Raw genomic sequence first — 115,343 nt, 5'->3', positions numbered from 1 at the left:
AGTGCGGCAAAGGCAATTACCGCCGTCAGCGAGTTGGGTAAAATGTGGCGCCACAGCACCAGCCAAAAGCTGCCGCCACTGCCGTAGGCCGCTTCGACATATTCGCTGCGACGCACACGCACCACTTCACCACGCGCCAGCCGGGCAAAACTGGCGATGGAGGCAATCCCCACGGCCAGCGCGGCATGCACTGTGCCAAATTCCAGCAGAATCAGTACGCTAAGTGACAGCAGTAATGAGGGGATGGAAAGCAGCACATCGACAAGGCGCATCAAGGTGTTTTCCGTGCGCCCGCCCACAGCGCCCGCCAATACGCCCAGCGTGGTGCCGCCAATCAGGCCCATCGCCACGGCGGCAAAGGCGGCGGCCAGTGACTGTGAAGCACCGTAAACAATACGGGTAAACAGATCGCGGCCGAGCTGATCGGTCCCGAGCCAATACGCGGCCTGCGGCGCTAAACGTTGCGCACCGGACACCCCTTGGGTCGGGTTGTAATGAGTCAATAATCCTGGCGCGAATGCCGCTAATAGGGCCAGCAGCATCACCGCCCAGGCCAGCCAGAGTCCGGGCTGAATCTGCCAGCTGCGTTGAGTACGAGGGGGGGCGCCGTGTTGGCGAGCGGTAGCGTAATCGACGAGGCTCATCGGCTTCCTCCGGCGATAGGTTGCAAACGGGGATCGAACAGTGGCATCAGCACATCGACCAGCAGATTGATCAGGACAAAGGCCAGTGCAGAGATCATCACTACCGCCTGTAATACGGCGACATCCTGATTATTGACCGCCTGCTGCGTCAGTTGACCGATACCGCTGAGGCCAAATACGGTTTCGGTGATCAGCGCGCCGGCGATTAACTCGCCTAAAAGCAGACCGGCCACGTTGAGCACCGGCAGCAGCGCATTGCGCATCACGTGTCGCCACAGCACGCGACTGGCGCTGGCGCCTTTGGCTCGCGCCACCGCCACAAAGGGCTGCGTTGAGATCTGGTCAATACTGCGCAGCAGGATTTGTGCCAGCGGCGCGGAGATCGGGATCGCCACGGTGATCACCGGCAGGATTAAACCCTGCAACGGCGACGGGTTGATCACCGGTATCCAGCGCAACTGGAAGGAGAACAGCTGAATTAACGCGATGCCGAGCCAAAAGGTCGGCAGCGAGATAAACAGCGCAGGAACGGATTGCAGCAACGAACGCAGCAGACGCAGTGCGGGCAAGCGAGACAGTGCCGCCAGCGCAAAGGCCAGTAACGTGGCCAGCGCAAAACCCAGCACCGCCAGCTGCAGGGTGGCGGGCAGATTGCTGATCAACAGATCGCTCACTGACACGCCAGCCTGTACCGAATAGCCAAAATCACCGTGCAGCATCGCCAGCAGCGTATGGAAATATTGCTGCCACAGTGGGTTATCCGCGCCATAAGCCAGCCGCATCTCAGCGATCTGATCCGGGCTTAAGCCCAGATCCGGGTTCTGAAATTTAATCAGCACCGCATCGCCCGGCAGCACCTGCAGCAGCAAGAACGACAGGGTAAATGCGGCCCACAATACCAGCACGCTTTGACCCACTCTTCGCAGCAGAGAACGTTGCATCATCAGCCTGCCTTAGTGTTTTTCCAGCCATGCGCCGTAGAACGAAGGACGGCCCACCGCTTCAAAGCTCACGCCTTTGAACCAGGGAGCACCTGCGAACACTTGCGGCTCTTCGAAGATGGGGATCACGTAAGCCTGATCGAGCAGATAGCGTTGGACATCACCGGTCAGAGCCAAACGTTTAGCCGGATCCACTTCCGCCGAGATATCCACCAGCAGTGCATTCAGCTTGTCGTCGCGGAAGTTTTGCACCTTGTCGCTGGAGCCGCCTTTTTGCAGCAGCGCATCACGGTTAGTGGGGTAGAACTGGCTTTTGATCACATCCGGATCGGCACGACCCACTTCCGAGACCGTCAATGGTGTTTTCAGGGGCTCGAGATTGTCTAGCGTACGGCTGCCCGCATCACCGGCTTTGACTGCCAGCGCTACACCGACCTGACGCCACTGCTGTGCCACCAGTTGCAGGACTTCTTTGTTTTGAGGCTGTGGCAGTGATTCATAGATTGTCAGTGCAAGCTTTTTACCGTCTTTCTCGCGGATACCGTCACTGCCGACTTGCCAGCCAGCTTTATCCAGCAACTGCTTTGCCAAAGCAGGATCATACTTCAGCTTGTCGGACAGGTTGACGTAACCTGCTGCTGAGTTGGCAATGACCGAGGTGGCTTGCGGATAGTTTGGCGAGAAGAGTGTTTTTACCACTTGTTGGGCGTTTGTTGCATGCAGCAACGCCTGTCGCACATTCACATCACTCACCAGCGAGTTATCGGGGCGGAAGCTGATACTGTCATTGATTCCGCGTGTGGGGGCTGCATATATCGGGAAGTTTTGCTGCTGCGCCTGTTTTTCGTCATAGGCTTGCACCTGGCGGATAAAGTCTGCCTGGCCCGCCAACAATGCGCCGATACGCACGCTGTCTTCCGGCGTGACGATAATTTTGATGCCATCGAGATTGGCCGGGCCTTGCTGGGCGATATTTTTCGGCCCCCACTGATAATCTTTACGCGCGGTGAGATCGACTTCACGCCCGAGTTTTTCATCACTGACCACAAACGGACCGGAGCCAATAATATGGCGTGCGTCACCCAGTTGATCGAAGCTTCGTTGCAGGGTGCTCAGAGACACTAAGCCAGATCCGATGGTTGCGGTGCCCTGTAAAAATCCCGGAGAGGGTTTTTTAAAATAAAACTTCACCGTCAGCGGATCGATGACTTCACTGTGGTCGTAGTTATTGATCACTTCCGAAACCGGCAAGCGCAGGGCTTTATTACCGAGACCGTAGGTATCAAAGTTTTTGGCCACCGCGTTGGCATCCAGTGGCGTGCCATCAGAGAAGGTGACGCCCGGACGAATTTTAAAAGTGTATTCAGTTTTATCGGCGTTGCTGCTCCAGCTTTCCGCTACCCAGGGTTCAACCTGCAGCGTCTTTGGATTCTGCCACGTCAGTTTATCGGTGATCTGGTTGAGGATACCGCCGTTGGGGTAGAAACCACCGGCAGGCGGATAGAGGTTGGTATGCGGTTGCTGTTCAAGATACACCAGCGTACCTCCCTTGACCGGAGTGTCCGCCGCGTGTGCGCTAAATATCCCTGTCAGCAGGGCTAAGCTTAATGCCTGCAAGTGAAAATGCTTATTCATGGTGAATTCCTTATGATTCAATAGCCCGGCGGGCGGATTTCATCATCAAATGCCGCACCCGCGAGGAGAACCAAGGAATTGCACTAAGCTTTTGCGAAAAAAATAAAATGAATGGACTTGTGGGAAATAATTAAGATTCTTCGCCGATTAAAAGTGGCGTTAACTCTCTATAATGTAGAGGTTTTATATTTATGGCTTACAGCATGAGGGGGGAGTTTAATGAGAGCATATTGGATCCCGGGTTTAATGTTTATGCTGTCAGCGTGCTCAAGCTCCGTCGGGCATAATTTCGATACCGCGAACATTCAGAAAATACAGACCGGTAAAACCACCAGAGCCGAGTTGATAAATATGTTTGGGCCGCCTGATTCTGAATCCCCTTATCCGGAAGGGCAACGCCTTATGATGTGGAAATACAGCGAAGCCCGTACGCTGGATACTACCGCAGGCAAGACACTTACCGTGCAAACCAGGAATGGCCGGGTGTTTACTTACACATTGAGTAAGAGTTGAGGGCAGGGAAACGATATGTTCGTGCTACAGCAGCCCGAATTCTTCGTGTTTTTGAGCGTGTTATTGAACCCGGAAAGAGATGTGAGTAGGCGATGCTAAGAGAAAATTTCAGCGATCTGGTTTATCTGGTGATGGTCGCCCGGGAACGCAGTTTTACCCGTGCCGCCGCCAAATTGGGTGTCTCTCAATCCGCACTAAGCCATGCGATGCGCGGCCTGGAAGAGCGGCTTAAGACGCGTCTGTTGACGCGCACCACCCGCAGCGTGGCACCCACGGAAGCTGGCGAGCAACTTATCCAGAATATTGCGCCCTTGATGTCAGATATTGAAAAAGCGCTGGTGGCATTGACTGAACACCAGACGCGCACCTCGGGTAATATACGGATTACCGCCGGTGAACATGCGCTGCACTCCACCCTGTGGCCATTAATTAAACCCTATCTTCAGCAATACCCTGACGTGAACATTGAACTCTCCGTCGATAACACCCTGACCGATATTGTGAGCGGGCGTTTCGATGCCGGGGTGAGATTAGGCGAGCAGGTGGAAAAGGATATGGTGGCGGTGCGTATCGGTCCTGACTGGAGAATGCTGGTGGTTGCGACCCCCGAGTATTTTAAACATCACGGTATTCCTGAAACGCCGTATGAATTGCAGCATCACAACTGTATCAATATGCGCTTGCCGACACTGGGTGGATTGTATAACTGGGAGTTCACCAAAGATAAAAAAGAGATTCGCGTCAAAGTGGAAGGCCAGCTTATTTTCAATAACCTCAGTTCGCGTATTGAAGCGGCACTTGGCGGCATGGGGATTTTGTATGCGCCGGAAGATTCTGTGCGGAAATATATTGATGAAGGTCTGTTGCAGTGTGTGCTGATAGACTGGTGCGAACCTTTTAGTGGTTACTATTTATATTATCCCAGCCGTAAACAGCACACCGCAGCCTTCTCTAAATTGATTGAAGCAGTGCGCTATCAGGGCTGACCGACGAGTTACACCTATTGGTGAGTTTTGTTCATAAACCCATCCTGATTTGACTACCTTATCAATCAATCCGCGTGATCCTACACTTTTAGCTGCAATCAATGTGGCCGCCCGTTCCAGAGCGGTCATCACCCGAACCTGAAGCACGGAGCCGACATAATGAGAATGGCTGTTGCCCTCATACTGGCGTTATCTGTCTCAGCTGTTTCTGCAAAGGAGAACACATCGATGATCACTGTCTGGCAAAGTGGTGAAAAACCTTCGGTTAAAGGCAACTCAGAGTATTTCACCGGTACGGTGCGTATTGATGCGCCGTTTCAGGGAAGCGAACCTGCACGTATTGGCGGCGCAACGGTGACCTTTGAACCCTCCGCGCGCACGGCATGGCATATCCATCCGCTCGGGCAAACGCTGATTGTGACAGCAGGTCTGGGGCGTGTGCAGGAGTGGGGCGGTGAAGCACGTGATATCCGTCCGGGCGATATTGTGTGGATCCCGGCAGGCGTAAAACATTGGCACGGTGCTGCACCGGAAAACAGCATGTCGCACATTGCTATCGCTGAAGCTGAAAATGGCCAGGTGGTGGAGTGGCTGGAGAAAGTCAGCGATGAGCAGTACGGTTCCACGGCCTCTCTGTAAGGAGTAAAAGATGACGAAAAGCATCAATGCCTCATTAATGATGTGCGCTGCGCTCGCCTCTTCAGTGAGTCTGGCTGATGAACCCTCCGAGCCAGAACAGAAAAAATATGTCGCGCTACGGCAAAAACAGACTCATCCATTGACCCTGCAACAAAAGAGTATCGCGGTGATCGCGGCCCATGCCGCCACAGGCAATATTGCCAAACTCAACAACGCGCTGAATCAGGGTTTAGATGAAGGCCTGACCCTCAGCCAGTGCCGTGAGGTGCTGGTGCAACTTTATGCTTATGCCGGTTTCCCTCGCAGCCTCAACGCGCTGGGAGAATTGATGAAAGTGATTGATGCCCGCCGCTTACAGGGCAAAAATGATCAGCCAGGCAACGAGGCCGGGCCGGTTCCTGCGCCCGAAAACATGCTTTCCGCCGGTACGCGCAATCAGACGGCGCTGGTGGGCAGTCCGGTGAAAGGGCCATTGTTTGAATTCGCCCCGGCGATCGATCAGTTCCTCAAAGCGCATTTGTTTGGCGACATTTTCGCGCGCGACAATCTCGACTGGAAAAGCCGTGAGTTAGCTACTGTGGGCGCTTTAGCCGGAATGAGCGGTGTCGAGTCGCAACTGCAATCGCATCTGCGCATCAGTATAAATGTCGGCTTCGACAAATCACAACTGGCGGAACTTCAGACTGTGTTTAACGTGCAGGGAGAAGAAGCGATCGCTCAGCGAATTGAAGCGGCGTTGGCACAGATAAAATAATAAATCCCTTGAAAACGCACCGGTATTTATTCCGGTGCGTTTTGCTGTTCAATATAATAACGAAGAGTGTATTCCGTCAGACTTATATCCATTAGTGCAAACCTTTCCCGATTAGTTTATTACGCACAGCCAACCGTTATGCACAACGCTGTTTGATGCGCAACTCTCTGTTTTACATTATTTATTTATCCATCAATATTCCGCGTCCCTCTGATATGCATTAATTACAAATGCATACGACAATAATATGTTTTACCCATTACCCGCCGCCATCACACACTGCTCGCCATCATCATTGAGGAAAAGGATTTGGCGTATGTCATATCGACTGAGCTTGTTAGATAAATCGCCGATTGCCGATGGAGAGAGCGCTTCGCATGCCCTGCATCGCACATTACAGCTGGCGCAGCAGGCTGAGGCCTGGGGCTATCACCGCTTCTGGCTGGCAGAGCATCACAACACTGACCGCCTGGCGAGCCCCTCTCCTGAATTGCTGATCGCCTGGATCATTGGGCAGACCCAGCATATTCGCGTCGGGTCCGGTGGCGTGATGTTGCAACACTACAGTCCTTACAAAGTCGCTGAAAATTTTAACCTGCTAGCTTCAATTGCGCCGGGCCGTATCGATCTCGGTATCGGTAAAGCGCCAGGCGGTCTGCCACTCTCCACCCGCGCCTTACAGCAGGGCATCCATCAGGATGAGAAGGGCACTTTTGCTGAGCAGCTTTCACTGCTGGATAGCTGGCTGGATGTTCCGCCGGTGGGCGATGAAGAGATCCTGCGCGCCACGCCGCAGCCGCCACGTCCGGCAAACCGATTCCTGCTGGGTGCCAGCGAACAAAGTGCCAGGCTGGCAGCAGAACTGGGCTGGCAACTGGTGTTTGCGGCACATCACAACGGTGATCCGCTGTTAATGGAACAGGTGCTTAACAGCTATCGCCAATACAGCAACGGCAAGCAGGCGCTGGTGGCCGTGCAGGTGGTGGTCGCCGATTCCCCGGCGGAGGCTGATTTGCTGGTGGATAACCTGCGCGTCTATCACGTCAGTGTGAAAGATGGCCCAAGCGTCAACGTGGGCAGCGTTGAGCAAGCTGAACGTTACGTGCGACAGGGCGGTTATACCGATTATGTCATTGAGCCGCGCACGCCATCGTTGCTAAAAGGGACTGCCGCGCAGGTGCACGCCAAACTGGACGCCTTGCACCAGAATTTCGGCATTGAAGAGTTCGTGATTGATACCCCGATTGCTGAGGAGCAGGCGCGAGTGAAATCTCTCGAACTGCTGGCAACGCATCGACTGGTTGCGGCGTAATTCGGAGATAACCATGACTCACACAAGCGAACAGCAACTGATTGACTGGCGACGCGAGCTGCACAGCTGGCCTGAGCTGTCTGGATATGAGGTGGAAACCACGGCGCGTTTGCGCCGCTGGCTACAGGACGCTGACTTGCGGTTGCTCGATTATCCGCTGGAAACCGGTCTGGTGGTGGAAGTGGGTCAGGGTGAAACGCTGATCGCGTTGCGAGCTGATATTGATGCCCTGCCGATTCATGAAGCCACCGGCCTCCCATACCGTTCGCGTAATGCGGGTGTGATGCACGCCTGCGGCCATGATGTGCATAGCGCGGTGATGCTGGGCGCGGCGCTGCAACTGCATGCGCTGGGAGATCAACTGCCGGGACGCATCCGTATTCTGTTCCAGCCAGCCGAAGAAAATGCCACCGGTGCGCGCAAGTTTATCCATGCTGGCGTGTTGCAAGATGTGCAGGCGATCTTTGGTATGCACAACGAACCAGGCTTACCGACGGGTGCCTTCGCCACGCGCGGCGGGGCGTTTTATGCCAATGCCGATAAGTTTGTGGTGCGCGTCGCCAGCCCTGAACAGGGAGTGGATGCCATTCTCGTGTCCAGCCAGATCATTCAGGCACTGCAATCACTCACCAGCCGCAGTTTTAACACCCTGGATAGCCTGGTGTTGAGCGTGACGCGCATCGATGCCGGTCAATCTGGCAACACTTCACCGAGAGAAGCCGAGTTTGGCGGCACGGTACGCACCCATGACAAGCAGGTGCGGGCACAACTGGAACAGCGCGCGCGTCAGATTGTCGAGCACATTGCCGCGGCAAACGGTGCGACCGCGACCTTCAGCTGGCATCAGGGCCCGCCGGTGCTAGAAAACGATGCACGCTGGGCGCAGTTTGCCAGTGAGATTGCTCAGCAGGTGGGGTATCGGGTGCAAACCGCAGAACTGCACCTCGGCGGCGAAGATTTTGCCTATTACTTACAGCAGGTCCCTGGTGCGTTTGTCAGCATTGGCAGCGCCAGTGAATTTGGTCTGCATCACGGCGGTTTCAATCCCGACGAAGCACTGATCGCCCCTGCCGCGCACTATTTCACCCAACTGGCGCAGCAGGCCTTACAGCACCTCAATGCACGATGTCGTGACGCCGTTCTGAGTTAGCCCATTTAACCCAATATCCTCCGCTCTGTATGGCGACGAATCCGTCGCCGTCAGGCTATGCCATGGAAAAGAGAGAACACTATGACTGCAAGACAACTGCGACTTGGCACTATTCTGCATGGCGCGTCCGGCAATATGTCCGCATGGCGTCATCCGGCGGCGCAGGCCAATGCCAGCATCAATTTTGACTATGCGAAGCACATCGCGCGCAAAGCGGAAGCCGGCAAGCTGGATTTTCTGTTTGTCGCCGACGGTTTGTTTATCAATGAAAAATCCATTCCCCATTTTCTTAATCGCTTCGAGCCGTTGACGCTGCTGTCGGCGCTGGCGGGAGTCACTGAGCATTTAGGATTGGTGGGTACGGTCTCCACTTCTTACAGCGAACCCTTTACCGTTGCCCGTCAGTTTGCCAGTCTCGATCACCTTAGCGGCGGACGCGCGGGCTGGAACGTGGTGACCTCGCCATTGGAAGGATCGGCAAAAAACTTTTCGCGCCAGCAGCATCCCGAGCACGCGCTGCGCTATCGCATCGCCGATGAGTATTTGCAGGTAGTGAAAGGGCTGTGGGATTCGTGGGAAAGCGATGCCTTTGTGCGGAACAAAGAGAGCGGTCAGTTCTTTGATGCTGCCAAACTTCATACCCTTAATCACCACGGTGATTTCTTCCAGGTGCAGGGGCCACTGAACATCGAACGCACGCCGCAGGGACGCCCGATCGTGTTTCAGGCCGGTGCGTCAGAGGATGGGAAAAAGCTGGCAGCGCGCCACGCCGATGCCATTTTCACCCACCAGCCGACGCGCGAAGAGGCGCAGGCTTTCTATAAAGATGTGAAAAAGCAGCTGGTGGCAAACGGACGTGAGCCGCAGGATCTGCATATCTTCCAGGGTGTTGGCGTCATTGTTGGCGACGATGCTGAAGACGTTGAGCGCCAGTACCAAACCACCGCCGCACTGGTGTCCATCAAAGATGCATTGAACTACCTCGGTCGCTTCTTCGATCACCACGACTTCTCGCAATACCCGCTTGATGAGCCCTTCCCGGATATTGGCGATATCGGCCAAAACAGCTTCCGCAGCACCACCGATGAAATCAAACGTAAGGCGCAAGAGCACGGTCACACACTGCGTCAGGCAGCACTGGAAGCGGCCACGCCGCGTCCGCTGTTCTTTGGCACGCCAGAAGAGGTGGCAGATGGCTTACAGCTGTGGTTTGAAACCGAGGCCACCGATGGCTTCATTATTCAGGGCGGCACGCCGGATACCTTCGAACGCTTTGTTGATCGCGTCATCCCTCTCTTGCAAGCGCGCGGCCTGACCCGCAGCGAATATCCTGGCACCACGCTGCGTGCCAGCTTCGGTCTGAAAGACCCGGTTAATCAGTTCACACAACAATAAATTAAAGAGAAAACACGCTATGCAGAAAAAATCCCTTATTGCGCTGATGTTGCTGAGTTTAAGCAGTGCGGCTTTGGCTGAAGAAGTGGCGGTGAACGGTCAGCAGATCAGTATCGAAGCCAATAAAACACCGGTGAACACTGCGTCAAATCCCGCTGCGGTGGCGCAAATTCCGGCCGGACATAAGTTTGCTGTGCCAGGCTCATTTACTGTGGCGGTGGCCGCGCAGAATTCTCCGCCGTTAACCGTTTTCAGCGATGACAATAAAACCTTGCTCGGCAGTGAAGTGGATATCGCCCGTCTGGTGGCCGACAGCCTGGGATTGAAACTCAATGTGGTGCCGACCTCGTGGGAAGACTGGCCGCTGGGCGTGGCTTCCGGCAAATATGACGCGGCGATTACCAATGTCACCGTGACCAAAGAGCGTAAAGAGCGCTTCGATTTCGCCACCTATCGCAAAGATTCCCTGGGTTTTTACGTGAAATCCAGCAGCCAGATTAAATCATTGAACAAGGCCGAAGACATCGCCGGGCTGCGCATCATTGTGGGCTCCGGCACTAACCAGGAAGCGATCCTGCTGGCGTGGGACAAAGAGAATCAGGCGAAAGGACTGAAGCCTTTCACGCCGGTGTACACCAAAGATGATGCCGCACAAACGCTGGCGTTGCAGTCCGGTCGCGCCGATGCCTACTTCGGTCCGAATGTGATTGGAGCCTGGAAAGCCGCGTTAACTCATCAAACCAAACTGGTGGGCAGCGTGGATGGGGGTTGGCCGAAAGCCGCTCATATCGCGGTGACAGTGAAAAAAGACAACGGTCTGGTTCAACCGATTAACACCGCGCTCAACGGCGTGATCAAAAACGGTGACTACGACAAGGTGCTGAACCGTTGGGGTGAAGGCGTGGAGCGTCTGGATCGCTCTGAAATCAACCCGGCCGGTCTTGGCGACTAAGGAGGCTGCATGAGCCAGCAATTTTTCCGCGAAGTGCATCCTGAAGCCGCTGAGTTGCAGCCGATTATCACCGGTCTGTTTGGCGAGTATGCGGCACGTTACGGCGATTTCTTCAAAAGCTCCAACGAGGTGGAATTAACCGAGTGGTACTTGCCGCCGCGTGGGCTGTTTATCGTGCTGGAGCGTGACGGCGAGATCATCGCCATGGGCGCCTATAAACCTTATGACGACGTAACCGCGGAATTTAAACGCATCTGGACGCGTAGCGATCTGCGCCGTCAGGGATTGGCGCTGCTGATTTTGCAGGAGCTTGAACGGCGTGCGTTGCGCGCCGGTTATCAGCGCGTGTTCCTGACCACCGGATTTCGTCAGCCAGAAGCCGTGCAGCTGTATATCGGCCACGGTTATCAGCCGCAGTTTACGCTACTCGAAGATATGGAAATCTACAGTCAGCCACCTCATGACGGACGTTTACGCTTCTTCAAGGTGATTGATGTGCACAGTGTGGCGCAAGCCAGCTAAGGAGTTGAGATGAGTCAGGAAAAACATTTAACCGTGGTGCCCGCACGCTATCCGGGGCGGATCAGGTGGTATTTATGGTTGATGGCCGCATCGTCGAGCAGGGCAGTACGCACCAGGTGCTGAATCAACCGCGTCATGAGCGTACGAAACGATTTTTGGCGCGGGTGCTGTAATGGAAAGAGTGATAGTCAGCGCGCTGGCCGCATGGTTGTTCAGCTCGCCACTGTTTGCCGCAGAAACGCTGGATGCAAAAAACAACGAAACGCCAATCCACATTCCGGCTAACCCGCAAGCCATCGCCAAAATTCCGGCCGGATTTCATTTTGTGACGCCGGGATATTTGACGGTGGCGACTTCCGCATCCAATTCACCGCCGATTGGCTTGTGGGCATCAGACAATAAAACGCTGATTGGTAGCGACCCTGATTTCGCCCGGCTGCTGGCCGACAGTTTGGGGTTGAAACTCAAGCTGGTGCCTGCCGCCTGGGAAGACTGGCCGCTGGGCCTCACCGCCGGACGTTATGATGTGGCGATGTTTAATATCGCGGTGACAGAAGAACGGAAACAGAAGTTCGATTTCGCGACTTACCGCGCGGATAACCATGCGTTCGCCGTGAAAACGGACAGTGCAATCACGGCGATCAAAGGGCGCGAGGACGTGGCGGGTAAACGCATCATTGTGGGCTCCGGTACCAACCAGGAGAAAATTTTGCTGAGTTGGGATGCGAAAAACCGTGCACAGGGGTTGGCTCCGGTTCAGCCGATATATCTCAATGATGATGCCTCAGCGACGCTGGCGTTGCTCTCCGGGCGCGCCGATGCTTCATTTGGCCCACAAGCCATGGCGGCATGGAAAGTGGCGTCACGCGGTCAAACCAAAATCGTCGGTCACGGTCCGTTCCGCGCCTGGGTGGCAGTGACGACTAAAAAAGGTAATGGGCTGGATGTGGCATTACAGCAAGCGATCAATGGAGCGATAACCAGCGGACAGTACCAACAAGTGCTGGCACGCTGGGGAGAACAGGAGGAGGGCGTGGAGGCGTCACAGGTCAATCCGCCTGGGATTGTTTATCAATAAATAATTTTTTTGTTAATTGAGAGAAAACTCACAGCTTGATTGTTGTGAGTTTTTTCTTTTCAGCGTTGTTGTGAACCTATTCATTCTTTTATTTATTTTTTTGGCATGAATTAAACGGTAAATCTCGATTTTTGACCGTGAAATAAACTCGCCTTGCATTTAATTAATCGCTTCAGATGGTTTTTTATCTTCTCTTACAAGGATCGGTATTGTTTAGCCTGTCGGTAAGGTGTCATATTGGTGTTTCCAGAGGGAATGTGAGGTTGAAAAAGAGTAAAAAGGATTTTGAATGAGTCTGGCTTAACCTGCATTACCCAATCAACGTATAAAAGATTGGGGTTAACATGTTAGTTGAAAATATAAGAGGTCAACTTAATATCTGCCACGCGCAATCCCTACAGTACAGAGAAATTAAGCGGCCGAGATTGGGGGGCGTTTTCATGGAGTCAAGGGTCAGGAAACTGGAAGAGACGGTTGCCATCATCGCTACAGGTGTTGCCGTTATTACATCGAATTACGCCACTAAACAGGATATGGCTGGAGTCAGGACTGAAATCGCTGAAGTCAAATTAGAAATAGCAGAATTACGGTCCGAGGTTCGTGAAGTGAAAGCCGATGTTGCGTCCATAAAGGAAAATTACGCGACCAAGGCGGATGTACTGGCGATCAGGGGCGATCTGTACCAGGCGCTGAACAAACAAACCAAATGGATGGTTTCAATGCAACTCGTCACGTTAGGACTGGCGTTAACGATCGCCAAAGCGATATTTTAATCCTGAGCACAATGGCGGCTCAGCCGCCGCCATGGCAAAAGTCTCTTACGTTGTGGCTTTACGGATCCAAAGCGCAGCCTCTCCCGCTGGGAGTGGACGGGCAAAGTGATACCCCTGGAACAAGTTACAGCCTTTGTCGCGCAGGTAGTCGAAATACTCTTCACTTTCGATGCCTTCAGCCAGCACGTTTAATCCCATTTCACGCGACAGTTCAATTGTCTTGTGCACTACTATCGCTGCAGATTCGTTGTCAAAAATATGCATGATAAGCGATTTATCGATCTTGATATCATCAATTGCGAAATCACTGATCGATTTCAGCGATGAATAGCCTACGCCAAAATCATCGATCGCCCATTTAATGCCTAATTGACTGAAGTGCTCAATGACACTGCTGATTCTTTTTTGATCGTAAATAAAGGTGGTTTCAGTTATTTCAAACTTTAATCTTTCCGGACTGATTTTGTGATGTGAGAGCGTCAGCAAAGTATCTTGGGTAAAATCCCGATGCATCAACTGCAGTGGACTGATATTGATCGAAAACTTCAGATTGCTGAGATTATACATGCGATCCCAGTCAGACATTTGCTGCAAGGTTCTTTCCATCACCCATTTGCCAATCTCAATAATCAGCCCACTTTTCTCCGCCACAGGAATAAACACCTCCGGCGAGATAAAACCTTTAACCGGATGCTTCCAGCGCAGTAAGGCTTCGAAGCCTATCAACTTTTTATTGGTATCCACCTGTGGCTGATAGTACAGCTCCAGTTGGTTCTTTTCGATGGCGTTGGAAAGCTCCCGTTTAATCAGGTCGGTCTCCGAATAATCACCGCGTGACGTAAACACGGTTAACAGTAGCGCGATAATCGACACGCTGCAGTTAACAATATAGAAACCAAGTTCCTCAGGTATGCTCAGTCTGAAAGCCCCACTTTGCCAGGTTAATCCCGTAGCGATAAACAGCAGATAAAACGCCAGGCAAATGAGAGGAAAAATTTTACTGAGGTAATTCGATTGCTGGCGTAGCACCAGCGCGGAACCGATGGTCAGAGCCATCAGATAATTGTATTCCGAGCGCTTAACAATTGAATGATAATTATCCAGTAATAGTAGCAGGATAATACTGAATAAGAGTGCATGCACGATGATGTAAAGGTTGCGTTTTAAGCCACTGCAGAAGGCCGCACTGGTAATGTAACCACCCAGTAATGTGCTGGCAGCATATAACCAGGCAATGTCATGGTGACCCCTGACAACGTTAAACAACACCATGTAAATACCGGCCACAATGCTGGATGTCCCGGCGATCAACAAGGTTAAACGCAATTTCTTTTCCAGGCTATCGCCTTTCAAAATAAACGGCAGATTGCGAATGATTGAAAATCCTGAACTGAAATAAGAGATCATTAGCTATTCTCAGTTTTATAGTCATAATTATTTAATGTTTTCAGTCAGGTATATTAAGGAAAAGCGTGACGGCTGTCATAACTGTTTTCACGTTATTTACACTCATTCAAGCTGCATTATGATTTGACCTATGTTAGAGGAAATGAGCATTTATCCGGGTAAAACTGGCCGATTGAGGTGACTTAAGTCGATTATTTCCGCCTGCATACGGCGCGTTAAAAGAGGTTGAAAGCTCGCAGCGCATTTTATGATTACCGCGATTGCGCCTACCCTATGGCAAGTGCACACGTTAGAATGAAACCTCAGTGCCTTAAGGTAGTTGCAGTGCCAGAGGCAAAAACAACAAGCGCTGGACACGTATTCAGCCTGGCCTGACCCGAATGTGAAACCCACTTTAAAACGACTGGTTGCAATGAAAATACGCTTTCTATCTGCCAATGAGCTAAAGCTTGCCGAAGTGCGCACCATCCTGGAGCCGGTCGGCGTCGAAGTCATTCCCATCGCCCGCCGCATCGAAGAGATCCAAACAGAAAATGAAGTTGAACTGGTACGTGACAAACTCACCAAAGCCTTTTCCATCATTGGGCGTCCACTGTTTGTTGAGCACACCGGCCTGTATCTGGATGGGTTGAATGGTTTGCCTGCCGGATTGACGCGCATTTTCTGGAGCCGACTGAACGCTGAACGCTTCACTAAACTGGTTAGCGGTCTGGATAGCCCCAGCGTGACCGCCAAAACCGTGCTGGGCTATTGCGATGGTCGTAAAATGTACCAGTTTGAGGGTGAACTGCGCGGCACCATCGCACCAGCGCCGGCCGGACCGCGCGAGTTTCAGTGGGACTGCGTATTCATTCCAGAAGGCCATTCGCAGACCTTCGCTGAAATGGGTGAATTCAAAAACGAAATATCCATGCGCCGCCTGGCACTGGATCGCTTCGCCACCTTTCTTAAAACATCACGGGGACTGGCATGAAACCGGAACTCAAACGCGCCTACGATGCAGGCAAACTGATCCTGTTTGCGGGTGCGGGTATTTCACGCAATCTGGGTTTGCCGGAGTGGCATGAGCTGATTGCGCATCTGGCCAAAGAACTGGGTTACGACCCGAAGATCTTTAATACTTATGGCACACATCTTTCGCTGGCGGAGTATTACAAGCAACGCAAAGGTTCGCTCGGACCATTACGCAGCTGGATGGATCGTGAATGGCATCGCCCGGATATTGACGTGCGCAGCTCTGAAATTCACACCATGATCACCCAAGGTAACTTTTCACGCATCTACACCACCAATTACGATCGCTGGCTGGAGATGGCGCACGAAGCTCACAATGTGCCGTACAGCAAAGTGGCGAATGCGGCAGATTTGGTGTCATTAACCGAAGACAAGCGTCATATCATAAAACTTCATGGTGATTTTGACGATGATACTTCCATCGTGCTGGATGAGAGCAGCTACTTTGAGCGCCTCTATTTCGATTCGCCGCTGGATATCAAACTGACGCATGACGTGATGGGCAACTCGGTGTTGTTTGTCGGGTACAGCATCAGTGACTTTAACATTCGTCTGTTATTCTACCGGCTGACCAAGATGTGGGGCCGTACCGGATTGGCTACCGCGCGCCCCAAATCCTACTTGTTCACCAACCGCAATAATCCGGTGGCCAAAGAGGTGCTGGGGCAGTGGGGTATCGAAATGATCGTTTCAGAAGAGGACGATCCGCGCAAAGCGCTGGCGACGTTCCTGGAAGAATTACTGGCTTAATGAGCAGAAAACGTTTGCTCAAAAAAGTTTGCTTAGAATATACTGTATATAAATACAGTTAATCGAGGTGCATCATGGCAGTCGAAACCAAATATGTTGTTGTCAGAAAGGGTGAAGAAAAAATGACGTTTGCCAATAAAAAAGACGCGGATGCCTGGGACAAAATGCTCGATATGGCGGACGCCTTCACCGACTGGCTGCAGCAGCATCAGCCTGAGCTGGGTGAAGCACAGGCTGAAGCGTTAGGCATGTTACTGGCTGAACAGAAGGATGCGGTGCAGCATATCCTGCGTACCAGCAAATTACCGGATGCGGTAAAGGAAGAAGCGACAGCCGAAGTCGAGACTGAGGCTTCTGCGGAATCTGAAATCTCTGCGGAATCTGAAGCCTCTGCAGAAGCAGACACCGGTAAACCCGAAAAGAAAGTGCGCGCGGTTAAAGCTGCCTGATACTTTGCTGAGAGCTGAGAGCTGAGAGCTGAGAGCTGAGAGCTGAGAGCTGAGAGCTGAGAGCTGAGAGCTGAGAGCTGAGAGCTGATAACTGGGAGCGACGAGAAGGTCGCTCCTGTTGCCTCACTAAACTCTACAGCTTGATCTGATAACGCGTACTACGCCCACCGCCCGGTAGTTTCTCCAGACAACCTTTCTCCAGCAATTCCGTTAAATGACGCGTCGCCGTGGCTTTACTGACCTTTGCCACTTTTTGATATTGGCTGGCGCTGATACCGTCCTCAAACCCTTGTTCACCACCATCCAGTAAGCGATTCAATACGCGGTTTTGCTCAGCGTTCAATTGGGCATTGTGGTGAATCAGCCAGAATTTCGCTTTGTTCTGTATCCGCGTGACCGATGCCAGCGCCTCTTCCAGACTGTCATTGAGCACATCGAGGAACCACAGCATCCAGGCCGTGATGTCCAAATCGCCACGCTGTGTCTCTTGCAAAATCCGATAATAATCCGCGCGCCGGGTCAGAATCGATGACGACATGGCATATAAACGGATGCTTTGGCTGTCTGCTTGTGCCAGCGCCAAATCAGTCAGCGCGCGCGTAATACGACCGTTGCCATCATCGAATGGATGCAGCGTAACAAACCACAGATGACAGATGGCAGCGCGCAGCAGTGGATCGAGTTGAACCTCGTTATGGCTGTGATTAAACCAGCAAATAAACTGATCAAGCTGCCGTTCAAGCCCGTCGCGTGGTGGTGCTTCGAAATGCACGGTTGGGCGATCGATGCGCCCGGATACCACCTGCATCGGCTCCTCGCCTCGCAAACCACCTACGTTTAAACGCTTAATCGTCCATTCACTCGCCGGGAAAAGCCACTGATGCCACAGACACAGCCGCTCAAACGTGAGAGGCTCATCGCGCTGAGTGATGGCATCCATCATCATAGTGGCCAGTCCTTCAGATCGTTCGGAAACGGGATAGGGCTGCTCCAGCGAGACACCTAATCGCCGCGCAAGGGAAGACCTGACCGATTCGGCGTTAACACGCTCATCTTCAATGGCGGAGGAAGACAGGATGTTGGTGAGCAAAGTATTCAACGTTTGCGTATCGGTGTTATTGGATATGCTTGCGCGGCCCAGCAAAATGCCGCGCTGCTGCTGGAGATAGCGCAATCGTGGCAGGAGTTTTTCCTCTTGCCAGCGAAAACTTGGCCAATCAGGTTTCTGCCATATCCACATATATTGCCTCATATCCTTTGCCAGTGAGCCAAACAGTCTGGTGATTAGGCTCAATTACTGAGCCATAAAGCCGCTTTATTCGGCTCACATAATGAGTTGAATGATACTGCCTAATTGGCTCAAACGCCAGTTCATTCAGCCCACCAACGAATGTAAGCCGCATGAGAAGGCGAAATGGGTGGCGATTTCAGGCTGAAATTTTAGGTGAGCCAGGAAAGGGTCTGTGTGCCAGATGGCGACCTGAGCGCCGCCATCTGGGAAAATGAAGTGACTATCGCTATAGCAGTGATGGAGAGCAGATCAATGGGTGAAAAGTGAAAATGTTCCAGAGTAGTAGATCACCATCCACGCCACATACACCAGCCAAACCAATAGCAATCCTGTTAAGCCTAATTTACCTGTCATGATGCATTCCTCTTGTTGTTTGGCGTCATGCGCCCTGTAACGAATAAGCTGACAGGATGGTGAGATAGCGATCTTGCGCCAGATCAAAAACAGCAGGATTTTGTCGCGGAAATGCGCAGACAAAAATTGATCGGGATTAGATATGGGTGTTTGCCCCCGCCTCAACAAACTATTTATCACAGAAATTATAAGGAATTTAAGCGGATAAAAAGTGCCGCTTATTGAACATATTTGCCAAATATCCCGGCATAACCCTCCAGATATTCTAGAGTTAATCGCGAAGTTTAAAAAATACACAATCCTGCAATCGTTTATGGCAAAGGACATTATTTTGAACATCGCAAACCCAATACCCAGACTTTCGTTCTGGAATAAACTATTTGCTCTTATTCTGCTGTTGTTGGGGATTATTCTGGCCGCAGGCGGGGGCTGGCTGGTGGCCGTAGGCGGAAACTGGTACTACGTGCTGGCGGGTATAGGGCTGATCATCTCTGCTGTACTGATATTCATGAAGCGCACCAGCGGTGCAGGCTGGTTCGCGCTGGTGTTTGTCGGTACGCTGATCTGGACCATCCAGGAATCGGGGCTGGATTACTGGCGCTGGGTTCCGCGCTTTGCGCTAATGCTGATTCTTGGCATTGTGTTTGCCTTTCAGTTGCCCAATCTGGCACCGCGCGTCAGTCGGGGTGCTTCACGCGCGCTGGCGGCGGTGCTGATTGTCGCCTTTGTGGTCGCCGCTGCGCTGCCCTTTGCGCCACTTAATGAAACGCCGGCCACCGATGTACCCGCTGCGGGTTCGGCCAACTTCATGGCGGATACCGGTAATGGGAAAGCCTCCACGCCAGACAATGGTGACTGGTATACCTACGGCGGTTCTCTGGCGTCGCAGCGTTTCGCCAATGCCAGCCAGATTACCCCGGATAACGTAAAAGACCTCAAGCTGGCCTGGCAATTCCGCACCGGCGATTTACCCAAAGCGCGTTGGGGCGGTGAAAACACCCCAATCAAAGTGGGCGATACGCTCTATACTTGTACCGCACGCAATATGGTGTTCGCGCTGGATGCCGCTACCGGCAAAGAGAAGTGGCACTTTGATCCGAAGGTCAGCGACAAATCTATTCCGTACACCGCCGCCTGTCGAGGGTTAACCTGGTATGACAGCCAGACCAACAGCCATGCAACCACTGGACAGGAAGCGGCTGTTGCACCGAACAGTGATAACAGTGACTGCCAGCAGCGCATCATTCTCGGTACGCTGGATGCCCGCATCATTGAGTTGAACGCTAAAACTGGTGAAGTGTGCCGCAGTTTCGGCAATCAGGGCACGGTCAATCTCGCGGAAGATATGGGGGAAACCTATGACGGCTATGTGGCCATTAACTCCGCGCCGGTGGTGATACGTGACACGTTGGTAGTGGGACATCAGACGATCGATGGACAGCGCGCATTTGGCCCGCCGGGCGTCATCAAAGCCTATGATGTGCGCACGGGCGCGCTGAAATGGGCATGGGATGCTGCCGACCCGGATACGGCGACACCGAAGAAAGGACCTAATGCCTATAAACGCGGTTCACCGGATGTCTGGACCTCGTTCACCGGTGATGACAAGTTAGGATTAGTGTATCTGCCGGTCGGGAACTCCTCCGGTGACTATTGGAGCGGTACGCGCTCGCCTGCCGAAAACAAGTATTCGGTCTCACTGACGGCATTAAATATCGATACCGGCTTACCGGCCTGGACTTTCCAGACAGCACACAAAGATGTGTGGGATTACGATCCCGGTTCTCAGCCCACGCTGGTGGATTATCCGGATAAAAACGGCGGTAAGACACCGGCAATTATCATGCCGACCAAACAGGGCGAAATTTATGTGCTGGATCGCCGTACCGGTAAATCGCTATTTGGCGTTGAGGAGCGACCAGTGCCCGGTGGCGGCGTCGAGCCGGATCAGCGTTCGCCTACCCAGCCTTATTCGCTATTCCATCATCTGAGCAAACCGGATCTTACGCCGCAGGATATGTGGGGCTTAACACCGGTGGATCAGTTGGTGTGTCGCATTCAGTTCCAGCAAGCCAGTTATAAAGGGCAGTACACACCACCGGAAGCCGATCGTCATTCGATTGAGTATCCGGGTTATAACGGCGGTTCTGACTGGGGCAGTGTGGCAGTGGATCCGACTCGCGGCATCATCATTGCAAACTACAACGATATGCCGAACTACAACATTCTGGTGCCGCGTGCGAAAGCCGATGCGATGGGTTGGAAACCCCGCGATGAAGTCCCGTATAACCCACACGATACCGGTCATGCGGAAGGGGCAGGCGATCCACAAATCGGCGTGCCTTACGCGGTGAACGTGAATGCGGGTTGGCGCTTGCCGTACACCGGCATGCTGTGTAAAGAGCCGCCATATGGTGGCATCCGCGCCATTGACCTGCGTGATGGCCGCACTATCTGGGATCGTCCACTGGGCACTGCACGTCGCAATGGCCCATTTGGTCTGCCAACCGGATTGCCGATTAACATTGGTACGCCGAATAATGGCGGTTCCGTGGTGACATCCAGCGGGCTAATCTTTGTCGCGGCGGCCACCGATGACTTAATTCGCGCCATCGACATGAAAACCGGTAAGGAAGTGTGGAGCACGGAACTGCCTGCAGGGGGCCAGGCCAACCCGATGATCTACACGCAAAATGGGCGCGAGTATCTGGTGATTGTCGCAGCAGGGCATCACTTTATGGAGACGCCGGTGGGCGATTATGTGCTGGCATACGCGCTGCCTGAACAGAAATAACCACCATTCAAAACGGGATTAGGCTGCGGCCTAATCCCGCCATAAACACATTGTCATCACATCCCTTTGGTCATCACGCCCTCAGGGGTTCACCTCTTCCAGGCGGCGATTCAGCGTGCGTGGACCAAATACACCAATGGTAAACACCACAATCGCCATCGCGCCGGAAATCACGGCAAACACTGAACTGACCCCCATCTCACTCAGCACCCAGGCAATGGTAAAGCCTGACAACATGCCGCTGATACGGCTCACCGAATAGACCAATCCAATCGCTTTAGCGCGGAAACGCGTCGGGAACAGTTCCGCCTGATAGGCTCGGTAGGAGAAGGTCATACAGGTGCTGGCCAGCGACAGCAGCAGTCCCAACGTCACCAGCATCACCGGTTGCGACTGCCAGGAAAACACCGTGCCGACGAGGGCAATGGCCAGCGCGGATCCACTCACCAGCCACTTACGCTCAATGCGATCGGCAAAGGTCATTGCCAGCAGCGGCCCCAACGGGCTGGCAAAAGCGATCAGGAAGGAATAGAGCAAGCTGTGGGTAAAGGTCACACCTTTTGCTGCCAGCAGTGTCGGGATCCAGCTGGCAAAACCGTAATAGCCAATCGACTGAAAGAAGTTGAACACCAGCAGCATGAGGGTGCGACGGCGGTAAGGCGGACGCCACATCTCATTTTTCACTGCCGGTTTAGATTCAATGGGCTGCAACAAATGGTTATCAATGGCAGGCAGCGCCGCGCCAGTGGATTTAACCACGCGCGCTTCGAGTCTGCGTACCACGTCTTCCGCTTCTTTGTAACGGCCTTGCTCAACCAGCCAGCGCGGGCTTTCGGGTAAGCCCATGCGCAGGATCCACACCAGCACCGCGCCGATACAGCCAAACAACACCACCCAACGCCAGCCGCTCAGGCCGAGAATTTCCTGGGGGACCAGCTGCCATGAGAGGAAAGCGATGGTCGGAATCGAGGTGTACTGGATGGCCTGCACGAAGGCATAAGATCTGCCGCGCAGACGCGCCGGGATGAATTCGGAGACATAGGCATCAATAGTGACCAGTTCAGCACCAACGCCAATCCCCGACACAATGCGCCAGAACACAATGGAAAACGGATGGTGCTGAAACGCCATAATGCCACTGGCGATCGCGTAAACCAGTAATGCGATAATAAACACCTTTTTGCGCCCGATGCGGTCGGCCAGATTGGCAATCAACAAGGTGCCGAGGAAAACCCCGAGGAACATCGCCGCGACAAACGCCCCCAGGCTATGGGGATCAAAAAAGTTATGGCTGCCGTGGGAAAAAATCCCCTCACGCACCATACCGGGACCGATATAGGCGGTCAGGAACACGTCATACACTTCAAACCAACCACCCAATGCCAGCGCAAAAATAATCAGCCACAGCGGGCGGGCGGCAGGTAAGCGTTCCAGACGCGCAGAGAGTTGCGCAACAAATGCTTTGCCTTCTTCTGGTGTGAAGTTGTCACGCCAGGTCATCGGCGGGGGGATCAACTCGCTCAGCGAAATTTTTTTCAGCACGGTAGGGTACTCCGTTGTTTTTATAATGGTTTGTTAAGGGCTGGCCGGATGGCCATGCCCGATAACACAGGTGATTCAGGGATTTAACGTTAAACCGGGCAGCCTTTCGCACGCAGAATCGCGTTGAAGCGCTCAGGGTCGTTGTTGCCTGCCACGTTGCTGGCGCGGATCTTCTCCTCACGCTGTGCATGTTGCTGTACGCGAGGCAGCAGCACACTCAGCTCATCCTGCGGGATCGCAATCACACCGTCGGCATCGGCCACGATCAAATCGCCGGGTGACACCACCAGTCCTGCACAGTGCACCGTGGTGTTCACTTCACCAGGGCCTTCTTTGGAAGGGCCGCGCAGAGTGTTACCCCGAGCCCAGCAGGCAATACCGCCTTCTGCCCATTCATTCAGGTCGCGCACGGCGCCATCAATCACGAAACCGGCAATCTTTTTGGTGACGGCAGAGGTGCGCATCAAGCCACCGATCAGCGCCTGAGTCAGATCGCCCGAGCCATCGACCACAATCACATCGCCCGGTTGCGCCATTTCGATGGCCTTATGGATCATCAGGTTATCGCCAGGACGTACTTTCACGGTGATCGCCGGGCCGCACAGCATCAGGTTGGCATCGTTGTGATACGCCTGTAAGCCAAGTGCACCAACACTGCGCCCCATGGAGTCGCCAATGTTCGGCACCGGCAAGGCACGGAAGGCATCAATCACGCCCGCATCAATCTGTGCGCCGCGCTCACCGATGAAATAGCCAATCGGCCAGTCTTTGTGGATGGTCATAAGTTAACTCCGGTTTAACACCTGCGGATTAACGCAGGCGGATGGGTTGATCTGTTGGTTATCAAGAAAAGCCAGACACTGACGTGCTGCGCTCTGTGCAACGGCATCCAATGCCTGCGGGGTGGAACCGCCAATATGCGGAGTCACGATCAGGTTGCTGAGCGCGCGGAAGGGATGATCGGCAGCCAGCGGCTCAAGGGTCACCGTGTCCAGCGCTGCGGCACGCAGTTGCCCGCTTTGTAATGCGGCAGCCAGCGCCTCTTCATCAATCAATTCACCGCGTGCGGTGTTGATCAGCGTGGCTTGAGCAGGCAACTGTGCCAGGCGTTGCGCGTTGATCATCAAACGGGTTTTGGGCGTGACCGGACAGTGAAGACTCAGCACGTCCGCCAGCGGCAATAATTCGTCCAGCGAGGTACAGCGTTGCGCCCCTTCAAAGTCACCATTAGCCGGAGCAGCGGGATCGAAAAATGCGACCTGCATCCCAATCACACTCGCGAAGCGCGCCACGCGGCGGCCGATTTCGCCAAAGCCGATCAGACCCAGGGTTTTGCCCTGTAGTTCTTCGCCATCACCGCTGCGGGTCCAGCGCCCGGCGGCGACTTCCTGCTGAAAATAGGGCAGACGGCGCGCGCAGTTCAGCATCAGCGCCAGCGTCAGTTCGGCAACAGATTGCGCATTGGTGGCGGGCGTGGTCAGCACCGGAATGCCACGTTCGGTAGCGGCAACCACATCAATATTGGTGACGCCCACGCCGTGTTTGCAGATGATTTTCAGCGTTGGACAAGCGTTGATGGCTTTCGCGTTCAATTCAACGGTGCGCGAGATCACCGCGTCATACGCCACGCTGCTCATACGCTGTTCAACTTCCGCAACGTCATTGGCGTCATCCAGATAATCGACCACACAGCCTGCTTCAGCGAGCAGTTCACGGCCGCCCTGGCCGAGGCTGGTAGTGGTCACGAGAAAGCGATAAGTCATGTCGGTTCTCCGATAGGGTTTACGTCATCCTGGCATCGACAACCGATAAAAAATATTCTGCGAAGGTTATTAATTCATTCCTGACAGGAATAATGACCTGAGGCGGAAGCTGAATCGTCACACGCCATAATGTTGGAATTTTGTTAACAAACAGATCGCATGTTGCTGGGATTGTGTTCTGCTATACGCTTCAGGATTTTTACTTAAAAAATCGTTAAAAACGCAGAGTTAGCGGAGCGCAGCGGCCGTATATCAGCAGGCTAAAGACCGCACAAATAGTGTGATCTACTTCAAAAACCTCCCTCAGCACCCTGACACCCCTCAGTTATTTTATCGTCGTTGTTTTGAGCAAAGTGCGCCGCAAAGTTGCACAACTCATGCATTGCGCGTTTTTTAGCCGCACGAAATGATAAATGTAACTAAAGTTATAGAGTGTACCGTTTGGTTCATTAACAACTACATAATAGAACGGTTACATCATGTCTCACTCAAAAGATCTCTTCGCTGTGCTCGGCCGCGTCATGGCGGTGGGTCTGTTTTTCGCTTCCGGTCTCGACAAAATCACCCACTACGCAGACAACCTGCAAACCATGGCGAACAACGGTGTTCCCGCCTTTTTCCTGCCGCTGGTGATCCTGCTGGAAGTGGGGGGCGGTCTGGCCATTGCCTTTGGTTTTCTGACGCGGTTCACGGCCATTTTTATGGCGGTGTTCTCGGTTCTGGCCGGATTCCTGTTCTATCAGGGATACAGCCATGCACACCTGATGGTGTGGTTAAAAAATATCTCCTGCGCTGCCGGTTTCCTGATGCTGTGTCTGAATGGCGGCGGCAAATGGAGCCTCGATCATCTGATTCAGCAACGTCTAGCACGCCATTAAGATTTTCACCTAACCCATTAATTATTCAGGACAATACCCATGAAAAAACTCCCAACAGTGCTGCTGTGCGGTGGACTTTTCTGTGCCGCGAGCCAGGCCGCCGAACCCGTTAACCAGGTCGCCGTATTAACCCATCACCAGGCGCAACAGCTGGTGGAGAAAGCTGAGCAGATTATTGGCAGCCATCACATCGGCGGCGCGATTGCGGTGGTCGATCCTTTTGGTCAGCTGATCGCTTATGAGCGTCTGGATGGTGCCACGCTGGCCAACAGCGAACTCGCGCCGAAGAAAGCGCACTCTGCGGCCGCCTTTGGCGTGCCAACGTCCAGCTTCCAGCAGAAAATCGCTGCCGGTAATGTCGGCATGCTGGGTAACCCGGTGGTGGTGCCGCTGCCTGGCGGTGAGCCAGTGAAAGTGAACGGTGTGGTTGTGGGCGCCATTGGTGTCAGCACGCCAGATGGCAACGTGGATGCAGAAGCGGCGCAGGGCGCGCTGTCGGCGTTGAAAGCAGGTTAGCCATGGAAAGAAGACGTTTTTTACAACTGATGATGGCCACACCGGTCATCGTTTCTATCCCGTTGCAACCGCTGTTGGCCGCACCTGCTGATGCCTCACAAGCGCTGCTCTTGCGTGCCAGTGAACTGTTAACCGGACGCCGTGGCCTCGATATCGGCATCACTGAACGGTTATGGACGCTGCTGTGTGAACAGGATGCAGGATTCCCGGCTCAGCTAGCGCGCCTGATGACGCGTCTCAATGCGTTGCATAGCGAAGATCGTGAGCAGATCGTCGCGCAGCTGGATGACGCGGATGTGAAGACCGCGCTGACAATTATCTCGCCGTGGTATCTCGGCTATACCGGTCATCCGTCTACGACCAAAGCGGTGGATGACGCGCACTTCGTGACCTTCCTGTCGGCGCTGATGTATGAGCCCACGCGTGATCACACCATTCGCCCAAGTTATGCCAGAGCGGGCGGAGATTATTGGGCCGAAGTGCCTCCGGGCGTCACAGCGCCACCGATGTCCACCTTGATCCGCGAATGGGGCGATCAATCGCCCCTCGCCGCAAAGCAGATTAAACAGCCTGATGCACCCTGGTTACTGATGGTGCAGGGCAAAGCCAAAACCCTCGTGGAAGCCGAGGCGATGCTGGCGCAGCACAATACCCTATAACAAGAATCGAGCAGGTACATCATGAGTGAATTTGATGCTGACGTGGTGATCGTCGGCTCCGGTGCGCTGGGCGCCAACGCCGCTTATCAGCTGGCGAAAGCGGGCAAGTCGGTGATTATGCTGGAAGCAGGGCCTTATATTCCACGCTGGAAAGTGGTGGAAAACTACCGAAACGGTGCCAGTAAACGTAACTGGTGCACGCCTTATCCGAATCTGCCGTGGGCACCCAACTCTTACACCGAAGGGTATATCGATGCCAAAGGGGATGACGATTTCGAATACGTCACCAGCTACTTACGCGTGGCCGGTGGCAGTACGCGTCACTGGGCATCCGCCTGCTGGCGCTTGTTACCCAACGACTTCAAGCTGAAAAGCGTCTACGGCGTTGGCCGCGACTGGCCGTTTGAATACAGCGAGCTGGAGCCCTGGTATGTCAAAGCCGAGCGTGAAGTCGGCGTCGTCGGCACCGCCAATGAGGACCAAAGCGGGCAAGGGCGCGGTCACTATCCGCCACGTTCAGCGGAATATCCGCTGCCGCCGGAAGCCAAGCCGTATATGGTGCAGCGCATGCAATCAAAGCTGGGCCCGATGGGTTATCAGGTGATCCATGAGCCGCACGCCCGCGTGTCACGTCCCTATGATGGCCGTCCGGCTTGCGCGGGTAACAACAACTGCGAACCGATCTGCCCGATTGGCGCGATGTACTCCGGCGATATGCACGTCGATAAAGCGGTGGCGCTGGGTGTGCAGTTGCGCACCGAATGTGTGGCCTGGAAGCTGGAGAAAGGCGCAGGTAACAAGATCGTCGCGCTGCATTATCGCCAGCCTGATGGCAAAGACACGCGCCTCACCGCGAAAACTTTCATCATCGCCGCACACGGGCTGGAAACGCCGAAGCTGCTGCTGATGAATGACGTGGCCAATAGCTCCGATCAGGTCGGTCGTAACCTGATGGATCACACCGGTTTGAGCCTGACGTTCCTTGCAGACGAACCGCTGTGGACCGGGCGTGGTTCGGTGCAGCACGGCACCATCGCCAATCGTCGTGATGAAGCCACACGTGCACAGCACTCGGCGATCCGCTATTCGCTGCGTAACCTGGTGCCCAACGTCGATGTCACTGTGCCGTTGCTGAAACAGGGCATGATGGGGCAAGCGCTGGATGATGCGATTCGTGACCGCGCTTCGCGCATCATGAATATCAGTACCATGAGCGAAACGCTGCCGAGTCCCACCAACCGCGTGACGCCAAATTACGATCGCAAAGATTCGATTGGCCTGCCGATGCTCAACGTCAATTACCATCTTGATGATTACGTGCGCGGTATGCGCCCGCAGGCGTACAAGGATTTCGCTAACTTCCTGCAGGCCTTTAACGGTGAAGTGATTGAAGCACCGACCGGCTGGCGCAATCAGTATCACATCATGGGCACCACTATCATGGGTGATAACCCACGTGATTCAGTGGTCGATGCGCACTGTCGTAGCTGGGATCATCCCAATCTGTTCCTCGCCACCACCGGCGTGATGCCCACCTCTGCCACGGTAAACCCTACGTTGACGGGCATCGCGTTGGCGCTGCGTATGGCCGATACCATCGCGAGGGAGATCTGATCATGCGCAAACATATCAGACATCTGGCTGCGGCAAGCCTGTTGCTGGCCGGCGCTGTGCAGGCGCAGGACGCCTCGCCGGATCTGGTCAAACGAGGGGAATATCTGGCCACCGCCGGTGACTGCTCGGCCTGTCATCGCGATCCGCACAGCGGCAAACCTTTCTCGGGCGGTTACGCGATTCAGTCACCGATGGGAATGATTTACGGTTCCAACATTACGCCGTCGAAAACCGCTGGGATTGGCAACTATAGCCTGGCGGATTTCACTGCGGTGATGCGCAAAGGCAAAGCACCGGGCAATCATTACCTCTATCCGGCGATGCCTTATACCTCATTTGCCGGGCTGTCAGATGAGGATATCCACGCGCTTTACTCCTATCTGATGCTGGGCGTGCCAGCCGATAATCATCCGGCCCCCGAAACCGATCTGCCATTCCCGTTCTCCTTCCGTCCGGTGATGGCGATGTGGAATCTGCTGTTCCTGGATAGCAAGGCCGTGCCGGGCAGCAATGCGGCATCAGGCAGTGCAGAACGGGGCGAATATTTGGTCCGTACGCTGGCGCACTGTTCCACCTGCCATACCCCACGTAACGGCATGATGGCGGAACAGGGCGATCGTTTCCTGTCGGGCGGTAAGGTTGGCAGCTGGACAGCACCGAATATCACGCCAGATGCACAGGCAGGTATCGGTGACTGGAGCGAAGCGGAGATTGTCACTTACCTGCGCACTGGTGCGCTGCACGGTAAAGCAATTGCCGCGGGTGAGATGGGCACCGCGGTGCAGAACTCGTTCTCCAAAATGCAGCAGAGCGATCTGGAGGCAATGGCGCACTACCTGAAGCAGGTGCCTGCGATTGGCGGCGCGGATCGTAAAGCGCCTTCGGTAGCGCCACAGCCTACACCGCTGTCGGCCATTGAAACCGGCATGAAAGATGAGATCGCCGATTATGTCTCCGGCGATGCGATGAGCGGGGCGCAGCTGTACAACGGCGCCTGTGCCACCTGCCACGCCAGTGACGGGCGCGGAACCCACGATGCTCAGCGTTTCTATCCCTCGCTGGTGGGATCTTCAGCGGTGCTGTCAGACGATCCCGCCAACCTGATCATGACGATTGCGGAAGGGGTCGATCGCCAGACTGGTAACGATCACGCCTTTATGCCGGAATTTCGTACGCAGTTTAGTCAGGCCGAACTGGCCAAAGTGGCGGACTACGTCTCTACCAACTTCGGCAACCCGCAGCATGCGATTACGCCAGCTGACGTTGAGCAAACGCTGAAAGGCGAAAGCGGCAGCTGGCTGGTGCGATACGCGCATGCGTTAAGCATCATCGGTGGCGTCGTTGCGCTGCTGGTGATCGTGATGGCATTGATCCTTTTCCTGCGCCGCCGGAAATAACTTTTACGGGCGGCGTTGACGTCGCCCGCATTCAAAACGGTATGACCCTTTAAGGAGTAACTTCAATGAAAAAGGCTTTATCCCTTGCGCTGTTGAGCGCCGCGCTGTTCGGTTCTGCTGCCGCGCATGCCACCCTGACGCAAACCATTCTTTCCCAGGGCGATGCGCAGAAGCTGATCGCGGCCGCGCAGGAAAAAGCGCACGCGCTGAACGCCAACGTCTGTATTGCCGTGTTGGATCAGTCAGGCCAGCTGCTGGCATTTAACCGTATGGACAATGCACCGGTCGGCTGTATCGATTCTTCCATTCTGAAAGGCCGTGCGGCTGCGTTGTATCGCACGCCAACAGACAAATATATGGATCGCGCCAACGGTAAAGAACCGGCTATCGCGACCTTACCGGGCGTCATTCCGCTCGGCGGCGGCTCACCGGTGGTGTGGCAGAACAACACCATTGGTGCGGTGGGCGTCAGCGGTTCTGCTAACCCGAATGAGATCGCCATCGCAAAAGCAGCAAGCGAGAGTTTTAAATAACGACGTATTTCGTTGCGAAGATATTGATGACATTAAGGTGCACCCTAAAGCACCGGCGGGCGGCCTGAGCGGCGCCCGCGTAACAAAACACTCTGCAGAACCCCATTTCATTACGCGCTCCTCCGACCTGCGCCCCCATCAAGTTACTGCACCGGACGCCGATAGTCTTTTAAGCAGGATGTACGTGCACAGGGAGTGGTTCATTTCTAACTGAATAAGTGTCAACCCAGGAGCGCCATAATGGCCAAACACGCACCACCTAAGAAAACAATGAGCACCCGCACGCAGATGCTGCTGACGGGCGCCTTAACCATCACCCTTGGTTTTGCCGTCACCATCGGCGTGTTGAGCTGGCAGTCCAGTAATGAACAAAAGTCACTGGCTGAAAACTATCTCAAGAAAATTGCAGAAACGCAGGCGCTGCAAATCCAGCATGAGCTGAGTTATGCACGAGATGTCGCCCATAACCTTGGACACAGCCTGATCGCGCTGCCTGCGGCAGGGATTATGGATCGAAAGGTGGCTGACAAAGTGATGGAGTCTGCGTTGCGTGATAACCCAGACTACTTGTCGATTTCGGTGACCTTTGAAGAGAACGCCTTCGATGGACGTGACGCAGAGTTCGCTACCCAACCGAATGCAGCACCGAAGGGGCGTTATGCCTACTTTGTCGATCGCGATCAGAGCGGTACTTTTAACATTCATCCGCTGACCTCAATCTTTACCCCTGGTCAGGGAGACTACTATCTGCTGCCGCAGAAGAGCCAGAAAGACACGCTGATTGAACCTTATACCTATGCTTACAACGGTATTCCCACATTGCTGACATCCGTAGCTGCCCCGATTGTCAGTCAGGGGAAACTTTGGGGTGTCGTCACATCCGACATTTCCCTCGCGTCATTGCAAGAAAAGGTCAACAAAATCAGACCATGGGATGGCACGGGTTACGCCATGCTGCTGTCCAGCGCGGGCAATGTGGTGTCCTATCCGGACAAAAACCAGACCAGTAAGCCGTGGAAGGGCGACACACACAACTACAGCACGTCAGTGGTAGAGCAACATGACGCGTTATTGGGTGAAGATGGCATGGTCACCTGGCAGCCCATCGTGATCGGCAACAGCGATCAGAAATGGTATCTCGGCGTGGTCGCGCCGGTGAGCAAAGTGATGGCTGCAGCGCATCGCCAACTGGTCAACGCCGTGATCCTGATGATCATTAGCATTCTGGTGGTCTGCGCCCTGCTGGGGCTGTTATTCAGCCGCAAAGTATTGAAACCGATCGGTGGCGAGCCGCTGGAAGCCGCGACCATTGCGTTGGCGGTGGCGGACGGCAAGCTGGATAACGTCATCACACTGAAAGGGCGCGATAACAGCAGCCTGTTCTATGCGCTGCATACTATGCAAAACCAGCTGCGTGAGATTGTTGGGCAAATTCAGGACGCCAGTTCCTCCGTTCGTCAGGGCGCAGGCGAAATTGCCAGCGGCAACCTTAATCTGGCCTCGCGCACGGAAGAACAGGCGGCAGCCCTGGAACAAACCGCCGCCAGTATGGAGCAAATCACCGCCACAGTGAAACACAACGCCACTAATGCGCATCAGGCCACGGCGTTGACGGAAAACGCCACGCAGATCGCCAGCCGGGGTGAATCGCTGGTGGGTGAGGTGGTACAGACCATGGCGCAGATCGATGACAGTGCGAAGAAGATTGGCGATATCACTGCCATCATCAACAGCATCGCTTTCCAGACTAACATCCTTGCATTGAATGCGGCGGTGGAAGCGGCGCGTGCCGGCGAGCAGGGGCGTGGTTTCGCGGTGGTGGCTTCTGAAGTGCGTAATCTGGCGCAGCGCAGTGCTAACGCCGTGAAAGAGATTGCGGCGCTGATTGAGGAGTCGAGCCAGCGTGTCGGCAGCGGTGTTCAGCTGGTGCAGGACGCCGGTAAGACCATGCAGGAGATGACCCAGGCAGTGAATTCAGTGCGGACTATCATCGGTGAGATCGTGGTGGCATCCGATGAGCAGGCGCGCGGTATCAGCCAGGTCACCATCGCGGTGAATGAAATGGACGGCACCACCCAGCAGAACGCCGCGCTGGTGCAACAGATGTCGGCGGCGGCCAGTTCGCTGGAAGACCAGGCTGCACAACTGGCGCAAACGGTAGGGCGTTTTCAGTTGAGTTGAGCCAGCCGTCTGCGTTGAAGACCTTGTCACAACGGGCCGCGCCTTATAACGTAAGGCGCGGCCTTGTGCTATTTGCTCATGGCCGACAATGACTTCCACACATCGGGAACCCTCATGAATCGCCAGCAACTGTTCGAACACATCAGCCGAACCTACCAAATTGAACCCGACTATCCGTGGAAAAAACACAGTGAATACGCGGTTCTGCGGCATCCGCGCCACCGTAAATGGTTTGCGCTGGTGTTCCCGCTGGAGAGCCACAAACTCGGATTGGACGCAGGCCCGGTGGTTCAGGTGATGAATATCAAAACCCGTCCCGAACTCACCGGTTCACTGCGCCAGCAGCACGGCGTCTATCCGGCTTATCACATGAACAAAGAGCACTGGATCAGCCTGACGCTGGAAAATGGCTTGCCGGATAGCGAGATCATTGCACTGCTGGATGAGAGCTTTAGCTTAACGTTTTAGGTTTTCGCGCCAGGATGACATTGAGCGGTGACATCGGGAACGGCTGCATCCGTTGGACGCGCTCAATATCAAATCCTGCCTGCCGCAATTCCTCGCACAACACACCCTCATTCGTGACGTTGTAACCTCGCATCATTAACGGGGTAAAAAATGGCAGTACCTGCCGTGCTTCCTCTGGCTGCTCAGGGACTTCTGCATGGGCGCTGAGCAGCAATCCGCCTGGCTTTAAGCATGTGAACCACTCGCGCAGCATCGCCTGTCTGTCCGCCATAAAGTAAAGAAATGATGAACTCCAGATAATGTCCACCTGACGCCCTTCAGGCAATTTCGCCAGCGCGCAACAGCGATCGCTCAGGCCGGCTTTTTCGAAATTGCGCTGTGCAACGGTGGCGGTTTGAGGCAGGTCGAGCACGATCACCGAAAGCTGCGGAAAGCGTTGCGCTAACGCAATGCTGATCAACCCTGGACCGCCGCCCATATCCAGCAATAGCGCCGGACATTGAAAATCAGCCAGGGTATCAGCGATTGCGCATGCGGTGTCCGCGCTCAGCGCACGCTGCTCCTGGGCGATTTGATGCAAGGCGGCATCCGCCCACGCGGTATCGATTTGCAAAGGATCCTGCCAGCCGGGTCCCGCCTGCGTCAGCAGTTGGGGCAAACGCTGAGCGAACTGCTGTAACACCTGATGACGATAGCGCCAGGCGTCACCGATATAGCAGCGACTGTCGTGACACAGATAAGCATGGACATTGGGTGCCAGCACAAAGCAGTCAGCTTCATGCGTGAGCAGTTCGGTGCTCCATAACAGGCGTAACAGATGATAGGTCTGATGCGGCTGCCAGTCATAATGTTGAGCGACTTGCGCAGCGGTGGCGGGTAGCGCCATGAAATCAAACAAGCGATGTTCAAATGCAAACGCCACAGCGCCGTTGAGGGCGTGCTGAGCCAGCAGATGATCGAGGGTAGGAAGTGGTGAACGCATGGCAATCTCCTGAACAGGTAACGTCAACATCAGACTAGTCTTTGGCGTAAATGCAATTTATTCTCATTTGTCTGCGAGACGGTGATTTAACTCTGCGTGAGGAGAAAGGATGCAAAAACCTGGTGAAATGCGTGTGCGCCAGCATCAACTGTCGTGAGAGATGCGCATGGTGCAATCGGATTACTGGCCAGTGCAGGCACTCTGTGAGTCTTCAAAACCGTCTAACGAGCAGCCACAGCTGGTGCTGACTTTTGGTCTGCAGGGAGAATCCCGTTTTCGGGAAAGCAACGGACGTGAGATCGCTTTCAGTGCCGGGCATCTTACCGTGACCAGTTTTCAGGCCAGCCAGGGCGAGCGATTGTATCGCGCGGGTGAGCGGGTGCAGCAGGTGCGCCTGATTCTCAGTGCGGCGAATGTGCGCCATTATTTTGGTGAACAGGCTGCAGAAGGATTGTTACAGCCTCAGCTTAAGCGCCATCTTTTTAGCCGTTTCGGCCACGCCACCGCGGCGCAACTCAGTCAGGTGCATGAGGATCCGTTGTTACTGGAAATTCAGGCGCTCAGCCTGTTGGCGTTGCATCGTCATCAGCTCCAACCCACGAATACTCAACACAAACTGCATCCACAGAGGGTTGAACGGCTGGAACAGGCACGCGACTGGATGCGCAATCATCTGGCTGATGCTTTCTCGCTGAGTGCGCTGGCGCTGGCGGCAGGGTTAAGTGACCACCAGTTGAAAACAGGGTTTCAGCAGCATTTTCGCTGCACGCCGGGCGCGATGCTGTTACAGATGCGCATGGAGCACGCGTATCGCTTGCTGGAGGAGGGATTTCAGGTGGCTCAGGCGGCATGGCAAGTGGGATATCAACATCCGCGCAATTTCAGCGTTGCGTTTCAACGCTATTTTGGACGCCCGGCCAGTGCGATTACCGGGCGCAGAAGAGAATGGTAATGCAAGCTATAAAACGACAATGTCTATTGATAAACCATGCTCGGCTGGTTTTGAAAGGACTGAAGTAGGGTATTGAATTTATGGGTTGATATGATTACAACGTAATAGAAAGAAACAATGAGCGTGATGCATCAGATTGTTTTCAAATTTCTCATGAACGTTAATTGACTTATGATTGTAATTGTTAGTTATAATATTAAGGATAAAAAATGAAGTTCTCTTTTGATTCAATATTTAGTTATTTATCTGACTTGCTTGAAAATAAACCATTATTTATATTGGTTGTCACTATTGTATTGATTTTTATGCTTTATTTTTTCAAAAGGAAGGCGGGCTCAGGTTTTTCATTAGCCTATAGGTTTCATAAATTTTTGTTTGGCGCTGCACTTCAGAACAAAAAAGACCTCATACATGAAATAAATAGCATTGAGCAGTTTAATTTCCTTTTTAATACTCGAGCGATATCCATTTCTCAAAAGAAATCATTTGAAAAATGGATAAAGAAATATGAGCTTGATTTTAAAATCATTGGCAAGCTTAAAAATAACCTAAATATGGATAATTTGAAAATTACTAAGTATTCCTGGCGATATCTGACAATCTTGTTTGCCATTATATTGTTAGTTTTCACTTCGTCATTTGGAAGTGCAATTGTAGCAATAAAGCCTGCGGGTCTGATCAACATAAATAATACTGGGTGGTTTTGGTTCAATGAACAAGGAGCTGAAGAATATGATTTTTTTGGTAAAGGGGATTGGGGTTTTACCCCAAAAGATTGTGAAAATCAAAAATCAATTCGAAGCACACTACCATCCAAAACAGTCGAGGTTATCTGCAGTTCATTTAATAAAGAAAAGGATAAGATTTACATAAGCAAACTTATAAAAAAACAAAGATGGTTCTTTGGTGGTCTGACATTCTTAATCGGAGTTATTTTGTATTCTATGTTTAGGCATGCAGTCGTCATATTAGTGACTTATGATGTAAGAAGGATGGTTTTTGCCAAGATTCGCAGATATAGAAATCAAAGATCATGGCGACATTTGAGAAGAGATAATACTAAAAACACGAATGATCCTAATGAATCATTAAAAAATTAACAATTTAAAAAACAACGTTTATTGGACGCCCGGCCAGTGCGATTACCGGGCGCAGAAAGCAGGATTAGCGTGAACGACGAGACGGCATCATGCGCAGTAACGTGTTGTCTTTGAATAAATAATGATGCGCCAGTGCCGCAACGGCATGAATACCAATCAGCCAGTAGCCGTAAGGGGCGAGTGTTTCATGCCAGTCTGCAATGCTGTCAGCAAAATCAGGATCGGGATCGCCGCTCACCGGCATCGGAATACCAAAAATCCACCAGGTGCGGCCCATATAGAAGCGCGACAAAATGCCGAGAATCGGCAACACAATAAAGAACAGGTAGATCGCCAGATGCATCAGGTGCGCGAGGCCGGTTTGCCAGTGTGGCGGTTTAGGGACTATCGCCGGGCTGCGATGACGAAAGCGCAGAATGACGCGTGACAGCATCAGCACCAGCACACAACTCCCTGCGCTGAAATGACCAATGATCATGGCAAAGCCCTGCCAGGATCCGCGCGTCGCTAATCCGCGAAATTCCATGGTGCAATAGGCCGTGACGACCAGCAAGAAGGTCAGCCAGTGGAGAAAAATCTGCGAAGGGGCGTATTTGGTGCTCATCATTTATTCCATCAAAAGGCGTAGCAGAAGCGCTAACATAGCGGAAAGCGTACTGAATTAATTCATATTTTGACACATCCCCCGACGAAATGCTTACCGCTGGGCTTCCGATGCCTGCATCAGTTGGCTGAGTAAAGACTGCAGTTGCTGTTGCTGATCAGCACTTAACGTTGCCAGTTGATCACGCTGCGTCTCAGTATGAACCAGCAGGGCTTGCTCAATCTTTTCACGTCCGGCATCGGTTAAGGCAACCAGCATGCTGCGTTTATCCTCGGGATCGGCCACGCGTTCAATGGATCCCACCTCCTCAAGACGATTGAGCCGATTAGTCATTGCGCCAGAAGTAATCAGCAGCGATTTGTACAACTGCGTGGGGGAAAGGCAATAGGGAGGGCCCGCACGACGCAACGTAGCGAGCACATCAAACTCCCCATCGCGAAAATGGAAAGGAGCCAGTGCCTCCGCGCGTCGGGTGGCGAGGTGCTTCATGATGCGCAACATGCGGCCAAATATCGCCATTGACGAGGCATCCAACTCCGGCATGGCGTTGGCCCACTGCTCGATAACAAAATCAACGTGGTCGGTCATATTTCCCCTCGAATGTGTTGCTTTGTGCGCATCCCTCTATCGAAATGCCGCAAAGTATCTTAACGTTAAGATACTTTCGACGCACATGGAGATGCAAAGTGACTCGTACCTTACCTGCTTTAGGCATGTTTGCTTTACTGGTTTTCATCATCGCACTGAATTTAAGACCGATCATGGCCGCCATCGGACCGTTGTTTCCGCTACTGCAACGCGAATCCCACCTCAACGCCACGCAACTCAGTTTACTCACCACCTTGCCGGTGGTGATGATGGGGTTGTCTGCCCTGGTGGGGCCGTGGTTGCTGCGTTGCGTTGGTGAGGTGCGCGGGATCGCTGCCGGTTTGATTCTTTTGGCGTTAGCTTGCCTTGTGCGCGGTGCTGTCCCAACTGCTGAGATGCTGATTGCCAGTGCGCTGGTGGCGGGTATCGGCATAGGCTTAATTCAGGCCTTGATGCCGGCGCTGATTAAACGGCACTTTGCTGCACAGGCCGGCACGCTAATGGCACTGTTTACCACCGGGATTATGGCGGGTGCAGCGCTGGCTGCCGCGACGGCCGCCCCATTGGCGGATGCGCAGGGGTTGGGCATGGCGCTTGCCATACCCGTTGTGCCCGCGATTGTTGCGGTACTGCTGTGGTTAATCACGTTGCGCAATATCGTTCCCGCTGCTCACGTTCATCGTGCTACAACTGCGCGAACGGGCCGTACCTGGTTACTCATGGTGTTCTTCGGAATTGGTACGGGGGCTTACACGCTGGTATTAGCCTGGCTGCCGCCGTTTTATATGCAGCATGGCTGGACGCCGCAGCACAGCGGCTATGTGCTCGGTGCACTGACGCTAACGGAAGTGGTGGCGGGCTTTATCGTGTCGGGCTTAATCCATCGCTACCGTGACCGCCGTTTTCCGCTGTTGCTGGTGCTGACCTCCCTGCTGCTGGGATTAATCAGCCTGATGTGGCTGGGTGGCGCGCTGGCCTGGTTGCCCACTGTGCTGCTCGGATTGGGGATTGGTGCACTGTTTCCGCTATCACTGATCGTGACGCTCGACCATGCGCATTCCCCTGAAGAGGCGGCGGGAATGTTATCCTTTGTGCAAGGCGGCGGCTATTTGCTGGCCGCGCTAATGCCCTTGATGGCCGGCATTGTCCGCGATCGTGCCGACTCACTGGATAGCGCATGGGCCATTATGAACGTCGGGATGGTGGTTTTAATGGTGATGGCATTGTGTTTTAAACCCCAGCGATAACCGGGCTTGTCTGCTTGCAGAAGGTACAAGGCAGCGCATACCATTGCGAGCGATTAACACAATCAGGAGCTTTTATGTCACCACAAGTGGGTGTAGGCGTTTTGATTTTCCGTGAAGGAAAACTGCTGCTGGGCCGCCGCAAGGGCAGCCACGGTGCAGGGAATTGGTCAGCACCGGGCGGGCATCTGGAGTTTGGTGAATCTCCGGATGAGTGCGCACGACGTGAAGTGTTTGAAGAAACCGGATTAACCCTGACCGAATTGCAAAACGGCGCATTCACCAGTGATGTGTTCCCTGAGGCCAACAAGCACTACATCACCTTGCTGCTGGTGGCACATCACCCGCAGGGGGAACCGCAGTTGATGGAGCCGGAAAAGTGCGAAGGCTGGCAGTGGTTTGCACCTGAAGCCTTGCCGCAGCCGCTGTTCGCGCCGCTGCGCACATGGATTGTTCGCGATGGCTTAGCCGCGTTGCAACATCTCGCACAGGTTACAGCGCGATAATCGCCTCAATCTCAACCTTCAGATCCGGTGAGAACAGCTGGCTAATTTGCACCAGCGAACTGGCGGGTAGATGCCCGCCATAATGTTTAAAGAGTACGGCCCGAAGATCATTAATCTGGGCAAAGGAGGTGATGAAAATGGTCACTTTAATCAGATGGCTCAGCGAGGTATTTTCGGAAGCCGCAATCAGGTGCAGCTGCTGAAAGATAGCCTCAGCCTGTGAGGCAATATCGCCTTGCTGCGCGGGTGTGGCAAAGGCTGTTAAACCTGAAACATATAAGGTGTTGCCATGCTTCACCGCGTGCACATAGGGCGCTTTCACTTCGCCCAGTTCCGGGTAATTTTTGCGTATCAACATCGATTGCTCCTTAATCCAGTTTTAACACCATCACCGTGACGTCCTCATCGGCGATATTTTGCTGTTCCACGTCCTGCCAGCCAAAGCGGCGATACATGGCCTGTTGGTCAGGTGTATACAGCCAAAGTGCAGGGATCGATTTTGCTCGCGCTTCGGCAATCAGGCGGGTCACTAATGCACTGGCCAACCCTTTGCCGCGATGTTCGCGAGCGGTGATCACTTCACCCAGCCAAAATTCACGCTCGGGGATGTCACTCAATTCGTAATGGATGATGCTGGCGGTGGCCATCAATTCGCCCTCGTGCGTGGTGGCAAACAGCGTCATCGTTTGGGCATCAGCGGCATTGCGTGATTGCAGCCGTTGGCGGATCACATCGAGGTCATGCCAGTTAGGTAGCTCGGACCATTCGCGGTGTAGCATGTCAGCAATCTCATCATAGAAATGTGACATTTGGGCCAGACAGTGTATCTGCATCCATTATTCTTCTAGGCTAACAGAGGAGTCAAACAACATAACCGTTAACCTCGAAAGGAACCAGGCTATTCGCCTGGTTCTTATGCTTAGGTTGTCTGGTTGGCCAAAGCCACCGCATCTTCCCCGGCAGGAATGCGCATTGGTGCGTTGGGATCGGTTGCCGCTTGCCATATCGCGGCGGCGACATCTTCGGCTTTGGTGGTGGGCTGCGGTTGGTGCATGCCCGCCATAATCCCATCCAGCATCGGTTGGTAGGCGTCGAGGAAGGTTTGCTCCATGCGCGGCATGGCGTTCTTGCCGAAATCGGTGGTGGGCGCCATGCCTGGCAACACCAGCCGCACATTAACATTAAACGGCTGCAACTCCAGCGCCAGTGATTCGGTAAACGCATTGACGGCGGCTTTACTGCCGGTATACACCGCCAGCAACGGCAGGGATTTCAGCGTCACGGTGGACGTCACGTTGATCACCGTACCGCCGCGTTTGGCGCGGAACTGAGGCAGCACCGCCTGCGTCATGGCGATAGTGCCCAGCGTGTTAGTCTCAAACACTTCGCGTACCGTGGACATCGACGTGCCTTCCAGTGAGGTCAGCACGCCTATTCCGGCGTTGTTCACCAGCACGTCGATCTCGCCTGCGTCAGCGATTGCCTGACTGATGCTTTCAGCGTTGCTGACATCCAACGGCAACAGGCGCAAATTTTCCGAAGCCGGGAACAACTCCGGGCGAGGATGACGCATAGTGGCAATCACCTTCCAGCCGCGTTCCAGGAAATAGATCGCTGTGGCGTGTCCGAAGCCAGAAGAACAGCCGGTGATGAGGATCGTTTTCATTCTTCACTCCTGCATTGCATTGGGTAGATGCTCACTATAGAGTCAGTGAGATGGACTCACTACAATGCAAAGTCCATATTTCATTCGCAGGAGTCCATAATGATCGATCCCCTTGCTGAGATAGTGTCACTGCTGCAACCTCAGGCGGCCTTTTCCAAACGTGCACGCGCCAATGGCCGCTGGCGCGTCAATCGCAGTGAAACCGGACAGCCGTTTTACTGCCTGGTACTGGCTGGGCGCAGTCAATTGAAGATGAAAGGGCATGAACCCATCTCACTTGAGCAGGGTGATTTTGTCCTGATCCCAGCGGCGTGGGAGTTCTGCATGAGCAGTGCCGAACCACCCGATGACGATGCGCCCGAAACATTGCCGGAAATGCTTAGCCCCGGTGAATTCTGGATTGGCGATCAGCAGCAGCCTGCTGAAGTGCAAACGCTGATTGGCTATTGCCAGTTTGGTGCGCCTGACGCGGGATTGATCGTCTCGCTGTTACCCCAATTTATTCATATTCGCGGGGAGTCACGGCTGACCACACTGGTACAACTGGTGATGGATGAGTGTCGTGCGCAGCGTCCTGCACGCCATGTGGTACTGGAACGCCTGCTGGAACTGCTGCTGATTGAGGCGCTGCGTTCGATGCCAATCTGTCATGCTTACCCTGGCGTGATGAGTGGTTTAGCCGACGAACGTCTGGCGGCGGCCATCCGCGACATGCACGCCAACCCGGCGCATCCGTGGACTGTGGCGCAATTAGCCAAAGTTTCCGCGCTATCCCGTTCGGCATTCTTTGTGCGTTTCCGCGCAGCAGTGGGCGTAGCACCGATGGTTTATCTGCTCACCTGGCGCATGGCTTTGGCCAAAAATTTACTGCGTGGCAAAAATATGGCGGTAGCGGATGTCGCAGAACGCGTCGGCTATCGTTCCGCCAGCGCGTTTAGTGTGGCCTTCACCCGTTATGTGGGGCAACCACCCGCATGGTTTGCCGCAGGTCAGGATATTTAGCGATAAAGCTTAAAATTACCTGTAAGGCTGGTGATTTTTTTTTAAGGGCCAATCAAGACAATTGCCACGAGCTCAATGTTGCCACTGTTCGCGCTGGCAATGCGCTCGCCGTATTCGTCATAGGTTTTGCAGGATTGCGCCAATGCGCTAAACGGCATGGTAACGATTTCGTCCTACGCGCGGCTCTTTATCCTGATAATCAGGAAGGACAGGTCGTTTGTGGAGCGATGCTGCATTAAAGTAAAGTCGTCTTAGGGTGCTGATACCGCTTTCATGGTAGAACCACTGTCCTGTATCTCCACAGGCATGAGACATGACCGGCATGTTCGGTCTAGAAATTCAAGTCCTCAGCTGCTTTAGGGTACTGATTAAAAACGCTGTTTAACCCGCAATGTACATTACCCATCCCATGATGCTTAAAGTAGATGTGAGAATATATCCCACACCTTCACCTGTCATATAGCGGCGCATGGTCATCTCAAATTGACCTACTTGGATTTTTTCGCGTTGTTCGTCATCAGTGGAGTTAAGGATGGTGCGAAAAGCCGCAATGCCATTGGTCATAAAAAGTGCGCAGACCGAGGCGATGGTAAGGGTAAGAACATCATGAATTTGCATTGGGGAGGCTTCTGCTCGTCAAATAATTGAGAGTTGATTTTAATGTGTTAGATTAATCGATTCAGTTCACATTTATCTATTATTGCTATCGCTGAAAGGTCCTTAATAGCGGCATCAACCAGGCCACTGTTAACAACATGGGTGTAATCCGCTGCACCTTTAACTCGCCCCTTTTTAAACATCTTGCTGATTTATCATCAGAAACTGACTTTGGAAAGGGAACTACCATCTTTTATGGCAGGCATCATCACTAAATGCCCGCAGCCCCGGATAGTCTGTTTTATATGCCATTCCTGCGAAGCCAGAGAGTTAGTGGAGTTTTTATACTTGACGCCATCACTCGCGTCATTATTTCGCCCCGAGAAAGCACCGTTGCGACGGCAGACAGGATCATCGTTTTAAATGATAGCAATGTGCCGGCTGGGATTAATTCATTCAAACAGGCGGCGCAGAGGTCGCCTGTATAATTGATGTATTACGCCTCTAACCCCGCATTATGCATCCCGCGGCGCAGCGTGAAGTTCACGCCCATGGTCAGCAGGGGATCTGGCGGATTCCACTCTGGCTTCAGCAGTGACAGCAGGTAATCAATGATATCGTTGCGCCACCGCCTGCGGCGCTGAAGGTTCGCCAGTGGCGGCGGATGCGCTGGTGGCCTTTAGCTGCAAATTAGTTAATACCGTTGACTGGCAAACGCACGCAATATTTCTAGGCGAGGTGACACACGTGGCGCACCCCAATAATGATGGGCAACCGCTGTTGTATTACGACCGTGGGTTCCATCAACTCTCTGCGCTGTAACTTAAAGAACGGGAGGGCAAGTGCCTCCCGTTATGTTCAGGGCAACATAATCACCACATCAATTTCCAGCAGCAATTCCGGTTCGGCGAGCGCAGAGATCTGAAACAGCGTGCTGGCAGGTAACTCAAGTCCTTCAAAGAAGCGCTGGCGTACCGGATGAATATGCGGCACCAGCGCCAGGTCGGTGACATAAGTAGTGGTGCGCACAATCCAGTCACGCTGTGCACCCAGCCCCTCCAGCAAACGATCGATATTGGCATACACTTGCTCGACCTGCTACTGCATATCTCCAATGCCGACCACGTTTCCTTCTTCATCCCACGCGACTTGCCCGGTCGGGAAAACCGGCGTTCCGGGACGAATTTTGACGTGATTGTAATAGCTGCGCGCCTTCAAACCGGCGGGATTGATAATGCTCATAACGCTCCTTAACCCTGTTTCGTTCGCGAATGTTCTCGCTTCAAGGCTATCACCTGTGCGCGTTGCCGGGTAAAGGTATCCTGGCAACGCCGCATTGCCGCTAAAGCAACACGGCGGCGGTTACAAACGCTTTTGTGACGCGGCATCGAACAGCATCGCACGCGCATAATCCACTTCAACGGCAATCATATCGCCTGCTGCGGCACCGGAACGTTGGGTGGTAAACAGCATCACCTCATGCCCGAATAAGTTGCCGTGGATGAGCTCGGATAAACCGGTGGGTTCGACGAGAGAAACCTCCAGTGGCAGCGCGTGTGGAGAACCTGCTGAAGCCAGTGCGATGTTTTCAGGTCTGATGCCATAAATGACTTCACGACCTTCAGGCTGATTGGCCCATGCCGGGTTAGCGGGCAACAGCGCGCTGTCGCCGATACGCACGCCGTTTGTTGTGACGACGCCATTGATAAAGTTCATGGACGGTGAACCGATAAAGCTGGCGACAAACTTGTTGGCTGGCGTGTCATACAGTTCCAGTGGTGTGCCGACTTGTTGGATAACTCCGTGGTTCAGCACCACAATCCGGTCGGCCAGCGTCATCGCCTCAACCTGATCATGCGTGACATACACGATAGTGTTGTTCATCTGCTGATGCAGGCGTTTAATCTCGACGCGCATCTTGCCGCGTAGTTGTGCATCCAGATTGGAGAGCGGTTCATCAAACAGAAAGACCTGCGGCTGGCGCACGATCGCGCGTCCCATCGCCACACGCTGGCGCTGGCCGCCGGACAGTTCTTTAGGACGACGATCCAGAAGATGTGAAAGATTAAGGATATCCGCCGCTCGCTTCACTTTCTCCTCAATCTCCGCACGCGGACGTTTCTGGATTTCGAGGCTAAAGCCCATATTGCGTGCCACCGTCAGGTGAGGGTAGAGAGCATAACTCTGAAACACCATCGAGATATCACGATCTTTCGGGGCGACATCATTCATCAGTCGTTTTCCGATGCGGAGATCGCCGCTGCTCGCCAGTTCCAGACCCGCAATGGTGCGCAGTAAGGTGGATTTGCCACAGCCGGACGGCCCGACCAACACCACGAACTCACCATCGTTAATCGTGAGGTTGATATCGCGCAGGACTTCAACATTGCCGTAGCGTTTGTCGATCTGCGCCAGTGTAATTTCTGCCATGTTTACCCCTTAACCGCGCCAGCGGTCAGACCCTGAACCAGATATCGTTGAATAAAGGCGAAGAACAGACAGGCAGGAATCAGCGCCATTACGGCGGCTGCCATCATTTCACCCCATGAAACGGCAAATTTGGAGACGAAGCTGAGTAAACCCACCGGGAAGGTCATCACTTCGTTTTTGTTGATCAGCATCAGCGAGAACAGCAGTTCGCTCCATGCGGCGGTAAACACGAAACCGAGCGTTGCCGCCATTCCCGGTAACGTCAGCGGAACCAGTACCCGATACAGCGCCTGAAAACGTGTGCAGCCCTCGAGCATCGCAGACTCTTCCAGATCTTTGGGGATGGCATCAAAGAATGACTGCATCAAAAAGGTGGCAAACGGGACGTTAAAGGCGGTGTAAATCAGCACCAGACCCAGAAGACTGTTGGTCAGGCCGAGTGGGGCCATCACGCGATAAATTGGGGCGATGATCATCACCAAGGGGAACATCTGCGTGAACAACAGCAGCGCCGCCATCACCATCTTGCCGCGAAAGTGAAAACGCGAAAATGCATAGCCGGCACCAGCAGCAATCAGCGTGGTCAGGAATGCGGTGCTGAAAGAGACGATCAGACTATTGCTGAAGAAGGTGGGGAAATCACTGTCGGTGAGCACTTTTTGAAAGTGGCCTAAAGTGAAGCCGCCCGGCAACAGTGTCACGCCCTGGCTGAACAGCAGCTGATCCGGTGTGACTGAAATCTTAATGATCCAGTAAAGCGGAAACAGGGCAAACAGCAGGTAGAGGCCAATACTCAGGCGATGGCCAATCATGGGTAACAGTTTCATTTCGCCTCCTTATTTCAACAGTTGATGACGAATGCGCAGCAGAACCAGCGCGTAGCAGGTCATCAGCAGTAACAGAAACACCGCCATTGCCGAGGCATAGCCAAAATCGAGTTTGCGATAGGCGGTGGTGAAGATGTAGCTGGACAGAATCGAGGTGGATCCGGCGGGGCCACCGTCGGTCATCACCACGATCAGATCGGCGAAGTTGGCGATCCAGATGGTACGTAGCATCACGGTGATGGCGATCATCGGTGCCAGGAAGGGCAGCGTGACGCGACAGAATTGTTGCCAGCCGCTGGCACCGTCAATCGAAGCCGCTTCATACAGATCTTTCGGGATGGATTGCAAAGCGGCCAGCAGGGTAATGGCAAAAAACGGAATACCAAACCAGACGTTAGCAATGATCGGTCCCCACATGGCCAACTGAGGATCGGACAAGATATTGTATGGCTCGCTCAGTAATCCGAGATCGCTCAGCCACTGTGGTAACGGGCCGACCACCGGGTTAAGCAGCCAGGACCAGGTCAGGCCGGATAGAAAGGCGGGCACCGCCCAGGGCAGAAACACCAGCGCCTGCACCCAGCGACGAAAACGAAATTCGCGGTTGAGCAGCAGCGCTAACGCCAGACCGAAGAAAAACTGCAACAGCAGTGAGCTGAGCGTCCAGTTCAGCGTGTGACCGAGTGCTTTAAAAAAGCGCCGATCGTCAAACATTTCGGCAAAGTTATCCCAGCCCACCCACCCGCTATCCATCGGATTGAGCAGATTCATGCTCTGAAACGCGTAGGAAATGCCGATCGCCATCGGCACAAAAATAAACAAGGCGATCAGCAACAGTCCCGGCGAAAGATAAAACCACGGCTCAGCCAGCCGCAGCCAGCGCGTGTAGCGCAGGCGCGGCGAGCGGGCATCAAGTGAGGTTTCTAACATCATCATTGTTCTCCGCGCGATCGGTGATTACTGCGTGGCGAGCCAGCTTTTCTGCTCTTTGGTCAAATATTTAGCCCAGTCTTTCACCATGTCTTCAGTGTCGTTTTCACCCAGCAGGGTTTCCTGGCTGCTCTCTTTCACAATCACCGAGTTAAAGTAACCCCAGCCTTTCAGATGTGTCGGCATGGTTAAGGGCACATAGTTCGGATCGTTTAACTCTTTAAACCAGCCGGCAAACTGCGGTGTTTGATAGAAAGGATCCTGCTCTGCACCTTTATAAATCGGCAGGGTGCCAACAAATTTTGCCCATGCGAGGTTGTTGGTCTTATTACTCAGGAAGGTGATGAGTGGCCAGGCGAGATCTTTTTGTTTGCCCTGTTTAAACATCGCCCAGCCGGTATAACCAATGGTAGGGAAAGCTTTACCCGACGGCCCGACAGGCATCGGTGCAACGGCAAAATCATCGGCGGCCATGCTGTTTTTAATCGCAATCAGCGCATCGGGGTCCTGATCGAGCATGGCGCACTTGCCGGAATAGAAACCGGAGACGATTTCGTTAAAGCCCCAGTTCACACTGTCTTTTGGCGCGCCGCCTTGTTTGTACATGTCGACCAGCAACTGCGCCCCTTTGATCGCTCCTGGCTGAGTCAGAGTACTGTTGCCGGATTTATCGAAGAAATCCGGTGAGCCTTTCATTGCCGCCATAAACATCATCCAGGCGTTGGTGCCGCCGACGCCGCCGCGCATACAGTAGCCGCTGATGCCGTTACCCAACTGGCTGATGCGTTTAGCATCGCTGGCAAACTCATCCATGGTTTTTGGCGGCTCACTCAATCCGGCCTGCTGGAACAGTTTCTTATTCCAGAACAGGGCGCGCAGGTAGAAGCCGTAAGGGATCATGGTGGCTTTGCCATTGGCGGCACGCGCCATCGCCAGCGTTTTATCGGTTAACTGGGCGGTGCCATCCCAATTTTTCAGGCGCGGTTCTAAATCTTCCAGCATATTGTTGCTGGCATACAGCCCTTGCCAGGTGTCGGGCATTTCCACCACATCGGGTACTTGCCCGCTTTGCAGCATGGTACCCAACTTCTCAAACGCCTGACCCCACGGCAGCGAGATCAGCTCAATTTCCGTGCCGGGATGCTGGGTTTTGTATTCGGTCAGCATCTTCTGCAGCAGTTCAGTGCGGGGCGGGCTGGTAATCACTTCCACCACGGTTAATTTTGCCGCCATACTGCTGAGTGCTGAACCCAATCCAATGGCTAAAACCAGTGCGTTAATCGCAAAACGAGTCGTCATTGCAGCTTCTCCTGGGAGTGAGTGATTATGCGCGGGTTGCGGTAGCCAGCGCCTGTTGCAGGTCGTTCCAGAGGTCTTCGGTCTCTTCCAGACCAATCGAGATGCGGATCAAACGTGGCGAGACGCCGAAATCAACGGCTGAGTTAAATTCGCTGGCTTGATTGATGACTGAGATGGCGGGCATCACCAGACTTTCGAATCCACCCCAACTCACCCCCATATGGAAATAGTGCAAGGCGTTGCAGAAGGCGGGGATATCGATTTGTTCGGTTACTTCAAATGCAAACAGGCCACTGTAACCGCGCAGCGATGACCAGGATTTGGGGGCCAAACCGGGATGGCACACTGCCGTAACCTGTGGATGGGCACTCAGCTTCTGTGCCAGTTCCATGCCGCTTTGGTGGTGCTGCTTCATGCGCAGGGGCAGCGTGCGCAGACCACGTATCAGCAATGAGGCTTCATGCGCCGATAGCTTGCCGCCGAGGAAGGGGCTGATGTGGCGTGCGATATTGCTGATGTGCTGTTGACTGGCAATGACCAGGCCGGCCACCACATCACTGTGCCCGCTGATGTATTTCGATGCCGAGTGCACCACGATGTCGATCCCACACTGCAACGGCTGCTGGAAAATCGGCGACGCCCAGCTGTTATCGATAATGGTGACCGCACCAGCATCACGCGCCAGCGTGGCCAGTTTATTCAGGTCCAACTCGCTCATCACCCAACTCACCGGACTTTCCAGGTAGAGCAGGCTGGCACCCGGCAGCGCGGCACGAATTGCCTCTTCATCATCACCATCGACGAACTCGGTGGTGATACCAAAATGCTGGCAGAAGCCACGCAGGAAGCGATACGTATCGGGATAGACGTGATTGACACACACCACTTTTGCGCCGGGTTGTAGCACGCTGAGAATGGCATTGCTGATGGCGGCCATGCCACTGCCGAACGCCAGGCAAGCCTCGCCCCCTTCCAATGCGGCAACTTTCTCCTGCAGCGCTCGGACCGTGGGATTATCGACGCGCGAATAGAGCGGTTGATCGCTTTCGCCACGGAAGCGGGCAATCATGCTGTCGTAATCGCTGAAGGTGAACAGTGACGATTGGTAGATCGGCGGGGTGACCGCGCCTTTTTCATGGCGTAAATCATGGGACAAAAGCGTTTGTTGCGAGACAGGTTTATCGTTTGGCATTGATGACATCCTTCATGTCGCGTTCAGTGATATCGAGAATTTGATGGCAAATGGCGCGCGCGGCTTCGCCATCCCGCTGGCAAATGGCATTGAAGAGATCGCGGTGTAACGGGAAAGAGTCGGCAAACAGTGCCTGCTCCGGTGGCGATTCAAAAAAGGCGTGCATGCTGTCGTAGATGCCGTTGAGCATTTGCAGCAGTAAAGGATTGCCGGAAGCGCGATAAATGCTGGTGTGAAACGCCCAGTCTTCGGCACCGGCTGAGCCGACCGCCAAATGTACGCGCTCCATTTCTATCAATCGCTGTTCGATTTCCAGCAGGTCTTCGGTGCTTGCACGCTGTGCAGCGAGCACACAGGATTCCGATTCGATAATGCGACGGACCTCCAGTGCGTGCAGCATATTGGCGGAGTCATTTTTGAATCGCAGCGAGAGAAAGCTGTCGTTGATGCCGACATCTGCCTGCAAAAACGTGCCGCTGCCTTTCTTACGCAGAATGATGCCCAGTGCTTCCCAGCGTTTTAACGCCTCACGCACGGTGTTGCGGCTCACCCCGAGTTTTTCCGCCAGCTCGCGTTCAGGCGGTAAGCGACTCCCCGGTTGCGCACCGGATTGCGCCATAAAACGCGTGAGTGCATCAAGAATCAGCGTGTCACTGCGCGGTGTGGTTATCGGTTGAAGCTCAAAAGGGGATTGCATAGCGCTGCCTTAATTGGTCCAACATCTCTACCAATTTCATAGCAAGGCGCGTGCCATTTTTTTATGCCTGATTTAATTGACGTTTCTGGGCAGTAATAAGCAGGAGATCTGAGTTTTACTGGTGCAAGGCGAAAAAAAATGCACCGGGATGTCACAGCGAGGATATAAAAAAGGCGCGAATTAACGCGCCATTTATATATGCGTAAATAAATTAGCTGGCGTCAAAAATCACATACAGTTTACGCATCGTGTTTTCAATTACCCAGGTCCCTTCAGTATTGGCTTCGAAGAAAAAGGAATCACCCGGTTTAAAATTTAGGGTTGCTTCGCCATCAGGAGTAAATGAACCTGTGCCGTTAAGAAAATGCATAATTTCAGCCTGTTTCACTGAGCGACGATAGGAACCTGCTGCGCATTCAAATATGCCCGTATCGATATCTTCTTTGCCGGGAATCACTTTCTGGATACCGGAAAGGGCAATAGTGCCGCTGCCCGGTAAGCCTTCCACGCTGCCCCAGGGTTCCATTGTTTCAATTAACGCCGGCTGTTCAATTTTTTGCACTTTCATCAGTTCTTTTTCCTGTAAGCAGTGACAAATAGCACTCACCACAATGGCAAAGTGCATTGGGGAAAAACTCAAACAGATTAAGCGATTGCAGTAAAACCTGAGGGGACTTATTGCCGTGCGAATAACATATTTGAATGATTATTCGCACGGCTTTGGCAGAAACTTTTGTTTCCTCACCATGCTTCACGCTGCAAGTGGGGGGCGGCGTCCATTCACCCCCGATCAGTCATCTGAGTCGGTTCCAGGCGACGCCTGCCTGCACTTTGAAAGGGAGTGAGAGCGCCGCCTAACTCAGCGTTTGGCAGCATGGGCAGGGCTGCGCAACGGTGTTACCCAGAACACGGCGCAGGAAATCTTGCGTGCGCGCTTCTTGTGGCCGCAGTAACAGGTTGTCAGCGGGACCTTGTTCTACAATCTGTCCGCTGTGCAGGAAGCAGACGCGATCGGCCACTTCACGCGCGAACTGCATCTCATGGGTGACCACGATCATGGTCATCCCTTCACGGGCGAGATTGCGCATGACCTGCAGCACTTCACCCACTAATTCGGGATCAAGCGCAGAGGTGGGCTCATCAAACAGAATTGCTTTGGGCTGAAGGGCCAGCGTGCGGGCAATCGCCACGCGCTGTTGCTGTCCGCCAGATAACTGGGTTGGCCATGCGTTGATTTTCTCAGCCAGACCCACCATTGCCAGTAAGTCTTTGGCGCGCTTTTCCGCCACGTTGCGAGATTCACCATTGACGTGAATCGGACCCTCCATCACGTTTTCCAGCACGCTGCGATGCGGGAAAAGGTTGAAACGCTGAAACACCATGCCAATCTGACGCCGCAGGTCGTTAATGCTCTTGTGCTTGTTGTTGACGCGCTGGCCCAGTACGGTGATATCGCCGCCTTCATAGGTTTCAAGGCCGTTGATGCAGCGCAGTATGGTTGATTTACCTGAACCCGAAGGGCCAATCAGGCAAACCACTTCGCCTTCGCTGACCTTGAAACTCACGCCTTTCAGCACCTCAATGGGGCCGAATTTTTTGTGTACCTCATGAATTTCAATCATCTCAAGCCCCTTTCATCTGACGTTTTTCCAGCTTCTTAGTGAGTGCCAGCAGCGGCAGGCAAAGCACCAGATACAGCAGTGCCACCAGCGTGTACACCGTGGTGTTATCGAAGGTTGAGGCAGCAATCAGCTGGCCCTGACGTGTCATTTCCGTCACCGCAATGGTCGAGGCAAGCGCAGAGTCCTTGAGCATCATCACGAGCGTATTGCTGAACGGGGGTAAGGCAACATGGAAAGCCTGAGGCAGCACCACGCGGCGCATGGCTTTGCCATAACTCATGCCCATTGATCGCGCGGCTTCAAGCTGCCCGCGATCAACCGATTCAATGCCGGAACGAAATATTTCTGCGATGTAAGTGGAAAAGCAAAAGGCGATACCAATAACACTGGCCTGAAACGAGGTGAGGGTGATGCCGATATCCGGGAAGACAAAGTAGATATAAAACAGCACCACAATCATCGGCAGACCGCGCGTGATATTAATGATGCTGGCGATCGGCCATGAAATGATTTTCCACGGACACATTTTGGCTGCGGCAAAAATCAACCCCAATGGCGTACTGATTATCAGAGACAAAAGGGTGATATAGATCGTCATTTCAGCCCCTTTCAATAAAAAGGGCAGATACTGGTGGATGCTGCTCCAGTCCATTTTGTTCTCCTGGCTTGTAGTGTCACCCTAAAATCAGGCGATAAATTCATTATAATGAATATCGTTGATAGCAAATCGCTGTCAATCTTTACTCTCATGACAGAGATAGCATTTACTTATTACGCTCATACGAACAAGCTATAGGTGTGATATTTAGTGAAATCAAAGGCTTTATTGCTAATTTGTGAGTTGGCGCATTTTCATTAAATAAATCGTTGACAGCAGGTGTGCAATTTTCATTATAGTGAAAAAGAGCATTATCCCTTTCATTGCACCCAGGAGTGAGCCATGTCTGCCATTCGTTCCCCGTTGATGATCCTCGGCCTTACGGCTGCGTTGAGTTTCAATGCCAGTGCAGCGGTGTTAACCGCGGGTTCTCCGCCATCGAGTGCACCCACTACCTTTCTCAATACCCAAACGGGCAAGATTGAGGGTTTTATGCCGGATGTGGCCGCAGAAGTGGCTAAACGTGAGCATTTGGACATCCAATACAGCGCAATCCCTTTTTCCACGCTGATACAATCTGTTATTGCCGGAAAGATTGACATGATAGTGGCGGGAATGACACCGACTGAAGAGCGCGCGAAACGTATTACGTTCTCTCAACCGGTGACGGCTTTTGGCGCGGGATTGATCGTGCGGGATGACAATAAAAAAGCGTATAACTCCTGGCAGGATCTTAAGGGTGAAGTGGTAGGCACCATGGCCGGTACTGATTATACCCAAAGCCTGATGGCCAGCGGTATTGCGAAAGAAGTGAAGGTCTACGACAGCCCTGCGGATCTGACGCGAGATTTGTCACTGGGTCGCGTGGCGGCCGGATTAAATGACTATCCGATATTAAAAGCGCAGGAAAAAGCCGGTGGACTAAAAGGCATGCACGTGGTGGATGGTTATAAACCGGAGCATGTTTCCCCAATGGCATTCGGCGTGAAGAAAGGCAACGATGCGTTAATGGCGCAGATTAATAGCGCGTTAACCAGCATGAAAGAGGATGGCACGTTGCAGACGATTAAAACCAAATGGGGCATGCCCTGATTGATGACACCCTTAAGCTCAGCTGACAGGGATGCGAATGGAATTCAGCCGATGAATAAAGAACCGATCATCAAAGGGGAGTCAGGCGCGCAGGAAGCGGATATCGGCTCCCGCGTAAAACGTGTGCGCAAGGCGCGGAATATGACCATTACTGAACTGGCGCTGCTGGCGAATGTCTCCGCTGGCGCGATCAGTCAGATCGAACGCAATCTGACGAATCCGACAGTGCGTATGCTGGAACAACTGCGTCTGGTCTTAAAAGTCCCCCTTTCGGCCTTTCTGGAAGAGGCCGAAGCTCACACTCGTGGTGCTGAGCATTATGTCCGGCGCGCAGCGGAACGCCCGCACTTTAACGTGGGTAAACAGGGCATTTCTAAACAGATGCTTTCCCCCTCGGGCGACCATGGTTTGCAGTTCATGTTCATCAATATCCCGGCAGGCGTGCAGTCCGCTGAGATGTTAATGGGGAAGGGGGAAAAAGCAGGCTTAGTGATGGCGGGTGAACTGATGCTGGAGATTGACGGCGATACCGTGCTTTTGACACCCGGTGACAGTTTTCAATTTCAGAGCCATCTACCGCACAACATTTTTAATCCGACGTCCAGTGACGCCACTGTGTTGTGGATCATGCATATTTCCTCTGAGCAACATTTATAAAGATCAGGATTGAACATCATGCGCATCAACGTGAATACCGTAGCAGACAGTGAAACTTTCCCCAGCGCGGTGGATGTCATCGTCATTGGCGGCGGGATTATTGGTACTTCCGTCAGTTATGAACTGGCAAAGCAGGGCGTTTCCGTGGCGCTGTTTGAAAAAGGCGTGATTGGCGGTGAGCAGTCGGGACGCAACTGGGGCTGGGTCCGCCAGCAGAATCGCGATCTGTATGAGCTGCCGATGGCGATACGCAGTTTGCAGCGTTGGGAAGCGTTGAGCGGGGAAATCGGACTCGATCTTGGCTTTAGCCGCCAGGGAATCACCTACGGCACGCTGAGTGAAGCGGATGTGGCGCGCTGGGAAGCCTGGGGCAAGCAGGCGAAACAAATCGGCTTTGTTAGCCACTTATTGACGGGCAAAGAGACGCGCGAGCGCATTGGTGAACAGGCCCAATGGGTGGGCGGCGTGTGGTCACCGAGCGATGCGCGTGCCGAACCCTCCATGGCCGCACCGGCCATCGCCACGGGCGCGAAAAATCTGGGTGCTTCAGTCCATCAAAACTGCGCGGTGCGTGGATTGGATATCAGTGGCGGGCGCGTCGCCGGTGTGTGGACCGAGCGCGGCTTAGTGAAAGCGAACCGGGTGATCTGCTGTGGTGGTGCCTGGAGTTCACGTTTCTGCAAACAGTATGGTGTTGAACTGCCGAGCGCCAATATTTTGGGTACAGCGTTTAAAACCACGGTGGCGCCGGAAGTGATTAAAGGGTGTCTGAGCATCGGCGGATTGTGCATTCGCCGTCGTCAGGATGGCAGTTACACCGTGGCACTCTCCGGTCGTGGGCAGATCGACCTGGCTCCGCAAAATATCCGCTATGCCACCAAATTTTATCCGATGTATCGCAGCAAAATTGCCAAAAAACTCAAAGTGCGCATCAACGGCTCTTTCTTTAATGGTCCGGAAGCCGCGGGTTCCTGGTCGAATCAGAGCTTATCGCCATTTGAAAAGATCCGTGTGCTCGATCCAGCCGGCGATCCGTCGATTGTACAGGAAGCGATGCAACTGCTGGTTCAGTTTTACCCGGAACTTGCCGGGATCAAAGTGGATCATGCCTGGGGGGGCTGGATCGACACCACGCCGGACCTGGTGCCAGTGATTGATGAGATGGATACGGTGCCGGGCCTGTTTATCGCCTCAGGCTTCAGCGGCCATGGTTTCGGCATCGGTCCTGGAGCGGGCTTATTGTGTGCGCAGATGGTGAATAACCAACCGCTGTTTACGGATGCTGAACCTTACAGTCTGGCGCGTTTTGCTAAAGGTAATGCGATTCGCGAACCGCAGATGATGTAAAAGCCTGCCGGGTACTGACCGATCGTGGCATCGTTAAAAGTGAAAGGCGGCCTTCAGGCCGCCTGAGCATCGCTGATGGGGGATCACTTAAACATCCAGTCGATGAATCACATTCACAAACTCATGTACGCCACTGTTTATTTCTCGCAGGCTGCGTGACAGCACGCTGATTTTATCCTGCTCGGTCACCACGAACTGTTTCACTTCACCTAACTGCTGCTCCATCTGATGAATCAGCATGGCGTTGTGCTCCACGACTTGAGTGATCTTTTTGGTTGCGCTGGAGGTGGAAGCCGCCAGACGCCGCACTTCATCCGCTACCACACTAAATCCACGCCCCGCTTCACCCGCGCGCGCGGCTTCAATCGCGGCATTTAACGCCAGGATATTGGTTTGTGAAGCAATCAGATTGATGGTTTCCACCACTTCGTTGATGCTTTTCGCCGAGGCATTTAACTGGGTGCCAATATCGGTGGCGGCATTGACCTGCACTGCCACCAGACCGGAGTTGCGGATGGTTTCATCCAGCACTTCGTTGGCGTTATCCGTTATTTGCGAAGTTTGTTCTGAGGTGGTGAGGGCAATATCAGCGACCCGTTTTGCCGCTTCAACCCGCGGGGTGATATCGGAAGCAATTTTGATCACCTTGTACACTTTGCCGTCGGCATCAAACACCGGATTGTAGCTCGCCTCCAGCCAGATACGTTCGCCTGCGGCGGTCTTCCGCTCAAAGCGCCCGACAAAGTGTTGTCCCTTAGCGATTTTGCGCCAGAACTCGGGATTTTCCCGATAAAAGTTATCGAAACAGAACAAGCGATGATGCTGACCGACAATCGTTTTAAGCTCGTAACCCATGTGTGTCAGGAAATTCGCGTTGGCTGTCAAAATATGACCATCGGGCGTGAATTCAATGACGGCCATAGAGCGGTCGAGGGCGGTGATCACTGCCTCTTTATGCTCGAGTTCTTCATGTCGGGCAGTGATATCACTGGCGACTTTAATCACCTTATAGACTTTGCCCTTATCATCGCTCACCGGGAAATACGTTGCGCTCAGGTAGAAACGTTGGCGTTGTTTATTAAAGCGCTCAAAGATTCCTGTGACGGATTCACCTGAGGCCAGCGTCTGCCAGAAAGCAAAGTACTCCGATGACTGGCTGTAGGCCGGGCTGCAGAAAATGCGATGATGCTGTCCCTGAATCTCATGCAGGCTGTAGCCGGTCACCTCAAGGAATTGCGGATTGGCGCTGAGGATTTCACCGCTGGGCGAAAACTCAATCCATGCCACATGTTGTTTGATTGCATTGATATCTTTGAGTACATCGCCACTTTTATAAAATGGCAGAGAAAGGCTGGATTTCTTCACCCCAAACATGTGTGACCTCAGGCGATATTATGTCATTGAACATAATGCGTGCAGCTTTTGCCGCTCCGCTGAATTTCCTCAGCTGAACACTTTTCTTGCGATGTGCTTCTCTGCGCGTACGCAGGCTGGGTGTATTGAGTTTTGATTGCCTGATGTTGTGGTAAACGGACCGGTTACGGTCCGCTTTGATAAAGGTAGCTTAATTATCGGCGCGGTTTCCAGAACATTTAACTAAAATGCATGAAAAAGCGTTTCACTTGCCAGACTGCGGATAAGCAAGGGTTTTCAACCGATCATTTGGTGGTCGCGAGACGATAATGCCAATTACGCCACCCGCGATCAGTGCCACCGCCACCACCAGTAAACCTGAATGATAACTGTGGGTCATATCCTTGAGTTTTCCCAGTACGGGCGGCAATCCTAATCCGACAAAGTTGGCGACCGTATTGATAAAAGCGATGGAGGCCGCTGCGGCCACGCCTGCCAGTTTCTCCGTGGTTACCGCCCAGAATATCGGCGTCAGCGCAAAGTTGAAACCCACGGTCAGAACCAGGAGCAGATAAGCAATCCAGAGATTAGTGGTGAATATTGCCGTCGCCAATGCCAGTCCGGAGAGGATTAACGGCAACCCTAAATGCCAGCTGCGCTCACGTGTTCTGTCAGAGTGACGGCCATTCAGATACATGAAGAGGCACGCCATAATGAAGGGCACCGCCGACAAAAGGCTGATGACGAAATTGCTCTGATCCGCCGCCATGCTTTTAATGATCAGCGGCATAAACAGCGTAATGCCGATGGAGCCAAACGCCTGCAGAAACCACACCAGACTCAACAGCAGCACTGTTTTATCTTTTAGGGCACTCCACCAGGAATGGTTTTTTCCGATTTCTACCCCAGCATTGTCTTGCTGCAGACGTTCACGCAGCCAGGATTTTTGTTTTGGGTTCAACCACGGGGCTTGCTCCGGCGAATCGGGCAGGCGCCATAACACCAGACAGCCAAGAATCAGCGCGGGAATACCTTCAAGAGCAAACAACCAACGCCACCCAGCAATATCGGCGATGCCATGCATATTCAATATCGCACCAGAGACCGGTAAACCAATGATGGATGCGCTGACTGAGCCCATGTAGAAAAACGACATGGCCCGTGCTCGATTGCTTTTGGGAAACCAGCATGAAATGTAGTAAATAATGCCTGGCGCAAAACCTGCCTCAGCCATCCCTAGCAAAAAACGCATCACATAGAGTTGATTGGCGGTGTGAACAAACGCCATGCCAGTGCTGACGATGCCCCAGGTAATCATAATGCGCGCTATCCAGCGTCGGGCGCCAACCTTGGTCATGATCACATTGCTGGGAATTTCGAACAGAATATAAGAGATATAAAACATCCCCACGCCCAGACCATACATGCTGGTGGTGAGGCCGAGATCTGCATTCATCTGGAGTGCGGCAATGGATATATTGGTCTTATCGAGATTAGCAACAAAATAGCAGATGACGATGAAAGGGATGATTTTGCTATTCAATTGTTTAAGGGTAGAGGCATATAAATCGTTGCTCATGATAACGACCTCGTAATCGGTTTGGCCTTCTTCAGGCAGCAGTCATACCGCCCGCCAGGCATGCAGGTAAATAAGATGGAGTTGTTGTTTTTATTATTATCAGGACGAAAAACTGGCGTAGGAACAAATAACAACACGAGGAGTATTGTAGTACTATGAATCTGGATTGTACTACAATATAGATCACAAAATGAGAGGAAAAGTAAACTAATACCAACAAGCAATTTACCGCGCCACATCACATATATGGCGCGAATAAATGCGGCTTAATGCAACTGTTGCGCAATCGCGCTGTACATCAGAGCCGCTTCGAGTGGCTGCGCGCTGAAGGAGGGTTCAGCCTGAGGCCAGATTGACCATTGTACGATGACCAGGTTTTCTGCACGGTTAACCATAATGATTTGCCCATAAATGCCCAGAGCCCAGAGTGAGTGCTTCAGCCCCTCTGCTGCAGTGGGCACGACATGTTGTGCATTGGTAGGGATAGCATTATTCCACCATTGATAACCATAAATACCCTCCGGATGGGCCGCACTGACAGAGTCTTTTGCCTGTGTCCAGATTGCAGCGTCATTCACCCAATTGTCAGGCAAGATTTGCTTACCATCGGGCAGGCGACCCTCGTTGAGAATAAATTCACCAAAGCGACCCCAATCTTCCAGCGTGGCGTTGACACCATGAGCACCCACGTCATGCTTTCCAGCCTGGTAAGCGTGCCAGACGCCATCACTGGCCATGCCATTGGGTTGCCATACGGTTTGCTGCAGGTAAGCAGCCAATGACATGCCTGTTGCCCGTTCCAGCACATCCCCCAACAACCATGCGCCGCCGGAAGAGTAAGACCACTGTTCACCCGCAGGATGCGCGCGTTTCAGGTAAGTGACGATATGACGCACACAGGCATAGGTACCAGCTTGCGCCTCGCACTGAGTCAACTGCGCAAAGTCAGATTTCGGGTTGGTGTAATCCTCATTCCACGCCACGCCGGAGGTATGCTGAATGAGCTGTTTAAGCGTCACGCCATCCCACGCGGTTCCCTTCAGTTCGGGTTCATATACAGTGATGTTGTCATCCAGTGAATGAATTTTTCCTTGCTTGATGGCGATGCCCACCAGTGTAGATACCACCGATTTCCCCACCGAACGCGAGGTCCACAGTGTGCTGTCGGTATTATCCTCGGCAAAATATTTGTAGGCGACTTTGCCGTTTTTCAGCACCAGCATGCCCGCGACATTTTCACGTTTTAAGTAATCAGCGAGGTGATAGGTGTGGCCATTAACCTGATACTGCGCATCGACTAACAGGTTATTGGCACGCGCCAGTGGCTTCGCTTGCCCATGATGAAACACATCTCCCGCATAATTTCGGTAATCATTACGGAAACCGACTACTCGATCTTTTTGACTCCAGCTCAGCATCTGGTGAGGGTCAGGTAACTGATGATCAAAGGGTGCAGGACAGGGCGTGAGCGCCACGCCATCGCACTCTGTCGCAGCAGTTGCATAGCTACTCACAGCTAGTGAGAGAGAAAACAGCAGGGGTTTAATCACGGTGTGACGTTGCATGAAAAGTGCCTTTGTAGTGCAGTTAAGAGTGCGGCGAGTATAGAAATCTATAGGGCGAGGTTAAAATCACCCCATGGGGGAAATTCCCCCCAAATGTTAGACATAGGATTTCAGATGAATGCGCTGCGCTATTCCTTTTCACAAATTGAAGCCTTTGCGGCGATTGCAGAGTTCGGCACGGTTTCCCGTGCAGCAGAGAAACTGAGGAAAGATCGCACCACCGTGCGCGATCTCATCGATTACCTGGAGGATGCCCTTGGCTACTCGTTGTTTGAGCGTGAAGGGCGCAAATTGGTGCTGACATCCAGGGGGGAGCAGTTACATCGTCAGGCGCATTTGCTGGTGCGTCAGGCTCATGCATTTGAAGCTTTCGCGCAGACCTTGCCGGAGTCGCGCATGCAGCAAATCACGCTGGTGTATGACCCTTTTGTCCCGCAGTTATTTTTGCAGGCATTCATCAGTGAGTGCAGCAGGGCGCAGGTGCGTTTAAGTCTGTGGTGCGCTTCGCGTTTAGAGGCTGAAGAAGCACTGAAATCGGGCAAAGCCGACATGGCAATTTGTCAGGCTGTGAACCGCACGCTGGGTAATGAGATGGAGTGGAGCGCGTTAGGCGCAATTGAACTGAATTTTTACGCAGCAAAAGCTTTATTTGCCGGACAGGAAACGCCGCTGACATTACTTAACCTCGCACTCGAGCCGCAATTAGTGATGCATGCGCAAGCTGATGAGCAAATCACGCAGCGCCTGCAGCTTTCGGGGCAATCGCTATTTATCAACGAACGGGCCATGCTGAAAAGTCTGATGGAGCAGGGACAAGGCTGGGGATTTTTACCTACGCACTTTCAGCCGCAGAAATGGCATCAGGTCGAGGTGCTGCCTACTGAGGTAGGGCATCAAGGACTGAATATTACGCTTGTGGCGTTGTGGGCGCCTGGTGGAAGAAAGCATCCATTGATCCATCATCTATCTGGCAGGCTGCAACAGCTTTGGTTGCAGATGGGGTGAGGTTAAGCTAAACCCAGCGACGGATCTCTGGCTCTTCAGTCGCGTTCAAAAGCTTCAAATCCTAATACTTATATGCCGATACCTCGCCTGGCAGCTCTATCAAAAAAGATATGCTTTATCAGAGCATTACTGTGAGCGAGGTTAAATTCCTAAAAATGCCTGCCGTAATCTTCTGTGCGCAAACTGGTATTACCTTCCATGACTGGCTACACCTTAAACGTCCTTGTTATTTCTCTTTGCTACTTTTCGCATTCTTGATGCGACCTTGCTGGCCTGCGTTGCTGCTGCATGATGCGCACGGCCTACCTTTAAAGCGACCAGACGCGATCCGTCTGGGCCATCACGGAGTTGATGATGATAAAGCGCAAATCTGCACTTTCCGCTGTCGCCGTAGCCACTCTTGGGGCGCTTTTGGCTGCCTCTCCTGCACGTGCATGGGATAGTCTGACGGTGTTTGGCGATAGCCTAAGCGACAGCGGCAACATTGGTCGTTTTACGGCCGATGGCGCGCAGCATCCGCTATACGATGAAATCCTGGCTGCGCATCTGGGTGAAAATTTACAGCCTTCAGATTTGGGTGGCAGCAACTATGCGCAAGGTGGTGCTGTGGCAGTACCTAAACTGGATCCTGATTTGAACACCCAGGATCAGCTGGCGGCCTATCTGCAATCCACAGGTGGACGCGCTGATAGCAACGGCTTGTACATTCATTGGGTCGGTGCAAACGATATTGCCGCCGCCGTCACCAATCCGCTCACCGCACGTGAAACCATCAGCAACAGCGCAATTTCTACGGCTTCCCAGGTCAAAACGCTACTGGATGCGGGCGCGGGAGCGGTCATCGTGCCCAATGTTCCACAATTGGGTCTAACGCCCTACATGGTGCAGATCGTCTTGAGCACGTTAGGAACATCAGCCATGGTCGCGGCTTTTCAGTCGCTCGATAACGCTGAAACACCGGATGATGCCGCCCGTCAACAGGCGGTGAAAGAGGCCTTTACAGCCGCCGCCGGGCAAATTTCGGGTATCCCTGCGGTACGGGATGTGTTGGCACAACAACTGTACGATGCATGGCAAACACTTAGCACGCAGGTCACCGCACTTTCTGATGGCTACAACCAGCAGGAAGAAGCCCAGCTAGCAGCGCTGAAGGGCAATATCGTTCGGGTAGATATTGCAGGACTGTTTAGTGAGGTGGTGGCGAACCCCGTACGTTATGGTTTGACTAACACCATCGGCATTGCCTGTCCGGTGGGCACCTCTGCAGATGAATGCCGCTCCTCTGATGCCGGTTTTAGCAGCGCACAAGATTATCTGTTTGCCGATCGCCTGCATCCCAGCCCGGCAGTGCACGCTATGCTGGCAGATTATATTCAATCGATTCTTGATGCCCCTGCGCAGGTCGCGGCACTGTCGCAATCCACGCTGCTAATGGCGCGCGACATGCACAATACGCTGGATGGTCATTTGCAACAGCAGCGTCAACAACCGGCCAGCGCAGGCCAGTTCACGGTGTTTGGTGGCTACGCCGGGCAGCACGTTGATTATCAAGGTGATGCCTGGAGCAACGGTGATGCAAACACCACCAATCTGACGTTGGGGATCGGCTATCAGCTAACCGATAACTGGCAAACGGGTTTGTTGTTCTCAAACAGCAATCAGCGCATGGATCCTTCATCAAACTATGACTACAAGCTGCGCGGTAATCTGGTGGCGCTCTACAGTCAGCTCACCTTGTTCGATCAAGGCTGGATCAACGCCGATCTCCATTATGCCGATCTCGATTTCGACAGTATCGAGCGTAACATCAACATCGGCCCTGCCACCCGGACTGAACAAGGCAACAGCAGCGGTAAATTACTGGGCATGCGGGTACAAACCGGCTGGGATTTACCCTTGGGGAACCATATCACGACCGGCCCGGTAGTCAGCTATGCGTTGGATTATGGTCGCGTGGGTGGCTATCAGGAAAATGGCAACACCAGTACTTCAATGCGTTATTCGGACCAAACACTTCATTCGCAGATAGGTTCAGTCGGCTGGCGTATTGATAGCCGGGAGTGGGTGATCAATCCCTGGGCGCAGGTGAGTTATAACCATCAATTTGGTGACACGGATGCCACCGTACGCGCGGGTTTGAAATCCACCCAAACCTCGTTTGAACGCACGGTTGAAGCGGGTGATAAAAACTGGCTGGATGTGGCGGTCGGTGCCAATGTGCCGTTGGGCGATACGGTCAATGCCTTTGCTGGCGTGTCCACCGTCGCCAGTAACAGCGATGACCATCAGGTGACCTGGAACGTCGGGGTGAATGCCACATTCTAGGATGATGTGCCAGCAAGTCGTGGCTTGCTGGCACCGTTTTAGCTTCACTTAAATTTCATAAATAAGTGAATAAATCAGTTACCGGCTTAAGGTATTCGATCGGAATCATGCGTAGATTGCTCATTTTTGCGGCCGCGATAAGCACTAATGTTCCTGCGATTATTCTGTAAAATCTCGCCCTTACCGCTGCGCTTTCTTTCTGCAATCATTATCTTGGTTAATTCCATTTATCTGTTGGATGTTTAACGTCTCTAATTTCACTGGCACACATCAACACATTAACTATCAGCTACTTATACTCCATGGGTGCAGTTATTTTCTCTTAATATTTAAGGGGTCCACCATGGTAAGTACGTCCAATAACACCTCGCCGCAAAATGCCGTCAACGCCGCAACGGGTACCGTTGTGCAGTTAAAAACCATTGTTGAATTACGTGCTACTGAACCGACATCCGCCGGGGAAATCGCTTCGGTGCTGGAGTACACCAAAGGCAGCAAAATGGGCGGAGGGGTGTTTGTTTATGACTCCACCGACACCACCAGTGAAGACGATGGTGGGATTGTTTTTATCACTGCCGGCAAAAAGCGCTGGAAGCGTGTCATACAGGACTACAGCACTGTCACGGTGCTTGATTTTGGTGCGATTGCCGATGGCAAGACCGATTGTATTACGGCCGTAAGACGCATGTTTACCTGGTCGCAGCGCGTGCTGCCCGCAGCCGGCATCCGCTTTACGGCCGGGGTGTTTAGCATGTCAACTTTCGACATCTCAGATAAAGAGATCAACCGTTTTAAAGTCTCGGGTGCCAATGTCAATTTTGGCTACTTTCCGACAACCACGTTGGTTTTCAATTGGGAGACCCAGCCACGAGGGCTCCATTTTTTTAAAGTGAATGCGCGCTATGCAGAGATTTCGGGCATTGTGGTGAAAGGCATGAGCTCAAATAACGGCGGAGACGGCGGTACCGCATTTAATAAAGTCGGCTTTTACGCCAACATTATTACTGGCGGGCAGTTTCTGCGCGTGAGCAGTATGGAGTTTCGCTATCTGGGCGGACGAGCACTGGATCTGATCGATACGCTGGATTGTAAGATTGATCAGTTTTATTCAAGAGGCTGTCAGGACAGCATTGTGTATGCGCGCTGGTCCGATCGTGCAGCAGGTGCCTGGGACCACAGCACGGCCATTGAATTATCCAACTTCAATTTGCAAGAAAATACCCTAAGGCCGGTGTTGGATTTACCGCGCTGCACCCAATCCTTTATTCGTAATGGCTGGATTGAACATTCAGAATTCGCCGGGGATTTAACCAATGGCCAGTGGGTGATTGAGGGGCTCGCAATTGAATCAACGACTAATCCGTTAAAATTGGGCTATTGCCGCGCGTTGATCATTCAGAAGAGTATTCATAACCAAAGCGCCGGGTTTGATTACAGCACCGAAGGTATCGAACCCTGGTCACTGCTGGCGGAAGGTGATCGCGGGCTGATGGAAATATCGGATTGGGGTGCCATCATTCAGGGCTCGCTAAACTATGATTATATTACCTCGCAACACCATATGGATAACCGTAGCGATAAAGAGAAATGGTTCTACATTGGCGAATTTAATTTCTCCGATGAAGGGACGCAGATTCACGTGCGTGTGGTGGGGACATCGCAAATATTATCGCAAAGCGCCACGCAAACTCAGTATTCTGGACGAACGCCAGAAGGGGTGGCCAATATTTACCTTCAGGCGCGCAACAATGCCAATACCATTGGCAGCTGGTATGGCGAAGGTTCCTGCCCGGTGACGAAAGTGCATATTGAAGGCGGTGCCACCCGCACGAAGCTCTACGTTAAATTGGCGCAATTCACTGGATTTGCCACCGCGCTGGTGGAAACCAATGGTAAAGATCGCTACAAGGCGGGATTATGTTTTATCTTCCGCAAAAGCTATACCGCCTGCTCTGAAGCCGATGCGCAAAAGTTCGATGCAGCCCCTGTTGTGGCTTTCCAACAGCACTGGATTGGCAATGAAAAAGTGGGTATAGGCTACAATAACGACAAAGAGTTGCTGTTGAACGGGACGCTTATTCTGGGTAAGCCCGAAGAGTACGAGCCAGGCAAATGGCGTACCCGGCGTTATTTGAAAGTTCGGGTTAATGGTGATGAATGGAGCATTCCATTAAATAGTGCAACAGAGCCGTTTATCTGAAAAAAGCCAGCAACATCCGTTGCTGGCGAATTATCATTGAATAATTTGGTTGAAATATGCCGGGAAATCCGGCAGTGATTGGGCTTGAAAATCAACTCCCCCAACGGCTGCGTAAATAATTCACCGCCTGCTGAGTTTGCGGTTGATTAAGGTAGTTTTCGCGGAACAGAATAGTGCCGTTAATTTGTGGCAGAGAGTCATTAAGGTCGAGCTGTTTTTTCAGTTCCGGCACACCACCATCAATGGTCCAGTCTGGCTCCATTTTGGAGGTTTCACCGACTTTATACAGCGCTACACCGATATAGAGCCGGGTGTGCGTGGGTTTGACTACATTGGCCCACCAGTTCGCGAGAACATCATAACGTGCGGCCTGGCGTGAAAATGGCCAGTAGATCTGTGGCGCGATGTAATCTAACAGGCCCATCTGCACCCATTTGCGTGTATCGGCGTAAGCTTCGTCGTAGGCCGCTGCACCGCGCGTGTCTGAGCCTGCGGGATCGTGGGATACGTTGCGCCACACACCAGCGGGGCTGACGCCGAATTCGACATGCGGTTTTAACTGCTTAATGGTGCGGGACACTTGTTCAATCAGCTGCTGAGTATTGTGACGTCGCCAGTCCGCTTTCGAGGCATATCCCTGACCATACTGGCGGAAGGTGGTGCTGTCATTCAGCGTTGAGCCGGGCGATTCCGCATAGAAATAGTCATCAAACTGCACGCCATCGATATCATAATTTGCAACCACCTCGGCCACGATGCTGGTAATCCAGTCGCGGGCATCAGGAATGCCTGGGTCCAGCACAAAGCGATCACCTGCGGTGCGGATCCAGTCACGATGGAGCACAAAAACGCTGGCTGGATGCAGGGAGAGTGTGTTGTTGAGTTCTGCCACCGTCGAGGGTTTCACGTTGGTAGAAACGCGATATGGGTTAAACCACGCATGCACTTTGATACCGCGTTTGTGTGCTTCATCCAGCATAAACTGCAGCGGATCGTAACCGGGATCTTCCCCAATCTTCCCGGTCATCATATCTGACCAGGGTAAGATTTTAGAACGCCACAGTGCCGTGCCGTCAGGTTTCACCTGGAAGAAGACGGTATTAATGCCGAGGCTTTTGAGTTTATCCAGCTTATCGGTCAACGCCTTTTGTTGCTGGCTGATGCGATTTGCCGGGCTGGCATTCACTGAGGCTATGGGTGGCCAGTCAAGGCGCGACACCGTGGTGAGCCACACACCACGCACCGGTTCTGCGCTGGCAACGGGCTGAACAGGATGCGGTTTCGGCGTTACTGTCGGGAACGGGGTGACCAGTGATTTAGGCGGCTCGGAACTGCAGCTGGCTAAAAGCAGTGCAGCCAATAGCGTGGCCATTTTATTCACGGTAGTTATACGGGGAAAACGCGCGGAACAGGCTATGATAAACTCCATTTTTTTCAATTTACTGTTCGAAGAGCCTCATTCTCTTCTCATCAGCCTTAAAGTCAATAAGAGCCCTCGGTAACGTTGTTATGCCATCCATGACGAACGCTGCCCACGGGAACTCACCAAAAACAGGAATACACTGCTATGACCTATGAAGACCTTTACCGCCGCATCGCGATGATTGTTTTCAGCTGTGGACCGCAAGGTGCACGCGAATTAATCGTAAAAGCTGAACTGTTTGCCGATGACGAGGGCGGTGAATACCAGTTCGATTATCTGGATGAAAACGGCGAGCCAGACTGGTTTGAACCGGATGCACAGGCGATTGGTGATTTAACTGAAGCATTGAAAGATTTCCAACACTACTTCGTTGAGCACGATATGACCGAAGGCAAGCCAGTGTGGAATAAATGCGTTGTGGTGATTAACGTGCCCGAAGAGTCAATCAGTATCGATGTGCAATATGAGTAAGGCTTCCGGGCCTCCCAGCCCGGAAATTTCTGGCACTATTATCGCACTGCCACTAACGCCTCGCGCTCGCGCAAAGCGCGCTTACGATGCACGATGCGGCTGGTGATCAACACCGCCAACGTGAGTAGACCGGTGGCAATGATCTCAGAGCGATGCGCCGGCATAAACAGCATTGAGACCAACACTCCCACGATGAACACCATGGTTGCCCAGGTTAAGCCTGGGAACAGCCACATGCGATAACTTAAGATCTCACCCCGTGCCTCGCGCTTTTTGCGCAACACCAGATGCGAGGCCGCTATCACCAGGTAAACCAGTAACGCAATCGCGCCGGAACTGGCTAGCAGGAACTCAAATACCGCTGCGGGTGCCAGATAATTGGCGATCACCGCGAGAAATGCAGCGGCAGTTGAGGCGATGACTGCAACCCAAGGCGTACCGCTGCGCGTGGTTTTTGATGCAGCGGCAGGGGCATCCTGACGTCGAGAAAGCGAATACAGCATGCGTGAAGCCGTATAGAGCGCAGAGTTAAGACAGCTGCACACCGCGATCAACACCACTACATCGACGATTTGCCGTGCATAAGGAATATTCATCATCTCCATCGCCGTTTGATACGAACCGGCTTTCATCAGCGATGGGGTATTCCACGGTACCAGCGCGATAACAATGAAGATCGACAGCAAATAAAACAGCGCAATACGCCAGATCACGGAGTTGGTGGCCTGCGTTATCTGCTTTTTCGGTTCACGTGATTCCGCTGCCGCGATGGTGACGATTTCCGTTCCCATAAAGGAGAACATGGTGGTCAGTATGGCGGCCAGCACGGCACCGATGCCGTTTGGCATAAAGCCGTGCGTGTCATAGAGGTGAGAAATGCCTTGCGTGCTACTACCCGGCATCAGGCCAAAGATAGCCAGACTGCCGACAATCAGGAAGGCGACAATGGCGACCACTTTCAACAAAGCAAACCAGAATTCGAACTCACCGTAATTCTTGACGCTGAACAGGTTGCTGACCGTCAGAAACGTGGTGATCGCCAGGGTATATTCCCACACGGCAATCTGCGGGAACCAACTGTGCAATATCGTGCCTGCGGCATTGGCTTCAAGCGGAATGACCAGCACCCAAAACCACCAGTAGAGCCAGCCAATGGTAAATCCAGCCCAGCGTCCCAGTGATTTATCTGCATAGGTGGAGAAAGAGCCGGAGTCCGGTGAGGCAACGGCCATTTCCGCTAACATGCGCATAATCAGCACCACCAGCGCACCGGCTGCGATGTAGGCCAGTAACACGGCGGGGCCTGCTTCGGCGATAGCATGACCGGAACCGACAAACAGGCCGGCACCTATCACACCGGCAATGGATAACATGCGGACATGACGCGGCTTTAAGCCTTGCGCAAGCGCATCGGCATTCTGTGAACTCATTGTTTTCTCCAGATTGTCTCTCGGGCTGTGATTTGACACAGCCTGGCTGCAGCAGGTGGATGACCAGCCCGCATACGGGCTGGCTAAGCTGGGGGCCTACGAATCCTGGTGCGCGCTCAGCACATGGCTGAGAATCTCCAGCGCCTGGCTGAATTGCGCATCCGGAATAGTGAGCGGATAGAGGAAGCGAATCACGTTGCCCTGCGGACCACAGGTCAACAACAGTAAACCGCGCGCCATGGCGTGTTGCTGGATGGCCTGAGCGGTTTGCGCCTCGGCAAACTCCACCGCGACCATCGAACCTAATGCGCGGATATCGGTGATCGCAGAGCAGTGGCGACGTGCCTCATTGAGGAATTCGACCAGTTGCGCACCCAGTTTCACTGAGCGCTCACACAGTTGTTCTTCAGCAATAATGTCCAGCACCGCATGCGCGGCGGCAATCGCCAGCGGGTTTCCCGCGTAAGTGCCACCCAGACCACCTGGGCCTGGCGCATCCATGATCTCTGCGCGACCACTCACCGCAGACAACGGCATGCCGCCCGCCAGACTTTTCGCCATGGTGATGAGGTCAGGTTTAACGGTGTAATGGTCCATGGCAAACAGTTTGCCGGTACGACCAAAGCCGGTTTGCACTTCGTCGGCAATCAGCAGAATGCCGTGCTGATCGGCCAGCTGGCGCAGGCGAACGAAGAACTCAGCAGGAGCGATGTGGAAACCGCCTTCGCCTTGTACTGGCTCCAGCACAATGGCCGCGACGTCTTGCGGCGCGATGTCCTGAGTGAAGATGTCTTGCAGGCTCGCCATCGCATCATCAATGCTAATACCGGCCACGCTGTTGGGATAACGAGCGTGCCACACGGAAGCAGGCATCGGGCCAAAGTCACGCTTATAGGGGGCCACTTTGCCGGTCATCGCCATCGTCATAAACGTACGACCATGGAACGCGTTACCGAAGGTGATAATGCCGTGACGGCGTGTGGCGGCGCGCGCAACTTTAACGGCATTCTCAACCGCTTCAGCACCGGTTGAGAAAAAGGCGGTTTTGGCTTTACCGGCTATGGGCACCACGCTGTTGATGCGCTCTGCCAGGCCGACATAGCTCTCGTAAGGCGTCACCTGGAACGCGGTATGGGTGAATTTTTCTAACTGTTCCGCGATGGCTTTCACGATGCGCGGATGACGGTGGCCGGTGTTGAGCACCGCGATACCACCAGCGAAATCAATCCAGCTGTTGCCTTCAACGTCACGCAACGTCGCATTCTCTGCCTGATCGACATACCACTGGCAAAGATTACCGGTGCCACGTGGGAGTGCGTCATCTTTACGTTGTTGCAGCTGGCTGTTTTTACCTTCCATAACCTTTCCTTAGCGATAAGCGTCTTTACAAATCACGACAAACACGCTTATTTATCCCTGCGCTAAGGTTTGTTGCCAGAGCCACTTTTACAGAAAAGGATGGAGCCAATTGCGGAGTTTGTACGCCGATCATGTATTAGAACGTTTGCAGTTTATGCCGGAAGGGACGTTGCAGCAGCGCCTGTTGGCGTGTATGCAGGCGGCGATTGTTGAGGGGATTTTTCCACGCGCCACGCGATTACCGGCCACGCGCGATATGGCACGGGAGTTATCGGTGTCACGCAATACCGTACTCAACGTTTATGAAAATTTGATGTCACAGGGCTATGTTACAGCGCGCACCGGCAGCGGAACCTGGATCGCCGAAACCCTGCCGGAAGGTTGTTTAAATAGCCCGCGCAGCGATGAGCTAACGCTGCCGCTTACCGTGAAAACGGCGGCGATTTCTAAACGCGGTGCATCGCTGTTGGGCCATGCCAACGCCTCGCCTTATCAATGGGGCGCGTTTGTACCAGGCGCACCGGACGTGACGCAGTTTCCGCATAAACTCTTTAGCCAGATTCAGGCGCGATTAAATCGCGAACCTGATATTGAACGGCTGATTTACAGCAACAATGGCGGCTGTCCGCAATTACGACAGGCGCTGGCGGACTATCTCAGCGTGGCCCGATCGGTGCGTGCGGATGCGGATCAAATCATCATCACCGAAGGCATCCATCAGGCGGTTGATCTGGTGACGCGCGTACTTTGCGATCCCGGTGATACCGCGTGGATTGAAGAGCCTGGCTACTGGGGAACCCGTAATCTTTTACGCATCAATGGGTTGAAAATACAGGCCATGCCGGTCGACGATCAGGGCATTATTCCTGACTTACCGCCGCGCAGTCGGGCGCCAAAAGTGATATTTGTGACACCGTCACACCAATACCCATTGGGCGTTCATCTCAGCCTTGAAAGACGTAAGCAGTTGCTGGATTTAGCCAGCAAACATAAAACCTGGTTGATAGAGGATGACTACGACAGTGAGTTTCGCTTCGCGGGGCAGCCATTTCCCTCGCTGCAAGGTTTTGAGCCCGATGCGCCGGTAATTTACATGGGCACGTTCAGCAAAACGCTCTATCCCGCGTTGCGACTCGGTTATCTGGTGGTGCCGAAAGCGCTGGCGCAACCTCTACGCGTGGCGGCGGCGGAACTCTATCGCGGTGGGCATTTACTGGTGCAGCGGGCGCTGGCGGAGTTTATCCAGAAAGGGCATTACATGGCGCATATCCGCCGTATGCGCAAACTCTACAGCCAGCGTCGTCGCTTTTTAGCGGGTCTGATTGAGCGTTATCTTGGTGCTGATTTTATGCCGCGCGTCAATCATGAGGCGGGTTTGCATCTGGTGGTGAACTTACCGGCTGGATGTGATGATGTGGCGATTGCCGCACTGGCGCTGCGGCGCGGTGTGAAGGTTAGACCGTTGTCGCAATATTACATGCACCAGCAAGAGCGACGGGGCTTGCTGCTGGGTTATGCCTGCGTGGATGAACGTCAGTGTCAGGATGCGTTTGGTGTATTGAAGGCATGTCTGATGGAGAGCGGGATTTTAGCGCGTTCATAGACGTGTGCGCATGCAATCATAATGTTGGGCGGCCCGGGGGCCGCGTCATTCAGGACTAAGCGATGCCGTTTAAACGTTGCACGACATCGGCACTCAACACCAGATCGCCACTGGCGAGATTCTGCTGGAGATGTTCTGGTGATGAAGTACCGGGAATCAACAGAATGTTAGGCGAACGCTGAAGTAACCAGGCCAGCGCGACCTGCAATGTGGTGGCATTCAACTCGTCTGCCACCGCCGTAAGCTGCTCGGATTGCAGCGGCGAGAACCCGCCCAACGGGAAGAACGGCACGTAAGGAATACCCTGTGCAGCCAGTTGATCAACCAACGCTTCATCCTGGCGATTTGCCAGATTGTAGAGATTCTGCACACAGGCGATGGGCGTCATTTCCTGCGCATCTTCCACTTGTTTGGCCGTTACGTTGCTCAGACCAATATGCTTAACCAGTCCGCGCTCTTTAAGCTTGATTATCGCTTCGACCTGCGGTTCCAGTGAGCCTTCTGCAGGTGCGTGCACGTCGAGCATCGAACGCAGATTCACGACTTCCATCACCTCCAGACCAAGATGGCGCAGATTGTCTTCTACCGCCTGAGTCAACTCATCGGGGGAGAAAGCGGGCAACCAGCCTCCTTTCGCATCACGACGAGCACCGACTTTGGTGACGATCACCAGATCGTCGGAATAGGGATACAGAGCTTTCTTTATCAGTTGGTTAGTAATGTGCGGGCCATAAAAGTCGCTGGTATCGATATGATTGACGCCAGCAGCCACCGCATCACGTAGTACCTGTAATGCCCGATTCTCATCGGCTGGCGGCCCAAACACGCCTTTGCCGGCCAGCTGCATGGCGCCATAACCGAGGCGTTTAACCTGACGATCACCCAAAGTATAGGTATTTGCGTTGTGAGACATGGAAACCTCCTTCGTCGATGTGTGTACAGATTGTAATCGACGCATGGCTGTGCAACTATCCGGTTAAATCAGGACACAGTGTGCGGAATGGCGAACAATGGCATTGGATATTGCACTGCTACATTCGGTGGTGGCCGTGGCAAAAGCGGGCGGATTTCGTGAAGCCGCCCGCATGACGGGAAGCAATCCTTCTCGTTTAAGTGACGCCGTAAGACGAGCGGAAGAACAACTAGGCGTTCGGTTATTTAACCGCACCACACGCACCGTGGTGCTCACCGAAGCGGGCAGAGCGTTAATGTCGCGCTTGATGCCAGCGATGAACGAAGTTGATGCTGCTCTGGATGCACTGAATAATTTTCGTAATACGCCGGGAGGGACACTGCGTTTGAATGTCCCCGTTAGCGCTGCCCGGTTGGTGCTGCCCTCCATCGTGCCCGGCTTCCTTGAGCGCTATCCCGACATTCAGTTGGAGGTCGTGGCGGAGAGCAACGTGCAGGATATTTTCCGCGATGGCTGTGATGCCGGCATTCGTTACGATGACCACCTTGAACAGGATATGGTGGCATTGCCAATTGGTCCGCGCAGCCAACGTTTTGCTGCCGCCGCTGCGCCTGGCTATCTGGCGAAGCATGGCATGCCGCAACACCCCCGCGATTTAATGCAGCACCGCTGCTTGTATGGTCGCTACGCGACGGGTGTCATTGCCGATTGGGAGTTCGAAAATGGGGATGAGGTCGTGCGCTTACAGCCAAAAGGTCCATTGATTTGCAGTATTGGTGCGGCAATGGATCTCACGGTTTCTGCTGCTGTTGCAGGCGTGGGAGTGGTTTATTTGTTCGAAGACTGGATCAAACCCGCCTTGAATGACGGTAGTTTGCAGCCGATTTTACCTGAGTGGTGGCAGAGATTTTCCGGTCTGTGGCTCTACTATAACGATCGCCGGCTGATCCCGGCACCGTTACAAGCCTTCCTCGACTATGTGCGCGAACTCAATGCGCAGCAGCAGGCGGGTTAACCAGCAGTCCGGACATCAATACGCGAAACGCATCAACCGCGCGCGGAAGCGCAGCTACCGGTTCGCTGGAGGCGGCAATCCACAGCGCGGCATTTAATGCGGCGCCATTGACTAAATGTGCGGCCGCTTCAGTATCCATCGGCTTCACCGTGCCCTCTGCAATCAGTACAGAGAGCCTGTCTGCAGTGGTGCGCAGACAGGCAGTCTGATTGGGCCACTGTGAAGGATCGCCGAGCACAGCGGGACCATCAAGCAGCATGATGCGTTGCACCTCTGGCTCCAGTGACATCTCAATGTAGGTTATCGCTTCAGCCAGAAAGGCATGCCACTTTGATTCAAACTGCTGCCCAGCGGCATGCATCTGCACCAAAATCTCTGCGTCGATCTGGTCGATAACGGCTTGCAATAGGCCCTTTTTATCGCCGAAATTGTGATAAAGCGCTCCCCGCGTCAGCCCTGCTTCAGCGGTCAGATCATCCATTGATGCGGCGTTATATCCTTTCTCTGCGAAGGCCCTTCGAGCAGCCTCAATCAATTTTGCCCGCGTTTCTTCTACCTGTTCTGTTCGCCGTTTGGCTGCCATAGCAACTCCAAAAATTTGCATTGACATACGATGCGTATGTTATCCATATTAATACATACGCGGCGTATGTTAAATCGATAACCGGCTTAGCTACCCGGTTTCACCCTTTTTTCCATCAGGAGTGCGATTATGAACAATCGCAATGCCATTTTTCCAGCGGGACGTCAGGCTCTGTATGAAATTAACCAATATTCTGCCGCAATACGTTCCGGTGACCTGTTATTTGTTTCGGGGCAGGTAGGAAGTCGGGAGGACGGTTCTGCGGAACCTGATTTTGCAGGTCAGGTTAATCTGGCGTTTGGAAACCTGCAGGCTGTGCTGAAAGCAGCGGGATGTACGCTGGGTGATGTGGTGGATGTCACCAGTTTTCATACCGATCCTGAAAACCAATTTGCCATCGTGAATGAGATACGTTTACGGCATTTTGGTGAAGCGCCGTACCCAAACTGGACGGCAGTGGGGGTAAACTGGTTGGCGGGGTTTGATTTTGAAATCAAGGTGATCGCGCGAATTCCTCAATAGTTCAGCGTGCCGCACAGGGAGGTGTGTCTGTTGAATCAGCGCACCCGGCGAACAATCTGCAATACTGCCAGGGCAATGAGTGCAGAAATGGCTGCCTTAATCAGCAGAAGGGTGAAATCGTATTTATCCATCGCTGTTTCACCATCACCGGATACGCGGACTACATGGCTAATGAGTCCACCGGGAATCAACACGATGCCGGCAATAAGGATGATAAAGAAAATAAGTATTTTCATTTGAATACGTCAAAAGAACCAATGCCATAGCATTCGAGCGGCAACGTTTTACCATCTCGCGACAGCTTCTTGTAATCCATGGTGCAAACCTGCATCAGCAACACTCCTGTCATCAATGTCCGGTGAATGGCAGCGCAGAATGAAGGCGTTTATACCAGTCAGGATTAGAGGGAGTTTACACAAAGGTATATGGCTATTAAGTGACAAGAAGGGAATTATTCGACCGATCAATCGGTTATCAGAATCATCCTGGAAATAGGGTGCGGGATATTTATAATTAAAGATGGCAGGCAATAAAAAAGCCGATGACTGTTGCCAGTTATCGGCTTTTCGTTTGAAGCGAAATTACGCGTTCAGCATCTGATTCGCGGTTTTCTCCACCAGCGCCAGCAGGACTTTGATGTCTTCCAGCGTCACGGTTGGGTTCAGCAGCGTCAGTTTCAGGCAGGTAACGCCCTGGTTTTCAGTCACGCCAACGTTAGCGCGGCCTGAATCCAGCAGAGCATCGCCGATGCGCTGGTTGAACAGAGCAATCTGCGCGGTATCGGTCAGTTGCTCTGGACGGTAGCGGAACAGTACGCTTGCCAGCTGTGGCTGCATCACCAGCTCAAGGCGTGGTTCTGACGCAACAAACTTCGCCACTTCCTGTGCCAGCGTCACACCATGGTCGATGATCGCGGCATACTGTTTCTGGCCCAACGCTTCCAGACCCATCCACAGTTTCAATGCATCGAAACGACGCGTGGTCTGCAGAGATTTTGAAACCAGGTTAGGAACACCCGCTTCTTCATCGAACTCAGAGTTCAGGTAAGCCGCCTGATAACGCATCAGCTCGTAGTGACGCTCGTCTTTCAACAGGAATGCGCCACAGCTGATGGTCTGGAAATACTGTTTGTGGAAGTCGAGAGTCACCGAATCCACTAACTCCAGGCCGTCCAGATAGTCACGATACTTTTCAGACAGCAGCAGTGCACCGCCCCAGGCTGCATCGACATGCATCCAAATGTTGTGCTCAGCCGCGATGCCCGCGATTTCGCGAAGTGGATCAATCGCACCCGCATCGGTAGTACCAGCCGTCGCGACAATCGCCAGAATCTGCTCGCCATTGGCTTCGGCCTGTGCCAGTTTGGCTTTCAGGTCGTTAACGTCCATGCGTGCGAACTGATCAGACTTCACCTGCACCACAGAATTGTAGCCGTGGCCAAGCAGCGCCATGTTTTTCTGTACCGAGAAGTGCGCGTTCTCAGAACACAACACTTTGATCTTACGCAGATCGCCAGTGATGCCGTCCAACTGCACTGAATGACCTTGACGCTGATAGAACGCATCACGCGCCAGCATCAGACCCATCAGGTTGCTTTGGGTGCCACCACTGGTGAACACGCCAGCATCGCCTGCTGGATAACCCACCTGTGCACGCAACCATTCGATCAGTTTGACCTCAATGATGGTGGCAGATGGGCTCTGATCCCATGAGTCCATACTCTGGTTGGTGGCGTTGATCAACACTTCGGCAGCCTGGCTAACCACCAGGCTAGGGCAGTGCAGGTGCGCCACACATTGTGGGTGGTGCACTGACAGGCTGTCTTTCAGGAAATACTCAATCGCGCGTTCAATCGCGGCCTGGTTACCCAGGCCGTTTGGATTGAAGTCGAGCGTGATACGCTCGCGCAGTTCGGCAACGCTTTTGCCTCGATACATCTCAGGCTGTTGCAGCCACTGCACAACCGCGGCGCTGCTTTGGGCAATCGCCTGCTGGTACGCCTCAATGCTTTGTGCAGAGGCGGCCAGAATCGGGTTTACTTCAGACATTTACTCTTCCAATCAAACAGGTTTGACGCCAGCGCCAATCAGCGCCTGCTCAAATTTATCCAGGAAAATCGCCAGCTCTTCGTTGGTGATCAGCAGTGACGGCAACAGACGCAGCACTGCACCGTGACGACCGCCACGCTCCAGAATCAGACCTGCTTCGAAGCACTTCTTCTGCAGCAGTGCAGAAAGTTCACCATCAGCCGGCAGGCTACCCATATGGTCAGCCGCTTCGTTTGGTTTAACGATCTCGATACCGATCATCATGCCCAGACCGCGGATGTGACCGATAACCGGGAAGCGTTTCTGCATCTCAGCCAGCTGTGCTTTCAGCCATTCACCTTGTTCAGCCACTTTACCGGCGATGTTCTGCTCGGTCAGGACTTTCAGAGTGGCCAGACCGGTTGCCATCGCCAGCTGGTTGCCGCGGAAGGTACCAGTGTGGTGACCTGGAGACCAGGCGTCGAACTGCTTTTTGATACCCAGAACAGCCAGTGGCAGACCACCGCCTACTGCTTTAGACATCACAATAATATCTGGCTCAATGCCTGCGTGTTCGAAGGCAAAGAATTTGCCGGTACGGGCAAAGCCAGCCTGAACTTCATCAAGAATCAGCAGAATGCCGTGTTCCTGAGTGACTTTACGGATGCGCTGCAGCCACTCGACCGGAGCAGGGTTCACACCGCCTTCACCCTGAACGGCTTCCAGGATAACGGCTGCAGGCTTGCGCACGCCGCTTTCCACGTCGTTGATCAGGTTTTCGAAGTAGTAAGTCAGAGCTTTCACACCCGCTTCACCGCCGAGACCCAGTGGGCAACGGTACAGATGCGGGTAAGGCATGAACTGCACTTCTGGCATCATGCCGTTAACGGCTTCTTTCGGTGACAGGTTCCCAGTCACAGCCAGCGCACCATGAGTCATACCATGGTAACCACCAGAGAAGCTGATCACGCCGCTACGGCCAGTGACTTTCTTCGCCAGCTTCAGTGCTGCTTCAACCGCATCCGCACCGGAAGGACCGGTGAACTGCAGGCAATATTCTTTACCCTGGCCAGGCAGCAGCGAGAGCAGAGATTCTGAGAATTGATCTTTCAGAGGTGTCGTCAGATCAAGAGTATGTAACGGCAAGCCGCTGGTAATGACATTTTGGATGCTCTGCAGAACATCAGGATGGTTATGACCAAGTGCCAGCGTCCCTGCGCCAGCCAGGCAGTCAAGATATTGTTTATTCTCGACATCTGTGATCCACACGCCGTTGGCTTTGGCAATCGCTAAAGGCAACTTGCGCGGGTAGCTCCTGACGTTTGATTCAAACTCAGCCTGACGGGCTAAGAAAGCGTCGTTGTTTCCATTGAATGCGTTGGCACCAAAATTATCAATACGGACTTTATCCGTCATCATATCTCTCCTTCAACCGGGGCTCGTGATGGCTGGCCGATTGACTAGTTGAACAAAAAAGTATCAGTGGTTTAAAAAACGCGGCCAATATAGAGCCTTTTGACGTACATCACAATGATTTATTTTGTTTAGATTTGTTTATTCTTTTCATATAGGAATCAGGGCGTTGGCCACTAATTGGCCGGCTATTTTAGCGCCAGCAGATGAAGTGGTTATTAAATAATCGTGTTAATAAAAAGACTTATGCCCGCCAGTGCAATCCAGGGACCAAAAGCAAGGGGTTGATTAAGGTCACGTTGCCAGCCCAGTTTGGCGATAAACAGCGCACAAATTGCCCCGCTACAAGCCAGTAATAGTACATAGGGTAAGAGTGCCCAACCCAACCACGCGCCTAATGCTGCCACTAACTTTGCGTCTCCTAAACCCAATGCCAGTCTCCCGCTAAGATATTGATATATATAGCGGATTAGCCAAAGCGCGCTGTAACCCACCACCGCACCAAAGACGGCATCATGGAGTGAGCCTGGTAGCCATTCTCCTGCCTTTAATAATAGTCCAAGCCATAGCAAAGGCAGGGTGATTACATCTGGCAACAAATAATGCTCGTAATCGATGATCGCGACGGTTAGCAGTAGCCAAAACAGCACGAGTAAGGCGAGCAATGATTTATCAACCGGGAGGAGCGCGACAAATACCAGGCTGATTGTTGCACAGGCAGTTTCTGTTAACGGATAGCGCAGGCTGATAGCACAACGGCAAAAATGACACCGACCGCGTAGTAACACCCAACTCACTAACGGGATATTGTCTCGCCAGCGCAAACATTTTTTGCAAACAGTGCAGTGTGAAGCCGGTTGCCTTAAATTCACGCTATTGCCGGGCTGTAAAAGCTGCAGAGGCACGCGATAAATAACGACATTAATAAAGCTACCGATGCTCAAGGCTATCACCGTTGCCAGCAACCACAGTATCCACTCCATGTTGACCTCTTGTTCCTTTCCGGTTTTTTATCGAAAAGAAACCTACGCCTGAAGCGCGAAGGAGGCGAGTATCAAAGGGGAATTACGGTGTTTTACATCGCGTTTCACGATCGGTGTTCAGGCGATGAGGAGCAAATGCCGATCGCGACTGAACCGTTACCGCTTCCCCGTTGGGAGGAGGTGTGCCAAAAACTTTTCAGCAGATAAACAGGTCGTGCAGAGCAGTGGAAATGGGACGGCGTCCGTGGCGAGGAGGGATGCGTTTAGCGCAAGGCGCACAGCTTACCGTGCTAACAGCAACCCATGCATCATGACTGCTGTTTGAACATCTGGATAGCTTCCTGCACGTTGCTGGTCGCCAGGGACATCACACGGTCATTATTGAGGAACACGTCATAGTGACCCGCATTGTAGCGGAAGACATAGAGGTCTCCGCGGAAACGTAACCCTTTGGTTTTCACCCCAATATGATGGCGACGCAGGGCGGCCTGCGCCAGTCTGTCAGCTCCGGTGTTCATCTTCATCCCCTCCAATCGTTTCAACGCCAATATCCCGACATAGAGTATGGTTTGAAGCTTAGCTTAACCTTAAGAACAGCGCTGCGACTTTGCTAACACACTGTTTAATTGTCATTTTTCCTTCATCTTCAGATTTCAATTTTTGGTGTTCAGAAAAGCTGCAAACGAAATGTTTCACGAGTTTAGTCATCTTGATGAAACTTTGTTGACGACTAAATAGCGGCACATAACGGTTGAACGTACATCTTCTACCAATCCTCAACATTTAAGAAAAAAGCCAGCTTGCGCGTTACCCATTTAATGTTCAGTTAAGTTTTCATCCGTATTTTGTTCTACAAGCAATAAGACAGGTGTGCTTAAGTTTTTTGCTGTAGGTTAAAAAATTAACACTTAGTGCCATCTAATTTTTCTGTGTAATCTAAGTTTAAACAGCAAGTTACTGAAAGTTGTTATGGATCTGAATCACTGCACACTGCAACTGGTCCTGTTGCAGGCAATTTTAGGTGTAAAACGTTAAGGTAAACTTATGACTTTTCTTCCATTCTCGCGCCCCGCTTTGGGCGAGGAAGAGTTAGCGGCAGTAAAAGAGGTTTTTGAATCAGGTTGGATCACCACCGGCCCGAAAAATGCGGCGTTGGAACAAGCCTTTTGCCAGTTAACCGGCAATCAACATGCGATTGCTGTCAGTTCCGCCACGGCAGGCATGCACGTCACCCTCCTCGCGTTAGACATCCAGCCGGGTGATGAGGTGATCACACCTTCACTGACGTGGGTATCCACCATCAACATCATTACGCTGCTGGGTGCAACGCCAGTGATGATTGATGTTGACCGCGATACGCTGATGGTCACGCCTGAGCAAATTGAAGCGGCCATCACGCCACAGACGCGTGCCATCATTCCGGTGCATTATGCCGGTGCTCCTGCGGACATTGACGCCATTCGCGCCATTGGTGAACGCCATGGCATCGCAGTGATCGAAGATGCGGCACACTCTGCAGGTTGTTATTACAAAGGTCAGCATGTCGGTAATAAGGGCACGGCTATTTTCTCTTTCCATGCCATTAAAAACATGACCTGCGCGGAAGGTGGCTTAATTGTTACCGATGACGCTGAGTTGGCCGATCGCATGCGCAGCCTGAAATTCCACGGCTTGGGTGTTGATGCTTATGACCGTCACACGCATGGCCGTAAACCGCAGGCTGAAGTGATTATGCCTGGGTTCAAATATAACTTGCCGGACATTAGCGCTGCGATTGCTCTGGTTCAGTTGAACAAACTGCCCGCCATCAATGCTCGCCGTGCAGAGATTGCCCAACGCTATTTAAAAGAACTGGCTGATACGCCATTCCTGCCATTGTCTCAACCCACCTGGGCGCATCAACACGCCTGGCATTTGTTCATCATTCGCGTTGATGAAGCACAGTGTGGACTCAGCCGCGATGCGTTGATGGAAACGCTGAAAGCACAAGACATCGGCACTGGTTTGCATTTCCGCGCGGCACATACCCACAAATATTATCGCGAACGCTACCCACAACTTTCCTTGCCAAACACGGAATGGAATAGCGACCGCATTTGCTCAATACCGCTGTTTCCAGATATGAGCGATGACGACGTTAGCCGCGTGATCAGCGCATTACGTCATATCGCTGGAGTTTGATTGACATGCTCGAAGAAAAAGATATTCGTAAAGTCTCCGTGGTGATCCCGGTTTACAACGAAGAGGAGAGCCTGCCAGAGTTGGTGCGTCGCACCGATGCGGCATGTGCTGTGCTGAATCTCGATTATGAGATTTTGCTGGTGGATGACGGCAGTAGCGACCGCTCAGGTGAGATGATCGCCGATGCTGCTGACATGCCCGGAAGCCATGTGGTCGGCGTATTGCTGAACCGCAACTATGGACAGCACTCGGCAATCATGGCGGGTTTTAGCCATGTATCAGGCGACCTGATTATCACACTGGATGCGGATTTGCAGAATCCACCCGAAGAGATCCCCAATCTGGTGCAAGCCGCTCAGCAGGGGTATGACGTGGTCGGTACTGTGCGTCAAAATCGTCAGGACAGTTGGTTTCGTCGCCGCGCTTCCCGCACCATCAACCAGCTGATTCAACGCGTCACCGGTAAAGCGATGGGTGACTATGGCTGCATGTTACGTGCTTATCGCCGTCACATTGTCGATGCCATGCTCAACTGTCACGAGCGCAGCACTTTTATTCCTATCCTGGCCAACACCTTTGCGCGCCGCACGATTGAGCTGCCTGTCGCCCACGCCGAGCGCGAATTTGGTGATTCGAAATACAGCTTTATGAAGCTGATCAATTTGATGTACGACCTGGTGACTTGCCTGACCACCACGCCACTGCGCCTGCTGAGTATTGTTGGCAGTCTGATTGCATTGGCCGGTTTCGCCTTCTCACTGGTACTGATCGTATTGCGTCTGTTCCTCGGTGCCGACTGGGCCGGAGACGGGGTGTTCATGCTGTTTGCGGTGCTGTTTATTTTTGTCGGCGCGCAATTTATCGGTATGGGCCTACTCGGCGAATACATCGGCCGAATTTACAACGACGTCCGCGCTCGTCCGCGCTACTTCATTCAACGTGTTATTAACTCGCAGAAAGATGTCTCCTCTGTACAGGAAATTGAGCAATGAAAACTATCGTCTTCGCCTATCACGATATGGGCTGTGCAGGTATTACTGCGCTGTTAAATGCGGGTTTCGAAATCAGCGCGATCTTCACTCATGCTGATTCTGCTAATGAGAACCACTTCTTTGGTTCTGTCGCCCGTTTGGCGGCAGAGCAGGGTATCGCGGTGTATGCGCCGGAAGATGCTAACCATCCGCTGTGGGTCGACCGCATTAAATCCATGGCACCGGATTACATTTTCTCCTTCTACTATCGCAATCTGCTCAATGACAGCATCCTCAGCAGCGCGCGCCTGGGCGCTTTCAACCTGCATGGTTCACTGCTGCCTAAATATCGTGGGCGCGCGCCACTTAACTGGGCGTTAGTGAATGGCGAGACTGAAACCGGCGTGACCCTGCATCGCATGGTAAAACGCGCGGATGCAGGCGATATCGTGGCACAGCAGCGTGTCGCCATTGATGAACAAGAAAACGCCTTAACTCTGCATCGCAAACTGACAGCCTGTGCTACACAACTGCTGGAGCAGGCACTGCCAGCGATGAAACGTGGTGAAATTGCGGCAATTCCTCAGGATCACAGCCAGGCGACGGTGGTGGGACGTCGCACACCAGAAGACGGTCGCATTAAGTGGGAGCAGTCTGCACAGTCAATCAACAACCTGGTCCGTGCGGTCACCGATCCATGGCCGGGCGCATTTGCTTTCGCGGGAACCGTGAAGTTTGTCGTGTGGAAAGGGCGCGTACATGCTGATGCGCCAAAAGCGAAGCCAGGCACAGTGATTTCCGTTGAGCCTTTCCTGATTGCTTGCGGGGAGGGTGCACTGGAAGTGGTGACCGGACAAAGTGAAAATGGCGTCTATATGAACGGCAGCCAGTTGGCGCAGAGTCTGGGGATGGTGCCGGGCGCACTGTTGTACTCTCAGCCAGTTGCAGCCGTTAAACGTCGTACGCGTGTACTGATCCTGGGTGTAAACGGATTTATCGGTAACCACTTGACCGAACGTTTGCTGCAGGATGACAACTTTGAAGTTTACGGTCTGGATATCGGCTCTGATGCTATCAGCCGTTTCCTCGATCAGCCGCGCTTCCACTTTGTTGAAGGTGATATCAGCATTCACTCAGAGTGGATCGAATATCACATCAAAAAATGTGACGTGGTGTTGCCACTGGTGGCGATTGCTACGCCAATTGAATACACCCGCAACCCGCTGCGCGTGTTCGAACTCGATTTTGAAGAGAACCTCAAGATCATCCGCGATTGCGTCAAATACAAAAAGCGCATCATCTTCCCTTCCACGTCAGAAGTGTACGGCATGTGCACCGATAAACACTTCGATGAAGATCACTCCAACCTGGTGGTGGGGCCGATCAACAAACAGCGCTGGATCTATTCGGTTTCCAAACAGCTGCTGGACCGCGTGATTTGGGCCTATGGCGAAAAAGAAGGGCTGCGTTTCACGCTGTTCCGTCCTTTCAACTGGATGGGCCCGCGTCTTGATAACCTCAACGCTGCGCGTATTGGTAGCTCCCGTGCGATCACCCAATTGATCCTCAACCTGGTGGAAGGTTCGCCGATCAAGTTAATCGACGGTGGTGCACAGAAGCGCTGCTTCACTGACATTCGTGATGGTATTGAAGCTTTGTTCCGCATCATTGAGAACAAGAACAACAACTGCGACGGTCAGATCGTCAACGTCGGTAACCCGGAAAACGAGGCGAGCATCAAAGAGCTGGCGGAACGTCTGCTGGCAAGCTTCGAACGTCATCCGCTGCGCAACCAATTCCCGCCGTTCGCCGGTTTCCGCGAAGTAGAGAGCAGCAGCTACTACGGTAAAGGTTATCAGGACGTCGAGCATCGTAAGCCGTCAATCAAAAATGCGCGTCGCTTGCTGGACTGGACGCCGACCATTGAGATGGATACCACGATCGATAACACGCTGGATTTCTTCCTGCGCACCGTTGAGTTGCAGGATAAGCCATGAAGAAAATTGGTTTGCGCGTAGATGTTGATACCTGGCGTGGAACCAAACTCGGCGTTCCGGCGCTGCTAGAGCAGTTTAGCCTGCATCAGTTGCAGGCCAGTTTCTTCTTTAGCGTTGGGCCGGATAACATGGGGCGCCACTTGTGGCGCCTGATGAAACCGCGCTTCTTATGGAAAATGCTGCGCTCGCGCGCAGCTTCACTCTACGGGTGGGATATTTTGTTGGCTGGTACGGCCTGGCCAGGACGTGTGATTGGCCGCGGTCTGGAGGAGATCATCAGCGCCACAGCCGATCATCATGAAGTCGGTCTGCACGCCTGGGATCACTTTGCCTGGCAAACCTGGGCAGGCGTGTGGTCAGAAGAGAAGTTGCTGGAACAGATTTCGCGTGGGAAAGCCGCACTGGAAGCGATTATCGGTGACGCTGTCACTTGCTCTGCCGTGGCCGGATGGCGGGCGGATGGCCGCGTTGTCGCCGCTAAGCAGACCTTCGGTTTCAGCTACAACAGTGATTGTCGTGGTACTGGACCCTTCTTGCCGCGTCTGCGTGATGGCAGCTTAGGCACGGTGCAAATCCCCGTGACATTGCCTACCTGGGATGAAGTAGTCGGACAGTCGGTTAGCGCCGCTGACTATAACGATTTCATTCTTGAGCAGATGCTCGCAGCCGAAGGATCGCCGGTGTACACCATTCATGCTGAAGTTGAAGGCATTATCGGTTCTAAGGCGTTTGGCGAGTTATTAACCCGCGCGGAGCAACAAGGCATTCACTTCTGTCCTCTGAGCGAGTTGTTACCTGACGATCTCAGCACACTCCCGCAGGGCAATCTGGTACGTGGACATATACCCGGACGCGAAGGCTGGCTGGGCTGCCAGCGCTAAACGTTAACAGGAAACTTTATAGGAACCACGGATGCGTACAGGCACCAAAACGGCGCTGCTGCTGGCGCTTTTCGCGCTTTATTATCTTATCCCGATCGAATTCCGCGCTTTATGGCAGCCGGATGAAACCCGCTACGCTGAAATCAGCCGTGAAATGCTGGTCAATGGCAATTGGTTGGTACCGCACTTCTTTGATTTGCGTTATTTCGAAAAGCCCATAGCGGGTTATTGGGTCAACAATATCGGCCAGCTCTTGTTTGGCCATACCAACTTCGGTGTACGCGCCGGTTCGATTTTTTGCACCACGCTCAGTGCAGTGCTGATTTATTGGCTGGGTCATCAGATGTTTGCCAGCCGGAAAATCGCTCTGACCGGCAGCATCATTTTTCTCACTTCGCTTCTGGTGTATGGCATTGGCACTTACGCGGTGCTGGATCCTATTCTGCTGTTGTGGATGGTTGCCGCGATGTGCTGCTATTGGCTGGTGGCGCAAGCTTCTACTACGCAACAGCGTCTCTGCGGCTATGTGCTGCTGGGCGCAGCCTGCGCGATGGGCTTCATGACCAAGGGCTTCCTTGCGCTGGCGGTGCCGGTATTGGCGATAGTGCCCTGGGCGATTTGGCAAAAACGCTTCGGCGAGCTATTACGCTGGGGACCTTTGACGATCATCGTTGCCGCACTGCTCAGTGCGCCGTGGGCGCTGGCCATTTATCGCCAGGAAGGGGATTTCTGGCATTACTTCTTCTGGGTTGAGCATATTCAGCGCTTTGCAGAGAAAGATGCACAGCACAAAGCCCCCTTCTGGTATTACCTGCCGGTGTTGCTGGCGGGATGCCTGCCATGGCTGGCGCTGCTGCCGGGCTCACTGATGGGCGCATGGCGCCAGCGTCGTCAACATGCGGGAGCCGTTTACCTGTTAAGTTGGGTGATCTTGCCACTGCTGTTCTTTAGCATCGCTAAAGGCAAACTGCCGACCTACATTCTGCCGTGCTTTGCACCTTTAGCACTGTTGATGGCGCATTACGCCCACAGTGGTTCTGCACAGTTAGTGAGGGTGTTTAAAGTTAATGGCTGGATAAACCTGCTGTTTGGCGCCATAACCACCTTAGTCCTGTTGGTGGTGGTTGCGCCATGGGGATTGGCGCACAAGCCCGTTTATACCCATGATGAAATACTGCCGTTAATCTGTGGCGTACTGGCCTTTGCCGGCTGGGGCATTATGGGGTGGTTCAGTCTCAAACCGGGTGCCTGCCGTTGGCAACTGGCGGCGCTTTGTCCGTTAACGCTGGCGCTACTAATCGGCTTCGCGATACCGCAGAAGGTTCGTGATTCCAAACAGCCGCAGAGTTTTGTACAGGCTGTGCATCATCAACTGGCAGACAGCCGTTATCTGCTGGCTGACAATCCTGGCATCGCGGCTGCGGTGGCGTGGGAAACTGAGCGCAGTGATATCACTTTCTATGATGCCAAAGGCGAACTGCAATACGGTCTTAGCTATCCCGATGCGAAAACGCGCTATGTTGATGGCGCAGCATTTGCTGACTGGCTACGTGAACATCGTCGCCATGGCAAAGTGTCCGTAGTGATGATGCTCAACTCGGGCGAGAACGGGCCTGACCCTGCAATACCAACGCCGGATGACGTTTATCGTCAAGGTCGACTGGTCTATTACGGTTATAACGCGACACCATGAACCTGTTGCTTATTCTTCTGGTCAGTTTGTTGAGCTGCGCCGCCCAGCTTTGTCAAAAGCAGGCGGCGTATCTGGGGATGCGCCACGGCAAGAAGCAGCTCATCTTGTGGATTGCGCTGAGCCTCTTTTTGCTCGGCGTGGCGATGTTGCTGTGGCTACTGGTATTGCGTGTGGTGCCGGTCAGCGTGGCCTATCCGATGCTGAGTCTCAACTTCGTGTTGGTGGCCATCGCAGCTAAGTTGATCTGGCGTGAGACATACACCTTACAACAATGGTTCGGTACGCTGGCGATTGTTGCCGGGGTCGCGCTGATGGGGTGCCACCTATGAAAGGGGTGATCCTCGCGCTGTGTAGCGTGCTGCTGGTGTCGCTGGCGCAATTGGTCCTGCGTGCCGCGATGCTACATTTCCCGCCATTGACTGCAATCCTTAGCCCGCAATTCTGGCAGCATCTGCAGCCGCTGCTCCTGCTCAGTCTGGGACTTGGTGCGTACGCATTATCGATGCTGTGCTGGATGCTGGCGCTGCGTCATATGCAGCTTAACCGCCTCTATCCGTTGCTGAGCCTGAGTTATGTGCTGGTGTGGCTGGCAGCTATTTCGTTGCCAATGTTCGGTGAAGCCTTCCGCTGGAGCAGTTTTGCCGGTGTTATATTGATTGTGTTTGGATTGTTGTGCGTTTCACTGCCGCGCAAACCTTAGCCGCAGAACGTTAGATGTGACAGGCGAGCCCCATGGAACCAAAGCGGGGACCACATCTCGTAGACGAGCTGCATTGCGTGACGCTGTCACTTTATCAGGCGTAAATGCTTTTCACTGAGGTCAGTGAGCGAGGGTGCACCCAGCATGCCCAGATCGCGACTGACTTCATTAGTGATAAGGTCAATGGCCCACTCAACGCCCGATGTTCCGCCTACTGCACTTGCATAGTTAAAAGGCCTGCCAACAAAGCAGGCCTTTGCCCCCAGTGCCAGCGCTTTAATCACATCAGTGCCACGCCGGATGCCGCTGTCCATCATCACCGTCATATTTCCCGCTGCGGCGACAATCTCGGGCAAAACATAAATCGGCGGGATCACCGTATCCAACTGACGCCCACCGTGATTCGAGACCACAATGCCGTCGATGCCGATGGATTTACAACGTAATGCATCGTTACGACTGAGAATGCCTTTAATCACCATCGCGCCCGTCCAGCGCTGACGAATATGTTCGATATGCTGCCAGGTGAGATGGCTGCGCCCACTGAAGTCACGCACGGCATTTTTGGAAAACAGCGGTGCGCCACGCACTGCGTTGTTGTTCTCGAAATAAGGTATGCCCGAGGTCAGTAAGGTTTTCAACAGCGTGCCGTAAAGCCAGCGGGGATGAGTGACGCCTTGCCACGCCAGGGCCAGACTGGGGCGGAATGGCGTGGAAAATCCGGCGCGCACGTTGTTTTCCCGGTTAGCTTTGACCGGCGTATCCACCGTCACGACCAGTACGGATATGCGCGCACGCTTGACGCGATCCACCAACGCATCAATCTCTTCCAGCGTCTTTGGCAAATAGGCCTGGAACCACATCGCCGGATTAGCCGCAGCCACGTCCTCCAGTGGAATCAACGAGGAACCGCTCATAATAAAGGGCACGTTCTTGCTCGCCGCTGCCCGCGCTAAAGCAATATCGCCCTGAAAACCGGTGATGGCAGAGATGCCCATCGGCGCAATACCCACAGGCGCCGCATAGTGATGCCCAAACAGATCTACCTCAGTATTACGTTGCGACACATCGACCATGTTTTCCGGTATCAGGCCGTAATGAGCATAGGATTGCTGAGTGTGATGGAGCGCAATGTTGTCCTCAACACCACCGGACACATAAGCGAACAGCGGATGGGGCAGACGCTTTTGGGCATATTTCTCGAAATCATTTAACGAGAGGCAACGTTGGTACAGTTTGCGCATGGGCTAGCCATTCAGCTGTGAGGATAAAGAAGAGAAAAGTCATGCTATTGCAAGAAGGGGATCTGGCAAATGCTTTAAATGGCATTGCATATCTGAATAAAGCATATGGGCGCACCTTAGTGCGCCCATCGTTAATTAATGTTGTTCCCAGGTATGATATTCGCCATCACGTCGGCCTGGAGCCGTTTCAGGCAATCGCAGCAGGCCTACAACGGAAATCACCCCCAGTACCGCAACATACAGCGCCAGGCCATACCAGTGCCCATCGGTGGCCTGCAGGATTTTCACCGCGACTAAGCCAAGCACGCCACTGCCAATTAACGATCCCACCTGCCAAATCACTGCAATGCCGCTGCAGCGAATATGCGTCGGGAACAGTTCCGGGAACCAGGAAGCCTGTGGGGCGTAGCACATACTGTGGCCCAGCGTCAGCGCGACAATCATCGCAATTTGCGTTAGCCAGTAGCTGTTTTGGGACAGGGCATAAAAGAACGGCACGATGGAAATCAAAATCAGCAGTGCACCCATCATGTATACCGGTTTGCGACCGATCTTATCGGATAACGCCCCCATTAGCGGAATGGCAAACACCTCGAGAATCACCGCTACAATCATGCTGTTCATCAGTATGCCGGCGTCGAGATTGTTGGCTTTGCCCCACGCCAGGATAATCACCGTGAAGAGGGCAAAGGCGCAAGCTTCAATTAATTTAGCCGCCACACCATTGATGACTAATTTCGGATTACCGCGAATCACTTCTTTTAACGGACGCGATTCGGCGGCCTTGGTTGCGCGAATGGCGGCGAACACTGGCGATTCATCGATGCGTAAACGAATAAACAAACCCACGATGACCAGCACTGCACTCAGTAAGAAGGGTACGCGCCAGCCCCAATCCATCATTTGTTCCGCGCTCAGGGAGGCATTAAGAATCGCGAACAGTGCCAGCGGCAGCAGGAACCCAACCGGCGCACCGATTTGTACCCAGCTGGCAAAGAAACCACGACGTGACGCTTGCGAATATTCTGCGGTCATCAGGACCGCGCCAGCTTGTTCGCCGCCCACGCCAAAACCTTGCAACAGACGTATGGCGATCAACAACACCGGTGCCCAGATGCCGATCTTTTCATAGGTTGGCAGCAAGCCAATACAAAAAGTACCGAGACCCACGATCAGGATGGTGGCCACCAGCGCTTTTTTACGTCCCACTTTGTCACCAATATGGCCAAAAACAATGCCGCCAATCGGCCGGGCGAGGAAGCCTACCGCATAAGTCGCAAATGCGGCGAGGGTGCTGATCAAAGGGTCGTGGCTGGGGAAGAACAGGTGGCCAAAAAACAGCACTGCAGCCGTGCCATAGGCAAAGAAATCATAATATTCCGCCGCGGTACCAATCGCCGATGCGCTAGCGACACGACGAATGAGTGAGGTGTGATTTCCCTGTGCCGTTTGGGTCTGAGTAAAAGTGGAAGATGCCATAGTCAAAATCCTGCAGGTTTATAATTTTAGACTACCATACAAGGATGTTTGTTGGTTTGTTGCGCGAACGATCACAAATTTACGATGGCGCGAATTTACATCCTCGCTTTGATTCCTGCCTTCGAGAATCGACAGCATATCAATTTTGAGTCAATTATTTCCGACCCGCTACAGCGCTGCGCTTATTAATCTTCATAACATTAATATTCAAAATAGAATGGATCTGTTTCACTGGGAAATCGTTTTTTCTGTTATCTGCGAATATCCATAATAAGAATATATAAACCTCAATAAACTCAGTAATGAATGGACTTTAAATTTAGACTAATGCATTGATATAAATGAAGATGAATCCATTAAGTTACCCCGCGTTACCTGCTGATTTTCAAGGGTTAATTCTTAATTTGACTTAAACCTTCCTGTTCACCTTAACTCCAGCTAGACGTTTTCTTTACGAAATGGTGAGATAACTCGACATAATGCACTCTCCATTCTTGTTCTCACGTTTATTAAACCAATCGTCATGCGCGGTATTAGTTTTTGCCGCGCGGAAAATATTATTTTCTCTCTGGAGGAAAGGGTGTTATTTAAATTAAAACCGCTGGTTATCAGTTTGCTGGCTGCACAAGGCATTATGATTCCTGCGATGCAAACCAATGCCGCCGTGATTCAACCCTTTGACCCTGCGAAAAATGACAACAAAGTGGGGGTGTTTTGCGTGTGCAACGGCAGCACACAATCGCTAACGGGGTTGCCGCAATTTACGCCGGGTAAAAGTGGCGAATTGCAGGTCTCCATTGGCGAGTTACAGGATCAAGGCCGATTGGTGACAGATAACAACTTATTAGGTAAAGAGAGGTTGAGTCTGGGGGCGCAGGATTTCACGATCTCCGTGCCTAATGAGGATCACCGCTCTTACAGCAATTTTCAGACTTACAACACTGCCGCGTTAAGCAATCTCGCCCCGGTCGATAGCAGCACCCTGGTCACCGATTTCGAAGAGGTGAAGAATCAGCAGTACATTGATGCGCGTGTTACCTCAGTGAGTAATGGCACTATCAACGTGCAACCAGGCACTGAGGGAGCCAGCACGGTGGCAAATGGTTGGGAGATGGCGGCAAAGCAGAGCCGCTTATTCACTGCCAGCAACAAAGGCAACATGAACTGGGATTCGGATAACCGTGTCACATTCACCGCGACGCAGATTCCTGCCGTGTCGCGGTGGGGTCTGAATGTGGACAATCTGGTGGCGTATAACGGCGCATTCAGTGTGACCAGCCTCTATGGCGATACCACCGACTTTAACGTGACGTCGTTGACCGATCTGCAAAACTACAACGACTGGCTGATTGAGCAATTGCAGAATGGCCAAATCAGTTCCGCTGACTACAACAACGAATTTAATAAAGCAGTGACGCTCAGCAGCGGGCAGGTGGTGTGGGGAGTGAATACTCCGGATGACGATGAAGCCTTTCTGCCAATAGGCGAACGCGTGGTGCTCAGTGCTGACGGTGCGAATGCGCGTGCCACTATTGAGGCAGGAAAAACCCTTGAGGTGGCGAATGCCAATGGCGGGGCCATGCGTGCGGACAATGGCGCTACCGCAACCATAAACGGCAAGCTCGCCAGTACCGGCAGCGGAATCACCGATAATGATGCTCTGGTATTAACCAATGGCAGCAGCGGCATCAACAACGGTGTGATTAATAGCGGTTTCTTTAATAACGCCGATGGGAGTGGCATTGATAACAGCACGCTCGGCATTAACGGATTAGCGGTAAATGCCAGTGATAGTCACTTTATCAACAACGGCATTATCAACAGCGCGGGATCAGCCGTTGTGCTGGATAACAGCGAAGGGGTGAATAACGGCACCATCAATGTGGTCGGCGACAACGGCAGTGCAACAGCGGTGACGCTGAGCGGCGATGCGAGCACCTTTACTAACAACGGCACAATCTATCTTGGTCGTACGCCGCAAAATCATCCCGGTGATGCAACGTCTGACATTATGCTGGATAGCGCCACCGGTATCCTTCAGTTGGGTCGCAACAGCGTAGTCAACAACGGCCACATCATCATGGGTTCGGGCGTACAAAGCGGCGCGGCGATGAGCGTGTCTGGCGGCGCGGATGCCGTCACCCTGAATAATGGCGTCATTGATGTCAATGGTCGCGGCACTGGACTGGCGGTGATGGACTCTGGCAGCGGCGGTCAGGTGGGCAATGCCGGAGTGATTAACCTGAATGGCGATAACGGTACCGGCCTGTTGGTGACGGCGAATGACGGTGCTCTTTCGCACGCCTGGTCGAGTGGCCCAATCAATATTGCTGGCAATGCAAATGTCACGGAAGGAACACGTAACACCGCAGTATGGGTGAACGGTATCGATGGCGTCGCTTCGGCGGAGATCAGCGGACCGATCACCTTAAACGGAGTTGGCGCGATTGGGATACGCGCGGAAGGCAATGCCACGGTGAATGTGTCGCAGGCGGCTCTACCCACGGGTAATAGCGGTGCCGATCAAATCACCTTTCTCGCTATGGGGCCGAACGCAAAAATTTTACTGCCCGAGAATGGCCACTACGGCGTAACGGGAGATAACGCATCCATCTTTCGTGTGCAGGATGGCGCGAGCTTTGATGGCAGTGGCATGACGTTAATTTCAAACGGCAACCTTTCCACCGCCGTCCTGGGCAGTGGTGATAACACCACGGTCACCACTGGCAATGCCATCTTTAATCTCGGCGAAAATGGCATCGGGTTGCGTATTGAGGGTGCTGCGCAGGGCACAATTGACGCTGCAACCACCGTCAATATGAATGGCATACATAGCATCGTGGCACAGGTACAAGGCAATCGTACCGACCTCAATGGCAATATTACCAACTCCACAACGCTGCCTTACACCAACACGCTGCTGACTAACAATGCCAATATCTATGGCTCGCAGGATCGGCAGATTGGTTTTATTGCCAGTAGCTCTGGGCAGCTGATCAATAACGGTGATATCGCGCTGGAAGGCAGCAACACGGTGGGGATTGGCTCGCTCGGCGGGAATGCCACCAACAATGGTACTGTGTCGATCACGAATGGCAGTAGCGGGCTTTACTCCGAGGGTTATACCTATTCGGTTGCCGCTCGTGCGACCAACAACGGCACGATCAATGTCTCCGCCGGCAATGCCAGCGCGACACAGCCTTCCGTGGGCGGCGTAGCTTTTGGGGACGCAGCTTATTTCTACCAAAATGGCACCATCAATCTGTACGGTGAACATGCGGTGGGCGCGCAGGCGGGCAATGGCGGAACAGTAGTGATTGGTGAAGGCAGTCAAATTGCATTCCATGCTGCCAATCAAATCGGTTATCAGGCGCTTGAAGGCTTTAGCAGCATCAGCAACAGCTCCAATCTGACGACGGATGCGGAGAACATCTCGTTACTGAGTGCAGGCGACGGCGGCTATATCAATAACCAGGGTACCGTCACCGTCAATGGCAACAACAGCCGCGCGGTTGCACTGACGGATGGCGGCCTTCTGGTCAACAGTGGTTCGATTTCCGCTTATAAAGGTGTGGCTTTGGATGCCTCATCAGGAGCGTCAACTTATTGGCAAAACAGTGGACAGATCTATTCCGAAGGGACCGCTGCCATTCGTGTTGGCAATGGCGGTTCGCTTAACATTATTGGTGATGGGCAAGGCGAACAGTACAACAGTTACAGCAGCAATATCTGGTCCAGCGGTGACGCAGACACGGTGTTGATTGATAACGGTGCCGCAGGATTTATCGCCGATCATGTGGAATTGAGTGGTGCCCGCAATCTTATTAATAACCGCGCTGAAACCAGCAATATTGCACTGAATTATGTGCGACTGGACGTCAATGGCGGTAATGGCATTCGCTCGGCAACGTCGTTCGGCTATGACGACCATGTTTATATCAACGTCAGCAGCAACAGCCTGACCAACGCGCCCGGCATCGGCTATCTGTTTGCTAATGAAGATGGTTCTGTCACCCACAACGATTTGACCCTCGGTCCCAATTACACCATTTTCCTTTCGGGTGCCAATACTACCGGCGTACGCGCTAATACGACCGGCAGAGTGATCAACGAAGGCTTTATCGGTGTGTATGACTTTAGTGGCGGATCGGCGATTGTCACTGACACCGCCAGTGAGGTGATTAACCGGGGCAGTATCGTCTCAAACAGTAAAGTCTCACCGGTGATTGATCTGCGCGGAGGGCAAACACTGTTTATCAACCAGGGGCAAATCAGCGCCACCTTCCCGGATATTGAGGTGGTGGCGGGCGGCGCGACCAACGACCGCATTGCACTGATGTCAGGCAGCGTGGTGGGGGATGTGAATACGGGGGCCGGTAACGACATCGTGCAGGTGTCCGGCGGCACGCTTAATGGCAGCGTGACAATGGGGAGCGGCACTAACCAGGCGCTGGTGGAGAAGGTTGATCTGGCCAATACCCGGCACATCACCACGCAGAATGGCGCAGGCAGCACGCTCTATTTTAATGACATCAATGCGCGCGGCGGGTCATTTAGCGCCGATGACCTGAGCAAAGGCACCAACCTTGTCGGTGGCTGGAGCACCATCAACTTCGATAACACTCAATGGACGTTGACCGATAACCTGAAACTGGCGCACAGCACCATTAATATCGGTGAAGGTTCAACGTTGTATGCGGGCAACGGCGTCAATCCACTGCTGAGTGGCGCCACCGACGGTTCGCTGGTAGTGAATAATGCCGGTACGCTGGATCTGACTAATGGCAATGGTGTTCCCGGCAACACGCTAACCATCGATGGCGATCTCAATTCAGCTGGCGGACGCGTGAAGCTCAATACGCAAATTGATACAGGCGTCAGTGACAGTGTGCGTGTGAATGGCAATACCAGCGGCACCACTCTGCTGGATGTTAACCCGACGGGGAACCGTCTGGCGGTGATGACGCCTGAACAGGGCATTGCACTGGCGCAGGTAACCGGCAATGCCAGTGCTAACAGCTTCGCGTTGGCAAAGGGCTATGTCGCCGCGGGTCCTTATCAATATGGTCTTTACAGCGGTTCTAACGGAACCGGTCAGGATTTTCGTCTCGCGAGTAACTTTGTCAGCGATGCAGCAGGTAATGCGGTGCGCCCACAACTTACGCCTCAGATGCCATCTTATATTTCTGCGCCGGTCGGGCTGGCCTACTACAACATGGCGGTGATGGACGATCTTCATAAGCGACTGGGAGAGCTACGTCAGGATTCGGGCAGCAGCGCGGGCAACGGTGGTGAGATGTTTATCCGTTATCTGGGCTCCAATCTCACCTACAAGACGGATCGCAGCCTGAGTCAAAACGGCTACGATTTCGATCTTGATTACAGCGCAGTGCAACTGGGCGGCAATCTGATTCATCTTCAAGGCGCCAGCGACAGTTTGCGAGCCGGGGTGACCTATACGCGCGGTAATGCCCGTATTCGTCCTGATGCAGCGGACGGTTACAGCTCGACCACTTTCGATAGCGATACCTTGTCGCTGTACGGCACCTGGCTGCGTGACAGTGGCTTCTACGTTGATGGGGCACTGTCATTCGACTGGCATCGTGGCGATACCGATATTGCGCGGCAAAAAGAGGTGGGCAAACTGAAAGGCAATGGTTGGGGCGCCTCACTGGAAACCGGCTATCCGTGGCAGTTGGGCAATGGCGTACGTCTCGAACCGCAGGCGCAGTTAATGTACTTGCAACTTAACATGGATGATCTGGTGGATCGAGATAACACACGCGTCAGTTGGGGCAATTACGATCAAACCATTGGCCGCGTGGGCGCGCGTTTGGATCGCACCTGGCAAGATACAACCGGCCAGCAATATACGCCTTATCTGCACACCAGCTATACGCGTGGTTGGGGAGGGGCGGCCACTACGCGAGCGAGCATTAACGGCGGCGCGGACAGTGTCAGTTTCGACAGCGGGAAGTTCGGACAGATGTGGGATGTGGGCATCGGTGGTACGGCCGCGCTAAAAGGGAATCTCTCATTGTATGCCGAGGCCGACTATCGTCAGGAAATTGACGGTAACGGTACGAAAGGCTGGCGCTATAACGGCGGGGTTCGCTGGCAATTCTGATCGCGTTTACCTTACGCCAATACCCATTGGCGTAAGGTTTTTCTTATTTCCTCTCTCGAATGTTTAAATACATATACGCCGCTATTAATCAATATCGCCCACCTCAATTTAGGGTTATTCGAACCCATCTTCGCCTCTCACTCTTTAAATTAACGCTCCCTTTTGATGTTTAACCATCAAAATAAATCAGCCAGAATGCTTGATATCACATTTCGGAAAATGAATTTCAAATAAAAATTAACATGAAATAAAAATACCGATAGCGTCATTTTCTGTTTTGTTCTGCTGTATTTCCAAATGCGTTTTTACCAGGAGAGGTTATGGAAAAAGAACTGTATATCTCGACCAATACCGCGTCAGGCCCGAATAGCGTGACGCGAACTGAGCCTTTTGTGAAGATTATTGCGCTGGTGGCAACGCTCGGCGGATTATTATTTGGCTACGATACTGGGGTGGTATCGGGTGCGCTGTTATTTATGCGCAGTGACCTGCAATTAACGCCCTTCACCACGGGCCTGGTGACCAGCTCGTTACTGTTTGGAGCCGCATTCGGCGCTTTACTGGCCGGACATTTCGCCGATGCCATGGGCCGGCGCAAAATCATCATCACTCTGGCGTTTATTTTTGCCCTTGGCGCAGTCGGTTCAGCCTTTGCGCCGGATGTTGTGTCGATGATTATGTCACGACTTTTCCTCGGCATTGCCGTGGGCGGTGCTGCGGCGACTGTGCCGGTGTATATCGCTGAAATCGCGCCAGCCAATAAACGCGGCCAACTGGTGACCTTACAGGAGTTGATGATTGTATCGGGTCAACTGCTGGCGTATGTCTCGAATGCAACCTTCAATGAAATCTGGGGGGGTGAACATACCTGGCGCTGGATGCTGGCACTCTCGACTGTTCCCGCCGTGCTGTTGTGGCTGGGCATGATTTTTATGCCAGAAAGCCCGCGCTGGCTTGTGATGCGAGGCAATGTCCGCGAAGCCAGACATGTGTTGGAGAAGACCCGTGCAGCAGAGGATGTTGAGTGGGAGTTAGAAGAGATTGAAGAGACCATTGAAGAAAACCGGCAGAAAGGTAAAGGTCGGCTGCGCGATCTGCGTACGCCCTGGCTACGTAAGGTGTTTCTGTTAGGTATTGGTATCGCTGCCATCCAGCAGTTGACCGGCGTGAACACCATTATGTACTACGCCCCGACCATGCTGACAGCAACGGGGCTGAGCAATGATGCCGCGCTGTTTGCCACCATTGCCAACGGCGTCATTTCCGTGTTGATGACCCTGGTCGGGATTTGGATGATAGGCAAAATCGGTCGTCGACCGCTGGTGCTGGTGGGACAGATGGGCTGTACGGCATGCCTGTTCTTTATTGCCGCCGTGTGCTTCTTCATGCCGGAATATCTGGCAGGCGGAGAGGTCAATCTGCTGCGTGCCTATCTGGTATTGACTGGCATGCTGATGTTCCTGTGTTTCCAGCAAGGCGCACTTTCCCCGGTGACCTGGCTGCTGCTTTCGGAGATCTTCCCGGCGCGCATGCGTGGGATCTGCATGGGCGGCGCGGTGTTCGCACTGTGGATGGCCAACTTTGCTATTTCAATGGCATTTCCGATATTGCTGGCTGCTTTTGGTCTTGCAGGCGCATTCCTCACCTTCGCGATCATCGGTATTGGTGGCTCGATGTTTGTGCTGCGCACCATTCCGGAAACGCGAGGGCGTAGTCTGGAACAGGTCGAGCATTACTTCTTCGCGCTGTATGACGGCAAGCCTTAAAGCTGCGTTCGAGGCTTGCATGAGGCTGATGTAAATCACTCAACGATGACGCAGTACAACTTAATAAGATAAATTACTATCAAACCACGTTAAGTACTGCAGCAAAACAGAATAACCAAACTCAAAATACTGATAATGATTTCAGGAAGATTTATGACATATAAAATAAGTAGTGACCGTTTTTGTATTAATCGAAAAATTGCGCCGAATTTAAGTATTAACCAGTTTTTTACGCTGGTTAAAGATCTGGGGTTAAATAAGGTCGAAATTCGTAATGATATGAAAAGTGGCAGTGTGACAGATCATTTGGGCGGCGAGAAAGTCCTCGAACTGGCAAATCAACATGCGCTGACCATCGAAACAATCAATGCGGTGTATCCGTTTAACCAGTTATCCGATGAGGTATTGGAAAAAACACGCGGGTTGTTAAAGGACGCGCGTGCAACGGGTACGAAATCCCTGGTGTTGTGTCCTTTGAATGACGGCACGGTGATTTCAAGTGAACAAACGGTGGCGGCATTAAAAACCCTCGCGCCGCTGTTTGCCGAATATGGCATTGAAGGGCTGGTGGAGCCGTTGGGCTTTCCGCAGAGCTCGCTGCGTTCTGCGGCGCTGGCACAACAGCTGATTAAACAGGCGGGTGTGCCATTTAAGATCGTGCTCGATACCTTCCATCATCATTTGTATGAAGGGGCAGAGCAGGACTTCGCCGAAGGCGTTGACGTTAACCACATTGGGTTGGTGCACCTGTCTGGCGTAACGGACACACGTCCAGTTGCAGAATTGACTGATGAAGAACGCATCATGCTCAGCGCTGATGACATGTTGCAATCGAAACGACAAGTCCAGCGCCTGGAGGAGAGAGGTTACACCGGTACTTACGCGTTTGAACCCTTCTCGTCAGTGATGGAAGCGTGGAGCGAAGCGGATATCGCGCGTGAGATTCGTACCAGCATTGACTATCTGAACCATTAATTTTACTCGTACAGAAGAACGAAGGAACAAACCATGACGCTGAATATTGGTGTAATTGGCACTGGCGCAATCGGGCGCGAACACATTCGTCGTTGCAGTCAGGTGCTGCAACACGCTCGCGTGGTTGCACTGAATGACATCAACCGTGCTAACTGCGAGCAGATCCTGACCGATTTCGCGCTCAAAGCCGAGATCTATGACAATGCACATGACCTGATTAATGCTCCCGATGTACAGGCGGTTCTGGTGACATCATGGGGCCCGACACATGAAGAATTTGTGCTGGCAGCGATTAAAGCCGGGAAAGCGGTATTTTGTGAAAAGCCGCTGGCGGTGACGGCGCAGGGTTGTATGAACATTGTGGAGGCGGAGATCGCGAGTGGTAAAAAGCGCGTGCAGGTTGGCTTCATGCGCCCGTACGATAGCGGCTATCGTGCATTGAAAAGCGTTATTGATAGCGGAGACATTGGCGAACCCTTGATGCTGCACTGCGCACACCGTAACCCGGAAGTCGGCGATGCCTACACCACGGACATGGCGATTACCGATACGCTGATCCATGAACTGGATGTTCTGCGCTGGTTGCTGAAAGACGATTACGTCAGTGCTCAGGTGATTTATCCGCGTAAAACCCGTAAAGCCTCATCGCATCTGAAAGACCCACAGATAGTGCTGCTGGAAACGGCGAAAGGTGTGCGTATTGACGTCGAAATTTTCGTCAACTGTGCCTATGGCTATGATATCCAGTGTGAAGTGGTGGGTGAGACCGGGATTGCGAGCTTACCTGAGCCGATGTCCGTTCAGACGCGAAGCGCGGCTAAACTCTCCACGGGAATTCTGACCGACTGGAAAAAGCGCTTCATCGATGCCTATGATGTGGAATTGCAGGATTTCATTAATAATGTGTTGTCTGACAACATGACGGGCCCATCGGCCTGGGATGGCTATGCTGCGGCGGTTGCTGCCGATGCTTGTGTTGCCGCGCAGAACAACGGTGAGATTGTGCCGATTACCATGCCACCACGCCCTGCGTTTTATCAATGATGGATATACGGGTGCACCAGATGCGCCCGTGTCAGTAGCCAGCGTCAGAAAGTGTGCTTGATTTATCGTTGGAGATTCACCGCTAAGTGCTGTATAAATATTCAGTTCATTTAAAGCGAGATGGCTTGTTTTGCCTTCTAAAAGGGCTACTTTTTCAGACTTGAATTGAATGTTGCCCACATTTAAATGTCGAAATTTCAGGAAAGGTTGAGTTTTTACTTTGAGGAGGCATCATGTTGAAACGGTTGATGCCCGTTGACGGTTTAAACTTCGTGAAGTCAGGAGATCATATGCCAAAATTTCTGGAGCGTTTTCTCAGCATGCCGGGGCGATTGATGCAATCAATCAACCAGCAGGATATTGAGCAGTCAAATGACAGTAAAATTATCACTGATGCGAACGGTAATGCCTGGTTAAATATGAGTAATCCTCAGGTCCGCGATTCCATGCAGGCTCGCATGAAGGAATTGGCCGCGAAACGTTAAGGATTAACGATGGGTCCGTTGGTGATTATGGTGGTATTGGTCTGTGGCTTTTGGTTTACAGAAAATCATTATCAATCACGCATACGCCAGGCCAGAACTAATGGCTGGACATCGTACTTTTATGTTGCCATGCATGGTTGCAAGTTTGTCATTCAGGGATTTTGCCTGGTTCTGTTCATCTACCTGTTTTTACTCATTGTTAGTCTCATTATTTCAATCCCCCATCTGTTTGTGTCCACCTATGGCATCCAAGACTTCTATTCGTGGTTAACGAACAAAACGGCTCTCTCATATCCACTGTTTTTCATTCTCTCTTTGTGTGCAGGGTGTTTTATCGCCTGGAGGGCAGGTGATGCCGCACAAAAATCATTGCGTGACGAACGCGTCCGTCAGGCCGCCTATCGTGAAATGGCAGCCCTGGATGCGATTGAATCCCTGCTGGTTCAGGCTATTGATGAGGACATGTTGATTTTCGTTACGCTTAAATCACGCAAGGTCTACATTGGTTATGTCGCCGCACCTCGTATAGAGCACAGTCTCACCCAGCACCTGTCTATCATCCCTTGTATCAGTGGCTACCGGGATAAGGACACGTTGTATTATCACGAACAACATCGTTATTACGAACTCTATCTGAAGAAGGGGATTACGGCGGACTCAAAGGGATTGAACCTGCAACATTTCCGACATGTGATACCAATGAATGAAGTAGAGGCCATTTCGTTATTTGATACCAGCACTTACCAATGTTTCGATGAATTCATCAACAACAAGTCTGAACACCTCTCTGACGAATGACGCTGTCACCCTAAGCTGACACTCACCGCACCACGACCTGCTGCCGTAGCCTCTCCCTCACGCCGCTTTCCGTGTAATATCGCCGCCTTTGATGTTTGCAGGGATTTTACATAATGACGGATTTAACCTTGAGCCGTCGCCAACCCTCTGTTTGGTGGGGCGCGATGATTATCTGCGGCACGGTGGTGGGTGCGGGTATGTTCACCTTGCCAATTGTGATGGCCGGTGCATGGTTTGGTTGGGCGCTGCTGCTGTTATTGGTGACGTGGGGCGCGATGTTGCTATCCGGTTTGCTGTTTATGCGCACCAGCCTGCATTACCCACAGGGTTCGGGATATGACACCTTAACTAAAGACCTGCTGGGTCGCGGTTGGGCAACGCTTAACGGTCTCAGTATTCTGTTTGTGCTGGGCATCCTGACCTATGCCTACATTTCCGCCAGCGGTCCGGTGTATCAGCACTCGCTCAACCTGGCGGGGTTGCCGCTCTCCACCGCCGGTGCGAAAATCACGCTAACGCTCTGCGTTGCCGCCGTGGTGTGGCTCGGTACCACTGGCGTGAGTCGTTTAATGACCTTCTGCGTACTGGCGAAAATCCTGCTATTGATCCTGCTCTTTGGTGGTTTGCTCACGCAGGTCAGTTTGCCTTCGTTGATCAGCGCGGCGCCAGTTGGGGAAAGCTATTGGCCTTATGCTCTCGGCGTATTACCGTTTTGTCTGGCGTCTTTTGGTTATCACGGCAATATCACCGGGCTGGTGAGTTATTACGATGGTAACAAACGGCATATCACTCAAGCGCTGGTGCTCGGCACCCTAATGTCGCTGGCACTCTATCTATTCTGGGTTACCAGCACCATGGGCAATTTGCCGCGCGCGGCATTTCCTGCAATCGTGCAGCAGGGTGGCGATATCGCCGCGCTTATGGCGGCGCTGAGCAATCATCTGCACGTCAGCGCACTGGCATTGATGATGTCGATCTTTTCGCATTTCGCTGTGATTGCGTCCTTTCTCGGCGTTACAGCCGGTCTGTTTGACTTCATCGCCGATCGTTTAGGCTGGGGCAATTCTCCAGCTGCACGGCTGAAAACCGCCTGCCTGACCTTTCTGCCACCATTGATGGCGTCATTACTCTGGCCACATGGCTTTGTCGCCGCGATTGGCTTCGCAGGACTGTTTGCTACGCTTTGGGCCGTGTTTATCCCGGCAATGCTGGCATGGAAAGCACAACAGCGTTTTGCCGGGATGCCGCGTTCCACGCTTCCGATTGTGCTTGTGATGATTTTCGGTGTGCTGAATATCGTCGCCTGGTTACTGAGCTGGGTGGGCTGGCTGCCCACCTTCGGTGGCGCTTGATTTAACGCAATTCAATCTCACCTGCTGATTGAAGGGGGTGTTTATTGGGTCATTCAAAGCCAAAAGAAACACCGATTAAAATGCCATTGAACGCCAGCCTCGTGGCGTGTCATTGCCGGTTCGTGCGGCCAGTGATTGTGCCGCACGTTGTGAACGCGCCATTACGGCTTGCTGGTTGATCTGAGTAAATTCGCCATTTCGCAGCAAATGCGCACCGTCAACAAATACATCACTGACTTCATGACCTAATGCGGAATATACCAGCGATGAGACTGGGTGGTGGATGGGTGTCATCGCCGGATGCGAAGTATCAACAATAACCACATCCGCGCGCTTACCGACTTCTAATGAACCGACCAGATGATCAAGACCAATGGCTCGGGCACCATCAATGGTGGCCATCTCCAGCACCTTCTCCGCGGTCATAATGGTGGGATCGCGGTGTACCCCTTTTTGCAGGAGTGCGGCAACTTTCATCGCCTGAAAAAGGCTGTGATTATTGCTACTGGCAGGGCCGTCGGAGCCGAGTCCCACCGTCAATCCAGCCGCCAGCATTTCAGGTATGGGAGGCACGCCGGACGCGAGATATAAGTTACTGCATGGATTGTGCGAGACGCGTGTGTCGTGATGTTTTAGCGCGCGGATATCACGAGAACTGCACTGCACACAGTGCACGGCCAATACATCAGAACCAAGGAAACCGATATCACTCAGGAATTCGGTGTCTGTTCCCTGAAAACGCAGTTTGGCTTGTTCAATTTCAAAATCAGTTTCCGCCACATGCGTAGTGATGAGTACGCCAGTTTCATTGGCTAGCTCACGGGTACCGCGCAGCACTTTCTCATCCAGAGCCCAAATCATACTGGGTGCCAGGCCCACTTTGACGCGGCCGTCGGCTTTATGATATCGATGAATAACCTGACGTGCGTCTGCCAGCGCGGCTTCCGGCGTTTCGATAAGTGCTTCAGGGATGCCATGTTCAGCGCCAGTGGTCAGGAATCCACGGCATACATGACCGCGAATACCACTGACCTCAAAAGCTTCAATGACTTTTGCGGTCAAACCCGGCCGGGGATGAGCATACATAAAATCGACCAGAGAAGTGACGCCTGAGCGCAGAGACTCCATGCAGCCGTGCAGGGCTGCGGCATAAACATCCTCTTCCGTTAACGCGACAGCACTCGGTCCGGTCATACAGGTAAACCATTTTTTCAGCACCATGTCGTCGCCCAACCCTTTTATGAGCGTCTGAAACAGGTGCGTATGCGTGTTGACCATACCCGGAATAATAATGCGTTGACGGCAATCGATAACCTCTGCCTCAGGATATTGCAGGCTGAGCGTCTCGCGTGTTCCGATGGCACGGATATGCTGGCCTTCAATCACCAAACTGGCTTGTTCCAGGATTTCACGCTGTGGGTTCATGGTGATAATCCAGCCGTCGGACAATAAATAACTCATCAATCACACTCCAACTGCTGTTGTAATTGCGATGCCTGAACGACAAAACCGAAGCACTGTTGCACGTTGTACAGCGTGGCGTCGCGGCAATAAGAGGGTGAAGTGGTTGCGCTGCAATCCTCAAGAAGCAGGCAGTCATAACCCCGGAAGTTAGCGTCTTGAAGGGTGCAAAGCACACATTGATCGAGGTTCACGCCAGCAAACAGCAGTGTTGTCATGCCAAGGTTACGCAGAATGCTGTCGAGTTCGCTGTCATGAAAGCCGGACATACGATATTTGTTGATGCGGATATCGCGTGAGTCCGGCGTTAACTCTTCAACAATTTCAGCCGCCCAACTGCCGGCTTCCAGCACAGGCGCACCGGAAAGGGGGAGAGGATCACCTAAGCCAACGCCATCGCCATAGGGGTTATAAACATGCAATAGCGCAGGGCTGAGATTGAGCTTATCGGGTCGATTACCCCAGTTAAGCCAGATCACCGGCACCTCAGCTTGACGCAGTACCGGTAGCAAATGTTGTAGCGGCGCGATGGGCGCGCGTGCAGGCGTGATATCAACCCCGATGTGGCCAAGCCAGCCATTGGGATGACAAAAATCGTTCTGCATATCAATCACGACGATCGCGGTGTGCTGCAAATCAAAAATCACAGACCTTTCGCCAGTGCTCAGCTCGACCGGGCGTGAAACTTGCGTTGGTCGACGTGTATCAATGAGTTCTTTTGAAACACGCCATTGGTTAAATCGGTTGCTGCCCAATACGTTTAACCCCATTTCAGGCTCCCGTCAGAATACGCAAATCTTCACTGTCTAATGTGACAGGGTCACCGCTGCGAATCAGTTCGGAAAAGCCCTCGTTTGGTGTCATGACCGTCAGCGTATACAGCTTTTCAGTTCCCGTATTACGTATGGCATGATCGTTACCTGGATGTAACAGCAGTGAATCACCTTTCCTGATCACCAACTCGTCATCATTACAGCGCGCCACGCCTTCGCCATGAAGAACATAGAAAAACTCATGGGCAGTGGCATGTTCATTAGGAGGCGTCGCGCCGCCGACGTTAAAGATCTCTACAACAAAGATATTCTCAATGCCATCGAGGGTTTTATCGCACAGGATGGCGAAGTAGTTGGTGCTGTCCGGACTAATACGGAAAGCCTGAACATCTTTCAGATTATTGAAACGAAACGTTTTCATCATTATTCCTTTCGATAAGGCTGCGTCAGTGCGCCGGGTTGTAATGTGCGTCCCACGACACCTGACATCGCCAGAATCGTGAGCAGATAAGGCAGAGCGAGCAGCACCTGCGGTGGCAGCGTGTTTTCAAACAGCTGTAAAGAGAGTTGCAGTGCATCAGCCGCACCAAAGATAAAGGCGGCGAGCAGGGCTTTTAGTGGGCTCCAGCGGCCAAAAATCACAATAGCAAGCGCGATAAACCCTTGACCACTGACGATATTGTCGCGAAACAGGCCAATTTGCGCGGTGACCAGATAGCCACCTGCTAAACCCGCTCCGACACAGGAAAACAGCACGCCCCAGGTTCGGATTTTCAGTACGTTCAGGCCGGCAGCATGTGCAGCTCGCGGGTTTTCTCCAACGGCGCGCAGCGAAAGACCAAAGCGCGTATGAAACAGACAATACTGTGCCAATACGGCCAGAATCAGCGTGAGGTAAAGGGGCAGCGGCTGCTGGAACAGAATCGGTCCAACGACGGGAATGGATGAGAGCACCGGAATATGCCAGGGCTCCAGCATAGGAATGGTTGGCGACGACCCATTGCCCATCACCAAGGCATAGATCCACGATGCAAGCCCGGCAGCGAGAATATTAAACACAATGCCAACCACGACCTGGCTGGCATGTGCGCGCAGATAGAGCGCGGCCAGCACACAGCCAACGATCAAGCCGCCAACGCCACCCGCGATAAAACCCAGCGCCGTGGAACCACTTTCAACCGCCATCATGTAACTGGCCAGCGCGCCAAGTAAGATGGTGCCCTCAATGCCAATATTGAGCACGCCGGAACGTTCGGAGTAGATTTCACCTAGCGCAGCAAGTAGCACCGGTCCGGCAAGTCGTACCGCGGCGGCAAGCCAGCTGATAAAGAACGCGGTATCGAGATTAGCCAGCAAATTCATGATTGCTCCTCCACAAATGGACGGCTGGATCTGCGTAAACCCGGTAAGTTAATGCGGTAGTAGCGCAGCAAATCACCGGCAAGGATTAGTAACACCACCAGACTTTGCAGGATCAACACCACCGATGTGGGTAAACCGGTTTGGCGCTGCATGGCACTGCCGCCCACTTCGAGCCCGCCGTATAAAATCGCAGTAGGGATCACCAGCAACGGATTCAGACGCGCCAGCAAAGCGACGACCACGCCGATAAAACCCACCCCTCCGGAAATGCCATCCATTAAGCGATGTTGAACGCCAAGCACCGCACACAACCCGGCAAGCGCAGCTAATCCTCCGCCGAGCAATACGGCCCCCATCTGACGACGGTTAACATCAACTCCGCTATAGCGTGCAGCACGTGGATTCAGGCCAGCAATTTTTATTTCAAAGCCCGCCGGCGTGGCACGCAACAGCCAGTAAACAAACAGGCTAGCGACCAGAGCAATGGCGATTCCCCAATGCGCACGCATACCGTTCATCACAAAGGGTAACCAGCTATCGGCGGGCAAACGTGGCGTTTGTGGAAGGTCGCCCGGGGCACGCATCGGTCCGGAAACAAGGAATTGCACGATGAATAACGCAACGTAATTTGCCATTAATGAAATCAGGACGTCGTTGCCGCCGAATTTGACGCGAAGCGCACCGACCCATCCGGCCCAAATGGCACCCGCTAGAAACGCGGCCAATAAAACCATCGGCCAATACAACAGAGGGGGGATGGCCCACGGAAAACCCTGTGGTGTACCTGAAAGCGCGATCCAACTGGCTGCTGCAGCGCCCAGTAAAAAGCAACCCTCAAAGCCGATATAACCCAGTCCAGCTCGCCATACCACAATGGTCGCCAGCGCGATGAGCATGAGTGGCGTGGCCTGGACTATGCTCAGACCAAGACTGCGCAGAGAGCCGAATGCTTCATTGAACAGGAAACCATAAGCTGATAGCGGGTTACCGCCGAAGGGGATAAACAACAATCCCACGATAGCGAAAGCGGCGATAATGCCGCAGATACTGGTCAGCATCAGCGCGCCAGTCGATTCTGCAGGGGCGAGACGTCTCTCAAGCAGCTTCTTCACGTTCGCCTCCTTTTTGCAGATGAGCGCCCGCCATAAGCTCACCCAGTTTTTCTACTGTTGCTTCATGAGCAGGTAGTTCGCCCGCGATTTGTCCGCTGTACATCACGGCGATGCGATCGGACAGGTTAAGAATCTCTTCCAGTTCTGCGGAAATCATCAGAATGGCGCAGCCGCGATCGCGCGCCGCAATTAACCCTTGCCACACGCTCTCAATCGCTCCGACATCCAATCCACGTGTCGGTTGTTCAACCACCAGTAAGCAGGGATCGCTCGCTACTTCTCGTCCTAGTATTAATTTCTGCAAATTTCCGCCAGAGAGTTTTCCAGCTTCGAAATCCGCATCGGGTGTGCGTACAGCGAAACGTGCAATAATATCGCGGGCATGCTGGCTGATGCGCTGTCGGTCCAGCAACCAACCACCTGCCCGAGTGAAACGGTGTTGGCGGCCTAACAAGGCGTTGTCAGTGATTGATAACGCTGTGACTGAACCGACGCCACGACGATCGGCGGGGATAAATCCCATCCCTTTATGACGACGGACTGCCGGGGAATCCTCGCTGATATCGGCCCCATTTAACAAAATGCGCCCGGCCTCCAGCTTGCGCAGATTGAGTAATGCTTCAGCAAGCTCGGACTGGCCGTTACCTTCGACCCCAGCAATGCCCAGAATTTCTCCGGCTGCAACCTGCAAAGAAACGCGCCAGATTTTTTGCTGACCGCTGGCATCCCGGACCGCAATATTGTCGACATGCAATACCGTTTTACCCGGCTGACAGGGGGATTTCTCCACGCGAAGTATCACATCACGGCCCACCATGCGGCGGGCCAAATCGCGCTCTGAAGTGTCATTGATATCGACCGAATCGATCATCCTGCCGCCGCGCATCACCGAAACATGATGGGCGATAGCCATGATTTCATACAATTTATGTGTCACGATCACGACGGAACGCCCTTCAGCGCACAGTGATTTTAACGTGGCAAACAGGCCTTCTTTTTCTTGTGGCGTAAGCACTGCAGTGGGTTCATCAAGAATCAGTACCTGGGCGTCGCGGTACAATAATTTGAGGATCTCAACGCGCTGCTGCACGCCAATGGGTAAATGTTGCACGCTCGCCCAGGGATCGATGGCCAGACCGTGTTTGTCAGATAGCGCCTGTAACCTCTGAGCCGCGGCTTGCAGATTGAGCGCACCACTACGATTCTCTTTCAACCCCAGCACCACGTTCTCGACCACGGTCATTGGCTGTACCAGCATGAATTCCTGGTGAACCATACCGATGCCGCAGTGGATGGCATCACTTGGATCGCGAAAACGCCGGGGTAATCCATCCACGACAATCTCACCTTCATCTGCCTGATACAGGCCATACAGAATCTGCATCAAGGTGCTTTTACCTGCACCGTTTTCTCCCAGCAAGGCGTGGATTTCACCGGCTTTTATGCTGAATGAAACGCCATCGTTGGCCACGACGCGAGCAAAGCGTTTGGTGATGTGATTGAGTGCCACGCGAACAGGTGCTGTTGCTGTCATAACAAGTTCCCGCCGGTTAAACAGTTGGTTTCAACGCGCCACTGTCGAGCTGCTGCCAAATGGTCTGGAATTTAGCCCATGCATCCGCGCTGACGAGTTTGCTGTTGTAGTGTTCATTGCCGCTGACCACCGACCAGGCTTTACCCACCGTTGGATGCCATTCATCACCCCCTTTGAAGGTTTTATTGGCGACTGACTCTCCGACTTGTTCAACCATCCAGTCGAGGTTCTGACGGAAGCTGCACGCGACATAATCTGGTGCGACATCACGCTGATCGACATAACAACCGATGGCCTTCACTTTACCCGCGGCAGCGCCTTGCATTGCGCCTAAGCCGGTCACATCAGCGGCATGCCAAATGACATCTGCTCCATTGCCAATCATGGTGGTGGCCGCTTCACGGCCTTTGGCGGCGTTGTCATAATCGCCAGTGACCACACCCATACCTTTGATGCCGGGGCGGGTCTTTTCTGCAGCCTGAATGAAGGCCCGCATCATGGCTTGCTGAGTGGGGTTATCGCCTCCGCCAACAAAGCCGACGGCTTTACCTTTATCGGAGATCAGTGCCGCCAGTGCCCCTGCAGCATAGGCGCCTTGTAAATACGCGAGGTTGACGTATTCAACGTTACCAGGTGATTTCTCACCAGGTTTGAACGTTGAGGCGAAGAAGTAGGTTTCTGGGTATTCCGGCGCAATTTCGGCAAATGCGGAACCGTATTCGAAGCTGTGACCAATGATCAGGGTGTAACCATCGTCAGCGTAACCTCGGATCACTTGTTCCATTTGAGCTTGCGGTACGCTTTCACTGTAGGCGACGCTAAAACCGGCCTTTTTCAGGCTCTGTAATCCAGCAAATGCCAGTGAACTCCAGCCACCATCGGCAACAGAGCCTGGCAGCAGCAGGGCAATTTTTATGGTGTTATTCGCAGCCATTGCGCTGCGCGACAGCATGGGAGCCAGAGCCGGTAACAACAGCGCGCCAGCCACTAATTTCGCAAATTTTCTGCGGGATACGTCTGCCATCATGTGTTCTCCTGGTGTGGTTTTGTTGTATTAATTACCGGAAGAGCATTATCTTAAAAGCATCATTTTTCGCACTTACCGATGACTTAAAGGCAACGCAGAGGAAAGCATGCTTCAGCACCGTTTGTTTATCTATATCGACCAAATAGCGCGCAGTGGTTCGATTCGCAAAGCCGCTGAGCGTTTACATATTTCGGCCTCAGCCATTAATCGCCAACTGATTGCGCTGGAAGAAGAGCTAGGTACACCCTTGTTCCAGAGACTGCCACGTAAGATGGTGCTAACCGCAGCGGGCGAAGCCTTGATTCATCACGTGCGTCAGAGTTTTAAAGAAATTGAAATAGCGCAGATGAAGATTGAGGAATTGAAAGGACTGCGGCGCGGTGAAGTCACAGTAGCAATGATGAGCGGGCTGGCAGCCAATCTCATCCCCCTTACGGCGGCGGAGTTTCGCCGTGCTAATCCACGAGTGAAATTGCATCTTCAGCAACTCACCACGGGTGAAAACATCACCAATGCAGTAGCAAGCGGTGAAGCAGATTTGGGGATTGGGTTTGATTTTGAACTGCAGCCTGTGCATCGAAAACTTGCCAGTGTACCGGTGCGACTGGGGGCCGTGGTGGGCACCGGTCATCCACTGGCTGAAAAAGCCAGCCTACGTCTTAGTGACTGTCTGCCTTATCCCGTGGTGATTGCTGATAAATCTATGGTCATCAGGCCATACTTGAATGAGGTTTTTGCGCGAGCATCGATCAATCTGCAAACAGTCATCGAAACTAATTCCATTGAGGTGATGCGCCAGTCAGCGATGATGGACCAGACGCTGACTTTCCTGACACCGATTGATATCGAATCAGATCAACGAAGCGGGCGATTGATCTATATCCCGGTCCGTGAGCTTGCGCAGCATACACAGACGCTGATGTTGATTGGTCACGATCGCGGAACAAGCGCTATTGGTAGCGTATTTGCGGAGACACTAAAAGGTATGATGTCGACGTTGCGTTAGCGTTGAGGGCATCCGTCTGGTTGCCCTCAACGTCTGCTTAAACCTTCTTTGATCGGAAGGCAGTTTCACCTTTGAGGAAGTCCAGGTTAAACGCTTGCACCTCACGAACCAGGGTGATTAAGGCTTGTGCTGCACGGTCGGTGGCAATCTGACCCCGTTCCGCATCTGCAGCGGCTGCATTGCCTGTGGTGCCTGAGAGATGAAGGTCTTGTGCCATCCAGCCGAATCCTATACCGCCTTCAGGGTTGAGTATCCCGCCACTGGCCTCCAACGCCACTGAGGTTGAGACGAAATCATCAGCATATGCCATCTGCACCAATTCGGGATGCAGATGCAGCATCATACTGGTCTCTGATTCTCCACCGTGAATGCCGTGCTGCATCTCTTTTTCGCTATACAGGTCTGATGCATCAATTGTCCGGAACCAGCTGGCCCCAACGGCAAACATCCCCAGTTCGATGCGCAGTTGACGGCAAACAATCTCCATTAATTGCGGTTGGCCGCCGTGGGAATTCCAGAAAATGATTTTGCGAATGCCCGCCCGCCAGGCGCTTTTTGCTACTTCAAACCACACTTTGCCCAGCACTTCATACGGCAGTGAAAGCGTACCAGGATAAGCCAGGTGTTCGTCTGATTTGCCAATCGGCAGGGCGGGTAACACCAACATTGGCAGGTCGTCGGGCATGAGTTTAACGGCGCGTTGAATTATGCCCGCATTTATGGCGGCATCCACGCGTACCGGCAGATGTGGACCATGCTGCTCAACGGCTCCAATCGGTAAGACAGCCACTATGTTTGCCATATCGAGTTCACTAAATTCCCGAGTGGAAAGATCCCACCACCAGGGCGAAGACGGTTTTACCATGTTAACCTCCATTTTTTAGCTCAACATAGCGGGTTGCCACTGCAATGGAAGCAACAAAATTCGTACTGATCGTTGCCTTTAAGTCATCCTTCCTGACAAGGTGCTCTTCAAAATCTCACTGAAAGCGGCACACGTTTTGGCTTTGCTGCTGTCATGATCAGGCCCCTGAAGCAGGATAAACTCTGCCTGCGGAAGCGAAGGTCATTCCCGGCGGCCCTGCGGGCCGCCTTCAGTTTCATTTTTGATTCTTGTCTGTAAACGCCTGGTAATTTTCCTTCGTGACGGTCTGATAGGGCACCCAGTTATAGGCTTCGGTTTTCTTGCCGGTTAGCATATCGCTTGCCACATTAACTGCGCCAATGGCCTGGCCTTTCGCATCCTGGAAAATGGTCACCGCCATTTTGCCATTCTTGATGAATTGCAAACCATCCGGTGTGCCATCAATGCCAGCCACTAACACATCGCTCTTCTTCAGCTGATCCAGTGCCATAATCGCACCGATTGCCATCTCATCGTTGTTAGCAACAATGGCGTTGATCGAATTGCCATCCTGTAACCAGGAGAGGGTTTTATCGACGGCTTCATTGCGTTGCCAGTTAGCGGTCTGCTTTTGAATGACTTTAAGACCTGGATGGGCGCTGACATAATCTTCAACGGCTTTAGTGCGTTGGCGAGCTTCCTCGGTAGAGAGTGAACCCATCAGGATGGCGATGTTCCCCTGGTTGTTCATGCGTTTTGCCAGCGCTTCAATCTCCATTTTTCCACTCAAAGCAGAGTCGGAGCCAACGTAAGCCATCTTACCGCTCAGGGGCACTTCAGGTTTACGGTTGACGAAAATCAGAGGGATGTTGGCTTTCTTTGCTGCCGCAATCACAGGCATAACACCTTGCGTGTCTACCGGGTTCACGATAATCGCGTCGGCACCCTGATTAATAAAATCATCAACCTGCTGGATTTGCAGTGAAACATCGCCTTTGGCATCGGCAAACTGGCTATTCAATCCTTTCTCTTTCAACTGCGTTTCCATTTGACTGCGAAGGATTGAAACAAAGTTAAGATCCAGATTAGCCAGAGCAACGCCCACCATATACGTTTTGGCTTGCACGACAAACACACTGAGCAAACCACAGGCGATTATTATTGCTTTGATTATATTCATGTTTGTATCTCTGTAAGGTGGATAGGGCATTTGTGCACCCGGGTGCAATAAATTGCGTATCAACACACAGTGCTGTGTATATTTTTCGCTGTGACCCTGAGCGCTTAACATTACTTTCAGATGAGGTTAGAAATTAGTCAACGCGCTAAAAATTGATTCCTTCATCTGGATCACAAAATTTGGGCGAAGCATCCTAAAAAGAGAATAGAAATGCTACCGGGTGCAAATTTTTCTGGCAATGCTCCGTTTGTTTATGACGGGCTTAAGTTACAACATCCAATAAAATCACTGAAAGATGCGCATCAGTAAGCCACTGCGTCGATTGAAGCTAAACAGCAGTTTATCGCGCGCATCTAAAGATCTGTCATCGGGGGGCAGTTAAAGATTACATAGGTATTGATAAACTTCAGCATCGCGTTTATCTGGCGTGAATCGAGAGCACTGCCGGCATTGGTGAGAGATAACCCGATATTGCTTCAACAACCCAAGTTCGTTCAGGATGCGCAGCCAACCCCTTGAGCCATAACACTTCTGCTCATAGATTTTTTCGCGAATGCTTTTCACGTCCACACGTAGTAGGGAGGCTTCAAGATTGCTGTAATCCGGATGCAGCTTGTTCTTCCCTACCTTTTTGAACAAGAAATTACGCACATAAAATGAGGCCACATTTGCCTTAACCTGAATGAATATATCATCCACTTTTTCAACAAATATGGTGTAAATCATGATCTTGAGATAAAGCATAAACACCAAATTGTCGCTATCTGATTGGTATTTTACTGAGAGGGTGCCTAACTCAACCACTTTGCGTTGTTCCAGGCGCAACGCGTCAAGTTCTTCACGAAACAACGTGGCACAAGGGATGTTGTTTTCATGGCGGCCTATCACGCTGATGGTGCCCAAAATATCTTGTTCTTTTCTCGCGAGGAATAGGGTGCTGTTAGGATTAAGAAGACCTTCGTTGTAGAGGAAAATAGAGCGGCTGTCTTTAACTATGCCAGTGCGGCGATACTCGCCGTTGGTCATTTCCATTCCTTTGAGAAACTCTATAAAACCGGTGGCAGGTGCAATGCTGATCCTGTCATCAATATCATTAAGTATTTTGCAGATTTTATGCGTTCTCTTATTAAGTACGCCATCAGATATCGCACTGCTAATAACTGATTTCCTTGATAAATACACGGTATACCTCAACCTATCCACGTTAAAGTATCGCTAATATAATAAACAAAAGTGAACAATGGAATTACTTTGAGATGAAAATTTAGATCCACTTATGTGTTTTGCTAGTTGGATATGGCTTAAACGAAGAATTGGACTGATTCGCGAGATAAATGTGATGAAGCCCTACATTTTAGTGGGTTTACATATTAGCAGGGTTTATTGATTTTGGTGGTGGCGAGCGGAGGTTATAGGGTTGCCCGGCAAAAAAGTGCCGGGCACTACATGGCTAGTCTTCAATACTGCTTAACAGCGCATTTTGAATGATTTTCTGGGCTTTGAGTGGATTTTGTTCACTTTGCGCCGCTTGCAATGCGGCAATATCCAGCTTATCCAGGGCACGGTAAATATGCTTCAGGAATCGAATCGACAGATTGGCGGCTTCAACATGGTCTTCGCGGAAGGGAAATTGGTCCAGTTGCCATACGCCATCCCAATTATTGATTTTGAGCACATAGAAGAACTCAAAAATTTCTGTCATGTGCACTGTGCCGACAACGAGATCGTCATCCCAACCACGTAAGTTATCGTTCACGTCCATCCCAAACAGTCTTCCACGATCAATAATCAGCTGGGCTGAGTCCGCTGGTGATTCACCGGCAAATAGCGCGTGGCCAAAGTCCAGCAACACGCCGACGTTATCGAGTCCAATATCTTCAATCCCTAGTAAGGTGCGTGCAGCGGAATCCCAGGTCATTTTAACGCGTGGTTCACGCGGTTTATACTCGATGGCAAATTTGACATCAGGATTGGCACTCGCCAGTTCGCGCATGCCATCAACCGCCAGTTTCCAAAGATTTTTATGATCAACCTGGAAGGGATAATCCCATCCATCTTGTCCCGGCCAGATTTTCACATAATTAGCACCCAATTCCCGCACGACTGTGGCCGCTTCATGCATCAGGTCGAAGGCCTGTTTGCGCAGTGCGGGATCAGGATTAGTAAAGGCACCGCGAGAAAAGCGGCGCAGATAGATTTCAGGCGTCACGCCAATCGCTTTCAGCCCAGCCTGGTCTAAGGCTTCTTTAACCTGAGCAACGGTAACACCTTCAGTAAAGGGATAGGGCACATCAACATACGATAAGTCTTCAACACTGCCAGCCAGTTTGATCTGGTCTAGCGTGCTGAGCGCCGGACCGTATCCGTCGACGGCATAACGATCTATGTAGTTAGCAAAATGCCACAAACCGGCACCAAATTTCGGGTAGGTGTAACCACTCATAAGACATTCTCCTTAGGGATTAGGGTAATCCGAGGCGCTACAATAATGTATGAATATATATTCACTAACGGTTATATATTCCATTCTGCGCCTTGAGCTTCTTGCTTAACCAGCATTGAGTGAAAAAATTGAGGGTGGCCTCACACAAAATTTGTGTGTCTGAAGTGATAAAGGAATCGGGAAAGACATTATCCGTGCACAATTAAAATCAACAGGTGCTACCTTGCTTAATCCTGCGGCAATCAGTTTCCGCCACTCCAGCCTTAAACACGTTAACCTGAGGTCATTCATCATGATGTCTCC

At 52.7% G+C, this 115,343-nt stretch carries 105 protein-coding genes and 3 pseudogenes (2 of these 108 cut by a window edge); 55 read left to right on the top strand and 53 right to left on the bottom strand.

Annotated features, from left to right (window positions below):
• The 3 genes in view from AC1MDE_RS01700 to AC1MDE_RS01690 are tightly spaced (at most 12 nt apart) and all read right to left on the bottom strand, a layout consistent with a single transcriptional unit that may run on beyond the window.
• Positions 1-644, bottom strand: the 5' portion of a protein-coding gene (locus tag AC1MDE_RS01700; protein WP_058961723.1) for an ABC transporter permease. The gene continues 214 nt to the left of window position 1, outside the view; 644 of the gene's 858 nt are visible here — the first part of the coding sequence; its start codon is at positions 642-644; its stop codon lies off the left edge, out of view.
• Positions 641-1,585 (bottom strand): ABC transporter permease, encoded by a 945-nt coding sequence (locus AC1MDE_RS01695; protein ID WP_200573092.1) that lies wholly within the window; start codon positions 1,583-1,585, stop codon positions 641-643. Before AC1MDE_RS01695 ends, AC1MDE_RS01700 begins: the two co-directional genes overlap by 4 nt.
• A 12-nt stretch (positions 1,586-1,597) precedes the next feature.
• Positions 1,598-3,220 carry a TIGR04028 family ABC transporter substrate-binding protein gene (locus AC1MDE_RS01690; RefSeq protein WP_479400055.1) on the bottom strand — a complete coding sequence of 541 codons (1,623 nt, stop codon included), beginning with the start codon at positions 3,218-3,220 and terminating at the stop codon, positions 1,598-1,600.
• 605 nt (positions 3,221-3,825) lie between these two features.
• Here AC1MDE_RS01690 and AC1MDE_RS01685 point away from each other — a divergent pair.
• From AC1MDE_RS01685 to AC1MDE_RS01635, 11 genes and pseudogenes are all read left to right on the top strand, one after another.
• Positions 3,826-4,719 carry a LysR family transcriptional regulator gene (locus AC1MDE_RS01685; protein WP_479400056.1) on the top strand — a complete coding sequence of 298 codons (894 nt, stop codon included), beginning with the start codon at positions 3,826-3,828 and terminating at the stop codon, positions 4,717-4,719.
• A gap of 159 nt (positions 4,720-4,878) precedes the next feature.
• Entirely contained in the window at positions 4,879-5,358 is a 480-nt protein-coding gene (locus AC1MDE_RS01680; RefSeq protein ID WP_058961718.1) for a (R)-mandelonitrile lyase, read from the top strand.
• A 10-nt stretch (positions 5,359-5,368) separates the two neighbouring features.
• Positions 5,369-6,112: a carboxymuconolactone decarboxylase family protein gene (locus AC1MDE_RS01675; protein ID WP_082678143.1), complete on the top strand. Its 744-nt coding sequence runs from the start codon at positions 5,369-5,371 to the stop codon at positions 6,110-6,112.
• A gap of 316 nt (positions 6,113-6,428) precedes the next feature.
• Entirely contained in the window at positions 6,429-7,424 is a 996-nt protein-coding gene (locus tag AC1MDE_RS01670) for an MsnO8 family LLM class oxidoreductase (RefSeq protein ID WP_479400058.1), read from the top strand.
• A 13-nt stretch (positions 7,425-7,437) separates the two neighbouring features.
• On the top strand, positions 7,438-8,574 hold the full coding sequence (locus AC1MDE_RS01665) for an amidohydrolase (protein WP_479403089.1): 1,137 nt from the start codon (positions 7,438-7,440) through the stop codon (positions 8,572-8,574).
• 81 nt (positions 8,575-8,655) lie between these two features.
• The gene (locus tag AC1MDE_RS01660; protein ID WP_058961715.1) at positions 8,656-9,969 is read left to right on the top strand and encodes an LLM class flavin-dependent oxidoreductase; all 1,314 of its coding nucleotides are present in this window, start codon (positions 8,656-8,658) and stop codon (positions 9,967-9,969) included.
• Positions 9,970-9,988: 19 nt separating this feature from the next.
• Complete coding sequence (locus tag AC1MDE_RS01655; RefSeq protein WP_480344160.1) at positions 9,989-10,921, top strand: ABC transporter substrate-binding protein; 933 nt, start codon at positions 9,989-9,991, stop codon at positions 10,919-10,921.
• Positions 10,922-10,930: 9 nt separating this feature from the next.
• Complete coding sequence (locus tag AC1MDE_RS01650; protein ID WP_058961713.1) at positions 10,931-11,443, top strand: GNAT family N-acetyltransferase; 513 nt, start codon at positions 10,931-10,933, stop codon at positions 11,441-11,443.
• A 56-nt stretch (positions 11,444-11,499) separates the two neighbouring features.
• A pseudogene (locus AC1MDE_RS01645) lies at positions 11,500-11,616 on the top strand (ectoine/hydroxyectoine ABC transporter ATP-binding protein EhuA); the annotation flags it as partial.
• On the top strand, positions 11,616-12,521 hold the full coding sequence (locus AC1MDE_RS01640) for an ABC transporter substrate-binding protein (protein ID WP_160867694.1): 906 nt from the start codon (positions 11,616-11,618) through the stop codon (positions 12,519-12,521). The pseudogene AC1MDE_RS01645 and the gene AC1MDE_RS01640, both read left to right, overlap by 1 nt.
• A gap of 344 nt (positions 12,522-12,865) precedes the next feature.
• On the top strand, positions 12,866-13,294 hold the full coding sequence (locus AC1MDE_RS01635; RefSeq protein ID WP_058962362.1) for a hypothetical protein: 429 nt from the start codon (positions 12,866-12,868) through the stop codon (positions 13,292-13,294).
• Positions 13,295-13,339: 45 nt separating this feature from the next.
• Here AC1MDE_RS01635 and AC1MDE_RS01630 read toward each other — a convergent pair whose 3' ends face one another.
• Positions 13,340-14,701 (bottom strand): putative bifunctional diguanylate cyclase/phosphodiesterase, encoded by a 1,362-nt coding sequence (locus AC1MDE_RS01630; protein ID WP_480344159.1) that lies wholly within the window; start codon positions 14,699-14,701, stop codon positions 13,340-13,342.
• 412 nt (positions 14,702-15,113) lie between these two features.
• On the opposite strand from AC1MDE_RS01630, the gene AC1MDE_RS01625 reads away from it, so the two are divergent.
• The 3 genes from AC1MDE_RS01625 to AC1MDE_RS01615 all read left to right on the top strand — a co-directional run bounded on the left by AC1MDE_RS01625 (position 15,114) and on the right by AC1MDE_RS01615 (position 16,914).
• Positions 15,114-15,674: a non-canonical purine NTP pyrophosphatase gene (locus tag AC1MDE_RS01625; protein ID WP_058962360.1), complete on the top strand. Its 561-nt coding sequence runs from the start codon at positions 15,114-15,116 to the stop codon at positions 15,672-15,674.
• Positions 15,671-16,465: an SIR2 family protein gene (locus AC1MDE_RS01620; protein WP_034829783.1), complete on the top strand. Its 795-nt coding sequence runs from the start codon at positions 15,671-15,673 to the stop codon at positions 16,463-16,465. The genes AC1MDE_RS01625 and AC1MDE_RS01620 overlap by 4 nt, the downstream gene beginning before the upstream one ends.
• A 74-nt stretch (positions 16,466-16,539) precedes the next feature.
• Complete coding sequence (locus AC1MDE_RS01615) at positions 16,540-16,914, top strand: YebG family protein (protein WP_058962359.1); 375 nt, start codon at positions 16,540-16,542, stop codon at positions 16,912-16,914.
• A gap of 133 nt (positions 16,915-17,047) precedes the next feature.
• On the opposite strand, the gene AC1MDE_RS01610 is transcribed toward AC1MDE_RS01615, so the two are convergent.
• On the bottom strand, positions 17,048-18,154 hold the full coding sequence (locus AC1MDE_RS01610) for a Fic family protein (RefSeq protein ID WP_479401671.1): 1,107 nt from the start codon (positions 18,152-18,154) through the stop codon (positions 17,048-17,050).
• A gap of 736 nt (positions 18,155-18,890) precedes the next feature.
• Between AC1MDE_RS01610 and AC1MDE_RS01605 the strand changes: the two genes are divergently transcribed.
• On the top strand, positions 18,891-21,353 hold the full coding sequence (locus tag AC1MDE_RS01605; RefSeq protein ID WP_236699800.1) for a membrane-bound PQQ-dependent dehydrogenase, glucose/quinate/shikimate family: 2,463 nt from the start codon (positions 18,891-18,893) through the stop codon (positions 21,351-21,353).
• Positions 21,354-21,434: 81 nt separating this feature from the next.
• Here the strand turns inward: AC1MDE_RS01605 and AC1MDE_RS01600 are convergent, their stop codons facing one another.
• The 3 genes from AC1MDE_RS01600 to AC1MDE_RS01590 form a co-directional block, all read right to left on the bottom strand.
• On the bottom strand, positions 21,435-22,895 hold the full coding sequence (locus tag AC1MDE_RS01600) for an MFS transporter (protein ID WP_480344158.1): 1,461 nt from the start codon (positions 22,893-22,895) through the stop codon (positions 21,435-21,437).
• 89 nt (positions 22,896-22,984) lie between these two features.
• Positions 22,985-23,677: an RraA family protein gene (locus AC1MDE_RS01595; protein ID WP_480344157.1), complete on the bottom strand. Its 693-nt coding sequence runs from the start codon at positions 23,675-23,677 to the stop codon at positions 22,985-22,987.
• Between the two features lie 3 nt (positions 23,678-23,680).
• Positions 23,681-24,658 carry a hydroxyacid dehydrogenase gene (locus AC1MDE_RS01590; protein ID WP_480344156.1) on the bottom strand — a complete coding sequence of 326 codons (978 nt, stop codon included), beginning with the start codon at positions 24,656-24,658 and terminating at the stop codon, positions 23,681-23,683.
• A gap of 479 nt (positions 24,659-25,137) precedes the next feature.
• Between AC1MDE_RS01590 and AC1MDE_RS01585 the strand changes: the two genes are divergently transcribed.
• The 8 genes from AC1MDE_RS01585 to AC1MDE_RS01550 all read left to right on the top strand — a co-directional run bounded on the left by AC1MDE_RS01585 (position 25,138) and on the right by AC1MDE_RS01550 (position 32,904).
• The gene (locus AC1MDE_RS01585) at positions 25,138-25,536 is read left to right on the top strand and encodes a DoxX family protein (RefSeq protein WP_058961083.1); all 399 of its coding nucleotides are present in this window, start codon (positions 25,138-25,140) and stop codon (positions 25,534-25,536) included.
• 39 nt (positions 25,537-25,575) lie between these two features.
• Complete coding sequence (locus AC1MDE_RS01580; RefSeq protein WP_034829790.1) at positions 25,576-26,052, top strand: GlcG/HbpS family heme-binding protein; 477 nt, start codon at positions 25,576-25,578, stop codon at positions 26,050-26,052.
• Between the two features lie 2 nt (positions 26,053-26,054).
• Positions 26,055-26,711, top strand: coding sequence for a sugar dehydrogenase complex small subunit (locus tag AC1MDE_RS01575; RefSeq protein ID WP_034829791.1), 657 nt, complete (start codon positions 26,055-26,057; stop codon positions 26,709-26,711).
• 21 nt (positions 26,712-26,732) lie between these two features.
• Positions 26,733-28,325 (top strand): GMC family oxidoreductase, encoded by a 1,593-nt coding sequence (locus tag AC1MDE_RS01570; protein WP_479401669.1) that lies wholly within the window; start codon positions 26,733-26,735, stop codon positions 28,323-28,325.
• A gap of 2 nt (positions 28,326-28,327) precedes the next feature.
• The gene (locus AC1MDE_RS01565) at positions 28,328-29,722 is read left to right on the top strand and encodes a cytochrome c (RefSeq protein ID WP_058961079.1); all 1,395 of its coding nucleotides are present in this window, start codon (positions 28,328-28,330) and stop codon (positions 29,720-29,722) included.
• A 65-nt stretch (positions 29,723-29,787) separates the two neighbouring features.
• Positions 29,788-30,255, top strand: coding sequence for a GlcG/HbpS family heme-binding protein (locus tag AC1MDE_RS01560; RefSeq protein WP_058961078.1), 468 nt, complete (start codon positions 29,788-29,790; stop codon positions 30,253-30,255).
• A 240-nt stretch (positions 30,256-30,495) separates the two neighbouring features.
• Positions 30,496-32,436 (top strand): methyl-accepting chemotaxis protein, encoded by a 1,941-nt coding sequence (locus tag AC1MDE_RS01555; protein WP_480344155.1) that lies wholly within the window; start codon positions 30,496-30,498, stop codon positions 32,434-32,436.
• Between the two features lie 114 nt (positions 32,437-32,550).
• Positions 32,551-32,904: an MmcQ/YjbR family DNA-binding protein gene (locus AC1MDE_RS01550; RefSeq protein WP_034829796.1), complete on the top strand. Its 354-nt coding sequence runs from the start codon at positions 32,551-32,553 to the stop codon at positions 32,902-32,904.
• Here AC1MDE_RS01550 and AC1MDE_RS01545 read toward each other — a convergent pair.
• Entirely contained in the window at positions 32,888-33,886 is a 999-nt protein-coding gene (locus AC1MDE_RS01545; RefSeq protein WP_480344154.1) for a methyltransferase domain-containing protein, read from the bottom strand. The genes AC1MDE_RS01550 and AC1MDE_RS01545 overlap by 17 nt on opposite strands.
• A 166-nt stretch (positions 33,887-34,052) precedes the next feature.
• On the opposite strand from AC1MDE_RS01545, the gene AC1MDE_RS01540 reads away from it, so the two are divergent.
• Together AC1MDE_RS01540 and AC1MDE_RS01535 are read left to right on the top strand one after the other, a co-directional pair.
• Positions 34,053-34,838: a helix-turn-helix domain-containing protein gene (locus tag AC1MDE_RS01540; RefSeq protein ID WP_480344153.1), complete on the top strand. Its 786-nt coding sequence runs from the start codon at positions 34,053-34,055 to the stop codon at positions 34,836-34,838.
• Between the two features lie 209 nt (positions 34,839-35,047).
• Positions 35,048-35,938, top strand: a complete 891-nt coding sequence (locus AC1MDE_RS01535) for a DUF6216 family protein (RefSeq protein WP_480344152.1) — start codon at positions 35,048-35,050, stop codon at positions 35,936-35,938.
• A gap of 64 nt (positions 35,939-36,002) precedes the next feature.
• Here the strand turns inward: AC1MDE_RS01535 and cybB are convergent, their stop codons facing one another.
• Both cybB and AC1MDE_RS01525 read right to left on the bottom strand, forming a co-directional pair.
• On the bottom strand, positions 36,003-36,542 hold the full coding sequence (cybB, locus tag AC1MDE_RS01530; RefSeq protein WP_034829799.1) for a cytochrome b561: 540 nt from the start codon (positions 36,540-36,542) through the stop codon (positions 36,003-36,005).
• 93 nt (positions 36,543-36,635) lie between these two features.
• A complete protein-coding gene (locus AC1MDE_RS01525; RefSeq protein ID WP_058961073.1) occupies positions 36,636-37,130 on the bottom strand; it encodes a MarR family winged helix-turn-helix transcriptional regulator in 495 nt (164 codons plus the stop codon).
• A gap of 98 nt (positions 37,131-37,228) precedes the next feature.
• Here AC1MDE_RS01525 and AC1MDE_RS01520 point away from each other — a divergent pair, with 98 nt between their 5' ends.
• On the top strand, positions 37,229-38,377 hold the full coding sequence (locus AC1MDE_RS01520; RefSeq protein ID WP_480344151.1) for an MFS transporter: 1,149 nt from the start codon (positions 37,229-37,231) through the stop codon (positions 38,375-38,377).
• Between the two features lie 74 nt (positions 38,378-38,451).
• Positions 38,452-38,880, top strand: coding sequence for a nucleotide triphosphate diphosphatase NUDT15 (locus tag AC1MDE_RS01515; RefSeq protein ID WP_058961071.1), 429 nt, complete (start codon positions 38,452-38,454; stop codon positions 38,878-38,880).
• Here AC1MDE_RS01515 and AC1MDE_RS01510 read toward each other — a convergent pair.
• From AC1MDE_RS01510 to AC1MDE_RS01500, 3 genes are all read right to left on the bottom strand, one after another.
• Complete coding sequence (locus tag AC1MDE_RS01510; protein ID WP_058961070.1) at positions 38,867-39,238, bottom strand: RidA family protein; 372 nt, start codon at positions 39,236-39,238, stop codon at positions 38,867-38,869. The two genes, AC1MDE_RS01515 and AC1MDE_RS01510, sit on opposite strands and share 14 nt — an antisense overlap.
• 10 nt (positions 39,239-39,248) lie before the next feature.
• Positions 39,249-39,689: a GNAT family N-acetyltransferase gene (locus tag AC1MDE_RS01505; RefSeq protein WP_236699761.1), complete on the bottom strand. Its 441-nt coding sequence runs from the start codon at positions 39,687-39,689 to the stop codon at positions 39,249-39,251.
• A gap of 110 nt (positions 39,690-39,799) precedes the next feature.
• Positions 39,800-40,546 carry an SDR family oxidoreductase gene (locus tag AC1MDE_RS01500; protein WP_480344150.1) on the bottom strand — a complete coding sequence of 249 codons (747 nt, stop codon included), beginning with the start codon at positions 40,544-40,546 and terminating at the stop codon, positions 39,800-39,802.
• Between the two features lie 99 nt (positions 40,547-40,645).
• Here AC1MDE_RS01500 and AC1MDE_RS01495 point away from each other — a divergent pair, with 99 nt between their 5' ends.
• On the top strand, positions 40,646-41,548 hold the full coding sequence (locus tag AC1MDE_RS01495) for a cupin domain-containing protein (RefSeq protein ID WP_479415183.1): 903 nt from the start codon (positions 40,646-40,648) through the stop codon (positions 41,546-41,548).
• Between the two features lie 41 nt (positions 41,549-41,589).
• On the opposite strand, the pseudogene AC1MDE_RS01490 reads toward AC1MDE_RS01495, so the two are convergent.
• Both AC1MDE_RS01490 and AC1MDE_RS01485 read right to left on the bottom strand, forming a co-directional pair.
• Positions 41,590-41,721, bottom strand: a pseudogene (locus AC1MDE_RS01490) (DUF2000 family protein); the annotation flags it as partial.
• A gap of 208 nt (positions 41,722-41,929) precedes the next feature.
• On the bottom strand, positions 41,930-42,166 hold the full coding sequence (locus AC1MDE_RS01485; RefSeq protein ID WP_058961066.1) for a hypothetical protein: 237 nt from the start codon (positions 42,164-42,166) through the stop codon (positions 41,930-41,932).
• Positions 42,167-42,796: 630 nt separating this feature from the next.
• Here AC1MDE_RS01485 and AC1MDE_RS01480 point away from each other — a divergent pair.
• A pseudogene (locus tag AC1MDE_RS01480) lies at positions 42,797-42,967 on the top strand (flavin reductase); the annotation flags it as partial.
• A 36-nt stretch (positions 42,968-43,003) separates the two neighbouring features.
• On the opposite strand, the gene AC1MDE_RS01475 reads toward AC1MDE_RS01480, so the two are convergent.
• From AC1MDE_RS01475 to AC1MDE_RS01425, 11 genes are all read right to left on the bottom strand, one after another.
• The gene (locus tag AC1MDE_RS01475) at positions 43,004-43,231 is read right to left on the bottom strand and encodes a RidA family protein (protein WP_480344149.1); all 228 of its coding nucleotides are present in this window, start codon (positions 43,229-43,231) and stop codon (positions 43,004-43,006) included.
• A gap of 12 nt (positions 43,232-43,243) precedes the next feature.
• Positions 43,244-43,387, bottom strand: a complete 144-nt coding sequence (locus AC1MDE_RS01470) for a hypothetical protein (RefSeq protein ID WP_480344148.1) — start codon at positions 43,385-43,387, stop codon at positions 43,244-43,246.
• 120 nt (positions 43,388-43,507) lie between these two features.
• Positions 43,508-44,575, bottom strand: a complete 1,068-nt coding sequence (locus AC1MDE_RS01465) for an ABC transporter ATP-binding protein (RefSeq protein WP_097117879.1) — start codon at positions 44,573-44,575, stop codon at positions 43,508-43,510.
• Between the two features lie 2 nt (positions 44,576-44,577).
• Positions 44,578-45,402 carry a carbohydrate ABC transporter permease gene (locus AC1MDE_RS01460; RefSeq protein ID WP_166934347.1) on the bottom strand — a complete coding sequence of 275 codons (825 nt, stop codon included), beginning with the start codon at positions 45,400-45,402 and terminating at the stop codon, positions 44,578-44,580.
• A 9-nt stretch (positions 45,403-45,411) separates the two neighbouring features.
• Complete coding sequence (locus tag AC1MDE_RS01455) at positions 45,412-46,338, bottom strand: carbohydrate ABC transporter permease (protein ID WP_479400074.1); 927 nt, start codon at positions 46,336-46,338, stop codon at positions 45,412-45,414.
• A gap of 21 nt (positions 46,339-46,359) precedes the next feature.
• Positions 46,360-47,631 (bottom strand): ABC transporter substrate-binding protein, encoded by a 1,272-nt coding sequence (locus AC1MDE_RS01450; RefSeq protein WP_058961060.1) that lies wholly within the window; start codon positions 47,629-47,631, stop codon positions 46,360-46,362.
• A gap of 25 nt (positions 47,632-47,656) precedes the next feature.
• Positions 47,657-48,823 carry a PLP-dependent transferase gene (locus tag AC1MDE_RS01445; protein ID WP_480344147.1) on the bottom strand — a complete coding sequence of 389 codons (1,167 nt, stop codon included), beginning with the start codon at positions 48,821-48,823 and terminating at the stop codon, positions 47,657-47,659.
• Positions 48,810-49,520: a FadR/GntR family transcriptional regulator gene (locus AC1MDE_RS01440; RefSeq protein ID WP_479400077.1), complete on the bottom strand. Its 711-nt coding sequence runs from the start codon at positions 49,518-49,520 to the stop codon at positions 48,810-48,812. The genes AC1MDE_RS01445 and AC1MDE_RS01440 overlap by 14 nt, the downstream gene beginning before the upstream one ends.
• Before the next feature lie 211 nt (positions 49,521-49,731).
• Entirely contained in the window at positions 49,732-50,088 is a 357-nt protein-coding gene (locus AC1MDE_RS01435) for a cupin domain-containing protein (protein WP_045815471.1), read from the bottom strand.
• Between the two features lie 286 nt (positions 50,089-50,374).
• Positions 50,375-51,142, bottom strand: coding sequence for an amino acid ABC transporter ATP-binding protein (locus AC1MDE_RS01430; protein WP_479400078.1), 768 nt, complete (start codon positions 51,140-51,142; stop codon positions 50,375-50,377).
• 1 nt (position 51,143) lies between these two features.
• Positions 51,144-51,794, bottom strand: coding sequence for an amino acid ABC transporter permease (locus AC1MDE_RS01425; protein ID WP_479400080.1), 651 nt, complete (start codon positions 51,792-51,794; stop codon positions 51,144-51,146).
• A gap of 288 nt (positions 51,795-52,082) precedes the next feature.
• Between AC1MDE_RS01425 and AC1MDE_RS01420 the strand changes: the two genes are divergently transcribed.
• Genes AC1MDE_RS01420 through AC1MDE_RS01410 form a run of 3 tightly spaced genes read left to right on the top strand, consistent with a single transcriptional unit; the run spans position 52,083 to position 54,836 of the window.
• Positions 52,083-52,832, top strand: coding sequence for an ABC transporter substrate-binding protein (locus AC1MDE_RS01420; RefSeq protein ID WP_058961055.1), 750 nt, complete (start codon positions 52,083-52,085; stop codon positions 52,830-52,832).
• 51 nt (positions 52,833-52,883) lie between these two features.
• Positions 52,884-53,489 (top strand): cupin domain-containing protein, encoded by a 606-nt coding sequence (locus AC1MDE_RS01415; RefSeq protein WP_479400082.1) that lies wholly within the window; start codon positions 52,884-52,886, stop codon positions 53,487-53,489.
• An 18-nt stretch (positions 53,490-53,507) separates the two neighbouring features.
• Positions 53,508-54,836 carry an NAD(P)/FAD-dependent oxidoreductase gene (locus AC1MDE_RS01410; protein WP_058961053.1) on the top strand — a complete coding sequence of 443 codons (1,329 nt, stop codon included), beginning with the start codon at positions 53,508-53,510 and terminating at the stop codon, positions 54,834-54,836.
• 87 nt (positions 54,837-54,923) lie between these two features.
• Here the strand turns inward: AC1MDE_RS01410 and AC1MDE_RS01405 are convergent, their stop codons facing one another.
• From AC1MDE_RS01405 to AC1MDE_RS01395, 3 genes are all read right to left on the bottom strand, one after another.
• Positions 54,924-56,210 carry a methyl-accepting chemotaxis protein gene (locus AC1MDE_RS01405; RefSeq protein WP_480344146.1) on the bottom strand — a complete coding sequence of 429 codons (1,287 nt, stop codon included), beginning with the start codon at positions 56,208-56,210 and terminating at the stop codon, positions 54,924-54,926.
• A 244-nt stretch (positions 56,211-56,454) separates the two neighbouring features.
• Positions 56,455-57,768: an MFS transporter gene (locus tag AC1MDE_RS01400; RefSeq protein WP_058961051.1), complete on the bottom strand. Its 1,314-nt coding sequence runs from the start codon at positions 57,766-57,768 to the stop codon at positions 56,455-56,457.
• Between the two features lie 266 nt (positions 57,769-58,034).
• Positions 58,035-59,333: a serine hydrolase domain-containing protein gene (locus AC1MDE_RS01395; RefSeq protein ID WP_480344145.1), complete on the bottom strand. Its 1,299-nt coding sequence runs from the start codon at positions 59,331-59,333 to the stop codon at positions 58,035-58,037.
• 114 nt (positions 59,334-59,447) lie between these two features.
• On the opposite strand from AC1MDE_RS01395, the gene AC1MDE_RS01390 reads away from it, so the two are divergent.
• The 3 genes from AC1MDE_RS01390 (at position 59,448) to AC1MDE_RS01380 (ending at position 64,863) form a co-directional block, all read left to right on the top strand.
• Entirely contained in the window at positions 59,448-60,338 is an 891-nt protein-coding gene (locus tag AC1MDE_RS01390; protein ID WP_479400395.1) for a LysR family transcriptional regulator, read from the top strand.
• Between the two features lie 354 nt (positions 60,339-60,692).
• Positions 60,693-62,663: an autotransporter outer membrane beta-barrel domain-containing protein gene (locus AC1MDE_RS01385; RefSeq protein WP_480344144.1), complete on the top strand. Its 1,971-nt coding sequence runs from the start codon at positions 60,693-60,695 to the stop codon at positions 62,661-62,663.
• Positions 62,664-63,006: 343 nt separating this feature from the next.
• Positions 63,007-64,863 carry a hypothetical protein gene (locus AC1MDE_RS01380; RefSeq protein ID WP_480344143.1) on the top strand — a complete coding sequence of 619 codons (1,857 nt, stop codon included), beginning with the start codon at positions 63,007-63,009 and terminating at the stop codon, positions 64,861-64,863.
• A gap of 91 nt (positions 64,864-64,954) precedes the next feature.
• On the opposite strand, the gene AC1MDE_RS01375 is transcribed toward AC1MDE_RS01380, so the two are convergent.
• Positions 64,955-66,292, bottom strand: a complete 1,338-nt coding sequence (locus tag AC1MDE_RS01375) for a glycoside hydrolase family 10-like protein (protein ID WP_479400086.1) — start codon at positions 66,290-66,292, stop codon at positions 64,955-64,957.
• Positions 66,293-66,430: 138 nt separating this feature from the next.
• On the opposite strand from AC1MDE_RS01375, the gene AC1MDE_RS01370 reads away from it, so the two are divergent.
• A complete protein-coding gene (locus AC1MDE_RS01370; protein WP_045815361.1) occupies positions 66,431-66,757 on the top strand; it encodes a hypothetical protein in 327 nt (108 codons plus the stop codon).
• A gap of 38 nt (positions 66,758-66,795) precedes the next feature.
• On the opposite strand, the gene gabP is transcribed toward AC1MDE_RS01370, so the two are convergent.
• Both gabP and gabT read right to left on the bottom strand, forming a co-directional pair.
• On the bottom strand, positions 66,796-68,187 hold the full coding sequence (gabP, locus tag AC1MDE_RS01365) for a GABA permease (RefSeq protein ID WP_479401660.1): 1,392 nt from the start codon (positions 68,185-68,187) through the stop codon (positions 66,796-66,798).
• A gap of 96 nt (positions 68,188-68,283) precedes the next feature.
• Positions 68,284-69,546, bottom strand: a complete 1,263-nt coding sequence (gabT, locus tag AC1MDE_RS01360) for a 4-aminobutyrate--2-oxoglutarate transaminase (protein WP_479401659.1) — start codon at positions 69,544-69,546, stop codon at positions 68,284-68,286.
• A gap of 109 nt (positions 69,547-69,655) precedes the next feature.
• On the opposite strand from gabT, the gene pdxR reads away from it, so the two are divergent.
• Positions 69,656-71,149 carry a MocR-like pyridoxine biosynthesis transcription factor PdxR gene (pdxR, locus tag AC1MDE_RS01355; RefSeq protein WP_480344142.1) on the top strand — a complete coding sequence of 498 codons (1,494 nt, stop codon included), beginning with the start codon at positions 69,656-69,658 and terminating at the stop codon, positions 71,147-71,149.
• Between the two features lie 55 nt (positions 71,150-71,204).
• Here the strand turns inward: pdxR and AC1MDE_RS01350 are convergent, their stop codons facing one another.
• Entirely contained in the window at positions 71,205-72,062 is an 858-nt protein-coding gene (locus AC1MDE_RS01350; protein ID WP_480344141.1) for an aldo/keto reductase family oxidoreductase, read from the bottom strand.
• A gap of 97 nt (positions 72,063-72,159) precedes the next feature.
• Between AC1MDE_RS01350 and AC1MDE_RS01345 the strand changes: the two genes are divergently transcribed.
• Complete coding sequence (locus AC1MDE_RS01345; RefSeq protein WP_058961041.1) at positions 72,160-73,077, top strand: LysR substrate-binding domain-containing protein; 918 nt, start codon at positions 72,160-72,162, stop codon at positions 73,075-73,077.
• Here the strand turns inward: AC1MDE_RS01345 and AC1MDE_RS01340 are convergent.
• The gene (locus AC1MDE_RS01340) at positions 73,052-73,660 is read right to left on the bottom strand and encodes a TetR/AcrR family transcriptional regulator (protein ID WP_034829835.1); all 609 of its coding nucleotides are present in this window, start codon (positions 73,658-73,660) and stop codon (positions 73,052-73,054) included. The two genes, AC1MDE_RS01345 and AC1MDE_RS01340, sit on opposite strands and share 26 nt — an antisense overlap.
• A gap of 129 nt (positions 73,661-73,789) precedes the next feature.
• Between AC1MDE_RS01340 and AC1MDE_RS01335 the strand changes: the two genes are divergently transcribed.
• On the top strand, positions 73,790-74,182 hold the full coding sequence (locus AC1MDE_RS01335) for a RidA family protein (protein WP_058961040.1): 393 nt from the start codon (positions 73,790-73,792) through the stop codon (positions 74,180-74,182).
• 35 nt (positions 74,183-74,217) lie between these two features.
• On the opposite strand, the gene AC1MDE_RS01330 is transcribed toward AC1MDE_RS01335, so the two are convergent.
• The 5 genes from AC1MDE_RS01330 to AC1MDE_RS01310 form a co-directional block, all read right to left on the bottom strand.
• Complete coding sequence (locus AC1MDE_RS01330) at positions 74,218-74,418, bottom strand: hypothetical protein (RefSeq protein WP_479400088.1); 201 nt, start codon at positions 74,416-74,418, stop codon at positions 74,218-74,220.
• Between the two features lie 345 nt (positions 74,419-74,763).
• Complete coding sequence (locus AC1MDE_RS01325) at positions 74,764-76,230, bottom strand: pyridoxal phosphate-dependent decarboxylase family protein (protein ID WP_480344140.1); 1,467 nt, start codon at positions 76,228-76,230, stop codon at positions 74,764-74,766.
• Between the two features lie 12 nt (positions 76,231-76,242).
• Positions 76,243-77,625 (bottom strand): diaminobutyrate--2-oxoglutarate transaminase, encoded by a 1,383-nt coding sequence (locus AC1MDE_RS01320; protein WP_034829839.1) that lies wholly within the window; start codon positions 77,623-77,625, stop codon positions 76,243-76,245.
• Between the two features lie 215 nt (positions 77,626-77,840).
• Positions 77,841-78,605, bottom strand: coding sequence for a prepilin peptidase (locus tag AC1MDE_RS01315; RefSeq protein ID WP_479403115.1), 765 nt, complete (start codon positions 78,603-78,605; stop codon positions 77,841-77,843).
• A 308-nt stretch (positions 78,606-78,913) separates the two neighbouring features.
• Complete coding sequence (locus AC1MDE_RS01310) at positions 78,914-79,123, bottom strand: hypothetical protein (protein WP_034829841.1); 210 nt, start codon at positions 79,121-79,123, stop codon at positions 78,914-78,916.
• 526 nt (positions 79,124-79,649) lie between these two features.
• Between AC1MDE_RS01310 and arnB the strand changes: the two genes are divergently transcribed.
• The 7 genes from arnB to arnF are packed head-to-tail and all read left to right on the top strand — an operon-like array spanning position 79,650 to position 87,028.
• Positions 79,650-80,786: a UDP-4-amino-4-deoxy-L-arabinose aminotransferase gene (gene arnB, locus AC1MDE_RS01305; RefSeq protein WP_480344139.1), complete on the top strand. Its 1,137-nt coding sequence runs from the start codon at positions 79,650-79,652 to the stop codon at positions 80,784-80,786.
• 5 nt (positions 80,787-80,791) lie between these two features.
• Positions 80,792-81,778: an undecaprenyl-phosphate 4-deoxy-4-formamido-L-arabinose transferase gene (gene arnC, locus AC1MDE_RS01300; RefSeq protein WP_034829843.1), complete on the top strand. Its 987-nt coding sequence runs from the start codon at positions 80,792-80,794 to the stop codon at positions 81,776-81,778.
• Positions 81,775-83,754 carry a bifunctional UDP-4-amino-4-deoxy-L-arabinose formyltransferase/UDP-glucuronic acid oxidase ArnA gene (gene arnA / locus AC1MDE_RS01295; RefSeq protein WP_479400091.1) on the top strand — a complete coding sequence of 660 codons (1,980 nt, stop codon included), beginning with the start codon at positions 81,775-81,777 and terminating at the stop codon, positions 83,752-83,754. The genes arnC and arnA overlap by 4 nt, the downstream gene beginning before the upstream one ends.
• Complete coding sequence (gene arnD / locus AC1MDE_RS01290) at positions 83,751-84,635, top strand: 4-deoxy-4-formamido-L-arabinose-phosphoundecaprenol deformylase (RefSeq protein WP_058961034.1); 885 nt, start codon at positions 83,751-83,753, stop codon at positions 84,633-84,635. The genes arnA and arnD overlap by 4 nt, the downstream gene beginning before the upstream one ends.
• 31 nt (positions 84,636-84,666) lie before the next feature.
• The gene (arnT, locus tag AC1MDE_RS01285; protein ID WP_479415174.1) at positions 84,667-86,328 is read left to right on the top strand and encodes a lipid IV(A) 4-amino-4-deoxy-L-arabinosyltransferase; all 1,662 of its coding nucleotides are present in this window, start codon (positions 84,667-84,669) and stop codon (positions 86,326-86,328) included.
• The gene (arnE, locus tag AC1MDE_RS01280; RefSeq protein WP_058961032.1) at positions 86,325-86,657 is read left to right on the top strand and encodes a 4-amino-4-deoxy-L-arabinose-phosphoundecaprenol flippase subunit ArnE; all 333 of its coding nucleotides are present in this window, start codon (positions 86,325-86,327) and stop codon (positions 86,655-86,657) included. The genes arnT and arnE overlap by 4 nt, the downstream gene beginning before the upstream one ends.
• Positions 86,654-87,028, top strand: coding sequence for a 4-amino-4-deoxy-L-arabinose-phosphoundecaprenol flippase subunit ArnF (arnF, locus tag AC1MDE_RS01275; protein WP_058961031.1), 375 nt, complete (start codon positions 86,654-86,656; stop codon positions 87,026-87,028). Before arnE ends, arnF begins: the two co-directional genes overlap by 4 nt.
• An 86-nt stretch (positions 87,029-87,114) precedes the next feature.
• On the opposite strand, the gene AC1MDE_RS01270 is transcribed toward arnF, so the two are convergent.
• Positions 87,115-88,272, bottom strand: coding sequence for an alpha-hydroxy acid oxidase (locus AC1MDE_RS01270; RefSeq protein WP_058961030.1), 1,158 nt, complete (start codon positions 88,270-88,272; stop codon positions 87,115-87,117).
• A 135-nt stretch (positions 88,273-88,407) separates the two neighbouring features.
• Complete coding sequence (locus tag AC1MDE_RS01265; protein WP_479403122.1) at positions 88,408-89,751, bottom strand: MFS transporter; 1,344 nt, start codon at positions 89,749-89,751, stop codon at positions 88,408-88,410.
• A gap of 580 nt (positions 89,752-90,331) precedes the next feature.
• On the opposite strand from AC1MDE_RS01265, the gene AC1MDE_RS01260 reads away from it, so the two are divergent.
• The 7 genes from AC1MDE_RS01260 (at position 90,332) to AC1MDE_RS01230 (ending at position 102,298) form a co-directional block, all read left to right on the top strand.
• Positions 90,332-95,878: an autotransporter outer membrane beta-barrel domain-containing protein gene (locus AC1MDE_RS01260; protein ID WP_480344138.1), complete on the top strand. Its 5,547-nt coding sequence runs from the start codon at positions 90,332-90,334 to the stop codon at positions 95,876-95,878.
• 320 nt (positions 95,879-96,198) lie between these two features.
• Positions 96,199-97,644, top strand: coding sequence for a sugar porter family MFS transporter (locus tag AC1MDE_RS01255; RefSeq protein ID WP_337023009.1), 1,446 nt, complete (start codon positions 96,199-96,201; stop codon positions 97,642-97,644).
• 153 nt (positions 97,645-97,797) lie between these two features.
• Complete coding sequence (locus AC1MDE_RS01250) at positions 97,798-98,619, top strand: TIM barrel protein (RefSeq protein WP_480344137.1); 822 nt, start codon at positions 97,798-97,800, stop codon at positions 98,617-98,619.
• A gap of 33 nt (positions 98,620-98,652) precedes the next feature.
• A complete protein-coding gene (gene iolG, locus AC1MDE_RS01245) occupies positions 98,653-99,663 on the top strand; it encodes a bifunctional inositol 2-dehydrogenase/D-chiro-inositol 1-dehydrogenase (protein ID WP_058961026.1) in 1,011 nt (336 codons plus the stop codon).
• A gap of 233 nt (positions 99,664-99,896) precedes the next feature.
• Complete coding sequence (locus AC1MDE_RS01240) at positions 99,897-100,148, top strand: hypothetical protein (protein WP_236699759.1); 252 nt, start codon at positions 99,897-99,899, stop codon at positions 100,146-100,148.
• Positions 100,149-100,157: 9 nt separating this feature from the next.
• A complete protein-coding gene (locus AC1MDE_RS01235; protein ID WP_058961025.1) occupies positions 100,158-100,946 on the top strand; it encodes a hypothetical protein in 789 nt (262 codons plus the stop codon).
• A 113-nt stretch (positions 100,947-101,059) separates the two neighbouring features.
• Positions 101,060-102,298 carry an aromatic amino acid transporter gene (locus AC1MDE_RS01230; RefSeq protein WP_058961024.1) on the top strand — a complete coding sequence of 413 codons (1,239 nt, stop codon included), beginning with the start codon at positions 101,060-101,062 and terminating at the stop codon, positions 102,296-102,298.
• Between the two features lie 75 nt (positions 102,299-102,373).
• On the opposite strand, the gene AC1MDE_RS01225 is transcribed toward AC1MDE_RS01230, so the two are convergent.
• Genes AC1MDE_RS01225 through AC1MDE_RS01195 form a run of 7 tightly spaced genes read right to left on the bottom strand, consistent with a single transcriptional unit; the run spans position 102,374 to position 109,567 of the window.
• Complete coding sequence (locus tag AC1MDE_RS01225; protein ID WP_058961023.1) at positions 102,374-103,759, bottom strand: amidohydrolase family protein; 1,386 nt, start codon at positions 103,757-103,759, stop codon at positions 102,374-102,376.
• Positions 103,759-104,529: a cysteine hydrolase family protein gene (locus tag AC1MDE_RS01220; protein WP_058961022.1), complete on the bottom strand. Its 771-nt coding sequence runs from the start codon at positions 104,527-104,529 to the stop codon at positions 103,759-103,761. Before AC1MDE_RS01220 ends, AC1MDE_RS01225 begins: the two co-directional genes overlap by 1 nt.
• Position 104,530: 1 nt before the next feature.
• Complete coding sequence (locus AC1MDE_RS01215; RefSeq protein WP_034830140.1) at positions 104,531-104,953, bottom strand: cupin domain-containing protein; 423 nt, start codon at positions 104,951-104,953, stop codon at positions 104,531-104,533.
• A gap of 2 nt (positions 104,954-104,955) precedes the next feature.
• Positions 104,956-105,894 (bottom strand): ABC transporter permease, encoded by a 939-nt coding sequence (locus AC1MDE_RS01210; protein WP_058961021.1) that lies wholly within the window; start codon positions 105,892-105,894, stop codon positions 104,956-104,958.
• The gene (locus AC1MDE_RS01205; RefSeq protein WP_058961020.1) at positions 105,891-107,006 is read right to left on the bottom strand and encodes an ABC transporter permease; all 1,116 of its coding nucleotides are present in this window, start codon (positions 107,004-107,006) and stop codon (positions 105,891-105,893) included. Before AC1MDE_RS01205 ends, AC1MDE_RS01210 begins: the two co-directional genes overlap by 4 nt.
• Positions 106,990-108,540, bottom strand: a complete 1,551-nt coding sequence (locus AC1MDE_RS01200) for an ABC transporter ATP-binding protein (RefSeq protein ID WP_480344136.1) — start codon at positions 108,538-108,540, stop codon at positions 106,990-106,992. Before AC1MDE_RS01200 ends, AC1MDE_RS01205 begins: the two co-directional genes overlap by 17 nt.
• A gap of 16 nt (positions 108,541-108,556) precedes the next feature.
• On the bottom strand, positions 108,557-109,567 hold the full coding sequence (locus AC1MDE_RS01195; RefSeq protein WP_034830133.1) for a BMP family protein: 1,011 nt from the start codon (positions 109,565-109,567) through the stop codon (positions 108,557-108,559).
• A 121-nt stretch (positions 109,568-109,688) separates the two neighbouring features.
• On the opposite strand from AC1MDE_RS01195, the gene AC1MDE_RS01190 reads away from it, so the two are divergent.
• Positions 109,689-110,573, top strand: coding sequence for a LysR family transcriptional regulator (locus AC1MDE_RS01190; protein ID WP_255479001.1), 885 nt, complete (start codon positions 109,689-109,691; stop codon positions 110,571-110,573).
• 37 nt (positions 110,574-110,610) lie between these two features.
• Here AC1MDE_RS01190 and AC1MDE_RS01185 read toward each other — a convergent pair whose 3' ends face one another.
• The 4 genes from AC1MDE_RS01185 to AC1MDE_RS01170 all read right to left on the bottom strand — a co-directional run bounded on the left by AC1MDE_RS01185 (position 110,611) and on the right by AC1MDE_RS01170 (position 115,040).
• A complete protein-coding gene (locus AC1MDE_RS01185) occupies positions 110,611-111,438 on the bottom strand; it encodes a creatininase family protein (RefSeq protein WP_479402031.1) in 828 nt (275 codons plus the stop codon).
• A gap of 235 nt (positions 111,439-111,673) precedes the next feature.
• The gene (locus AC1MDE_RS01180) at positions 111,674-112,597 is read right to left on the bottom strand and encodes a substrate-binding domain-containing protein (RefSeq protein WP_058961016.1); all 924 of its coding nucleotides are present in this window, start codon (positions 112,595-112,597) and stop codon (positions 111,674-111,676) included.
• 378 nt (positions 112,598-112,975) lie between these two features.
• Complete coding sequence (locus AC1MDE_RS01175; protein ID WP_058961015.1) at positions 112,976-113,623, bottom strand: N-acyl amino acid synthase FeeM domain-containing protein; 648 nt, start codon at positions 113,621-113,623, stop codon at positions 112,976-112,978.
• A gap of 424 nt (positions 113,624-114,047) precedes the next feature.
• Positions 114,048-115,040, bottom strand: a complete 993-nt coding sequence (locus AC1MDE_RS01170) for a sugar phosphate isomerase/epimerase family protein (protein ID WP_097117921.1) — start codon at positions 115,038-115,040, stop codon at positions 114,048-114,050.
• A 292-nt stretch (positions 115,041-115,332) separates the two neighbouring features.
• Between AC1MDE_RS01170 and AC1MDE_RS01165 the strand changes: the two genes are divergently transcribed.
• Positions 115,333-115,343, top strand: the beginning of a protein-coding gene (locus AC1MDE_RS01165; RefSeq protein ID WP_479415167.1) for a hypothetical protein. The gene runs 361 nt beyond the window's last position; only the first 11 of its 372 coding nucleotides appear in the window; the start codon lies at positions 115,333-115,335; its stop codon lies off the right edge, out of view.

The sequence above is a fragment of the Pantoea folii genome, assembly GCF_056678875.1.
The sequence above is the reverse complement of the archived record's forward strand: the minus strand, read 5'-3'. Positions and strand labels throughout refer to the sequence as shown.

Excerpts from the sequence above, each read along its gene's own strand:
- AC1MDE_RS01515 (WP_058961071.1), top strand. The coding sequence starts at position 38,452 with ATGTCACCACAAGTGGGTGTAGGCGTTTTGATTTTCCGTGAAGGAAAA.
- AC1MDE_RS01670 (WP_479400058.1), top strand. The coding sequence starts at position 6,429 with ATGTCATATCGACTGAGCTTGTTAGATAAATCGCCGATTGCCGATGGA.
- AC1MDE_RS01690 (WP_479400055.1), bottom strand. The coding sequence starts at position 3,220 with ATGAATAAGCATTTTCACTTGCAGGCATTAAGCTTAGCCCTGCTGACA.
- AC1MDE_RS01310 (WP_034829841.1), bottom strand. The coding sequence starts at position 79,123 with ATGAACACCGGAGCTGACAGACTGGCGCAGGCCGCCCTGCGTCGCCAT.
- AC1MDE_RS01435 (WP_045815471.1), bottom strand. The coding sequence starts at position 50,088 with ATGAAAGTGCAAAAAATTGAACAGCCGGCGTTAATTGAAACAATGGAA.
- gabP (WP_479401660.1), bottom strand. The coding sequence starts at position 68,187 with ATGAGTTCACAGAATGCCGATGCGCTTGCGCAAGGCTTAAAGCCGCGT.
- AC1MDE_RS01470 (WP_480344148.1), bottom strand. The coding sequence starts at position 43,387 with ATGAGCATTATCAATCCCGCCGGTTTGAAGGCGCGCAGCTATTACAAT.
- AC1MDE_RS01335 (WP_058961040.1), top strand. The coding sequence starts at position 73,790 with ATGAACAATCGCAATGCCATTTTTCCAGCGGGACGTCAGGCTCTGTAT.
- AC1MDE_RS01495 (WP_479415183.1), top strand. The coding sequence starts at position 40,646 with ATGATCGATCCCCTTGCTGAGATAGTGTCACTGCTGCAACCTCAGGCG.
- gabT (WP_479401659.1), bottom strand. The coding sequence starts at position 69,546 with ATGGAAGGTAAAAACAGCCAGCTGCAACAACGTAAAGATGACGCACTC.
- AC1MDE_RS01170 (WP_097117921.1), bottom strand. The coding sequence starts at position 115,040 with ATGAGTGGTTACACCTACCCGAAATTTGGTGCCGGTTTGTGGCATTTT.
- AC1MDE_RS01590 (WP_480344156.1), bottom strand. The coding sequence starts at position 24,658 with ATGACTTATCGCTTTCTCGTGACCACTACCAGCCTCGGCCAGGGCGGC.
- AC1MDE_RS01210 (WP_058961021.1), bottom strand. The coding sequence starts at position 105,894 with ATGAATTTGCTGGCTAATCTCGATACCGCGTTCTTTATCAGCTGGCTT.
- AC1MDE_RS01250 (WP_480344137.1), top strand. The coding sequence starts at position 97,798 with ATGACATATAAAATAAGTAGTGACCGTTTTTGTATTAATCGAAAAATT.
- AC1MDE_RS01430 (WP_479400078.1), bottom strand. The coding sequence starts at position 51,142 with ATGATTGAAATTCATGAGGTACACAAAAAATTCGGCCCCATTGAGGTG.
- AC1MDE_RS01185 (WP_479402031.1), bottom strand. The coding sequence starts at position 111,438 with ATGGTAAAACCGTCTTCGCCCTGGTGGTGGGATCTTTCCACTCGGGAA.
- AC1MDE_RS01200 (WP_480344136.1), bottom strand. The coding sequence starts at position 108,540 with ATGACAGCAACAGCACCTGTTCGCGTGGCACTCAATCACATCACCAAA.
- AC1MDE_RS01350 (WP_480344141.1), bottom strand. The coding sequence starts at position 72,062 with ATGTCTCACAACGCAAATACCTATACTTTGGGTGATCGTCAGGTTAAA.
- AC1MDE_RS01650 (WP_058961713.1), top strand. The coding sequence starts at position 10,931 with ATGAGCCAGCAATTTTTCCGCGAAGTGCATCCTGAAGCCGCTGAGTTG.
- AC1MDE_RS01400 (WP_058961051.1), bottom strand. The coding sequence starts at position 57,768 with ATGAGCAACGATTTATATGCCTCTACCCTTAAACAATTGAATAGCAAA.
- AC1MDE_RS01395 (WP_480344145.1), bottom strand. The coding sequence starts at position 59,333 with ATGCAACGTCACACCGTGATTAAACCCCTGCTGTTTTCTCTCTCACTA.
- AC1MDE_RS01340 (WP_034829835.1), bottom strand. The coding sequence starts at position 73,660 with ATGGCAGCCAAACGGCGAACAGAACAGGTAGAAGAAACGCGGGCAAAA.
- arnD (WP_058961034.1), top strand. The coding sequence starts at position 83,751 with ATGAAGAAAATTGGTTTGCGCGTAGATGTTGATACCTGGCGTGGAACC.
- AC1MDE_RS01615 (WP_058962359.1), top strand. The coding sequence starts at position 16,540 with ATGGCAGTCGAAACCAAATATGTTGTTGTCAGAAAGGGTGAAGAAAAA.
- AC1MDE_RS01525 (WP_058961073.1), bottom strand. The coding sequence starts at position 37,130 with ATGACCGACCACGTTGATTTTGTTATCGAGCAGTGGGCCAACGCCATG.
- AC1MDE_RS01540 (WP_480344153.1), top strand. The coding sequence starts at position 34,053 with ATGGTGCAATCGGATTACTGGCCAGTGCAGGCACTCTGTGAGTCTTCA.
- AC1MDE_RS01695 (WP_200573092.1), bottom strand. The coding sequence starts at position 1,585 with ATGCAACGTTCTCTGCTGCGAAGAGTGGGTCAAAGCGTGCTGGTATTG.
- AC1MDE_RS01220 (WP_058961022.1), bottom strand. The coding sequence starts at position 104,529 with ATGGGGTTAAACGTATTGGGCAGCAACCGATTTAACCAATGGCGTGTT.
- AC1MDE_RS01455 (WP_479400074.1), bottom strand. The coding sequence starts at position 46,338 with ATGATGATGTTAGAAACCTCACTTGATGCCCGCTCGCCGCGCCTGCGC.
- AC1MDE_RS01595 (WP_480344157.1), bottom strand. The coding sequence starts at position 23,677 with ATGACCATCCACAAAGACTGGCCGATTGGCTATTTCATCGGTGAGCGC.
- AC1MDE_RS01630 (WP_480344159.1), bottom strand. The coding sequence starts at position 14,701 with ATGATCTCTTATTTCAGTTCAGGATTTTCAATCATTCGCAATCTGCCG.
- AC1MDE_RS01445 (WP_480344147.1), bottom strand. The coding sequence starts at position 48,823 with ATGCCAAACGATAAACCTGTCTCGCAACAAACGCTTTTGTCCCATGAT.
- AC1MDE_RS01370 (WP_045815361.1), top strand. The coding sequence starts at position 66,431 with ATGACCTATGAAGACCTTTACCGCCGCATCGCGATGATTGTTTTCAGC.
- AC1MDE_RS01565 (WP_058961079.1), top strand. The coding sequence starts at position 28,328 with ATGCGCAAACATATCAGACATCTGGCTGCGGCAAGCCTGTTGCTGGCC.
- AC1MDE_RS01675 (WP_082678143.1), top strand. The coding sequence starts at position 5,369 with ATGACGAAAAGCATCAATGCCTCATTAATGATGTGCGCTGCGCTCGCC.
- arnT (WP_479415174.1), top strand. The coding sequence starts at position 84,667 with ATGCGTACAGGCACCAAAACGGCGCTGCTGCTGGCGCTTTTCGCGCTT.
- AC1MDE_RS01575 (WP_034829791.1), top strand. The coding sequence starts at position 26,055 with ATGGAAAGAAGACGTTTTTTACAACTGATGATGGCCACACCGGTCATC.
- AC1MDE_RS01380 (WP_480344143.1), top strand. The coding sequence starts at position 63,007 with ATGGTAAGTACGTCCAATAACACCTCGCCGCAAAATGCCGTCAACGCC.
- AC1MDE_RS01635 (WP_058962362.1), top strand. The coding sequence starts at position 12,866 with ATGTTAGTTGAAAATATAAGAGGTCAACTTAATATCTGCCACGCGCAA.
- AC1MDE_RS01415 (WP_479400082.1), top strand. The coding sequence starts at position 52,884 with ATGAATAAAGAACCGATCATCAAAGGGGAGTCAGGCGCGCAGGAAGCG.
- arnA (WP_479400091.1), top strand. The coding sequence starts at position 81,775 with ATGAAAACTATCGTCTTCGCCTATCACGATATGGGCTGTGCAGGTATT.
- AC1MDE_RS01230 (WP_058961024.1), top strand. The coding sequence starts at position 101,060 with ATGACGGATTTAACCTTGAGCCGTCGCCAACCCTCTGTTTGGTGGGGC.
- AC1MDE_RS01315 (WP_479403115.1), bottom strand. The coding sequence starts at position 78,605 with ATGGAGTGGATACTGTGGTTGCTGGCAACGGTGATAGCCTTGAGCATC.
- AC1MDE_RS01610 (WP_479401671.1), bottom strand. The coding sequence starts at position 18,154 with ATGTGGATATGGCAGAAACCTGATTGGCCAAGTTTTCGCTGGCAAGAG.
- AC1MDE_RS01665 (WP_479403089.1), top strand. The coding sequence starts at position 7,438 with ATGACTCACACAAGCGAACAGCAACTGATTGACTGGCGACGCGAGCTG.
- AC1MDE_RS01405 (WP_480344146.1), bottom strand. The coding sequence starts at position 56,210 with ATGTTTGGGGTGAAGAAATCCAGCCTTTCTCTGCCATTTTATAAAAGT.
- AC1MDE_RS01345 (WP_058961041.1), top strand. The coding sequence starts at position 72,160 with ATGGCATTGGATATTGCACTGCTACATTCGGTGGTGGCCGTGGCAAAA.
- AC1MDE_RS01420 (WP_058961055.1), top strand. The coding sequence starts at position 52,083 with ATGTCTGCCATTCGTTCCCCGTTGATGATCCTCGGCCTTACGGCTGCG.
- AC1MDE_RS01270 (WP_058961030.1), bottom strand. The coding sequence starts at position 88,272 with ATGCGCAAACTGTACCAACGTTGCCTCTCGTTAAATGATTTCGAGAAA.
- AC1MDE_RS01655 (WP_480344160.1), top strand. The coding sequence starts at position 9,989 with ATGCAGAAAAAATCCCTTATTGCGCTGATGTTGCTGAGTTTAAGCAGT.
- AC1MDE_RS01240 (WP_236699759.1), top strand. The coding sequence starts at position 99,897 with ATGTTGAAACGGTTGATGCCCGTTGACGGTTTAAACTTCGTGAAGTCA.
- AC1MDE_RS01585 (WP_058961083.1), top strand. The coding sequence starts at position 25,138 with ATGTCTCACTCAAAAGATCTCTTCGCTGTGCTCGGCCGCGTCATGGCG.
- AC1MDE_RS01620 (WP_034829783.1), top strand. The coding sequence starts at position 15,671 with ATGAAACCGGAACTCAAACGCGCCTACGATGCAGGCAAACTGATCCTG.
- AC1MDE_RS01625 (WP_058962360.1), top strand. The coding sequence starts at position 15,114 with ATGAAAATACGCTTTCTATCTGCCAATGAGCTAAAGCTTGCCGAAGTG.
- AC1MDE_RS01505 (WP_236699761.1), bottom strand. The coding sequence starts at position 39,689 with ATGTCACATTTCTATGATGAGATTGCTGACATGCTACACCGCGAATGG.
- AC1MDE_RS01535 (WP_480344152.1), top strand. The coding sequence starts at position 35,048 with ATGAAGTTCTCTTTTGATTCAATATTTAGTTATTTATCTGACTTGCTT.
- AC1MDE_RS01320 (WP_034829839.1), bottom strand. The coding sequence starts at position 77,625 with ATGACGGATAAAGTCCGTATTGATAATTTTGGTGCCAACGCATTCAAT.
- AC1MDE_RS01255 (WP_337023009.1), top strand. The coding sequence starts at position 96,199 with ATGGAAAAAGAACTGTATATCTCGACCAATACCGCGTCAGGCCCGAAT.
- AC1MDE_RS01555 (WP_480344155.1), top strand. The coding sequence starts at position 30,496 with ATGGCCAAACACGCACCACCTAAGAAAACAATGAGCACCCGCACGCAG.
- AC1MDE_RS01485 (WP_058961066.1), bottom strand. The coding sequence starts at position 42,166 with ATGCAAATTCATGATGTTCTTACCCTTACCATCGCCTCGGTCTGCGCA.
- AC1MDE_RS01450 (WP_058961060.1), bottom strand. The coding sequence starts at position 47,631 with ATGACGACTCGTTTTGCGATTAACGCACTGGTTTTAGCCATTGGATTG.
- AC1MDE_RS01550 (WP_034829796.1), top strand. The coding sequence starts at position 32,551 with ATGAATCGCCAGCAACTGTTCGAACACATCAGCCGAACCTACCAAATT.
- arnF (WP_058961031.1), top strand. The coding sequence starts at position 86,654 with ATGAAAGGGGTGATCCTCGCGCTGTGTAGCGTGCTGCTGGTGTCGCTG.
- AC1MDE_RS01235 (WP_058961025.1), top strand. The coding sequence starts at position 100,158 with ATGGGTCCGTTGGTGATTATGGTGGTATTGGTCTGTGGCTTTTGGTTT.
- AC1MDE_RS01390 (WP_479400395.1), top strand. The coding sequence starts at position 59,448 with ATGAATGCGCTGCGCTATTCCTTTTCACAAATTGAAGCCTTTGCGGCG.
- AC1MDE_RS01545 (WP_480344154.1), bottom strand. The coding sequence starts at position 33,886 with ATGCGTTCACCACTTCCTACCCTCGATCATCTGCTGGCTCAGCACGCC.
- AC1MDE_RS01375 (WP_479400086.1), bottom strand. The coding sequence starts at position 66,292 with ATGGAGTTTATCATAGCCTGTTCCGCGCGTTTTCCCCGTATAACTACC.
- AC1MDE_RS01385 (WP_480344144.1), top strand. The coding sequence starts at position 60,693 with ATGATAAAGCGCAAATCTGCACTTTCCGCTGTCGCCGTAGCCACTCTT.
- arnC (WP_034829843.1), top strand. The coding sequence starts at position 80,792 with ATGCTCGAAGAAAAAGATATTCGTAAAGTCTCCGTGGTGATCCCGGTT.
- AC1MDE_RS01225 (WP_058961023.1), bottom strand. The coding sequence starts at position 103,759 with ATGAGTTATTTATTGTCCGACGGCTGGATTATCACCATGAACCCACAG.
- AC1MDE_RS01440 (WP_479400077.1), bottom strand. The coding sequence starts at position 49,520 with ATGCAATCCCCTTTTGAGCTTCAACCGATAACCACACCGCGCAGTGAC.
- AC1MDE_RS01570 (WP_479401669.1), top strand. The coding sequence starts at position 26,733 with ATGAGTGAATTTGATGCTGACGTGGTGATCGTCGGCTCCGGTGCGCTG.
- AC1MDE_RS01560 (WP_058961078.1), top strand. The coding sequence starts at position 29,788 with ATGAAAAAGGCTTTATCCCTTGCGCTGTTGAGCGCCGCGCTGTTCGGT.
- AC1MDE_RS01460 (WP_166934347.1), bottom strand. The coding sequence starts at position 45,402 with ATGAAACTGTTACCCATGATTGGCCATCGCCTGAGTATTGGCCTCTAC.
- AC1MDE_RS01265 (WP_479403122.1), bottom strand. The coding sequence starts at position 89,751 with ATGGCATCTTCCACTTTTACTCAGACCCAAACGGCACAGGGAAATCAC.
- AC1MDE_RS01410 (WP_058961053.1), top strand. The coding sequence starts at position 53,508 with ATGCGCATCAACGTGAATACCGTAGCAGACAGTGAAACTTTCCCCAGC.
- AC1MDE_RS01660 (WP_058961715.1), top strand. The coding sequence starts at position 8,656 with ATGACTGCAAGACAACTGCGACTTGGCACTATTCTGCATGGCGCGTCC.
- AC1MDE_RS01330 (WP_479400088.1), bottom strand. The coding sequence starts at position 74,418 with ATGAAAATACTTATTTTCTTTATCATCCTTATTGCCGGCATCGTGTTG.
- arnB (WP_480344139.1), top strand. The coding sequence starts at position 79,650 with ATGACTTTTCTTCCATTCTCGCGCCCCGCTTTGGGCGAGGAAGAGTTA.
- AC1MDE_RS01175 (WP_058961015.1), bottom strand. The coding sequence starts at position 113,623 with ATGACCAACGGCGAGTATCGCCGCACTGGCATAGTTAAAGACAGCCGC.
- AC1MDE_RS01180 (WP_058961016.1), bottom strand. The coding sequence starts at position 112,597 with ATGAATATAATCAAAGCAATAATAATCGCCTGTGGTTTGCTCAGTGTG.
- AC1MDE_RS01465 (WP_097117879.1), bottom strand. The coding sequence starts at position 44,575 with ATGGCAGAAATTACACTGGCGCAGATCGACAAACGCTACGGCAATGTT.
- AC1MDE_RS01215 (WP_034830140.1), bottom strand. The coding sequence starts at position 104,953 with ATGAAAACGTTTCGTTTCAATAATCTGAAAGATGTTCAGGCTTTCCGT.
- AC1MDE_RS01425 (WP_479400080.1), bottom strand. The coding sequence starts at position 51,794 with ATGGACTGGAGCAGCATCCACCAGTATCTGCCCTTTTTATTGAAAGGG.
- arnE (WP_058961032.1), top strand. The coding sequence starts at position 86,325 with ATGAACCTGTTGCTTATTCTTCTGGTCAGTTTGTTGAGCTGCGCCGCC.
- AC1MDE_RS01195 (WP_034830133.1), bottom strand. The coding sequence starts at position 109,567 with ATGATGGCAGACGTATCCCGCAGAAAATTTGCGAAATTAGTGGCTGGC.
- iolG (WP_058961026.1), top strand. The coding sequence starts at position 98,653 with ATGACGCTGAATATTGGTGTAATTGGCACTGGCGCAATCGGGCGCGAA.
- AC1MDE_RS01640 (WP_160867694.1), top strand. The coding sequence starts at position 11,616 with ATGGAAAGAGTGATAGTCAGCGCGCTGGCCGCATGGTTGTTCAGCTCG.
- AC1MDE_RS01325 (WP_480344140.1), bottom strand. The coding sequence starts at position 76,230 with ATGTCTGAAGTAAACCCGATTCTGGCCGCCTCTGCACAAAGCATTGAG.
- cybB (WP_034829799.1), bottom strand. The coding sequence starts at position 36,542 with ATGAGCACCAAATACGCCCCTTCGCAGATTTTTCTCCACTGGCTGACC.
- AC1MDE_RS01680 (WP_058961718.1), top strand. The coding sequence starts at position 4,879 with ATGAGAATGGCTGTTGCCCTCATACTGGCGTTATCTGTCTCAGCTGTT.
- AC1MDE_RS01510 (WP_058961070.1), bottom strand. The coding sequence starts at position 39,238 with ATGTTGATACGCAAAAATTACCCGGAACTGGGCGAAGTGAAAGCGCCC.
- AC1MDE_RS01500 (WP_480344150.1), bottom strand. The coding sequence starts at position 40,546 with ATGAAAACGATCCTCATCACCGGCTGTTCTTCTGGCTTCGGACACGCC.
- AC1MDE_RS01685 (WP_479400056.1), top strand. The coding sequence starts at position 3,826 with ATGCTAAGAGAAAATTTCAGCGATCTGGTTTATCTGGTGATGGTCGCC.
- AC1MDE_RS01580 (WP_034829790.1), top strand. The coding sequence starts at position 25,576 with ATGAAAAAACTCCCAACAGTGCTGCTGTGCGGTGGACTTTTCTGTGCC.